Annotated in this window: 94 protein-coding genes and 1 pseudogene (1 of these 95 running past the window's edge); 55 read left to right on the forward strand and 40 right to left on the reverse strand. The window is 61.4% G+C overall.

What is annotated here, in order from left to right:
* Window positions 1-270: 270 nt before the first annotated feature.
* Together AC0Z5Z_RS05685 and AC0Z5Z_RS05690 are read right to left on the reverse strand one after the other, a co-directional pair.
* Window positions 271-1,167, reverse strand: coding sequence for a PA4780 family RIO1-like protein kinase (locus AC0Z5Z_RS05685; protein WP_016771829.1), 897 nt, complete (start codon window positions 1,165-1,167; stop codon window positions 271-273).
* Between the two features lie 430 nt (window positions 1,168-1,597).
* Window positions 1,598-2,875, reverse strand: a complete 1,278-nt coding sequence (locus AC0Z5Z_RS05690) for an acetyl-CoA C-acetyltransferase (RefSeq protein WP_485610841.1) — start codon at window positions 2,873-2,875, stop codon at window positions 1,598-1,600.
* A gap of 237 nt (window positions 2,876-3,112) precedes the next feature.
* On the opposite strand from AC0Z5Z_RS05690, the gene AC0Z5Z_RS05695 reads away from it, so the two are divergent.
* The 5 genes from AC0Z5Z_RS05695 (at window position 3,113) to AC0Z5Z_RS05715 (ending at window position 9,876) form a co-directional block, all read left to right on the forward strand.
* On the forward strand, window positions 3,113-4,465 hold the full coding sequence (locus AC0Z5Z_RS05695; protein ID WP_485610842.1) for a 3-oxoacyl-ACP reductase: 1,353 nt from the start codon (window positions 3,113-3,115) through the stop codon (window positions 4,463-4,465).
* A gap of 2 nt (window positions 4,466-4,467) precedes the next feature.
* Window positions 4,468-5,322, forward strand: a complete 855-nt coding sequence (locus AC0Z5Z_RS05700; protein WP_095180890.1) for a MaoC family dehydratase — start codon at window positions 4,468-4,470, stop codon at window positions 5,320-5,322.
* A gap of 303 nt (window positions 5,323-5,625) precedes the next feature.
* Window positions 5,626-7,188 (forward strand): collagen-like triple helix repeat-containing protein, encoded by a 1,563-nt coding sequence (locus AC0Z5Z_RS05705; RefSeq protein WP_095180891.1) that lies wholly within the window; start codon window positions 5,626-5,628, stop codon window positions 7,186-7,188.
* A 134-nt stretch (window positions 7,189-7,322) separates the two neighbouring features.
* Window positions 7,323-8,993 (forward strand): ShlB/FhaC/HecB family hemolysin secretion/activation protein, encoded by a 1,671-nt coding sequence (locus tag AC0Z5Z_RS05710; protein ID WP_110647075.1) that lies wholly within the window; start codon window positions 7,323-7,325, stop codon window positions 8,991-8,993.
* Between the two features lie 520 nt (window positions 8,994-9,513).
* Entirely contained in the window at window positions 9,514-9,876 is a 363-nt protein-coding gene (locus AC0Z5Z_RS05715; protein WP_016771835.1) for a DUF6124 family protein, read from the forward strand.
* 563 nt (window positions 9,877-10,439) lie between these two features.
* Here AC0Z5Z_RS05715 and AC0Z5Z_RS05720 read toward each other — a convergent pair.
* Both AC0Z5Z_RS05720 and AC0Z5Z_RS05725 read right to left on the reverse strand, forming a co-directional pair.
* Entirely contained in the window at window positions 10,440-10,847 is a 408-nt protein-coding gene (locus AC0Z5Z_RS05720) for a response regulator (RefSeq protein WP_041480644.1), read from the reverse strand.
* Between the two features lie 70 nt (window positions 10,848-10,917).
* A complete protein-coding gene (locus tag AC0Z5Z_RS05725; protein WP_370593582.1) occupies window positions 10,918-11,133 on the reverse strand; it encodes a Flp family type IVb pilin in 216 nt (71 codons plus the stop codon).
* A gap of 329 nt (window positions 11,134-11,462) precedes the next feature.
* Between AC0Z5Z_RS05725 and cpaB the strand changes: the two genes are divergently transcribed.
* From cpaB to AC0Z5Z_RS05765, 8 genes are read left to right on the forward strand one after another with little or no spacing between them, the layout of a single operon-like run.
* Complete coding sequence (gene cpaB / locus AC0Z5Z_RS05730; RefSeq protein WP_485610843.1) at window positions 11,463-12,404, forward strand: Flp pilus assembly protein CpaB; 942 nt, start codon at window positions 11,463-11,465, stop codon at window positions 12,402-12,404.
* Between the two features lie 20 nt (window positions 12,405-12,424).
* Entirely contained in the window at window positions 12,425-13,642 is a 1,218-nt protein-coding gene (locus AC0Z5Z_RS05735) for a type II and III secretion system protein family protein (protein ID WP_039763726.1), read from the forward strand.
* Window positions 13,639-14,829: a CpaE/TadZ family protein gene (locus tag AC0Z5Z_RS05740; RefSeq protein WP_041480647.1), complete on the forward strand. Its 1,191-nt coding sequence runs from the start codon at window positions 13,639-13,641 to the stop codon at window positions 14,827-14,829. The genes AC0Z5Z_RS05735 and AC0Z5Z_RS05740 overlap by 4 nt, the downstream gene beginning before the upstream one ends.
* Window positions 14,826-16,094: a TadA family conjugal transfer-associated ATPase gene (locus tag AC0Z5Z_RS05745; RefSeq protein ID WP_485610844.1), complete on the forward strand. Its 1,269-nt coding sequence runs from the start codon at window positions 14,826-14,828 to the stop codon at window positions 16,092-16,094. Before AC0Z5Z_RS05740 ends, AC0Z5Z_RS05745 begins: the two co-directional genes overlap by 4 nt.
* Before the next feature lie 17 nt (window positions 16,095-16,111).
* Window positions 16,112-16,996: a type II secretion system F family protein gene (locus AC0Z5Z_RS05750; protein ID WP_485610845.1), complete on the forward strand. Its 885-nt coding sequence runs from the start codon at window positions 16,112-16,114 to the stop codon at window positions 16,994-16,996.
* Between the two features lies 1 nt (window position 16,997).
* Window positions 16,998-17,882, forward strand: coding sequence for a type II secretion system F family protein (locus AC0Z5Z_RS05755; protein ID WP_485610846.1), 885 nt, complete (start codon window positions 16,998-17,000; stop codon window positions 17,880-17,882).
* Window positions 17,883-17,905: 23 nt separating this feature from the next.
* Window positions 17,906-18,628, forward strand: a complete 723-nt coding sequence (locus AC0Z5Z_RS05760; protein WP_460059878.1) for a tetratricopeptide repeat protein — start codon at window positions 17,906-17,908, stop codon at window positions 18,626-18,628.
* A gap of 9 nt (window positions 18,629-18,637) precedes the next feature.
* Window positions 18,638-18,910, forward strand: coding sequence for a DUF3613 domain-containing protein (locus AC0Z5Z_RS05765; RefSeq protein WP_150741614.1), 273 nt, complete (start codon window positions 18,638-18,640; stop codon window positions 18,908-18,910).
* Window positions 18,911-19,015: 105 nt separating this feature from the next.
* On the opposite strand, the gene AC0Z5Z_RS05770 is transcribed toward AC0Z5Z_RS05765, so the two are convergent.
* The 3 genes from AC0Z5Z_RS05770 to AC0Z5Z_RS05780 all read right to left on the reverse strand — a co-directional run bounded on the left by AC0Z5Z_RS05770 (window position 19,016) and on the right by AC0Z5Z_RS05780 (window position 21,853).
* Window positions 19,016-19,378, reverse strand: a complete 363-nt coding sequence (locus tag AC0Z5Z_RS05770) for a DUF6124 family protein (RefSeq protein ID WP_041480653.1) — start codon at window positions 19,376-19,378, stop codon at window positions 19,016-19,018.
* 1,118 nt (window positions 19,379-20,496) lie between these two features.
* Window positions 20,497-21,276 (reverse strand): response regulator, encoded by a 780-nt coding sequence (locus AC0Z5Z_RS05775; protein ID WP_374046347.1) that lies wholly within the window; start codon window positions 21,274-21,276, stop codon window positions 20,497-20,499.
* 106 nt (window positions 21,277-21,382) lie between these two features.
* Window positions 21,383-21,853 (reverse strand): A24 family peptidase, encoded by a 471-nt coding sequence (locus AC0Z5Z_RS05780; protein ID WP_056787729.1) that lies wholly within the window; start codon window positions 21,851-21,853, stop codon window positions 21,383-21,385.
* A 75-nt stretch (window positions 21,854-21,928) separates the two neighbouring features.
* Here AC0Z5Z_RS05780 and AC0Z5Z_RS05785 point away from each other — a divergent pair, with 75 nt between their 5' ends.
* Both AC0Z5Z_RS05785 and AC0Z5Z_RS05790 read left to right on the forward strand, forming a co-directional pair.
* Window positions 21,929-22,375, forward strand: coding sequence for a TadE/TadG family type IV pilus assembly protein (locus AC0Z5Z_RS05785; RefSeq protein WP_024011435.1), 447 nt, complete (start codon window positions 21,929-21,931; stop codon window positions 22,373-22,375).
* On the forward strand, window positions 22,372-25,134 hold the full coding sequence (locus tag AC0Z5Z_RS05790) for a PAS domain-containing sensor histidine kinase (protein WP_485610847.1): 2,763 nt from the start codon (window positions 22,372-22,374) through the stop codon (window positions 25,132-25,134). Before AC0Z5Z_RS05785 ends, AC0Z5Z_RS05790 begins: the two co-directional genes overlap by 4 nt.
* Here AC0Z5Z_RS05790 and AC0Z5Z_RS05795 read toward each other — a convergent pair.
* From AC0Z5Z_RS05795 to AC0Z5Z_RS05815, 5 genes are all read right to left on the reverse strand, one after another.
* Window positions 25,119-27,116, reverse strand: a complete 1,998-nt coding sequence (locus tag AC0Z5Z_RS05795; protein ID WP_485610848.1) for a pilus assembly protein TadG-related protein — start codon at window positions 27,114-27,116, stop codon at window positions 25,119-25,121. The genes AC0Z5Z_RS05790 and AC0Z5Z_RS05795 overlap by 16 nt on opposite strands.
* Before the next feature lie 219 nt (window positions 27,117-27,335).
* On the reverse strand, window positions 27,336-27,893 hold the full coding sequence (locus AC0Z5Z_RS05800) for a DUF4136 domain-containing protein (protein WP_016771849.1): 558 nt from the start codon (window positions 27,891-27,893) through the stop codon (window positions 27,336-27,338).
* A 41-nt stretch (window positions 27,894-27,934) separates the two neighbouring features.
* Window positions 27,935-28,546, reverse strand: coding sequence for a DUF4136 domain-containing protein (locus AC0Z5Z_RS05805; protein WP_252877370.1), 612 nt, complete (start codon window positions 28,544-28,546; stop codon window positions 27,935-27,937).
* 12 nt (window positions 28,547-28,558) lie between these two features.
* Window positions 28,559-29,308 (reverse strand): methyltransferase domain-containing protein, encoded by a 750-nt coding sequence (locus AC0Z5Z_RS05810; protein ID WP_024011431.1) that lies wholly within the window; start codon window positions 29,306-29,308, stop codon window positions 28,559-28,561.
* Window positions 29,308-29,610, reverse strand: coding sequence for a MazG-like family protein (locus tag AC0Z5Z_RS05815; protein WP_016771852.1), 303 nt, complete (start codon window positions 29,608-29,610; stop codon window positions 29,308-29,310). Before AC0Z5Z_RS05815 ends, AC0Z5Z_RS05810 begins: the two co-directional genes overlap by 1 nt.
* Window positions 29,611-29,855: 245 nt before the next feature.
* Here AC0Z5Z_RS05815 and AC0Z5Z_RS05820 point away from each other — a divergent pair, with 245 nt between their 5' ends.
* Window positions 29,856-30,149: a hypothetical protein gene (locus tag AC0Z5Z_RS05820; RefSeq protein WP_039757018.1), complete on the forward strand. Its 294-nt coding sequence runs from the start codon at window positions 29,856-29,858 to the stop codon at window positions 30,147-30,149.
* 200 nt (window positions 30,150-30,349) lie between these two features.
* Window positions 30,350-31,699, forward strand: a complete 1,350-nt coding sequence (locus AC0Z5Z_RS05825) for an MATE family efflux transporter (RefSeq protein ID WP_485610849.1) — start codon at window positions 30,350-30,352, stop codon at window positions 31,697-31,699.
* A gap of 9 nt (window positions 31,700-31,708) precedes the next feature.
* Here the strand turns inward: AC0Z5Z_RS05825 and AC0Z5Z_RS05830 are convergent, their stop codons facing one another.
* The 10 genes from AC0Z5Z_RS05830 to AC0Z5Z_RS05875 all read right to left on the reverse strand — a co-directional run bounded on the left by AC0Z5Z_RS05830 (window position 31,709) and on the right by AC0Z5Z_RS05875 (window position 41,363).
* Entirely contained in the window at window positions 31,709-32,500 is a 792-nt protein-coding gene (locus tag AC0Z5Z_RS05830) for a DUF4123 domain-containing protein (RefSeq protein ID WP_485610850.1), read from the reverse strand.
* Complete coding sequence (locus AC0Z5Z_RS05835) at window positions 32,497-33,843, reverse strand: type VI secretion system Vgr family protein (protein WP_252887259.1); 1,347 nt, start codon at window positions 33,841-33,843, stop codon at window positions 32,497-32,499. The genes AC0Z5Z_RS05830 and AC0Z5Z_RS05835 overlap by 4 nt, the downstream gene beginning before the upstream one ends.
* 233 nt (window positions 33,844-34,076) lie before the next feature.
* Window positions 34,077-35,990 carry an arginine decarboxylase gene (gene speA / locus AC0Z5Z_RS05840; RefSeq protein WP_016771856.1) on the reverse strand — a complete coding sequence of 638 codons (1,914 nt, stop codon included), beginning with the start codon at window positions 35,988-35,990 and terminating at the stop codon, window positions 34,077-34,079.
* Between the two features lie 220 nt (window positions 35,991-36,210).
* Window positions 36,211-36,582, reverse strand: coding sequence for a translation initiation factor Sui1 (locus AC0Z5Z_RS05845; protein ID WP_007914613.1), 372 nt, complete (start codon window positions 36,580-36,582; stop codon window positions 36,211-36,213).
* Window positions 36,583-36,767: 185 nt separating this feature from the next.
* Entirely contained in the window at window positions 36,768-37,325 is a 558-nt protein-coding gene (locus AC0Z5Z_RS05850; RefSeq protein WP_485610851.1) for an NUDIX hydrolase, read from the reverse strand.
* 3 nt (window positions 37,326-37,328) lie between these two features.
* The gene (locus AC0Z5Z_RS05855) at window positions 37,329-38,396 is read right to left on the reverse strand and encodes a DUF2333 family protein (protein WP_236169645.1); all 1,068 of its coding nucleotides are present in this window, start codon (window positions 38,394-38,396) and stop codon (window positions 37,329-37,331) included.
* A 138-nt stretch (window positions 38,397-38,534) separates the two neighbouring features.
* On the reverse strand, window positions 38,535-39,011 hold the full coding sequence (locus AC0Z5Z_RS05860) for a hypothetical protein (RefSeq protein WP_071174288.1): 477 nt from the start codon (window positions 39,009-39,011) through the stop codon (window positions 38,535-38,537).
* On the reverse strand, window positions 39,008-39,514 hold the full coding sequence (locus AC0Z5Z_RS05865; RefSeq protein WP_150638191.1) for an Hcp family type VI secretion system effector: 507 nt from the start codon (window positions 39,512-39,514) through the stop codon (window positions 39,008-39,010). Before AC0Z5Z_RS05865 ends, AC0Z5Z_RS05860 begins: the two co-directional genes overlap by 4 nt.
* On the reverse strand, window positions 39,493-40,215 hold the full coding sequence (locus AC0Z5Z_RS05870) for a hypothetical protein (protein WP_224789886.1): 723 nt from the start codon (window positions 40,213-40,215) through the stop codon (window positions 39,493-39,495). The genes AC0Z5Z_RS05865 and AC0Z5Z_RS05870 overlap by 22 nt, the downstream gene beginning before the upstream one ends.
* On the reverse strand, window positions 40,215-41,363 hold the full coding sequence (locus tag AC0Z5Z_RS05875; RefSeq protein WP_150741798.1) for a DUF2515 family protein: 1,149 nt from the start codon (window positions 41,361-41,363) through the stop codon (window positions 40,215-40,217). The genes AC0Z5Z_RS05870 and AC0Z5Z_RS05875 overlap by 1 nt, the downstream gene beginning before the upstream one ends.
* 324 nt (window positions 41,364-41,687) lie before the next feature.
* Between AC0Z5Z_RS05875 and gcbA the strand changes: the two genes are divergently transcribed.
* The 5 genes and pseudogenes from gcbA (at window position 41,688) to accC (ending at window position 47,907) form a co-directional block, all read left to right on the forward strand.
* On the forward strand, window positions 41,688-43,358 hold the full coding sequence (gcbA, locus tag AC0Z5Z_RS05880; RefSeq protein ID WP_016771860.1) for a diguanylate cyclase GcbA: 1,671 nt from the start codon (window positions 41,688-41,690) through the stop codon (window positions 43,356-43,358).
* 1,461 nt (window positions 43,359-44,819) lie between these two features.
* Window positions 44,820-45,356 (forward strand): annotated as a pseudogene (locus AC0Z5Z_RS05885) (methyl-accepting chemotaxis protein); the annotation flags it as partial.
* Between the two features lie 239 nt (window positions 45,357-45,595).
* Window positions 45,596-46,051 (forward strand): type II 3-dehydroquinate dehydratase, encoded by a 456-nt coding sequence (gene aroQ / locus AC0Z5Z_RS05890; protein ID WP_016771861.1) that lies wholly within the window; start codon window positions 45,596-45,598, stop codon window positions 46,049-46,051.
* A 24-nt stretch (window positions 46,052-46,075) separates the two neighbouring features.
* On the forward strand, window positions 46,076-46,534 hold the full coding sequence (gene accB, locus AC0Z5Z_RS05895) for an acetyl-CoA carboxylase biotin carboxyl carrier protein (RefSeq protein ID WP_016771862.1): 459 nt from the start codon (window positions 46,076-46,078) through the stop codon (window positions 46,532-46,534).
* A gap of 17 nt (window positions 46,535-46,551) precedes the next feature.
* Window positions 46,552-47,907, forward strand: coding sequence for an acetyl-CoA carboxylase biotin carboxylase subunit (gene accC, locus AC0Z5Z_RS05900; RefSeq protein WP_024011424.1), 1,356 nt, complete (start codon window positions 46,552-46,554; stop codon window positions 47,905-47,907).
* 65 nt (window positions 47,908-47,972) lie between these two features.
* Here the strand turns inward: accC and AC0Z5Z_RS05905 are convergent, their stop codons facing one another.
* The gene (locus AC0Z5Z_RS05905; protein ID WP_485610852.1) at window positions 47,973-51,926 is read right to left on the reverse strand and encodes a type III effector 1; all 3,954 of its coding nucleotides are present in this window, start codon (window positions 51,924-51,926) and stop codon (window positions 47,973-47,975) included.
* Between the two features lie 194 nt (window positions 51,927-52,120).
* Here AC0Z5Z_RS05905 and prmA point away from each other — a divergent pair, with 194 nt between their 5' ends.
* From prmA to AC0Z5Z_RS05945, 8 genes are all read left to right on the forward strand, one after another.
* A complete protein-coding gene (gene prmA, locus AC0Z5Z_RS05910) occupies window positions 52,121-52,999 on the forward strand; it encodes a 50S ribosomal protein L11 methyltransferase (RefSeq protein ID WP_252879367.1) in 879 nt (292 codons plus the stop codon).
* A gap of 30 nt (window positions 53,000-53,029) precedes the next feature.
* Window positions 53,030-54,289 (forward strand): DUF3426 domain-containing protein, encoded by a 1,260-nt coding sequence (locus tag AC0Z5Z_RS05915; RefSeq protein ID WP_095180915.1) that lies wholly within the window; start codon window positions 53,030-53,032, stop codon window positions 54,287-54,289.
* 185 nt (window positions 54,290-54,474) lie between these two features.
* Window positions 54,475-55,485, forward strand: a complete 1,011-nt coding sequence (dusB, locus tag AC0Z5Z_RS05920; RefSeq protein WP_016771866.1) for a tRNA dihydrouridine synthase DusB — start codon at window positions 54,475-54,477, stop codon at window positions 55,483-55,485.
* Complete coding sequence (gene fis, locus AC0Z5Z_RS05925) at window positions 55,482-55,802, forward strand: DNA-binding transcriptional regulator Fis (RefSeq protein ID WP_002555375.1); 321 nt, start codon at window positions 55,482-55,484, stop codon at window positions 55,800-55,802. The genes dusB and fis overlap by 4 nt, the downstream gene beginning before the upstream one ends.
* A gap of 83 nt (window positions 55,803-55,885) precedes the next feature.
* Window positions 55,886-57,493 (forward strand): bifunctional phosphoribosylaminoimidazolecarboxamide formyltransferase/IMP cyclohydrolase, encoded by a 1,608-nt coding sequence (purH, locus tag AC0Z5Z_RS05930; protein ID WP_253498693.1) that lies wholly within the window; start codon window positions 55,886-55,888, stop codon window positions 57,491-57,493.
* A gap of 151 nt (window positions 57,494-57,644) precedes the next feature.
* Complete coding sequence (gene purD, locus AC0Z5Z_RS05935; RefSeq protein WP_095180918.1) at window positions 57,645-58,940, forward strand: phosphoribosylamine--glycine ligase; 1,296 nt, start codon at window positions 57,645-57,647, stop codon at window positions 58,938-58,940.
* Between the two features lie 99 nt (window positions 58,941-59,039).
* A complete protein-coding gene (locus AC0Z5Z_RS05940) occupies window positions 59,040-61,817 on the forward strand; it encodes a hybrid sensor histidine kinase/response regulator (protein WP_485610853.1) in 2,778 nt (925 codons plus the stop codon).
* A 63-nt stretch (window positions 61,818-61,880) separates the two neighbouring features.
* Window positions 61,881-62,477, forward strand: a complete 597-nt coding sequence (locus AC0Z5Z_RS05945) for a MarC family protein (protein WP_016771870.1) — start codon at window positions 61,881-61,883, stop codon at window positions 62,475-62,477.
* A 78-nt stretch (window positions 62,478-62,555) separates the two neighbouring features.
* Here AC0Z5Z_RS05945 and AC0Z5Z_RS05950 read toward each other — a convergent pair whose 3' ends face one another.
* The 8 genes from AC0Z5Z_RS05950 to AC0Z5Z_RS05985 form a co-directional block, all read right to left on the reverse strand.
* Window positions 62,556-69,662: a TcdA/TcdB pore-forming domain-containing protein gene (locus tag AC0Z5Z_RS05950; RefSeq protein WP_485610854.1), complete on the reverse strand. Its 7,107-nt coding sequence runs from the start codon at window positions 69,660-69,662 to the stop codon at window positions 62,556-62,558.
* A gap of 366 nt (window positions 69,663-70,028) precedes the next feature.
* A complete protein-coding gene (gene cobJ, locus AC0Z5Z_RS05955) occupies window positions 70,029-71,729 on the reverse strand; it encodes a precorrin-3B C(17)-methyltransferase (RefSeq protein ID WP_460142672.1) in 1,701 nt (566 codons plus the stop codon).
* On the reverse strand, window positions 71,729-72,463 hold the full coding sequence (locus AC0Z5Z_RS05960; RefSeq protein ID WP_370593505.1) for a precorrin-2 C(20)-methyltransferase: 735 nt from the start codon (window positions 72,461-72,463) through the stop codon (window positions 71,729-71,731). The genes cobJ and AC0Z5Z_RS05960 overlap by 1 nt, the downstream gene beginning before the upstream one ends.
* Window positions 72,460-73,086, reverse strand: coding sequence for a precorrin-8X methylmutase (locus AC0Z5Z_RS05965; RefSeq protein ID WP_056787678.1), 627 nt, complete (start codon window positions 73,084-73,086; stop codon window positions 72,460-72,462). The genes AC0Z5Z_RS05960 and AC0Z5Z_RS05965 overlap by 4 nt, the downstream gene beginning before the upstream one ends.
* Window positions 73,079-74,377, reverse strand: coding sequence for a precorrin-3B synthase (gene cobG / locus AC0Z5Z_RS05970; protein WP_150638208.1), 1,299 nt, complete (start codon window positions 74,375-74,377; stop codon window positions 73,079-73,081). Before cobG ends, AC0Z5Z_RS05965 begins: the two co-directional genes overlap by 8 nt.
* Before the next feature lie 156 nt (window positions 74,378-74,533).
* Window positions 74,534-75,184, reverse strand: a complete 651-nt coding sequence (locus tag AC0Z5Z_RS05975) for a hypothetical protein (protein WP_460142671.1) — start codon at window positions 75,182-75,184, stop codon at window positions 74,534-74,536.
* A 52-nt stretch (window positions 75,185-75,236) separates the two neighbouring features.
* Complete coding sequence (locus AC0Z5Z_RS05980) at window positions 75,237-76,274, reverse strand: hypothetical protein (RefSeq protein ID WP_485610855.1); 1,038 nt, start codon at window positions 76,272-76,274, stop codon at window positions 75,237-75,239.
* Window positions 76,198-76,869: a hypothetical protein gene (locus AC0Z5Z_RS05985; protein WP_485610856.1), complete on the reverse strand. Its 672-nt coding sequence runs from the start codon at window positions 76,867-76,869 to the stop codon at window positions 76,198-76,200. Before AC0Z5Z_RS05985 ends, AC0Z5Z_RS05980 begins: the two co-directional genes overlap by 77 nt.
* 225 nt (window positions 76,870-77,094) lie before the next feature.
* On the opposite strand from AC0Z5Z_RS05985, the gene cbiE reads away from it, so the two are divergent.
* From cbiE to AC0Z5Z_RS06025, 8 genes are all read left to right on the forward strand, one after another.
* Complete coding sequence (gene cbiE / locus AC0Z5Z_RS05990) at window positions 77,095-78,306, forward strand: precorrin-6y C5,15-methyltransferase (decarboxylating) subunit CbiE (protein ID WP_485610857.1); 1,212 nt, start codon at window positions 77,095-77,097, stop codon at window positions 78,304-78,306.
* Window positions 78,299-79,396 carry a cobalt-precorrin-5B (C(1))-methyltransferase gene (locus AC0Z5Z_RS05995; protein WP_252887247.1) on the forward strand — a complete coding sequence of 366 codons (1,098 nt, stop codon included), beginning with the start codon at window positions 78,299-78,301 and terminating at the stop codon, window positions 79,394-79,396. The genes cbiE and AC0Z5Z_RS05995 overlap by 8 nt, the downstream gene beginning before the upstream one ends.
* A complete protein-coding gene (locus AC0Z5Z_RS06000) occupies window positions 79,393-80,109 on the forward strand; it encodes a cobalt-precorrin-6A reductase (RefSeq protein WP_485610858.1) in 717 nt (238 codons plus the stop codon). The genes AC0Z5Z_RS05995 and AC0Z5Z_RS06000 overlap by 4 nt, the downstream gene beginning before the upstream one ends.
* A gap of 317 nt (window positions 80,110-80,426) precedes the next feature.
* Window positions 80,427-80,825 carry a DUF2946 family protein gene (locus AC0Z5Z_RS06005; RefSeq protein ID WP_315435372.1) on the forward strand — a complete coding sequence of 133 codons (399 nt, stop codon included), beginning with the start codon at window positions 80,427-80,429 and terminating at the stop codon, window positions 80,823-80,825.
* Window positions 80,826-80,873: 48 nt separating this feature from the next.
* On the forward strand, window positions 80,874-81,353 hold the full coding sequence (locus tag AC0Z5Z_RS06010; RefSeq protein WP_485610859.1) for a copper chaperone PCu(A)C: 480 nt from the start codon (window positions 80,874-80,876) through the stop codon (window positions 81,351-81,353).
* A 21-nt stretch (window positions 81,354-81,374) separates the two neighbouring features.
* Window positions 81,375-81,821, forward strand: coding sequence for a DUF2946 domain-containing protein (locus AC0Z5Z_RS06015; protein ID WP_485610860.1), 447 nt, complete (start codon window positions 81,375-81,377; stop codon window positions 81,819-81,821).
* An 84-nt stretch (window positions 81,822-81,905) separates the two neighbouring features.
* Window positions 81,906-84,026: a TonB-dependent copper receptor gene (locus AC0Z5Z_RS06020; protein WP_485610861.1), complete on the forward strand. Its 2,121-nt coding sequence runs from the start codon at window positions 81,906-81,908 to the stop codon at window positions 84,024-84,026.
* Window positions 84,027-84,170: 144 nt separating this feature from the next.
* Window positions 84,171-85,544 carry a PepSY-associated TM helix domain-containing protein gene (locus tag AC0Z5Z_RS06025; protein WP_485610862.1) on the forward strand — a complete coding sequence of 458 codons (1,374 nt, stop codon included), beginning with the start codon at window positions 84,171-84,173 and terminating at the stop codon, window positions 85,542-85,544.
* 51 nt (window positions 85,545-85,595) lie between these two features.
* On the opposite strand, the gene AC0Z5Z_RS06030 is transcribed toward AC0Z5Z_RS06025, so the two are convergent.
* The gene (locus AC0Z5Z_RS06030; protein WP_485610863.1) at window positions 85,596-90,599 is read right to left on the reverse strand and encodes a DUF4329 domain-containing protein; all 5,004 of its coding nucleotides are present in this window, start codon (window positions 90,597-90,599) and stop codon (window positions 85,596-85,598) included.
* 165 nt (window positions 90,600-90,764) lie between these two features.
* On the opposite strand from AC0Z5Z_RS06030, the gene urtA reads away from it, so the two are divergent.
* The 11 genes from urtA (at window position 90,765) to ureC (ending at window position 101,167) form a co-directional block, all read left to right on the forward strand.
* Entirely contained in the window at window positions 90,765-92,030 is a 1,266-nt protein-coding gene (gene urtA, locus AC0Z5Z_RS06035) for an urea ABC transporter substrate-binding protein (RefSeq protein ID WP_016771886.1), read from the forward strand.
* 215 nt (window positions 92,031-92,245) lie between these two features.
* A complete protein-coding gene (gene urtB / locus AC0Z5Z_RS06040) occupies window positions 92,246-93,748 on the forward strand; it encodes an urea ABC transporter permease subunit UrtB (protein WP_485610864.1) in 1,503 nt (500 codons plus the stop codon).
* Window positions 93,748-94,827, forward strand: coding sequence for an urea ABC transporter permease subunit UrtC (gene urtC / locus AC0Z5Z_RS06045; RefSeq protein WP_485610865.1), 1,080 nt, complete (start codon window positions 93,748-93,750; stop codon window positions 94,825-94,827). Before urtB ends, urtC begins: the two co-directional genes overlap by 1 nt.
* A complete protein-coding gene (gene urtD / locus AC0Z5Z_RS06050; protein WP_016771888.1) occupies window positions 94,824-95,693 on the forward strand; it encodes an urea ABC transporter ATP-binding protein UrtD in 870 nt (289 codons plus the stop codon). Before urtC ends, urtD begins: the two co-directional genes overlap by 4 nt.
* A 135-nt stretch (window positions 95,694-95,828) precedes the next feature.
* Window positions 95,829-96,527 (forward strand): urea ABC transporter ATP-binding subunit UrtE, encoded by a 699-nt coding sequence (gene urtE / locus AC0Z5Z_RS06055; protein WP_016771889.1) that lies wholly within the window; start codon window positions 95,829-95,831, stop codon window positions 96,525-96,527.
* Window positions 96,528-96,570: 43 nt separating this feature from the next.
* On the forward strand, window positions 96,571-97,410 hold the full coding sequence (locus AC0Z5Z_RS06060) for an urease accessory protein UreD (protein ID WP_485610866.1): 840 nt from the start codon (window positions 96,571-96,573) through the stop codon (window positions 97,408-97,410).
* Window positions 97,411-97,637: 227 nt separating this feature from the next.
* The gene (gene ureA, locus AC0Z5Z_RS06065; protein ID WP_003221215.1) at window positions 97,638-97,940 is read left to right on the forward strand and encodes an urease subunit gamma; all 303 of its coding nucleotides are present in this window, start codon (window positions 97,638-97,640) and stop codon (window positions 97,938-97,940) included.
* 9 nt (window positions 97,941-97,949) lie between these two features.
* The gene (locus AC0Z5Z_RS06070) at window positions 97,950-98,483 is read left to right on the forward strand and encodes a GNAT family N-acetyltransferase (protein ID WP_252885238.1); all 534 of its coding nucleotides are present in this window, start codon (window positions 97,950-97,952) and stop codon (window positions 98,481-98,483) included.
* A 5-nt stretch (window positions 98,484-98,488) separates the two neighbouring features.
* The gene (locus AC0Z5Z_RS06075) at window positions 98,489-99,025 is read left to right on the forward strand and encodes a GNAT family N-acetyltransferase (protein WP_485610867.1); all 537 of its coding nucleotides are present in this window, start codon (window positions 98,489-98,491) and stop codon (window positions 99,023-99,025) included.
* Window positions 99,022-99,327 carry an urease subunit beta gene (locus AC0Z5Z_RS06080; RefSeq protein WP_095180936.1) on the forward strand — a complete coding sequence of 102 codons (306 nt, stop codon included), beginning with the start codon at window positions 99,022-99,024 and terminating at the stop codon, window positions 99,325-99,327. Before AC0Z5Z_RS06075 ends, AC0Z5Z_RS06080 begins: the two co-directional genes overlap by 4 nt.
* A 139-nt stretch (window positions 99,328-99,466) precedes the next feature.
* Complete coding sequence (gene ureC / locus AC0Z5Z_RS06085; protein WP_041480696.1) at window positions 99,467-101,167, forward strand: urease subunit alpha; 1,701 nt, start codon at window positions 99,467-99,469, stop codon at window positions 101,165-101,167.
* Between the two features lie 60 nt (window positions 101,168-101,227).
* Here the strand turns inward: ureC and AC0Z5Z_RS06090 are convergent, their stop codons facing one another.
* From AC0Z5Z_RS06090 to AC0Z5Z_RS06100, 3 genes are all read right to left on the reverse strand, one after another.
* Complete coding sequence (locus AC0Z5Z_RS06090) at window positions 101,228-102,628, reverse strand: hypothetical protein (RefSeq protein WP_485610868.1); 1,401 nt, start codon at window positions 102,626-102,628, stop codon at window positions 101,228-101,230.
* A gap of 203 nt (window positions 102,629-102,831) precedes the next feature.
* Window positions 102,832-103,137 carry a chaperone modulator CbpM gene (locus tag AC0Z5Z_RS06095; protein WP_016771896.1) on the reverse strand — a complete coding sequence of 102 codons (306 nt, stop codon included), beginning with the start codon at window positions 103,135-103,137 and terminating at the stop codon, window positions 102,832-102,834.
* A gap of 23 nt (window positions 103,138-103,160) precedes the next feature.
* Window positions 103,161-104,105 (reverse strand): DnaJ C-terminal domain-containing protein, encoded by a 945-nt coding sequence (locus AC0Z5Z_RS06100; protein WP_024011397.1) that lies wholly within the window; start codon window positions 104,103-104,105, stop codon window positions 103,161-103,163.
* Between the two features lie 290 nt (window positions 104,106-104,395).
* On the opposite strand from AC0Z5Z_RS06100, the gene AC0Z5Z_RS06105 reads away from it, so the two are divergent.
* On the forward strand, window positions 104,396-105,670 hold the full coding sequence (locus AC0Z5Z_RS06105) for an Hsp70 family protein (protein WP_130929365.1): 1,275 nt from the start codon (window positions 104,396-104,398) through the stop codon (window positions 105,668-105,670).
* Between the two features lie 152 nt (window positions 105,671-105,822).
* On the opposite strand, the gene AC0Z5Z_RS06110 is transcribed toward AC0Z5Z_RS06105, so the two are convergent.
* From AC0Z5Z_RS06110 to AC0Z5Z_RS06120, 3 genes are all read right to left on the reverse strand, one after another.
* Window positions 105,823-106,836, reverse strand: coding sequence for an AI-2E family transporter (locus AC0Z5Z_RS06110; protein WP_485610869.1), 1,014 nt, complete (start codon window positions 106,834-106,836; stop codon window positions 105,823-105,825).
* A gap of 331 nt (window positions 106,837-107,167) precedes the next feature.
* Window positions 107,168-107,473, reverse strand: coding sequence for a PsiF family protein (locus AC0Z5Z_RS06115; RefSeq protein ID WP_016771900.1), 306 nt, complete (start codon window positions 107,471-107,473; stop codon window positions 107,168-107,170).
* Window positions 107,474-107,536: 63 nt separating this feature from the next.
* The gene (locus AC0Z5Z_RS06120) at window positions 107,537-108,331 is read right to left on the reverse strand and encodes an AraC family transcriptional regulator (RefSeq protein ID WP_150741648.1); all 795 of its coding nucleotides are present in this window, start codon (window positions 108,329-108,331) and stop codon (window positions 107,537-107,539) included.
* Between the two features lie 96 nt (window positions 108,332-108,427).
* Here AC0Z5Z_RS06120 and AC0Z5Z_RS06125 point away from each other — a divergent pair, with 96 nt between their 5' ends.
* A complete protein-coding gene (locus AC0Z5Z_RS06125) occupies window positions 108,428-109,315 on the forward strand; it encodes a DMT family transporter (protein ID WP_460059844.1) in 888 nt (295 codons plus the stop codon).
* A 96-nt stretch (window positions 109,316-109,411) separates the two neighbouring features.
* Here the strand turns inward: AC0Z5Z_RS06125 and AC0Z5Z_RS06130 are convergent, their stop codons facing one another.
* On the reverse strand, window positions 109,412-110,290 hold the full coding sequence (locus AC0Z5Z_RS06130) for an esterase/lipase family protein (protein WP_252883092.1): 879 nt from the start codon (window positions 110,288-110,290) through the stop codon (window positions 109,412-109,414).
* 282 nt (window positions 110,291-110,572) lie between these two features.
* On the opposite strand from AC0Z5Z_RS06130, the gene AC0Z5Z_RS06135 reads away from it, so the two are divergent.
* Window positions 110,573-111,103, forward strand: a complete 531-nt coding sequence (locus AC0Z5Z_RS06135; protein WP_041480703.1) for a ferritin-like domain-containing protein — start codon at window positions 110,573-110,575, stop codon at window positions 111,101-111,103.
* 118 nt (window positions 111,104-111,221) lie between these two features.
* Here the strand turns inward: AC0Z5Z_RS06135 and AC0Z5Z_RS06140 are convergent, their stop codons facing one another.
* Complete coding sequence (locus AC0Z5Z_RS06140; RefSeq protein ID WP_485610870.1) at window positions 111,222-113,297, reverse strand: AsmA family protein; 2,076 nt, start codon at window positions 113,295-113,297, stop codon at window positions 111,222-111,224.
* Window positions 113,298-113,680: 383 nt separating this feature from the next.
* On the opposite strand from AC0Z5Z_RS06140, the gene AC0Z5Z_RS06145 reads away from it, so the two are divergent.
* The 3 genes from AC0Z5Z_RS06145 to ureE form a co-directional block, all read left to right on the forward strand.
* On the forward strand, window positions 113,681-114,064 hold the full coding sequence (locus AC0Z5Z_RS06145) for a DUF2790 domain-containing protein (protein WP_041480705.1): 384 nt from the start codon (window positions 113,681-113,683) through the stop codon (window positions 114,062-114,064).
* Between the two features lie 154 nt (window positions 114,065-114,218).
* The gene (locus AC0Z5Z_RS06150) at window positions 114,219-114,851 is read left to right on the forward strand and encodes a TetR family transcriptional regulator (protein WP_056787610.1); all 633 of its coding nucleotides are present in this window, start codon (window positions 114,219-114,221) and stop codon (window positions 114,849-114,851) included.
* Window positions 114,852-115,150: 299 nt separating this feature from the next.
* Window positions 115,151-115,343 carry the 5' end (the start) of an urease accessory protein UreE gene (gene ureE, locus AC0Z5Z_RS06155; protein WP_039756959.1) on the forward strand. The gene runs 308 nt beyond the window's last position, so 193 of the gene's 501 nt are visible here — the first part of the coding sequence; its start codon is at window positions 115,151-115,153; its stop codon lies beyond the right edge, outside the window.

A 115,343-nucleotide genomic window follows, 5' to 3' on the forward strand; every position in this document is an offset into this window, starting at 1 on the left:
ATCGACTCGGTTTTTTCAGGTCGATGTATGGCTAAAGACACCTCGGTCGGCCCCCTCTCCCTCCGGGAGAGGGACCGATTGGGGGATATTTGGGAGATACACCGACCTGAACGTTTTTCTTTGAATCCATAATCGACTCGGTTTTTTCAGGTCGATGTATGGCTCAAGACACCTCGGTCGGCCCCCTCTCCCTCCGGGAGAGGGCTGGGGTGAGGGTGCTTTTTGACTCAAACAAAAAACCCGGCCGAAGCCGGGTTTTTCATCACGCGATCACTGCATCCACGGCGGTGGAGGCGGTTCTTCGGGTTTGCCTTTCGGCGCGTCGTCCGCCGCGCGAATGGCCTGCTTGCGTTCCTCGTCGAGGCGCGCCGCTTCGATTTCGCGCAGCACCCCGCCGACATCCGCCAGGTCCTCCGGATCGTCGAACTCGCCGGTCAGCACACTGTTCGGGTGCAAGGTGCCGGCTTCGTACAACGCCCACATTTCCTTGGCATATTTGGTCTTCTTCAATTCCGGCGCGAAGCGACCGAAGTACGAAGCCATGTTGCCAACGTCACGCTCGAGCATGCTGAACGCGTGGTTGTTGCCCGCAGCGTCGACTGCCTGGGGCAAGTCGATGATGACCGGGCCGGTAGGTGTCAGCAGCACGTTGAACTCGGAGAGGTCACCGTGCACCAGACCGGTACACAACATCAGCACGATCTGCGAAATCAGGAAGGCGTGATACTCGCGCGCCTGATCCGGCTCCAGTACCACGTCGTTCAGACGCGGCGCAGCGTCGCCGAATTCGTCAGCCACCAGCTCCATCAACAGCACGCCGTCGAGGAAGTCATAGGGTTTGGGCACTCGCACACCGGCGCCGGCCAGACGGAACAGCGCCGCCACTTCGGCGTTCTGCCAGGCGTCTTCGGTCTCTTTGCGACCGAACTTGGACCCCTTCGCCATGGCCCGCGCCTGACGACTGTTACGAACCTTGCGGCCTTCCTGATACTCGGCCGCCTGGCGGAAACTGCGTTTATTCGCCTCCTTGTAGACCTTGGCGCAACGTAACTGATTGCCGCAGCGCACTACATAAACAGCTGCCTCTTTGCCACTCATCAGTGGACGCAGCACTTCGTCGACCAGACCGTCCTCGATCAGGGGTTCAATGCGTTTTGGAGTCTTCATCAGCTTTTATTGTGGGTCCTTTATTACCAAACACGCGAATGTCACTCGTTATACGGCAATCCTCGCCCGACGGGGAGGGGTTGCCGACCTGTGAACCTTGAGGATGCACACACTGTGCCGGATCAATCGCAGCGACCCGGGCGAATCATAGCCGAGACCGTGGCATTGATTGGTATCGGTCGGCAAGGGCATTTGCGACAGAATCTGACATGGTCGGTGAACTTCAGTTGCCCTCACCCCAGCCCTCTCCCAGAGGGAGAGGGGGCCGACCGAGGTGTCTCCCGTAATACATCGACCTGACAGACCGCAGCGCTTCTGGTTTGAATCGCATCTCTGGATTCGGTGAAGGGCGCTCAGGTCGGCGTCGATTTCAAGCATCCCCCGATCAGTCCCCTCTCCCTTTGGGAGAGGGTTAGGGTGAGGGGCTTTTTCAGCGTTCAATGATCGCGGTGACACCCTGCCCGCCCGCCGCACAGATCGAAATCAACCCTCGCCCCTTGCCCGCCGCATCCAGCAGCTTGGCCAAATTCGCGACAATCCGCCCGCCCGTTGCGGCGAACGGATGCCCCGCCGCCAGCGAACTGCCTTTTACATTGAGCCGACTGCGATCAATCGAACCCAGCGGTGCCTCGAGCCCCAGGCGGGTTTTGCAATATTCGGGATCTTCCCAGGCCTTGAGCGTGCACAGCACTTGCGCGGCGAAGGCTTCGTGAATTTCGTAGTAATCAAAATCCTGCAACGTCAGCCCATTGCGCGCCAGCAAGCGTGGCACGGCGTACACCGGCGCCATCAGCAGGCCCTCGGCACCGTTGACGAAATCCACTGCCGCCGCTTCGCCGTCGCGCAGATAAGCAAGGATAGGCAAGCCGCGCTCTCTGGCCCATTCTTCACTGCCGAGCAACACCACCGAAGCGCCATCGGTGAGCGGCGTGGAATTGCCCGCCGTCAGCGTGCCCTTGGCGCTTTTCTCGAAGGCCGGTTTCAGCGCGGCGAGTTTTTCCAAGGTCAGGTCCGGGCGCAGATTGTTATCGCGGGTCAGGCCGAGGAATGGCGTCATCAGATCGTTGTGCCAGCCTTCGCCGTAGGAAGCGGCGAGCTTGTGGTGGCTTTCGAGGGCCAGTTGATCCTGTTCTTCGCGGGGGATATTCCAGGTCTGCGCCATCAGTTCGCAGTGCTCGCCCATCGACAGGCCAGTGCGTGGCTCGCCGTTGCGCGGGAATTCGGGGATCAGGTGCTGGGGGCGCAACTGCAAAAGGGTTTTCAGTTTGTCGCCGGTACTCTTGGCGCGGTTGGCCTGCAGAAGAATCCTGCGCAGGCCTTCGCTGACGCTGATCGGCGCGTCGGAGGTGGTGTCGACGCCGCCGGCAATGCCGCAGTCGATCTGGCCGAGGGCGATCTTGTTCGCCACCAGCAACGCCGCCTCCAGACCGGTGCCGCAGGCTTGCTGGATGTCATAGGCCGGTGTCGTCGGAGACAAGCGCGAGCCGAGCACGCATTCGCGGGTCAGGTTCATATCCCGTGACAATTTAAGCACCGCGCCTGCCACCACCTCGCCGATGCGCTGGCCGTGCAGGTTGTAGCGTTCGATCAGGCCTTCCAGCGCGGCGGTGAGCATGGCCTGATTGCTGGCCGTGGCGTACGGCCCGTTGGAGCGGGCGAAAGGGATGCGGTTACCGCCGATGATCGCGACGCGGCGCAGCTGGGTCATGGATAACTCCTGTGGAATTTGCGGATTCACATGGAAACCTGTGGGAGCTGGCTTGCCAGCGATGGGGGCGGCACTCCCAACCCTTCAGCGGCTGACACTCCGCTATCGCGGGCAAGCCCGCTCCCACAGGGTCAGTGGTCTACTCTGCTAAACCAGCGTAGGCCTTATTGCGCCGATCGAACGATTGATTGCCGTAGACAGTCCACACTTTGAACCCCAACTTCTGGAGAGCGTTCCATGTCTGACCGCTATATCGACTTCGCCAACTCATCCTTCGGCCATCGTCTGGTCGGGGCCTTGGGCCTGCCGTCGCCGGTGCGGCTGGAACGCTGGCAGGCGGGGCGTCTGCGGCCGATCGAGGGCGCCCTGTTGATCGGTGGCGGGCCGCTGGCCGAACGGATCAGCGTGTTTGCCAACCGCTTGACCGATGCAATCTACAGCTACGGCACCGAGCCCTCGCTGGCCACCGCGTGGATCCCCGGCCACGGGCCGAAACTCAAAGCGGTGGTGTTCGACGCCAGCGGTCTGCAACACACCGACCAGCTCAAGCAGTTGCGCGAGTTCTTCCAGCCATTGATGAAGAACCTCGACCATAGCGCGCACCTGGTGATTCTCGGCCGTGCTCCGGAAAGCCTGGGTGATCCGTTCGCCTCCAGTGCGCAGCGAGCACTCGAAGGCTTCTCGCGCTCGCTGGCCAAAGAGCTGCGCGGCGGTGGCACCTTGCAGTTGATCTACGTCGGCGAAGGTGCCGAGGATCAATTGGAAGGCCCGCTGCGATTTTTCCTCTCGCCGAAAAGCGCATTCGTTTCCGGCCAGGTGATTCGCCTGACCGCGTGCGCCACGCCAGTGACCGACTGGACCCGTCCGCTGGCCGGGCGCAAGGCGCTGGTCACCGGTGCTGCGCGCGGCATCGGCGCGTCGATTGCCGAAACCCTCGCGCGCGATGGCGCCGAGGTTATCCTCCTCGATGTGCCGCCGGCCAAGACCGACCTCGAAGCCCTCGCCGCCCGCCTCGGCGGCCGTGCGATCACACTCGATATCTGCGCCGATGACGCCGCCGCGCACTTGATCGAACAGCTGCCCGACGGTCTCGACATCCTCGTGCACAACGCCGGCATCACCCGCGACAAAACCCTGGCCAACATGACCCCGGAATTCTGGGACGCGGTGCTGGCCGTCAACCTCAATGCCCCGCAAGTGCTGACCAAGGCGCTGCTCGACAGCGGCACCCTGCGCGACAACGCACGGGTGGTCCTGCTTGCCTCGATCAGCGGCATCGCCGGCAATCGCGGGCAAACCAACTACGCGGCGAGCAAGGCTGGCCTGATCGGTCTGGCCCAGGCCTGGGCGCCGACGCTGCTGGAACGCGGCATCAGCATCAACGCCGTCGCCCCCGGGTTCATCGAAACGCAAATGACTGCGCACATCCCATTCGGCCTGCGCGAAGCCGGGCGGCGCATGAGTTCGCTGGGCCAGGGTGGCTTGCCGCAGGACGTCGCCGAAGCCGTGGCGTGGCTGGCGCAACCGGGCACGGGCGCGTTCACCGGGCAAGCGTTGCGGGTCTGTGGGCAAAGTGTTCTGGGGGCTTGAGCATGAGCATCGAATGGCACACGCTGGATCGCGAACCGAGTCTGCCGGGGCTTTATTCGCGCGCAGCGACGCGACGCAAAATCACCGGTACGCAACTGCCCGACAGCGGCCTGCGCTGCTGGGTCGATATCGACAGCAAACGGCTGACGGCTTATCGCAAGGTCTGCGGTTTCGTCGATGACGGCCTGCTGCCGCCGACCTATCCACACATCCTCGCCTTCGCCTTGCAGATGCAATTGCTCACGGCCAGGGATTTTCCGTTCCCGCTGCTGGGGCTGATTCACCTGAGCAACCGCATCCGCGTGTTGCGGCCAATGGGCGCGATCAGTCGCGCGCAAGTCAGCGTGCGCGTGCACAACCTGCAACCACATGCCAAGGGCGCGACGTTCGATCTGTTGACCACCCTCGACGATCAGCTCGGGCCGCTGTGGGAAGCCGAAAGCCGGATGCTCTGTCGCGGGGTGAAACTCGAGGGCGAGGCGCTGGCACAGGACTGGCAGCCGTCGCAGGATTTGCTTGAGGTGACGCGTTGGACTGCGCCGGCCGATATCGGTCGCCAGTATGCGAAAGTCTCCGGCGACTACAACCCGATTCACCTGAGTGCAGCGAGCGCCAAACTGTTCGGGTTCCCCACCGCGATCGCCCATGGACTGTGGAACAAGGCACGCACACTGGCGGCACTCTCCGATCACCTGCCCAAAGCCAACCTGGAAATCGCCGTGCACTTTCGCAAACCGGTGCGCCTGCCCAGTGAAGTGACATTGCTGGCCAGTGCCGCGGGATCCAGCGGTGAGTTGCGTCTGATCGGCGCCGGCGCCCTGGAACATATGGTCGGTCAGTGGCAACCGATCGCCTGATCTGGCGGGGCGGAAAAACCCGTTAATTGTGTATATATCACTTAAGTTTTTCCGCGCCCTGCCCGCTGCTTTGCAAAAAACCGAGCCTTGAATTTCAAGGCTTTTTTTTGCCCGTTTATTACCTGGGTATTAGTCCTTCGGCATAGCGCCGAGCCCTCTATATAAAGGGGTTAATACCAACTTGAGAATGGTGAAAAACCTGCCCTCGACTGAGATTACAGCCACGGACGAGGCATCGCCGACGACAGATCGGCGAGCCATCGAAGGCAACGTAACGTTGTGACAGGTGCAGGAATCTCAATCATGAAAACTCAAGTGATGTGGTCCAAATCGGCAATCGCGCTGGCACTGATTCTTTCGGTCGGCCTCGTCGGCTGCAGCAGCGGCGGTGGCGGTCATCGCAGCAGTTCGGGCAGCTCGACGGCGGACGGCACGGCGGGTACCGATGGCAGCGGTGGCGCGGGCGGCGGAACCGGCGGCGATACTGCCGGCACTGGTGGCACAGGTGGCGGAACCGGTGGTACTGGCGGCACTGGCGGCGGCACCGATCCGACCAATCCAACCAATCCGACAGACCCGACCGATCCCACCAACCCGACCAATCCCGCTGCACCTTCGCTGGTGACCACAACACTTGTTCAGGATGTCGGCAAAACCGTCAGCGGTGTCGGCGATGGCGTCGGCCAGATCGGCGATTCGCTGAGCACTGTTCCGGTCGCTGGCGGCATCGTGCAAAGCCTGGCCAACACCACCGGCAACGTGGTCAGCACCTTGGGCGATGGCGTCACTGATGGCATCGGCAAACTGGCCACTGACCCCAATGGCCTGACCACCACCGTCGCCTCGGTTGGCGGCGTGGTTTCCGATGTTGGCGACGGCGTGTCGGACCTCAGCGTCAAACTCAACACAGCGACCCGCAGCGTTCCTGTCGTTGGCGGTGTAGTCACCCGCGTGGCGCCGCTGGTCGATGGCATCGGCGAAAAAGTCACCATGCTTGGCGACACCCTCAACACCTCACTGACCAGCGGCCCGACCCGCCAGTTGACCGACAAGGTCGGCAGCGGCCTGGTACCGGTGATCGCCATGGTCGAAAGCACCACCGACAAACTCGGCGATGCCACCGGTCTGGGTGATCCGCTCAAAGGGGTGATCTCCAAGGTGGGCGGCACGGTGAACAGCCTTGGCGGCAAAGTCACCGACGCAGGCAGCGGCAATGCCCTGACCAACACCCTCGGCGGCGCCCTGAGCAACACCGGCACGGCGGTCGGCAAAGCGGGTGGTCTGGTGTCCAATGGCACTGGCTCGGGCAGTGGCGGCATCGGTGGCGGGCTGGGCGGCACCGGTCTGCTGCAAACTGTCGGTGGTGCGGTGGTCAACGTCGGCAGCGGTCTGAATGCCGGCAGCACCAGCGGCGTGGTCAGTGCCGGCGGCGTCACCGCCGGCGGGCTGGGCAACACGATTGCTTCGATCAACACCGTACTCGGTGGTTCGGGCACACCGATTACTGCATCCACCTCGCCGCTGGCCAGCGTCGGCGCCGCAGTCGGAGCCGGCCTCAATCCGGTCACCAGCGCGGTGACCACTGTCACTCAACAGGTCGGCGCCGCTACCGGTCTCGGCACTCCGGTGGCGGGTATCACAAGTCAGGTCGGCGCTGCGGTGGGCAATCTCGGCGGGGCGATCGCCGCAACCAACAACCCGGTCACCACAGCGGTCGGCGGTCTGGTTACCAACGTCGGCGGCACCGTGGCAGCGGTCGGTGGTCTGGTCAACAGCGGCACTGCCACTGGCGGCGGCACGGCAACCGGTGGCCTGGGCGGGGTACTCGGCGGCCTGACCGGCGCGCTGGGCGGCAACAGACGCTAAATTGCACCTGGCCGATTCGACGGCCTTACCTACAGCGCCTACGCTTGGTTGAGGGCGGAAGATTCCCACGAGTCTTCCGCCTTTTTTCTAAGGAAAAATCTGCCCTGTGCTGTGTTCTGACCATGGAGTGTCCTATGCGCGTACTGGCATCCCTGCTGTGCCTGAGCCTCAGTTCCGCTGCCCTCGCCGACACCTTGCCCAGCTTTCTCAACAGCAACGAAACCATCCGCAACCTGCCCGTTCCCAACCTGCCCGCCGACGCCTATCGCCCGAGCGCGGCGCCGCTGCAAGTGCCGGACCCGGGTGCAACCGCCGCACAGCCACTGCTGATGGAAACCAAGGTCAACCTCAAGACCGTGCAGATCGAAGGCGGCACGATTTACCCGCTCAACGAACTCGCGGAAATCTACAAGCCCCTGATCGGCCGTCAGGCCAGCCTTGCCGAACTGATCGAAGCCACGCGCAACATCACCCGTCGCTATCAGCAGGACGGCTATCTGTTGTCCTACGCGTTCCTGCCGCAACAGAACTTCGATGACGGCGTGGCCCGCGTGGTGCTGGTCGAGGGCTATGTGCGCGATATCCAGATGCAGGGCGACATCGGTCGGGTCAAAGGCCTGCTCGATAAACTCGCCGCGAAAATCCAGGCCGAACGCCCGCTGACGCGCAAGACCTTCGAGCGCTACACCACGCTGATGAGCCGCATTCCCGGCGTGACGATTCAAGCGCAAGTGCCACCGCCGGGCACCACCGATGGCGCGACCACCCTGGTTGCCCAGGCCAGTCGCAAACCGTTCACCAGCACCCTGAGCACCACCGAAGACAACCGTAACGGCCCGCAAGCGTTGCTCGGTGTCAGCAGCAATTCGCAGACGTCGATGGGCGAACAGTTGAGCCTCAGCGGCCTGTTCCCACCGGGCGACGACAAAGAGCATTACTACCGTCTCGACTACAGCCAGTTCCTCGATACCGAAGGCACGCAACTCAACGTCTCGGCCTCGCGTTACCGCGCCGACCCGGACACCGAAGTGCTGGTCGGCGGTGGCGGACGCCTGAGTACCCACCGCGAGAACGATCGCTACTCGATCGGCTTCAGCACGCCCTTGATCGCCTCCGCCAACGAACTGCTGACCGCCGGCTCACGCCTGTATGCGGTCGACGACAAGACGCGCTACGACGGCATCAACTTTCCCTTCAGCACCGAACTGCGCACCGACGTCCGCGCCCTGGCTTTCGAAGGCGACTGGCGCAAGGCCGACGCCCGCCAACTGCGCATCCTCAGTGCCGGCGTCTACCAGGGCTTCGACAGCCTCGGCGCACACACCAACTACGACGACATCGACCTGGATTTTTTCCGCGTGCGCTTGTCCGGCGTGCAGAGCGACAAGTTCCTCGACAACTGGCAAGGCGTGCTCTCGGCGGCGCTGTACTGGAGCGACGACACCTTGCCCGACAGCGAACGCGCCGTATTCGGCGGACAGAACTTCGGCCGTGGCTACCCCGACGACCAGGCCTCGGGCGACAAGGGTTGGGGCGTGGCCTACGAGGTCAACTACAGCTTCAACCGCGACGGCAACTGGGTGCGCATCCTGCAACCCTACGTCGTTGTCGACCGCTCGCGCAGCTGGTTCAACCAACTGCCGGTGCAGGCCAACAACCTGTCATCGACCGCCGTCGGGCTGAGGTTCGGCGATGCCAAGTACTACAACGTCGCCCTGGAAGTGGCGAAGGCCATGTCCGATGAAGCGCTGGATACGTTGAATCGCAAGCCGCGTTACAGCATCAGTTTCAGTTATCAGTTGTGATGGTCGAGCGGTGTGTCAGTCAGGATTTTTTTGACTGACGCACCGCCTTCGCGAGCAGGCTCGCTCCCACAGATTCGGCGGTGTTCATGGTTGCTGAGTACAACCGCCGTCCCTGTGTGAACGAGCCTGCTCGCGAAAGCGTTCGGCTATTCAACCGATTTATCGCAGCGCTTAAACCAGCCGTTTAAACACACGCCCCGTTACCTCGCAACAGCCCACAAATCCTTGCGCCATTGCCTACGGCTACGTCAGAATCCGCCGGCTTGTGCGCCTGGGGCGCGGGTTCTATCGTTTGCCTGCCACTGCTCATCAGTGGTCGGGTTTAGCAGCTCGCCGATACCACGTTGCACCAGTTCTATCAGTCTGGAATACATTCCTGTGCTTGATGGCGGCTGTGCGCAGGGCGCCCTCGGGCGCGCCGATTTCGTGGCTCATCGGTCTGCTAACCTGCGTCCAGCTGCCACCCTTATCGTTTAGCAGCGAGAGGTTGCGGCCCTTACTCCACAAGGAGACTGAGCCCGTGAAAAAGATAACGCCCGATCCACCCCTTGCCGATCCGACTTTCGCCGACCCGCTCGTCGAAGCGCAAAAGCTCAAGGAAGCCGCCGACCGCGCCATCGATTACTACCTCAACCCCCGCCTCATCAAAGACCCCGCCGCACCGCGCAAACCCAGCACCCTGTTCATCGTCGACCCGGCCGCGGACAACGAAACCCTGCTGGTGCATGCCTGCGAATCACTGGCCTCGGCGAGCATCATGGCCAGCGACCTCGCCGGATTTATCGATGGACCGCAGCGCAACTCCCTGTTGGGGATACAACAGGTGATCATGCTGGGCGAACTGGCGGTCAACCGCGTACTGGACAGGCTTGTGCCGGAGTGACAAGAGCAAGAGGCTGGTTGCGAAGGTGGTGAGACAGGCAGAGCGTTGTTGGCTGACTGGCCGCCATCGCTGGCAAGCCAGCTCCCACAGAATTCATGTACATCAGGCAGGAATGGGTCGGCTGCCAGGCCGCTTTCGCGAGCAGGCTCGCTCCCACAAAAGCAAAAGCAAAAGCAAAGCAGCGCAGCTGCCCGCGGCGAAGCCGCCCCACTCAACAATGAGCGCAAGCTCGAGTGCTCTTGATCTTGATCCACCGGCGACGTCGGAAGGCTGAGTGGAGGGATTGATCTGGGCGTGGGAGCACAGCGACCGTCTGGCGCAGCCAGACACAGCGGAAGGAGGTGCAGCGAAGCAAACCGGAGCCGCTGCGCCCGGATCAGTCCCGGAGCGAAGGAACCCGAGCCTGCGAGGGCCGAACGCAGGAGCTAGCGTTTTTTGCTTACTTTTTTAGGCGCTTGTAAAAAAGTAAGTCGCCGTCAGGCGAAACCGCCAGCCGCAGCACCCGAAGCAACGGATACTCACCCAAACCCCCACCAACACGGTCGGCCCAAAGGCCGCCGAGTTCACCCACCCTGAACCTTAGGCTTGGGAAAAAGATTATCGAGAGTCTCCAACAACCTCACGTGATAAATCGGCTTGCGAAACAGATCCAGCACCTGCAACCGCAACATATCGCTGACATCCTCCATATCCGCATGCCCCGACATCACAATCACCGGCAAATGCGCCCGCGACGTATGCTCACGCAACCGCCTGATCAGCGACATGCCCGACTCCTCCGGCATACGCAGATCAGTAATCACCAAAGCAATATCCGGATGCCGGGTCAGATGATGCAGCGCGAGCTTCACCGACGTCGCGGTATGACAGACAAACCCCTCCCCCTCCAGCAACTCCGCCAACTCCAGCAACGCGTCTTCTTCATCATCAACCAGAAGCAGTTGTTGGCGGGGCGACGAAGACGCGTTCATAGGCAATACCTGAATACTGAAAGGTAAATCCAGTGTAGTGCGATATCAGCCAGGTGCAGTGTTCACAAGATCAAGGCGTTGGCCGAGTCACAGCCGTACCATCGAGCGAGGTCAGAATATTGTTGAAGATCGCCAATACCCTGTCTCCAAGCGGAGTGACGAACGCCACAACCACCACAGCCACCATCGCCACCACAATCGCATACTCGATCGCCGAAGCGCCCTCTTCACTGCGGGCAAACGCGCGAGCCTTGGCGATCACATAATCAAAAGTCATACGAAACATAGGTCCACTCCTTCGCGCCTCTGGCGCCGACATCATCACCGCGGCAAGGTTCCACCGTGCCACCTGAGCATTGTCAACAAACCCCCGCCCAACAACTGTAAGAACGCATTAATCACAAAGCATTAATCCCATCGTTTTTCCGCCGTTGCCGGCTGTTAACTGGCCAAAGTCATACTTTGGTACGGTTATTTCGCCTGTCACTAATGGCGCTTTTGCTTGGATCAGCTAGCTTGGAAATAGCGAAATAGTTGCATGTTCATAGCTGCCGATTCAGTCCGCCTTTCGCAAGCAAATGCAGTCGGTTGTGCAGCAGGAAAGGGAGAGCCGTCATGAACAGTCGCGTCACCATGGGCCTAGCCGCGTTGCTGTTGCTCGGCGCGGTTGTTGTCGGTTACTGGGGGCTGGTGCTCAGTCGTCAGCCGGCCCCGGTCGCCGAGGCGCCCGTCGCCCCAGCGGTCAGCATTGAACAGACTGTCGCGATTGCCGAAGACCAGACCCGCCAACCGGTGGTGGTGCTGCTCCACGATGTGCCGCCGTTCACGCCGTTGACCGCCGCCGATGTAACCGTGGAAAAACTGCGCAGCGCACCGGCGGGCAGCCTGACCAGCATCGAACAAGCAGTCGGCCGCACGCCTTGGCGCCACCTCAGCGCTGGCACCTGGCTCAATGACGAAAGCTTCCAGGCCGGCGGCGCGCTGGCGCGGATGATTCGCCGCGACGAGCGCGCGCTCACCGTGGCCGTCGATGAAGTGATCGGTGGCGCCGGGCAATTGCTGCCGGGCGATTACGTTGATGTGCTGCTGTATCTGCGCGAGGACGCGAACAATCTGCAGCAGTCGGCGCAGATCGCCGTTCCGGCCTTGCGCGTGCTCGGGGTCGGCGATCAGTACGGCCTGACCAACGACGGCCAACCGGCATCGCCGAGCCTCAGCGCCGAAGAAAAACTCAAACAGGACCAGCGCCGCATCGCCGCGCGGACTGCGGTGCTGGCGGTGCCGGAACAACTGCTCAGCCGCCTGATGCTCGCCACTCAAGTCGGCACGTTGCGTCTCGCGGTGCGCAGCAGCGAAGAACAACGGCTGGCCAAATACTGGGCCGGCGAAGCGCAATCGCCCGCGCACGTGGATCGCGCCAACAGCCAGCTCTTCCAGTTCACTCAACTCGCCCTGGGCAGCGCGCAAAAAGCACCTGCCACCGCCAGTGCCGGCGCGGCGCCCAGGCCTGCGGTGGAAATCATTCGCGGCAACCAGATCAGCCAACAAACCCCATGACTGCGCAAGGATTCACGTGCATGCAGAGTCGACTCAGACCGACATTGAAACCGGCGCTCCGGGCCTTGCTGTTGTTGGGATTGACGATGGACAGCGCCCTCGCGGCGGTGGGCAATTGCTCGGCACTGCCGCGCCTGCCCTCGGTGATCGAGATCGGTGAAGGCTTCCAGCAGGATATGCAGTCACCGGTGGCAATCACTCGGCTGGCAGTGGGCGATCCGAAAATTGCCGACGTGCATGCCAATGGCGGTTCGTCCTTTCTGCTCACGGGTGTCGGCCCCGGCGCGACCAGCCTGATGGTCTGGACGGCCTGCTCGGCGCAGCCGCAGCAAGCCATGGTCTTCGTCCAGGGCGCGGCGACCACGGCGCTGACCAGCAGCGTGCCGTCGGACGATCCGACCCTGCCGTCGCAAGTGCAGACCGACATCCGCTTCGTCGAAGTCAGCCGCACCAAACTCAAGGAAGCCACGGCGTCGCTGATCGGCACGCGCGGCAATTTCCTGTTCGGTTCGCCCGGCACGCTGCCACCGATCGACGGCGTGCCGCAGCCGCGCCTGCCGGTGGATAACTCGCTGTTCAATTTCTCCTGGGTCGGCGGCAAAACCATGGCGATCATCAACGCCCTGGAAACCAGCGGCTTCGCCTACACCCTGGCGCGGCCGAGTCTGGTGGCGTTGAACGGGCAGAGTGCGAGCTTCCTGGCCGGCGGAGAAATCCCGATTCCGGTGCCCAGTTCCGGCAGCGACAGCGTGTCGATCGAGTACAAGGAATTCGGCATCCGCCTGACCCTGACGCCAACCATCATCGGCCGCGACCGCATCGCGCTGAAGGTCGCCCCGGAGGTCAGCGAACTGGATTTTGCCAACGCGGTGAACATCGCCGGCACCACCGTTCCGGCGCTGACCATCCGCCGTACCGACACCAGCGTGTCGCTGGGTGATGGCGAAAGTTTCGTCATCAGCGGTTTGATCAGCACCACCAACAGCTCGCAGGTGAACAAGTTTCCAGGCCTTGGTGACATTCCCATCCTCGGGGCGTTTTTCAAGGGTTCGCAAATCAAACGCGAAGAGCGCGAACTGCTGATGATCGTCACCCCGCACCTGGTCCAGCCATTGGCGGCGGACGCGCGTTTGCCGTCGTTGCCGGGAGAGAAGCTGCGCAATTACGACCCGAATTTCTATCGCATGTTCTTCCTCGAGAACGGTAACTTCGACAAGCGCAGCGGGTTATCGCAATGAGCCAGAATCTCAGTCAGACCTTCCTCGCCATCACCCGCAACAGCACCGATCTGGAATGGCTGCAAAGCGCACTCGCGCCCCTGGGCCAGGTGGTCAGCGCCGGTGGCGGCAGCCTCGACGAACTGCTCGCACTGGTCGATGTGACGTTCGCCAATCTGGTCTTCGTCGGTCTCGATCGCGAGCATGTCGTGGCGCAAAGTGCGCTGATCGAAGGTGCGCTGGAAGCCAAGCCGATGCTGGCAATCGTCGCCCTCGGCGACGGCATGGACAATCAGCTCGTACTCAATGCGATGCGCGCCGGTGCACGGGATTTCGTCGCCTATGGCTCACGTTCAAGCGAAGTCGCCGGGCTGGTGCGGCGCTTGGGCAAACGCCTGCCCGCCGTCACTCCCAACACGCAGCTGGGCGGGCTTACCGTGATGTACGGCGTGCAGAGCAGTTCCGACGGTGCCTTGCTCGCCAATCACATGGCCATGGTGGTGCAGAAGAGCGGCCAGCAAACCTTGCTGCTCGACCTTGGCCTGCCCCGTGGCGACAGCCTCGCGCTGTTGGGGCTGGAGAGTTCGTTTCACTTCGGCGATGCCCTGCGTCATTTGCGCCGGCTCGACGCGACGCTGATCGACAGCGCATTCACCAGCGCCGACCACGGCCTGCGCATTCTTGCCTACGCCAACACTGACGAGCCGCTGGAAACCACCAGCGCCGCCGAGCTGTACATGCTGCTCAGCGCCTTGCGCCAGCACTTTCAGCACATTGTCGTGAACCTCACCGGGCAGGCCGACAGTGAGGCATTGCGCACCTTCGTCAGCCATTGCGACAAACTGCTGTGGTACACCGACCAGAACGTACTCAACTGCCGACGCAACCTCGCCGTGCTTAACCAGTGGCGCGAAAAAGGCATGAAACTCGAGCACGGGCGCTTGCTGATCGATCGCTACCTGAGCAACGTCGCGCCGGATGCCGAGACCTTGGGCAAGACCTTCAATCTGGAAGTCATCGCCGTGCTGGCGTTCAGTCCCGACGTGCGCCTGAACGCGAAAAACCAGGGCGTCAGCCTGTTCGAACTGGCGCCCAGGGAGAAACTCACCCAGAGCCTGCGCACCCTCGGCGAGCGCTTGGCGAAACGCTCAGAAGGCCTGAGCAAACCGAAAGTCACCTGGTTCGACCGTCTGCGAGGCCACTCATGAGCGCAGAAAAACTCTTTGGCGCAACGTCGCACGGAGCGATCGGCAACAGCGACCACGAAGGCCTGAAACTGGTCCTGCACCGCTACATCATCGACGCCATCGAGGAGTCGGGGAAAAACCTGCTGGAAGGTTCGCGCCAGCAACTGGCGCAGTTCGTCACCGACAAGGTCGCCGAATACATCGCGCGTTTGCACTTGGCGATCTCGCGCTACGAAATGGAGCGCCTCGGCGAAGAAATCGTCGACGAACTCACCGGATTCGGCCCACTGGAAGTCCTGCTGCGTGACCCGTCGGTGACGGAAATTCTGGTCAACGGCCCGCACCGGGTGTTCATCGAGCGCGACGGCGTATTGCATCAAAGCGATCTGCGTTTTATCGATGCGCATCACGTCGAGCGGGTCATGCAACGCATCCTTGCGCCGCTCGGGCGCCGCCTCGATGAGTCCTCGCCGATGGTCGATGCGCGCCTGCCGGACGGCAGCCGGGTCAACGCGATCATCCCGCCGATTGCCCTCGACGGCCCGTGCCTGTCGATCCGCAAGTTCCGCAAGGACATGCTCAAGAGCACCGACCTGATGGCGATGCAGACCATCGATCTGGCGATTTTCGAATTTCTGCAGAACGCCGTGGACAAGCGCTGCAACATCCTGATCAGCGGCGGCACCGGCACCGGCAAGACCACGCTGCTGAACATCCTCAGCCAGTTGATCAACCCGCACGAACGGCTGGTGACCATCGAAGACGTCGCCGAACTGCAACTCGGCCATCCGCATGTGGTGCGTCTGGAAACCCGTCCGCCCAACGCTGAGGGGCATGGCGAGGTCAAGGCCAGCGACCTGATTCGCAACGCCCTGCGCATGCGTCCCGACCGGATCATTCTCGGCGAGATCCGTGGCGTCGAAGTGGTCGACGTGCTCACCGCGATGAACACCGGCCACGACGGTTCGATGAGCACCGTGCACGCCAACAACGCCCAGGACGCGCTGCTGCGTCTGGAGACACTGGTCGGCCTGACCGGGCGCTCGATTGCCGAACGCACCCTGCGTCAGATGATCTGCGCCGCCCTCGACGTGATCATTCAACTGACACGCATGCCCGATGGCCGGCGCTGCGTCAGTGAAGTGGTGGAAGTGGTCGGCATTCGCGAGGACGTCTACGTCACCAACACCCTGTTCCGCCTCGACCGCCGCACGGGGTTCGGTTTTGTGCGCGAAGCGGTCAACCCGGCCGGCGACAAGCTGCGCCACGACGCTCACCTGGGCTGACGGCGAGGAGCACGCAGATGCTGGGACCGATCATTCTCATCGCCATTTGCCTGATGCTGCTGGGGCTGTCGATCTATCTGTTCCTGCAAGGGCTGCGCAAGACCGCGAAGGAAAAAGTCCTCAATCGACTCGCCGCCGGACAACCGCAGCTGGCCGTCGAGCAGGCCAGGTGGGTGGGAGTGGAACGGATGTTTTTACGTGCTGGACTGGGTCGGCCGAGCGAGCGTTTCGGTCTGTGGCTGAGCCTGTGGGCAGCGGCAATGGGCCTGGGATTTCTGCTCGCCAGCTGGGTCGGTCTGCTGATCATGTTGCTCGTCCCGCCCGTGGCGTTGCGGTTGTACATCGCCATTCGCTACCGGCAACGGATCCGTCGCATGATCGAACAACTGCCGCAACTGCTCGACCACACCGTGCGCAGCCTCAAATCCGGCCGCACCCTCAGCGATGCAGTCCTGGGCGCCATCGAAGCCAGTGAAGACCCTTTGAAAGCGGCCATGGGCCGGGTACAGCGCAACGTGCAACTGGGGGTGAACTTGCCTGACGCCGTCAGCGATTTTGCCGAACTCTACGAGCAGGACGAACTGCGTATGTTCGCCCTCGGCCTGAAGGTCAACCACCGCTACGGCGGCAACGCCAGTGAGCTGCTGGAGAATCTGATCAAACTGATCCGCGAGCGCGACCAGGGCGCGCGGCAGTTGCGCGCGCTGACCGGGGAAACCCGCATGACTGCTTGGGTGCTCGGTTTGCTGCCTTTGATTCTGGTCAGTTACTTCATGCTGACCAACCCCGGCTACATGCTCGGCATGTGGCACGACGAAAGCGGCCAGACCATGCTGCTCAGCGCCGCCGCGTTGCAGGTGCTGGGCAGTCTGGCGCTGTGGCGCATGTTGCGGAGCGTTTGAGATGGTCTGGCTCGCGGCGTTGCTGTTGCTCCTCGGTTCGCTGTTATTGGTGGGCAATCACCTGCTCACCGAGCGCCGCCGCGTGCGTCAGGTGCATCAGCGCTTGCACGGTCAATTGGTCCGGGAGAACCGTTTCGGCCACTGGCTGCGCGCGCTGGGCAACAGCCGTTTCGGCCGGGGCTCGGTGAGCATCGACAGCGAAACCCAGACCCTGCTCGGCCGCCTCGGCTGGCGCCGCGCCAACGAACGCGCGCTCTTCGCCGCCTGCCAGATCGGCACGCCGCTGCTCGCTCTGGGGCTGGCGATCTTTTTGCAGGAAGTGTTTTTCCCGCAGACCAGTCACCGCTGGATGGCGCCGATGTTCGCTGCGGGCGGCGGCTATCTACTGCCCAAACGCCTGCTCGCCTACGCCGCCGCCCGCCGACAGAAAGCCATCGCCGTGGAAATTTCCACGTTCATACCGCTGCTGCGCATCCTCTTCGAATCCGGCATGGCGGTGGAACAAGCGTTGCGCGTGCTCAGCGTCGAAGCACAGAAACTGCTGCCGGAACTGACCAGCGAACTGCGCCTGATCCTCAGCCGCGTCGACTCGGGTCTGGAGCTGGGGCAGGAGCTGAACAAGACTGCGGTGATGCTCGCGGTGGACGAATTCACCGACACCTGCGTGATCCTCCAGCAACTGATCCACCAGGGCGGCGGTGCGATGAAATCGCTGCTGGCGCTCAAGCAATTACTCGATGACCGACGCCTGACCCGGCTGCAGGAGTACATCTCGAAAATGTCCGCGAAGATGTCGGTGGTGATGATGCTGTTTCTGTTTCCTGCCCTGCTGATCGTACTGGCCGGCCCGGGCTTCACCGCCATTGCCCGCGCGTTCGCAAACTGACCTTGGCTCATGGAGAGCGTTTGATGAAAGTACTGATAGTCATGGCAAGTCTGTTGCTGATCAGCGGCTGCGCCACGGACGGCCAGGCGCCGTGGACCTCGCTGCTGTCGCCGTCCAGCTGCAGCAAACTGACCTCGGAGCAGGAACTGTCGCTGAACCTCGCCGATGACCTGGCCAGCGACGGCAAGCTCCACGCCAGCCTCGCCAACCTGCAAAGCCTGCCGGACAACCTCAGCGAAGTGCGCCTGCGCAAAGCCAAGGTTTATCGCCTGCTCGGCCGCAGCGAAGCCGAGCCGCTTTACCGCAGCCTGCTCGGCGGCTGCCTCACCGCCCAGGCCGAACATGGCCTGGGCCAGGTCTACGCCGCCCGTGGCGACAACGGCCAGGCCCAGGCCCACCTGCAACGCGCCGCACGCCTGGCGCCCACCGACGAAAAAATCCGCAATGATCTCGGCGTGGTCTACCTCAACCAACTGCGCCTCAACGAAGCGAAATTCGAATTCCTCACCGCCATCGAACTGAGCCAGAACAATCAACTGGCGACGCTGAACATGGTCACCCTGCTGCTCTACCAGAACGACTGGCCGCAAGCCGCGGAAATCGTCAGCCGCTCGAAACTGACCCCGGAACAATTCACCGAAGCGCAGCAACGCGCAGAAAAACTCAAAGCCCCGGCCAACGCCAAAGCCACACCCGGCGACCGCGTCGCCGCCTTCATCGACCCGCTACCGCCGACGCTCGAATAGGAGACAGCCATGACCATCCGCAAAGGCCTGTGCTACCTGACCCTGCTCACCCTGCCCCTCGGCGCCCACGCCATCGACACCGGCCCTGCTTCTGCGCAGCAGCAGGAAACCGAAGGCTGGCTGGTTCTGCAAAGCCGCAACAAAGCCGCCTCCCCCAAACCTCAGAGTGCAACAGCCACCGAACGCGAACTGGCGATGCGGCGCTGGCTGAAGAAATACCAGTACGAGATCCCGGATTTTTATGATCCGGATGCGGGCGGGAAGATCGAGAGCAAGAATTAGTTTGGTGGTGCCCTTGAAGGCCCCTTCGCGAGCAGGCTCGCTCCCACAGTCGACCGCGTGCTTTCGGTGGGAGCGAGCCTGCTCGCGAAGAACGATAACGCGGTTTCAACGCTGCGGATCAACCCGATCCAGCGCCCGATTCACGGCTAGCTCGGCCAGCATGACAATCTGCTGAATCGCCAACGCCGTGCTGCGCTGAAACCCGCTCAACTCGCCAGCGAAATTACTCGCCATCGCACTCGCTGACGCCAGCGACTCACAGGCATGCGCCAACAAGCTTTCGGTATCGACATTGGGCACCACCATGAACAGCGTGCTGGGCGGGTGCGGTTTTGCGGGTTCGGGGCAGAGATAGAAATCGAGCGCGCGTTTTATCGCTTCGCGGTTTTTCACAAGATCGTCGGCGCGCATGGCGTCTTCGAGCGGGGTGGTGGGGGATGGGGGTGGGTCTGGGATCAGTTTGTCCATTGAAACGGCTCTCCAAAATCTGCGGTGCGACCCAATGCCATTCTCACGGGGCAAAAGGTGGCAACTGTATGCGGGGTGAGAATACCGGTTATGGACACCCGGCCAGACCGAAGTCTGCCCGCACACAGCCGCCATGACACATTGCAGACAGCGGACAAGCTGGCGGCGATTATGCGTGCACAGATACTGGATGACCATAAGTAGCAGGGTTCTCACACCCGATCGCCGAAGATTCGACGACAGCCAGAGACTAGTGACCCGACGTCCGACGGACAACCTGAAAACCTTGTGGGAAGGTTCTGGCAAATCAGACACAGATTTAAACAATCAAAACCAAAAGCACCCTCACCCTAGCCCTCTCCCAGAGGGAGAGGGGACCGACCGAGTTGTTTGGGCGAAGTACACCGACCTGAAATACCGAGTCGAATGCAGATTTTGAAGCAGATCAAAAGCACCCTCACCCTAGCCCTCTCCCAGAGGGAGAGGGGACAGACCGAGTTGTTTGGGCGAAGTACACCGACCTGAAATACCGGGTCGAACACAGATTCTGAAGCAGATCAAAAGCACCCTCACCCTAGCCCTCTCCCAGAGGGAGAGGGGACCGACCGAGTTGTTTGGGCGAAGTACACCGACCTGAAAAACCGAGTCGAACACAAATTTTGAACAACCCACAAATCGGCTCCCTCTCCCTCGGGAGAGGGCTGGGGTGAGGGGCGAATCCAGCGCAAAACAAAAGCCAGACACCGCATGCTTTTCACCACTCAAAACAATGAGCGCAAGCTCGAGTAGCTTTTGATCTTGATCTGGGAGCCCGTCGGCAGGCTGAGTGGAGGGATTGATCCGGGCGTGGGAGCGCAGCGACCGTACGACGCAGTCGTACACAGCGAGTGTAGGTGCAGCGGAGCAAACCGGAGCCGCTGCGCCAGGATCGATCCCGGAGCGAAGGAACCCCGAGCCCCAGCGAGCGGGCCGAACGTCAGGGCGAAGACCTTTTGGTTACTTTTGGGGCGTTTGCCAAAAGTGACCCGCCGTAAGGGCGGAACCGTAATCAGCGACACCAAAAAAAACGGATATTCACCCCAACCACCCAAAGCATGGTCGGCCCAAAGGCCGCCAAGTCAATGCGCAGTAACCCGCTGCCGCCCAGCAGATCCAACAGGCGAAAGGGCCAAAGCCAACTGCGTCCGATTATGCATATGCGTCAACCGCAACACCTGCGACACATAAAGCTTCACCGTGTTCTCGGTAATCCCCAACTCACAGGCAATCTGATAATTGGTCTGCCCCTTGCCCACCAACCGCGCCACATCCAACTGCCGGGGCGACAACTGACTGAACACCGCCGGCATCTCGGCAGGCTCAGGCTCACCATCGGCCAGCACCGGCGCGGGCGAGCGCCGCACCTTGTCCAGATCCTGATAAAGGTCATCGATCGACTCGGACAAGAACTGCAACTTCTGATTCAGATGACCCAGATGCAGATTCTTCTGCCGTTCCTGCAAAGCCAGCTCCTGACGCTGCACCCCCTCGAGCAACTCAGCCAGATCAATCGGCTTCTGATAGTAATCGGCAATCCCCGCACGCAAGGCCTTGATCACATCCTGCTTGTCAGCGCGCCCGGTGAGCATGATCGCCTCGAACACCCGCTGCTTGCCGGCCAGCCGCTGCAAAGCCTGGATCAACTCGATGCCGTCCATGTCCGGCATGTGCAAATCACTCAGCACCAGACCGATGTCCGGGTCCGCCCTGAACAGCTCGATGGCTTCAAGGCTTGAGTCGCACGGCACGCAACGGTAGCCACTGCTCTCGAGAAACTCACAGAGTTCTTCGACGATCAGCGGCTGATCATCGACCACGAGGATTTTTACCGAATTAGGCTTGTTCACGAACCACTCCATTTGCTCGGCCAACGCTGACGATTCCTGCACTTTGGTGGCGTATTCGCCTGAATTGAAAGTAGACCCACTTTCCGACTATGTACATAGGACTAGTGGCACTCCGCGATCAGGTGATCCAGTACAGCGAAAGCACTACCCCTACCCACACGAACGGCGCAAATGGCAGCTTTTTTGACTTGTCCGGGGCCAGATGACGCAGATGCGCTCTAAGCCCTTGAGCCATATGAGGCCAGACTTTTGGCGCGAGCAGCAGCCACAGCACGCTGGCCAGGCCAGCGCCGATAAACGCGCCAAGAACGAATATGCCGTTCGTCGCAAGACCCAGGGCTGTCATTAATTTCACATCACCAGCGCCCATGCGGCCCATGAAATAACCGGGCAGCGTCAGCAGCAAAGCGATCAGGCAGGCCCAGCCGCCCTGCCCCGCGTCGGCACCCAGCCAGGTGCTGCCGGTCGCCAGCAACCAGACCAGCGCCAGCGCGCCCACGCCTAACGTCAATGCGTTGGAAATTCGCCGCTGCCGGGCATCTTGCGCGGCGCAGATCGCCAGCCAGATCAGAACAAGGGAAATCTGCATGCGCTGAAAGCCGTCCGTTTTGCCTGATTGATTCTATGCTGATACTACGCAGTGACTGTCAGGGTAGACGCACGCATGAAAAACGGCTTTCGCAGGTCGCAAAAAGGTGCGGTGGCGATCGAATTCGCCTTGGTGTTCATCATCTTTTTCGCAGTGTTTTACGGGCTGGTCAGCTACGGCCTGCCCTTCGTGATGATGCAATCGTTCAACCAGGCCACCGCTGAGGCGGTGCGCCGCAGCGTTGCGGTGGACCCGACCACGCCGAACTATTCGACGGTAGTGGTCAACACCGCCAATGCTGCGCTGACCCAACAACTGCAATGGCTGCCCTCGGCCTTGAATCTGGTGGTCGGGACCGACACCAGTGCGGCTTACGACGCGGGGACCGGCACCCTGACCGTCAGCGTCAATTACCCGGTGAGCAAGCTCAATCAGATCATGCCGTTTCTGGTGCTGCCCGGGATCGGCACGGTGCCCAATCTGCCGACGCACCTGACCGCCCGCTCGAGCCTGCAATTTTGACCGCCGGCGATAAGTTTTTCGGGCGCTTGCTCATGCGCGCCCCCACCGCAGCTCACGACTTGCCGGACCATCTCGGCGCGCCGCCCATCGGCCTGCATTTTTATCTGGATGGCAACGGCGATGTGTTGCAGATCGCCGGCCCGCTGCGGCATTTGCTCGCCCAGCACAAACCTCAGGGTCAGCCGCTGCCGCTCAGCGCCTACCTGCTGCCGCACAGTCTGCTGACCATCGAAGGTCAGCCCAGAGACTGGCAGGGGCAACTCCTCGATCTCGACTTTTCCGGGCTCAATGGTCAGCCCCTGCACCTTCGCGGCTGGGTGCAGCCACTAAACGATGGCTGGCAACTGCAGATGCTCGACATCGCCGACCTGTTGCTCGAACGTCAGCAAGCGCGCGATCGCGACGCCTGCCAGACCCTCGCCGCGCAGGTCAGCGATCGTCTGCGCACGTGCAGCCTGACGCGTCTGCCGACGGTGCTTGGCGAACAATTGCAGGCCATCGCCCAGCGCTGGCATATCCCCTGCCTCGCCGTGGCGTTACTGGATGAACAGGCCCAGGGCTGGCAGATTCATCAACAGTTTCGTGGCCACGATGCCCCGCAATTGTGGGAGGACGGTCAGCCGCTGGGCACGCCGCTGGACAGCCTCAACGGCAGCGCGCCGCAACGTCTCGCCGGCCCGCAGGGCCGCTATGAGCACTCGCGATTGCAGGCCACGTTCGGCAACGCCAACGGTTTCGCCGTGCCCTACTGCAATGACCAGGGCGTGGTCGCCTGGCTGCTCTGCGGGTTTTATACGGTCGACAACGTGGCGCCATGGCTGACCGATCGCGACTGGCTGACCTTGGCCGGTGCGCTGGCCGGACCGCTGCTCAGCCGCTTGCGCGAGCAGCGCCATGTGCAATCGATGGAACGTCTTGATTCCCTGCAAAACCTGCTCGGCACTGGCTGGTGGGAAATCAGTGCCGAAGAGCAGATTGCGCTGGCGCCGACGCTGGCCTCGGCACTGAATCTCAGCGATCGCCTGCTGCCGGTAGAGGACTGGCTGTCGCTGTTTCATCCCGCCGACCGCGACGAATTGCGCAGCCGTTTGCGCGCCCTGCAATGGCAGGGCGAGGCGCTGACCCTGAGCGTGCGTCTGCACCACGCGGAGGTCGGCGCAGCAGCGACGTGGTATCGGATTCAGGGTCAGGTCAGCGGCACCGGTGAGCATCGGCGTCTGGTCGGGTTCATGCTCGATATCAGCGACATCCAGAATCAACAACAGCGCGCCGCTGCCGCCCATGCGCGGCTGGACAATCTGATCGCCAGTTCGCCGGCGGTGATCTACGTGCAGCGCTACGCAGAAGGCGCGCTGATCCCGGCGTTTTTCAGCGCCAGCCTGCAACCCTTGCTGGGCTGGACGCTGGAAGATTGCGACACGACAGCCCTGGTCGAGCGCGTGCACCCCGACGACCGCGAACTGTATTTCCAGCGCAACCGCCAGTTGCTGCGTGAAGGCTCGGTGCGTGCGCGTTATCGCCTGCGCGACAACCGTGGCGAGTATCACTGGCTGCTCGATGAGGCAAAACTGCTGCGCAATGATCTCGGGCTGCCGGTCGAGGCGGTGGGCCTGTGGCTGGATGTCACCGAAGCGACGCTTGCCGCCGAGCAGGTGCGGCAGAGCGAGGAGCGCTACCGGATTCTGGTCGAGGATTCACCGGCGATGATCTGCCGTTATCGCCCGGACCTGACGCTGATCTTTGGCAACCGACCGTTGGCGACTTATCTGGAATGCACCCCGCAACAACTGCCCGGCGTTGATCTGGGTGGCTGGATGTCCGAAGAACAGCGCGGCGCGTTTGTGCAGCGCCTGAGCCAACTGACCCCGGAACAGCCAGTGAGCACCGCCGAAATCAGCCTGCAATTGCCCGGACGCGAACACGCCTGGTGGGTCTGGTCGGATCGCGGCGTGTTCGATGAGCATGGGCAGTTGATCGAAGTGCAAGCGGTGGGCCGCGACAACACCGAGGTGCGCCGCTCACAACAGCAACTCACGCAAAGCGCGAAAATGGCTACCCTCGGCGAAATGGCCACCGGCCTCGCCCACGAAATCAACCAGCCGCTCAACGTGATGCGCATGGCCATCGTCAACGTGCTCAAGCGCCTCGGCAACGGTGATGTGCAGGTCGATTATCTGACCGACAAACTCAACCGTATCGACGCTCAGGTTCAACGCGCAGCGAAGGTGGTCGACCACATGCGTGTGTTCGGTCGCCGCTCGGAAATCGAACAACAATTGTTCAACCCGGCCCAAGCCATCGAAGGCACCCTGTCACTGCTGGCCGAGGGCATGCGAGGCAAAGGTGTCGATCTGCGCATCAGCGAAACTGCCTTCGAGGCGCAGGTGCGCGGCTACGTCGATCAGCTGGAGCAGGTGCTGATCAACCTGATGGTCAACGCCCGCGACGCGCTGCTCGGCAAGCGCGAGCACGACCCTGCATTCAAACCGTGGATTTCAATCTACGCCGAGCGTGACGAGGAAAGCGTGCGGCTGTGGGTCGAGGACAATGGCGGCGGCATCGATCCGCGTTTGCTGGAGCGGATCTTCGAGCCGTTCTTCACCACCAAGCCGATTGGCGTCGGCACCGGCCTGGGCCTGTCGGTGAGCTACGGCATCATCGCCAACATGGGCGGCCAGTTGAGCGTGCGCAACTCCACGGAGGGCGCACGGTTCTGCATCGAATTGCCGATCGCCAGCGACGATCAGATCACCAGATAGGCCTTGCCGGTCTGCCCGCAGGTCATGTTGGCGCCCACCTCGGTGTTCATCAGATTGATGCCCAGACCCTTGAGCAGATTGTTCAACAGCGGATCAAGCAATGGGCTGATCAAACCGGTGACCACCGGCAACAAGCGGTTGCTGACATCGCTGATCAGTGAAGCCACACCGGTGACGATGGCGCCCAGCGGATTGCTGCCCACGGGTTTGTAGACGATCAGGTTGATGCCGGACAGCGTGTTTGCCAGGCTGCCGACGATGTTGCTGGTCGGCGCGGCCGGCAGCAGGCTCGGCGGCAGTTTCAGATTGGCCGGGGTGGCGAAGGGAGTGGTGCTGGAAAACAGCAGATTCTGCGTGGTCTGCGCGACGCTGGTGTCGAGTTTGAGGGCGATGCCGCCCGCGCCGTATTGCACGTGGGAGGCGGCATCGCAACTGCCGATGCCGAGAATCTTGTGGCAGGTGATGATGCCGAGATCGACCAGCGGCAACGGCGTCACCGTTGGTTCGGCGACTGAAGAGAACGCCGCGACAGGATCGATCTTGCCGAGTTTGAGATCTGCCAGAGAGGTTGTGGCGGCGGCAGTCAGGCTTTTGCTGTCGGTATCGCCGGTCGGGCAGCGGTAATCGGTGACATAGCTTTTCGCCCCGCCGGCATCCAGCGCGATGTCGATTTGCGGTGAGGGCAGCAGCTTCGGATCGAGCTGTTGGCAGCCGGCACCCAACAGGCAGAACACTGAATTGAGCGTGTCCACCAGATTCAGGCTCAACAGTGCATTGAGCGTCGGCGTCAGCGTACCGACCAGGCCCAGCACCGCATTGGTCAGCCCCGTCACCCCCGAGAGCACCGGCAGATTCACCGACAGCAGCGTGCGCACCTGCGCGGTGCGCACATAAATCCGGTCCGGTCCCAACGGATCGGCCTTGGCCCGCGCCGGGTCGCCAATCGCCGAGAACTGCGGCGGCTCGATCACCTTGACCCGCACCGTGACACCGGCCAGCCCCAGCACGTTGACCGGCAAGGTCGCCGCCACCGCGCTCTTGCTGTTGGCCAGTTGCACCACGCCTTGCACCAGTTGCAGCAATTGCAGATTGGCATCCAGCCCCGCCGCCGTAGTGCCGGTCTGCAGTTGCAGGATCTCGCCGAGTCTGACCGGCGCCGCGTTGATCGCGGCGACCTGCAACTGGCCCAGCGCGGTGACCACTTGCGCGGTTGCGCCGTTGAGTTGCACCACCGTCGCTGCGGCCTGAATCAATTGCGTCACGGTCGCTTGGGTATTGAGCAACTGCGTGTAATTGCCGGCGCCGACGTTGAGGTCGATGGCCAGTTGATCGAGGTATTTGAGCAGGTTGATATCGGTGTGCAGCAAACCGTCCCAGCCCACCGCCGTGAGGTTGACGTTGCCGCCGAGCAACCCGGAAAACAGCGGATTGAGGATGTTCGACTGCGCCGTGTCGATGCTGGCGAGGGTGCTGCGAATATTCAGTTGAGCGACGGTCGGCTGCGGTTTGGCCGCGACTGCCGAAGCATTGAGTGTGGTGTTGAGGCTGACCGGCGTGGCGCTGAACAGCGCCTGCACACCGCCGGCAAAACTGCTGGTGACCGTACGACTGGCAGCGACTTTGACTGCGCTTGATTGCGTGGCATCGACAGTGAAACTGCGCATACCGCTGGCAGCGGTGGCCAGTGTGCCGCAGGTGGTCGCGAGTGTATTGGCGGCATCCGCCACGTAACCATTGCGCAGCGCACTTTGCCCGGCATAACTGGCGGCGCTCAGCCCGGGCAGGCAATTGCCGCCGCGACTGACCGCTTCGAGGGCGGCGGTATCCACCACCCGCTGTAATTTGCGCTGTTCCATGTACAAGCGACCGCTGTCGACCACCAGCAACATCATCACCAGCGCCAGACTCAGGGTGGCGGCCGCCATCAAGCCGATCGCCCCGCGTTGCCGGGCCGGGCCGTTGCCTTGCGATCCTCGCGACATGGCGCACTCCTTTGCCGGCGCAGTGCCGAGCGCTACCTCCGTTAATGAAAAAGAGTGTAGACGCGGTCGGTCGAGAGTGCTGGCGTCGCGCCACTCCTGTCACCACCGCCACTGTGGGAGCGAGCCTGCTCGCGAAAGCGTCGTGCCAGAGGATTCAATGCTGAATGACACACCGCCTTCGCGAGCAGGCTCGCTCCCACAGGGACGGTTCAGAGCGGTTCAACGCGGTGGATAGTTGGCCAGAATCCGTGCGACGGTCTCGCGAATGGCATTGCTGCGGTCAGCCGGATTCGGGCGGTTGCTGAGCATTTGTTCATCGCTGCCGCGCCAGACCAGTTTGCCGTCCTTGCCGTCGAGCAGGTCGATCTGAATGGTCGCGACCTTGTAGGTGATGTTGCGCGTTTCGTTGTACATCGGCGCGCCCCAGTAGCCGTTCCACGGGCCGCCCCAACCGCCGCCGTAATTGGTCGTCACTTGCTGTTGCCGGTCCTCGACGATCAGGTAGGTCTGCACGCTCAGGTCACCTTTGCCGCCGCCGGCAGCCGGACGCAAACCGCGCTGATCGAGTTGATCGGCCACCGCCTGGCGGATGCGCTGTTCGGTGAGGTCGCTTTTGATGCGCGGATCATCGGGGCGATATTGCAGGGCCGGGTCTTTCCAGCTCCAGCTGCGATAAGCGGCAAAGTCGCGGCTGGCGTCGAAATCGTGATTGACCTGGTTGGCAGCGCAGGCACTGAGCAGCGCGGCAACAGCCAGTAGAGCGAGACGGCGGAACATGATTTTTCTCCGAGTGAAGACATGAACCTGCTGACACCAGGTCAGCTGGGAGGATACGCCGCCATGGCTTTTTCCACAGCCTCGCGGATCGCATCGGCGCGTTCGATCTGATTGCCCTGGGTGCCGGTTTCGGCGCTGGCGCTCCACACCGGCTGACCATTGCCGGCATCGAACAGATCGACCCGCACCACTACGACCTGCTCTTGATAGGTGCGCACGATCGGCACGCTGTTGTACATGCCGTAACCGCGACCATAACGATCATAGCCGCCGTATCCGCCATAGTAGCCGTAATCATCGCGCACCTGACGCAAACGGGTTTCCAGACGCAGATCGGCGCTGACCAGCAGGTCCGCCGGGCGGTTGTCGCGCATCGGCCGCAAGCCGCGCTGGTCGAGGGCGTTGCTGACCGCCTCGGCCACCTGCGCCGAGTCCGCCCACGCCGTGCCCGGCGGCAACTGCCCGTTGCGCCAGGCCCAGTTGCGGTAGCGCCCGTAATCACGCGGCGGCGCCGGGTAGGCGCTGCGGTCGAAGGTGGTGGCGGCTTGCGGCGGTGCCGGCGGCAAGGGCCGCGACTGCGCCACGTACGGGTTGCTGCCCTGGCAAGCGGCCAACCCCAGACAAATCAGCAATAACCCGCATTGAGCTTTCATGTCGCGCTCCGCTCAGATCGGCCGGCAGATCCAGTGCAAGTAACGCCCAAGCCCGGCGAAGCCTGGGTGACGACGGTGCGCGAGTTCCATTTCCAGCAAATCCGCCAGTTCGGCGCGGGCCTGGAATTCCACCGGCATGTAATCGTGAAATACCCGTACGCCGCTCTGACTTTCGACCTGCCACATACCGGCGAGTTGCGTTGCCAATTCCCGAGGGTCGAGAGGCTGCTGCGGGGTCAGGCTCTGCTTCTCGCCGGCCATGACGTTCTTGCGCATTTTCTTGAAATGGCCCTTGAGCAGATTGCGATAAATCAGCGCATCACGGTTGTAGAACGCCAGCGACAGCCAGCCGCCAGGCTTGGTCAACTGATGCAGCACCGGCAGGATCGCGTGGGGTTCGGCGAGCCATTCCAGCACGGCGTGGCAGATCACCAGATCGTAGGGTTCGGTGAGCTGACCGGGCAGTTCCTGCCACGGCGCCTGTATGAATGTCGCGGTGTGTCCGGCTTCGGCAAAACGCTGGCGCGCACCCTCGAGCATCGGCTCAGCCGGCTCGGTGAAGGTGACGTCATGGCCGCGCTCGGCCAGCCACAGCGACATGTGCCCAAGGCCCCCGCCGATATCCAGCACGCGCAGCGGACGATCCGGCAAAGCCTCGGTCAGATCGGCCTGCAATACCGCGAGGCGAATCGCGCCTTTGGCGCCGCCGTAGATTTTTTCGGCGAAGCGCGTGGCCAACTGATCGAAATGACGGTCGCTCATCAGCTGAACCGCCGTTCGCTGTCGGCGAGCTTGGCGCGCACCACTTCATTCATGTCCAGACCCAGTTCGCTGCACAGCAGCAACAGATACAGGACGATATCGCCGACTTCCTGCCCGGCGTGGGCGAGCTTGTCCGCCGGCAACTGGCGCGACTGGTCTTCTGTCAGCCACTGGAAGATTTCCACCAGCTCGGCCATTTCCACGCTGGCGGCCATGGCGAGGTTTTTCGGGCTGTGAAATTGCCGCCAGTCATTGCGGTCGCGAATGGCATGCAGGCGTTCGGTCAGTTCAACAAGGTTCATCGGGCTCTCCTGAAGACGCATAGCTTCGGGGGGATGCGGGCTGAAGGCAAGCAGCGCAGATGATCTATTGTGGGAGCGAGCCTGCTCGCGAAAGCGATGGATCATCCAGACCGGATTTGCCTGACACGCCCCCTTCGCGAGCAGGCTCGCTCCCACACATGATCCGGGCAAACCTTCTATCATGCAGGGAACTCGGCCGCCCTCGGCGTGGCCCAAGGCTCAGCTCTTTCATCAGGGATGCACACATGCGTGTAGAAAGCTTTTTCGAATGGCTAGGCCAGGCACTCGGTTCGGTCATCCGCTTTATCGTCGATGGCCTCAGCGGCCTGTTCAATATGCTCAGCAATGCCGGCGGCAACTTTGTCGACGGCCTGGCGCAAACGCTGGGGATGGACACCTCGATCATCAGCATCATCGCCCTGATCGTTGGCCTGATGCTGCTGTGGTCGGCGATCCGGGCGTTCATGAACGCGTCGATCATTGCCGGGATCATCTGGTTGCTGCTGGGGTTGTGGTTGTTGAGCTGGATTATTCACTAGCGCTTCAAAAGCCCCTCACCCCAGCCCTCTCCCAGAGGGAGAGGGAGCTGACCGCGTTGCTTTGAAATTCTCCACCGACCTGGAATATCGAGTCGAACTCACGCTTGAGAACGACGAAGATCGGCCCCCTCTCCCTCTGGGAGAGGGCTGGGGTGAGGGTGTTTCTGCCGCTACAATCCCCGCTCCCCCAAGGAGCCTGCATGTCCTCACTGATTACCGACTGGCGCGACCGCCCGACTCACCGCAAGGTCTGGGCGCTCGCCGCGCCGATGATTCTTTCCAATATTTCCGTGCCGCTGGTGGCGCTGGTCGACAGCACTGTCATCGGTCACTTGCCCCATGCCCATCAATTGGGCGCGGTGGCGGTCGGCGCCAGTCTGTACACGTTTCTTGCCTGGGCGATGGGTTTTCTGCGCATGGGCACCACCGGATTTGCCGCCCAGGCTGCCGGGCGCAGCGATGGCGCGGCGTTGCGGCAGATTCTCTTGCAGGGTCTGTTGCTGGCACTGGGCTTGGCCGTCGTGCTCGGCGGCCTCGGCGTGCCGCTCAGCGGCGTCGCTCTGCACTTCATGCAGCCGTCGGCGGAGCTGGAGCAACTGACCCGGGAGTTTTTCCACACGCGCCTGTTTGGCCTGCCCGCCGCGCTGGCGACGTATGCGCTGGTCGGCTGGTTCCTCGGCACGCAGAACGCCCGAGCGCCGCTGGCGATTCTGCTGAGCACCAACCTGATCAACATCGTGCTCAATCTTTGGTTTGTGATTGGCCTGGACTGGGGCGTGGTCGGCTCGGCGCGGGCTTCGGTAATCGCCGAATGGAGCGGCGCCCTGCTCGGCCTGTGGCTGACGCGCACGGCATTGCGCGCCTATCCGGGGCAGATCATCTGGTCGGCGCTGAGAGTCTGGCAGAGCTGGCGGCCGCTGCTGGCTGTCAACCGTGACATTTTCATCCGCAGCCTCGCCCTGCAATCGGTGTTTTTCCTGATCACCGTGCAGGGCGCACGGCTCGGCGATGCGACCGTAGCGGCCAACGCGCTGCTGCTCAACGGCCTGCTGCTGACGGCCCACGCACTGGATGGCCTGGCCCACGCAGTCGAAGCCTTGTGCGGCCATGCCATTGGCGCGCGGGATCGCCTGGCATTGCGTCGATCGCTGGTGGTGGCCGGCGGCTGGTCGCTGATCGCCAGCCTCGGGTTTGCCGTGCTGTTTCTGCTGGCGGGGCACCTGTTCATCGAGATGCAGACCGATATTCAGAGCGTGCGCGAGACGGCGTTCGTCTACCTGCCCTACCTCGCCGTGCTGCCGCTGATTGCGGTGTGGAGTTACCTGCTCGACGGCCTGTTCATCGGCGCCACCCGTGCGCGGGAAATGCGCAACGGCATGCTGCTGACGGTGCTGCTGTTGCTGCCGTTCGCCTGGTATTTGCAGGCCTTGGGCAATCACGGCCTGTGGATATCTTTTCTGCTGTTCATGGTCTTGCGCAGCGTGACCCTTGGCGCGCAAGCCCTGTGGCTGAAGCGCCACGATGGCTGGTTCAGCGGCAAGGCTCACTGATCAGAAAAGTCAGTCCGCCGCGCCCCACTGCCGACGCAGAAAGTCGAGCCGTTCCGGCTGGGTCAGTCCGGACGGCGGCACGACCAGCACGGCGCGCGGATTGAGCAGGCGCAGCCACAGCCAGCCATCCAGCACGGCACGATCGCTGAAACCCAGCGCCAGACCTTGTTGCACATGCACAGCGATCGTCTGGTAATCAACCCTCAGAGACTGGCACCAGCGCCAGATGTGCTGCTCCAGCAGACAGGTTTGCAAGCGTTCGCGCTGGCGCCGGGTCAGGCTTTCTTCAATGCCCAGCGGCTCGACGAGCAGGCCGGGATTGCGCAGCTGTTGCCAGCCCTGACTGCCGATGGCGCGGTCGGCCCAGGTACCACCAAACCAGCGCAACTGGCGGATCGGCCCGAGCCAGCGACTCAGTTGCGCGGCGTCGCAGGCGTCGAAGAAATAGCTGGCGGTCTGACGGTTGTAATAGCTGAGCAAGGCCCGGTGATTCAAACCGAACGAGACGGTAAGCATGCGCTGCAAGTGGCTGAGCAGCTGCTGCGCCGGTATCTCGCAGCTCAGCAACAGGCCACGCCAGGTGTCCGGATCGCGCAGGCACAAGGCGGTCAATGCCGGACTCTCGCGCAAGTCGACGAGGACCGGGCCGTGCTCGCTGACCGGTTGAAATTCGGTGCCGTCAAACAATCGGTGCCGCTGCACATCGGCAAAGCCCTGGCGCAAGGTCAGCAGGGCGCGTGCCGCGTCCGGGGTGTCGAGCAACAGCCATTGCGCCATGGGCTCAAGCGCCGCGCCGCTCATCGTGCGCTGCTCTGATCGAGCGCGGTGAGCAGCCGGCAACTGCACACGGACTCGGCGCAGTGGTTGAAGCTGCCACCGCCCGGCATCAGGCACAGCAGCAGCAACGGCTCGCCAGACTGCAACAGTTGCTGCAACCCATCGCTCACCAGCAGTTCTGGGAGCGATACCGGATCATCGTCCTCGACCGCAGCCTCTGGCAACACTGAGGGCTGGAGCACGCCACTGACCACCGGCTGATCGGGGTCGCCCTCAAGAAAACTCACCACCACTTCCACACCATCAGCGAGTGCCGCCGAGGGCAGCTCGTTCAAGTCAGGCGCGAGGGGCAGCCAGCAATGACTCGGCGAAGCCCCTTCGCCCTGATAAAGCCAGTCGAATTGCACCGCCACCGGCCGCGAGCAATCCGGCTGCGGCTCATCGACGGTGACCACCCAGGCTCGCTGCAGGCTGTGCATGCGCTGCTTGGACTGCGCAGCGGCAGGCGCACAGACGGGTACCCGCGCGGCCGCGAACAGGCGATTGCAATAGGGCGGTTCGAGAGACTGATCGGCACGGTGCTCGATGCGGGTCAGCAACCATGGGCGGTTGCATTCGATGAAAGGATGGTCGTCCAGGGGCAACCACTGACCGCTGCGCAAGGCGGGCAGATCGCTGTGGCCTTCGGCACTGGGGCCTCGCTGGCTGGCCTGCGAGTCTTCGTGCAGTTGCCATTGGCGGACGGCTGGAGCGACGCCACGCTGGTCATGCTCGGCCTGATAGGGCGCGACGTCTGCATGGGGCATTCGCGTCGGATCGTCGCCGAACACCAGGCAGTGCCTGTCGCGGTGATGCTCGAAGTAATAGTGAATGCGCGCCTCTGCGCACAGGCGCTGGAGCAGTTGCAGATCGGATTCGCGGTATTGCGTGCAGAAGGTGCGGGTCGGGTAGTCGCTATGCAGGTCGAAACGTCGTTGCAAGCCGACGATGCCATGCTCGCGCAGAACCTGTTCGATGATCTGCGGCACGCAGCGGCCACTGAAGATGCGCTGGCTCAAACGCAGGTCGAGGCAGTCGAGCCTCGGCCCGAGACGCACTCGACACAAACGCAAGCCATGGCCATGCTCGTGCTGGACAAGGCTGTGCAACTGCCCGTGCACACCCTGGCCGGGCGAGCCGAAGCACAGGAACGCAGAACGATGCAGCAGGCTGGCAAGATCCAGATGCGGATCGTCGATCACCACATCGATCTCGAAGGCAAAGGGTTCGCTGAGCGCTTCCCTTCCGGTAAAGGCGAGAACTTCGAAGGGGTCGGACAGGCCCGCTACATCGAGACGAAACGACGGCTCGTTGACTGGATCGAACATGGGCGGATCTCTACAGGAGGGGCGGCCGGGGATTCTCGCCGAGAGGCATGGCCGAGTAGAGAGGCGAAGTACAACTTAGGAAATGACCTACGCGAAAAGCAGACCAGATGAGTTTGCTGACCGTGATCGCACAGGTTTTCGTGAAAAAATCAGGAGATGTCCCACCGGGTTGTCCGAATTTTCCACAGCTTGCGGAAAAAAATCGGACAACCCGGGCGGAACGCTATCGGGTCTCAGGAAGACAGATAGGAGGAGCGGGTCAGGCCCAGACGCAAGGCATCGAGGAACTGCGTGCGCTCGCTGGCACTGATGCGGGCACTGGCGCACTTGTCGCGGTAGTGCGTCATCAGTTCTTCCGGCGACAAGTGCACGTAACGCAGCATGTCTTCGATGGTGTCGTGGGTCTCGATACCAGCGTGGTACACGCTGCCATCGGCGTTCTGGTAGATGTTCACCGAATCGGTGTCACCGAACAGGTTGTGCATGTCACCGAGGATTTCCTGATAGGCGCCGACCAGGAACACGCCCAGCAGGTAATCTTCGCCTTCATTCAACGCGTGCACCGGCAGGCTGGTTTCGATGCTCTGCTCGTCGACGTACTGGTTGATCTTGCCATCGGAGTCGCAGGTCAGATCCTGCAGCACCGCGCGGCGCAGCGGCTCTTCGTCGAGGCGATGCAGCGGGATGATCGGCAACACCTGATCGATCGCCCAGGTGTCCGGCAGGCTCTGGAACACCGAGAAGTTGCAGATGTACTTGTCGGCCAGCTTGTCGTTGAGTTCGTCGAGCACCTGGCGGTGCGAACGCTGACGCGCTTTCAGCGAGTTGTGCAGGCGACGGCACACGGCGAAGTAGCACTGCTCGGCGAGGGCTTTTTCCGCCAGGGTCAGCTTGCCGTCGGCATACTGCGCGGCCACGTCGCTCATGTAGTGGGTGGCGCGCCAGTAGGTTTCGGTGACCATTTCGATGTCGGTCGGGCCGAGCAGATCGACCAGCCATTGCACGGTTTCCGGCAGGCTTTCCTTGTTTTCGATCAGCGGGATTTCGTCGTTGTGTTTCTCGACGTCGGTGACCTGCACCACCAGCATCGCGTGGTGCGCGGTCAGCGAGCGGCCGCTTTCGGAGAAGATGTGCGGATGCGGCAGGCTCTGCGCGTCGCAGAATTCCTTGAGCATGCCGACCACGACACCGGCGTAATCGTCCATGTCGTAGTTGATCGAACTGGCGTTGCGCGAATGCGTGCCGTCGTAGTCGACACCGAGGCCGCCGCCGACGTCGATGTGATCGACCGGCAGACCGAGGTTGCGCAATTCGCCGTAATAACGGATCGCTTCCTTGAAGCCGTGCTGGTAGTCAGCGAGGTTGGCAATCTGCGAACCCATGTGGAAGTGCAGCAGGCGGATGCCCTGATCCAGACCGGCGCCACGGAAGCGCTCGACCACCGACAGCAGTTGCGCTGCCGACAGGCCGAATTTGGATTTCTCGCCACCGGTGTCGGCCCACTTCGACGAGGCCAGCGACGACAGGCGCACGCGCAGACCCACCTGCGGCTTGACCTTCAGCGAGGCGGCTTCTTCGATCACCAGGCCGACTTCGGATTCTTTCTCGATGACGATGAACACGTTGTGGCCGAGCTTCTGGCCCATCAGCGCCAGACGGATGAACTCGCGGTCCTTGTAACCGTTGCAGACGATGGTGCCGCCCTTCGGCGCCAGCGCCAGCACGGCCAGCAGTTCAGGCTTGGAGCCGGCTTCCAGACCGATGGAAACGTTCTGGGTGGCGATGATGTTCTCGATCACCGCTTCCTGCTGGTTGACCTTGATCGGGTACAGCGCAGTGTATTTGCTCTGGTATTCCAGGCGCTCGATGTTCGAATCGAAAGCACCGGTCAACTGACGGACACGGTCTTGCAGGATGTCGGGGAACCGCACCAGCAGCGGCAAGGACAAACCGCTCTTGCGCAGTTGGTCGACTTGCTCGAACAGATCGATAGGCGAGCTGCTCGGGCCGTTCGGACGTACTTCGACGCGACCGGCTTCATTGATCGCGAAATACCCGGCCCCCCAATGGCGAATCCCGTAAACGCTGCGGCTGTCCGCAACTGTCCATTGGCTGCCATCGTCTTTACGTGTGCGTCGTACGGACATCGAAGTCCCCTATAAAGAAGTCAGAGTGCGTCGCCTGAAGTGCAGGCCGGCGCAGTCTAAAGAATGAAAATGACGGTTCGTCAGTGCGGCGGTAGACCGCACTGACTGCGTGGAGTTTAGAAACCGGTCATGAACAGGCTCTGTGAAAACCATGGCGACGACGCCGGATCCGAGAACACTCGAAGCCGGATCAAGCCGCCGGAGGGTTTCACAGAGGCTGCTAGCCGCCGGACTTCTTCGCTTTGAAACCGTGCTTGATCAGCTCTGCCAAGAGTAGCTCGACGTGATCGCCCTGGATTTCGATGATGCCGTCCTTCAACGCCCCGCCGGTGCCACAACGTTTTTTCAACGTCGTCGCCAGCTCCTTGAGCGCGTCTTCGGCCAAGGGCACGCCGGTGATGGTGGTCACCGTCTTGCCGCCACGGCCCTTGCTTTCGCGACGCACGCGGGCAATGCCGTCACCGGCCGGGATCACGGTTTGTTTGCAGATACAGGCGTCCACCGGCTTGCTGCATTCCGGGCAATGACGACCTGCGTCGGTGGAAAATACCAGGCCGCCCAGGGCGGCGAAGGATGCGGCTTTCTTGGCCACCGGCAATCCTCTCGGGAGGACAAAGACTGATCGCAACCTTGGGCAAGGTCAGCGACCGCGAAGCCCCACTCAGGCAGGGGCAGCGCTACTGCATCGGCGCTTTTGGGAAGCGTTCGGTGCAGTTTGAAAAGGTCGCGCAGTGTAACGGCAAAAATCGCGATTGCTAAGTGCCAATCGGCGCCAATTCATGTGTTCTTTGCGACGTTGCTTTGCTGCGCCTTGAGATAGCGCCTTAACGCGGCCAGAGAGTCCGGGCAATAAGGCTTTTCGCTGATTTCGCGCATGACCTGTTCGACAGGGATGAATCGCGCTTCGAGGACTTCTTCCGGCTGCAGTTTCAGCGGCCCGTCCCATACAGCGGAAAATGCCGAACACCACAGACGGTTGCCGGTGTCTTCGAAATAGAAGTGATCGTGAGCGGTGAGTTCGACGCCGCTGACGCCCAGCTCTTCTTCCAGCTCGCGCGCCGCCGACTCGGCATAACTTTCGTCGGCCTGGACCATGCCGCCTGCGGCAACATCCCAGTAACCAGGATAAATCGCCTTGCTCAACGCACGGCGGTGCACGCACAGCTCACCGGCGGAGTTGAACAGCATGATGTAAGTGCCACGGCCAATCAGCCCGCGCTCACGCAAATCGGAGCGCACCAGAGCGCCGAGCAGGTTGTCCTGTTCGTCGACCCAGGCGATCTGTTCAGCGTCCGAGGCGGCGCGATGGGCCGCCTCTCTTGTAGTCTGGCTCACGTATCAGCCCTGATTGAGCAGTTGACGCAAATCGATCACCGCAGCGTTGGCCCGGGAAATGTAGTTGGCCATGACCAGCGAGTGGTTGGCCAACACGCCGAAACCGCTGCCGTTGAGAATCATCGGGCTCCACACCGGCTCTTGCGAAGCCTCCAGCTCACGGATGATCTGGCGCACGCTGACGGTGGCGTTCTTCTTCGCCAGCACATCGGCGAAGTCGACCTCGATGGCACGCAGCAGATGCGACAGCGCCCAGGCCTGACCGCGCGCTTCGTAGAACACGTTGTCGATCTGCATCCACGGGGTCTCCACGACTTCTTCGTCAACCTGCGGCACTTCGCCGACTGCCGGAACTTCGGTCTTCAGCGCAGTGTTGAGCTTGACCCGGCCGACACTGGCCGACAGGCGTTGCGACAGCGAACCGAGACGGGTTCCGACATCGCCCAGCCAGTTGTTGAGGTTGTCGGCGCGGGCGTAGAACAGCGCGTTTTTCTGATTCGGATCCGACAAGCGCGACTGATAACGGCTCAGGGAGTTGATGCCTTCCTGGTATTCCGACTCGCTGGACGGCAGCACCCAGCTCTTGTTATCGAAGTTGAAGCGTGGTTCGGCCTTGGCCAGATCGGCGTCTTCGGCGGACTGTGATTGCGAACGGGCGAAGTCTTTGCGCAGGGCGCGGGTCAGGTCACGCACCTGCACCAGCACGCCGTATTCCCAGCTCGGCGTGTTGTCCATCCACAGGCCCGGCGGGAAACGGTCATTGGAAATGTAACCGCCCGGCTTGTTGAGCAAGGTGCCGGCAACGGTCTTCAGGGTTTCGACCGTGGTGTAGCCGACCACCATTTGCTTGCCCTCTTTCTCGGCAGCGACCTGGGCGTTCTGCGCCACCGGAAACAGCTCCGGTTCCTGGCTCCAGTACCAGCCCAGCGCGATGGTGACCAGCAAATACAGACCGATCACTGTGGCCAGCGCCCGGCTGAACAGCAGCCCGCCGATATAGCTGCGGGTGGCCGACTTGGGCTCGGCGGCACGTTCAGGCGCGCTGCCCGCGCGGTTTTTCCAGTCCAGCATGGCGATATCCTTTCAATCACTTGGGTTCAACGGTTCGACCACAACCATACAACAACGTGCCAAGGCCTAGCACCCGCTATCGCGGCACTGGCGCAAAACAAGCGAAGGACGTCGCGAACGAAAGGATAGACGCAGATTTCAGACGTTGAAGATGCGCAGCGAAAGCTGCGGCACTTGGTCGTCGGTAAACAGATGTGCAATGCCTTGGGCGTCAGTTCGTCGCTGACTGGGTATTCCATCGATCGTGGCGATGTAGGCCTGCGCGGGCAACGGCTGACCGGTCACGCTGTCGACCAGACGAAAGATTCGTGCGGTGCGGGTGGGCTGCTCGGGCGGGTTGTTCATCAGATCGAGCACGGCCTGGTGGAACACCGCTTCGGCGCCCTGCCAGTAGCCATAGTCGGCCTCGGCTTTGATCAGGCTCCATTCACCCTGTTCGATCTGCGCCAAAACTTCGCTGTCCAGATTGATCATCAAGCCTGCGCGTAGCTGGTCCAGCCCTTCGAGCGGTTGGCGCATGCTCAACAGACTGCTGACGTGCTCCAGCGCCTCTTCCACGCAACACACATGCTGGCGCTCGTGGTCGGTCAGGCTCAGCTCACGGACCAGCCTCATCGAAGTCCCTCGCCTTGCCACTCGTCCGAACCCATCGTCCGGCTGATTTCGTGGCGCCAGTAGATGCGCCGGTAGCTGAAGTGGACTTTCTCCAGTTGCGTAAGGTGCGACGTGCCGCTGTCGAGACAGTGCGGCATCAATAGTTCGCTGCCGACGACCAACGCATCCTCCAGTTCCACCGTGTAGAAGTGCTCCTGCACGCCGCTGGCCGAAGTGCGATAAAACTCCACGCGGCATTCGCTCAGCAACTCGCCGCTGGACAGCGCCATATTCAGCAAGGGCGAAGCCTTGTCGAGGGTTTTGGTGATGATCAATGGCCTGTGCATCCGCCGCCCGGCGCCCTGATCCTTGGGTATGTACATGCCATGGCTGAGGGCCTGCACCATGATCTTGTCTTCGCGCCCGCTCTGGTAGGTATTGCCCACCGAGGCTTCAGTGAAAGCGCCGGCGGTGATCAGGCCCTGGCGGCTGCCGTGGATGGTCATGAAGGCTGGGATGGGCATGGGATAGCTCCTTTTTCGGGCAGGGGTGGGAGGAAGTGATGGGATTCGAGGCGGCGATCTTCGATTTCGTCGAAAGGAATCCACGGTTCGGCAACGTCGAGAGTGATGAGGTAGCGCTCCTGATCAAGATGTCTGGAATCTCTGAAGCGCCCTAAACTCAGCATTGCCTGATATTTGTCGCCGGCCTGCCAATAGGACACCCCCGAAAGCACTCCTTGTCTGACGTATGCGCGCCATTCGGGGGTGTCCGCGATTGTCGGGTCACCCTGCGTACCCATCGGTCTCCAGCCTTTTGCACACCACTGCCTCTGCAGATCGGTGACAACCTTCATGGCGTCGTCGATCAGCAAAGGCTCGATTTGCGGGGACATACTGATGTCAACGACCAGATTGTTGACGAACGTCACGGTGAAAAACCGAGCCAGCGGCGTCTCGAACCCGTACTGCGGATCAACGAAGCGCAGGCGCGCATCCGTCTTCGGAATTCCACCGGAAACAGTCTTGCTACCGCGCCCCCACATACTGAACGGAGCAGTCGAATGTGCCTCCATGTACTCGGAGGTTTCGCCGATCCTCAAGGCAATGACTGGATCGTTCCATAGCGGCTGCATCAATTGCCGCAAGGTGGCCAGCGCAACGACGGTACAAATCGCAAACCACACACACCGACGTCGGCCGATTTGAGCAAGGCGCAAGCTCATCAGCCCTCCTCCCTGAGCGCAATCTCGCGAATGGACTGCGCCAACAACGCTTTGTTGCTGTCGTTGAGCAACAGATCAAAACGACTTGCCGCCCGCAGCACAAACTTCATTCGCTGGTCGATATCGGACAAATCCGCCAGCGGGCTGCTATCAAAATCAATGGTGCGGCCATCATCGACACGCTGGCATTGGCTGGTCAGTGTCAGTTCGATGGCCTGAGCGACGCCGGAAGGAAAGTTGGTGACGTAAGAAAAATGATTGCCGCGCAAAAGCGCAACCAGGTGGCTGTTTTCGTAAATGGTCGGCTGGAGGATGTTTCGCTGCTCGTGCCACGCCAAATGCTCCACGCTTTCAGCAACGCTCCCCGCGTCTATAGCTTCAAAGGCCATCTCTATTTCAGGACGTACATATCCAAACTTGAGTGTTGCCTGGCCCACCGGCCAAAGCACCGGCCACTTCGCATGCCCTTGAATCTTCTCCCGGTCGCGAAGACATTTCTTCAACTCCGCCAATCCCCGCACCGCATAGAACTGATGCAACGGATAAACATCCAGAAACAGCGTGGTATTACCCATCGCCATCATTTCGTAGACATGCCGGAACTGTTGCTCGGCCACCGACAGCTCTTCACCTGGCACCCGGGCATCCATGACAGACAGCGGATTACGCGCCTGAGCCTGTTGATATTCACGCAGGTCTTCGGCCTGTCCCGGCATTTTTTCCGGCGTGAGCAATCCGGATTCGCGTCGGCTGTCTCGCAGCCGCTGCCGCGCTTCGTATTCCTCGCGGATGCGTTCGATATTCTGTGCCGCATGCAGCAAGCCACAGCCGACCTGCTTGGAGGCAAACGCCGCCAGGCCCGCCCATTGAAAACGTGAGTCGTGCAACCACAACCGGGCATAAGCCGCGTTGATCGCTCGGTTGCGCGCGACCGGATCGGCAATCAGCACGCCGTTCGGGGCGACAATTGCCTCGGCGGCGCGCTGATAGCGCCGCCAGAGGCATTGGCAGGTCAGCACTGGCACCTCTGTCACTTGCACCCGCTCGCCATACAACAACTCTTCGCCGCAGGCGCAGTCGTCGATGGGCGTGATGTTGTGATTGAGGCGCTGGGCATCACTGGCGAGTTCGGTGAAACATTGGCTCATGGCGGATGGACGGCAGCTAGGGGAATCCCTGAACCGTAACAGCCAACCGGGCCGGTGAAAGCGCGTAGAAGAAAAATCAGAAAGCGCTGTCAGACGCCGCCTATCAAGGCCGCTGAAATGTCGACAGCGCTGGCAGGATTGCTCGCTAAGCCCCAGCATGCGGGCACTTGGTCAAAATCAGAGGTAAAAACAAAACCACTCGGTCAGAAACTGAATCGTGTCGTCCAGCAGATTATTGACGTACGACACTCGTCTAAGGGAAAAGAGGTGCTAGCATAGAGCCACCAGTCGATCTCAGCATGCACCCTAACTAGTAGTCAGGATATGACCGAGCCAGAAGACCCCAGCCGTGAGCGTCTCAAGCACCACTTTGCCCAGCGGGTAATTCATCAGGCACGTCAGATTCTTGAGATATGGCAGCGCCTGCAACGCAGTGAGTGGTCCACCGTCGATCTTGCCGAACTGAGCGAGGCGAATCTGCGTCTGCTGCGTTTTGCCGAGCGCTTTGAACAGCCGGAACACACTCAGTTGGCGCACCACATCAGCCAGTCGCTGCAAGCGGTGGATGCCAACCGTGGGCGCCTCAGCAGCGGCCTGATCACTGATCTGAATCGGTTGATGCAGCGCCTGTCGCGTACCGGCCTGCGCCATGGTGATCAGCTCGACCAGACGTTCCTGCCGCCGCTGCGCAAGCCGATCTACGTAATGTTGCAGGATCACGACCGCGCCGAACGCCTGGCCAAGCAGCTCGAATTCTTTGGCCTCAGCGCACAGGCACTGGACAGTGTCGCGGCGTTTCGCTCGTCGATGGTCGAGCGCTTGCCCGCAGCGATTGTCATGGACGTGGATTTCAGTGGCCCCGGCATCGGCCTGAAACTCGCCGCCGAAGCTCAGGTCGGCCTCGAAGAACCGCTGCCGCTGCTGTTCTTCAGCCTGCACGAAACCGACACCCCGACCCGCCTAGCCGCCGTGCGCGCCGGTGGCCAGGAATTCCTCACCGGCACCCTTGAAGCCTCGAGCCTGCTGGAAAAAATCGAAGTGCTGACCTGCGTCGCCCAGTACGAGCCTTATAAAGTGCTGATCATCGACGACTCGCGCGCCCAGGCCCTGCACACCGAGCGTCTGCTCAACAGTGCCGGGATTGTCACCCGCACCCTGATCGAACCGATTCAGGCAATGGCCGAGCTGGCGGATTTCCAGCCGGACCTGATCATCCTCGACATGTACATGCCGGCCTGCACCGGCACCGAGCTGGCCAAAGTGATCCGTCACAATGACCGCTACGTCAGCGTGCCAATCATTTACCTGTCGGCCGAGGACGATCTGGACAAGCAGCTCGACGCCATGAGCGAGGGCGGCGATGACTTCCTGACCAAGCCGATCAAACCGCGGCACCTGATCACCACTGTGCGCAACCGCGCCGCTCGGGCGCGCAACCTCAAAGCACGGATGGTCCGCGACAGCCTCACCGGTCTGTACAACCACACGCATATTCTGCAATTGCTCGAAGACTGCTCGTTCCGCGCGCGCCGCGAAAACAAACCGCTGAGCTTTGCCATGCTCGACATCGATCACTTCAAGCGGGTCAACGACAGCCACGGCCACCCGATGGGCGACCGGGTGATCAAGAGCCTGGCGCTGTTTCTCAAGCAGCGGTTGCGCAAGACCGATTTCATTGGCCGATACGGCGGCGAAGAGTTCGCCATCGTCATGCCCGACACCGATATCGACGCGGCGCACAAAGTCCTCGACGAGATTCGCCAGCGCTTCGCCGAGATTCATTACCCGGCGCAGCCGCAGGACCTCTGGTGCACGTTCAGCGCCGGCGTAGTAGAAATGTGCGATGACTCCGACAGCCTGATGATGGCCAGCCAGGCCGATGAGGCGCTGTATCGCGCCAAGGGTGCAGGACGCAATCGGGTGCAGACCGCGCGCCAGTCAAAGCAAAGTGCCACTTTTTCATCGGAATCCACTGATTCGGTCATAACCTTGTAATAGAACCGCAATAAATTCAGGCGCTTACCATTCCTGCCGTTGGTAGCCGTCATGCGCCTGAAGTTGCTCACCAATCTCAACACTCTGCTGCTGGTCGCCGTCTGCGTGGCCCTTGGCGCCACGCTGTGGTGGTCGCAAAAAGCCCTCGAACGCCCCTATCTGTTGATGGAGCGTTACCTGGGGCTGTCGCAACAATTTCAGAATGAAGTGGCGCGCAACGTCGAGGATTATCTGGCCAGCGGTGACGCGCTGCGCCTGAGCAGCGCCGCCCAGGCTATCGACAGCGTGCAAAAGCAACTGGGTAACTTGCCCCCGGCGCTGGCCGACACCGTACGGCCAAGCCTGTCGAGCCTCGATGAATTCAGCAAAACCGACCTGCTCGCCGCCGGCAAACTGGCTGGCGATCCGCAGGCGCTGCTGTTGCAGGCCGAACGCGAACTCAGCGCCAGCCTCGACCAGCTCAATACCTACGCCAATGGCAACGCCGCCTACCTCGCGCCACTGCTTGCCGCATCGCAGCATCTGGGCAGACTGTCGCTGGCGCGGGACAAACTGGTGAGCAGCGGGCGCAGTGAGCTGGCCGCCGATGTCGAGCGTGAAGTGAGCAACATGCGCGCCCAGGCCGAGGCCATCGATGCCCTGCCCTTGCTCGGTGTGGTCGCCAGCAACGAATCGAGCAGTGACGATTTCGCCGCGCTGATGGGCATCGAAAACACCGACAAAGCCGCCGCCGAAGATGCCGGTGTCGGCCTCAAACGCGAACTCAACAGCTTGCTCGGCCGCTATCCGGCGGAACTGGCGCGCACCCGCGAGCAGATCCAGAAACGCGCCGAGCTCAGCGCCGCGACCCACGAAAAAATCGCCAGCGTGCAACACGCCATCGCCGGCCTCGAACCGGTGGTACGCGCGCAACATGGGCAGATCCAGGGCGAAGTGCGCCTGATGCAAGGCGTGATGATCGGCCTGATTCTGCTGATCGCCCTGCTCATCGATACCTTGCAGCGGCGCCTGGCCCGCACCCTGACCAACCTCGCCCCGGCATTGTCGACGTGGGCCGAGGGCGATTTCAGTCGCGACATCCAACTGGGCAAGACCAATCGAGAACTGCACGACATCGAAGCCTCGCTCAACCGCTTGCGCGCCTATCTGGTGGATCTGGTCGGCACCATTCGCGGCAACGCCGAGCAGGTCGCGGGCAGCAGCCGCACCCTCGCCGAACTGAGCAATGACCTGCACAGCGGCGCCGAACATCAGGCCGGCGATACTGCGCTGATTCGCGATTCGCTGGGAGAACTCGAGGCGACCATTCAGCAAGTGGCCGGCGATGCTCGTCAGGCTGCCGACGCCAGTCGTCATGCCGGTCTCGCCGTCGAGCATGGGCAGGCTGTAATCGGCCAGAGCCTGACCGGACTGCATGCGCTGGTCGGTGAGGTTCAAGGCAATGCGCAGATGATCGAACATCTGGCAGAAGAATCAGCAACGATCGGCGGCGTGCTGACAGTGATTCGTTCGATTGCTGACCAGACCAATCTGCTCGCCCTGAACGCCGCGATCGAGGCGGCCCGCGCTGGAGAGATGGGCCGTGGTTTTGCCGTGGTCGCCGAGGAAGTGCGCTCGCTGGCACAACGCACCGCCGGGGCCACGGCGGAAATCCAGACACTGATCGCCGGCCTGCAGACCGCCGCGCGGCAATCGGTCGAAGGCATGCGCGCGCAGGTCGAACACGCCGAAGCCACGGCCAGTCAGGCGCAAGCGGCCGACGGTGCACTGGACAAAATCGTCGGCGCGATCCAGACCATCGCCGACACCGCCGTGCGCATCGCCGATGTCACCGCGCAGCAAAGTGGCGCGGTCAGCGAAATCCGCGATCACAGCGAGCGCATTCATCAATTGGGTGGGGATAACCTGCTGCGCATCGGCCAGGGCCGCGAACAGGGCGAGAACCTGTTGGTCCTCGGCGGCCAATTGCATACGGCCGTTCAAGCCTTTCGCGTCTGACACACCGCCTTCGCGAGCAGGCTCTCCCACATTGGAATGCATACCCCTGTGGGAGCGAGCCTGCTCGCGAAGAGGCTCTTGCCGACACCACGAATGACCGGATCAGCTCACTCGGTCACAAATTTCGCGCAAACATCGCCCATCGTGCCGCCTATTGCATGGAACTGGACAGTCACAAAGGCTTTGCGGCATAGTCGCCGGGTTCTGACGACTGCACATTGATAACAAGGACAACGCAGATGGCGACGCTACTGGTGCTGCACGGCCCCAACCTGAACCTGCTCGGCACCCGGGAACCGGGGACCTACGGGTCGACGACCCTGGCGCAGATCAATCAGGATCTGGAGCGGCGCGCCCGTGAAGCCGGCCATCATCTGCTGCACCTGCAAAGCAACGCCGAGTACGAATTGATCGATCGCATCCACGCTGCACGCGGTGAAGGCGTGGACTTCATTCTGATCAATCCGGCGGCTTTTACGCACACAAGTGTCGCATTACGTGACGCGCTGCTGGGAGTGAGCATCCCATTCATCGAAGTGCATTTGTCCAACGTGCACAAGCGCGAACCTTTCCGCCATCACTCCTACTTCTCCGATGTAGCGGTAGGAGTGATCTGCGGCCTTGGCGCCAGCGGTTACCGACTGGCCCTGGAGGCCGCACTAGAGCAGCTTGAACACCAAGCTATACGCCCCTGACCGACCCTTGGGAGTTGATGATTCATGGATATCCGTAAAGTTAAGAAACTGATCGAATTGCTGGAAGAGTCCGGCATCGACGAGCTCGAGATCAAGGAAGGCGAAGAGTCCGTACGCATCAGCCGCCACAGCAAGACCCCGGCGCAGCAGTACTACGCGCCAGCCCCGATGCAGGCTCCGGCCGCTGCCCCTGCTGCCGCGCCAGTCGCTGCCGCTGCTCCGGCTGCCGCTGCTGCACCCGCGCTGAACGGCACCGTCGCCCGTTCGCCGATGGTCGGCACCTTCTACCGTAAATCTTCGCCAACCTCGCCTGCCTTCGTTGAAGTCGGCCAGACCGTGAAGAAAGGCGACACCCTGTGCATCGTCGAAGCCATGAAGATGATGAACCACATCGAAGCTGAAACCAGCGGTGTGATCGAATCCATCCTCGTCGAAGACGGCCAGCCGGTTGAGTACGACCAACCGCTGTTCACCATCGTTTGAACCGCGGAGAGCCTTTGATGACTGCGAAGTTGGAAAAAGTTCTGATCGCTAACCGCGGTGAGATCGCCCTGCGGATTCTGCGTGCCTGCAAAGAGATGGGCATCAAGACCGTCGCCGTTTACTCCAAGGCCGACAAAGAGCTGATGCACCTGGGTCTGGCAGACGAATCCGTCTGCATCGGCCCGGCGTCCGCCGCTCAGTCTTACCTGCACATTCCGGCCATCATCGCTGCCGCTGAAGTGACCGGCGCTACCGCCATTCACCCAGGCTACGGTTTCCTCGCGGAAAACGCCGATTTTGCCGAGCAGGTCGAGAACTCCGGCTTCGCCTTCATCGGCCCGAAAGCCGACACCATCCGCCTGATGGGCGACAAGGTATCGGCCAAGCACGCGATGATCGAAGCCGGCGTACCGACCGTTCCTGGCTCTGACGGCCCGCTGCCGGAAGACGAAGAAACGGCGCTGCGCATCGGTCGTGAAGTCGGCTACCCGGTGATCATCAAGGCCGCCGGTGGCGGTGGTGGTCGCGGCATGCGTGTGGTGCACAAGGAAGAAGACCTGATCGCCTCGGCAAAACTGACCCGCTCCGAAGCAGGCGCGGCGTTCGGCAACCCGATGGTCTATCTGGAAAAATTCCTCACCAACCCGCGCCACGTCGAAGTGCAGGTACTGTCCGACGGCCAGGGCCACGCCATCCACCTGGGCGACCGCGACTGCTCGCTGCAGCGTCGTCACCAGAAGGTTCTCGAAGAAGCACCGGCACCGGGCATCGACGAGAAAGCGCGCCAGGAAGTATTGGCTCGCTGCGTCAAGGCGTGCATCGACATCGGCTACCGTGGCGCCGGTACTTTCGAGTTCCTCTACGAGAACGGTCGTTTCTACTTCATCGAAATGAACACCCGTGTTCAGGTGGAGCACCCGGTTTCGGAGATGGTCACCGGTATCGACATCGTCAAGGAGATGCTCAGCATCGCCGCTGGCAACAAGCTGTCGTTCACTCAGGATGACGTGGTCATCCGCGGTCACTCGCTGGAGTGCCGGATCAACGCTGAAGATCCGAAGACCTTCATGCCGAGCCCGGGCACGGTCAAGCATTTCCACGCCCCAGGCGGCAACGGCGTTCGCGTCGATTCGCACCTGTACAGCGGTTATGCCGTGCCACCGAACTACGACTCGCTGATCGGCAAGCTGATCACTTACGGCGCAACCCGCGACGAAGCCATGGCACGCATGCGCAATGCCCTGGACGAAATCGTGGTCGACGGGATCAAGACCAACATCCCGCTGCACCGTGATCTGGTTCGTGACGAAGGCTTCTGCAAGGGCGGTGTGAACATTCACTACCTCGAGCACAAGCTGGCCAAACAGTCGTAAGGCTGAAGCGGCATGAAAAACCCGATCCCTGCGGATCGGGTTTTTTTATGCCTGCAACAAACCCATCAGACCATCACTGTGGAGAAGGCCTGCTGCTCGACCATTGCGGCAGATGCCCCCAGGCCAGCCTCATCGACCACCGCTCCTGCTGCGTTTTCATGTAACGGTCTGCGGGTGAACCGCCTCGTAAAGTTTCGGGCACGTATCGAGAGCCCGTCCGTGGCATAGCTCGATCTGGCGATAAGCGGGTTGTACAGCCTGCCAATCTGACCAGAGGAATGCTTGAACACTCTCGAGACTCCATTGTTCAGATTCAGCACCACGCCATAGCTGTTGCCCAGGCACGACGAGTATGACCAGTAATCCCATGTCGGCTGCAGGCCCTGTTCGCGCAACACGCGCCTGACCGGACCGCCGATGTCGGCGCCCGCCGACAGCCAGTCGCCACCCACCAGCGTGGCGCGAATGTTCTGCGGTGTTCCCCCCAGACGCTCCAGCACCTGCGTGACACTTCGCTCGATCAACGGGCGAATATTGTGATCAAAATGAATGACCGCCCCCACTCTTGTCGTCGGGTTATACAGCGAGGCGATGACGCAACTCTGCGCATTCAACGAAAACAGGTAGTTATCCTGCGATCCGGGACGGAAAGCCGCCACCACGGCTTCGCCCTGCAGCGCGCCGCGGTTCAGCACGGGCTCGACACCTCCAGGAAAAGCATCATTCAAATTGTTCACGCGCCCAAGGTTGCGCACGTCGCCTCCTGTGAGTCCGACCCTGGCATGTGTCCACTTGCCCCCCGGAGCAAGCTGAATCGGTTGCTGATAGATGGCGGTCGGGCGACGGGCATCGACCAGGCTCAGGCCACCGAAATGCGGATTTTCCCTGACCAGAAAATACTTGCCTCTGTTGCGAATGTAATAGGCCGGTTGCGGCTGTGCAGCGCTGGGCGGGCTGCGCCAGGTGCCGAAAAAGACGCCTTCTTCGCTCACCCTTTGCAAATGTTCGGGCGTCTTGCTGACGGCCTGCCTGGCATGAAAGCGTACCTCCCGGATCGCCGGCAGCGCGTCCCTGCGTAGCGGAGCCACGGTATTCAGACGCTCTGACAACAACGAGACCGGCCTCATCGTGTGCTTCAGACTTCTGGCCGCACCGCCCAGCCACTTGATCGCACTGCCTGCGCCGACCATGGCAAACAGCGCCCCCCACGACGCCTCCAGCCAGTGACCGAGAGCGCCATCGATGTCGCCCTCCAGATGCGCAGCGACCGCCTGACCAGCGCTGACGGCAATGAACACGACATCGAGCAGCAAGGCAAACGGAGGGAACACCATGCAAAACGGTGCGGCTGCAAACATCAGCCCCTTGACCACTTGGCGTTCGATCATTTGCGCGCGGCTGGTGGTGATGTCCTGCACATCCGTGACCGCGCGCTCGATGTACGCGTTGAACTCGCTGCGCGCGTCAATCAGGCGCTGCGCTTCGTGCAGCGTATCGACGCGTTGTTTTTTGGCCGCAATCGCATACAGGGTGCGCGACACGATGCTGCGCGCAGCAACCGGCGTACGCGCCATCAAGTAGTCATGCAAAGCGCCGGCGATGTCGCCGAACAGTGACTGATACGCACGCACCACAATTCCGTCGGGGGCATCAGGCGTGTACAGCCACCAGGACGGCTCGGGGTCGAACGAGGTCAGCACATACACCCCGAGCACGACGTGATGGCGCACGGTGAACCTGAACACGCCGTCACTTTCAACCATGCTGGCGCCCGGAAAATGCGTACCCGGTGCTGGCACCTCGCTCAACAGAGAGACCTGACGGACCAGTGCCGAATACACCGCGTCGCTCAATCGCGCCTGACTTCTGGCAACGCGTAAATCCCGGTCCATCTTTGACAGCAGCACGTTGCGGTAGGCAAAGCGACGCGGTTCGTAGGCAGCATCACGCGGGTCGAGATATTTGCCACGGATCTCGCTGGCGTATTTTTCACCCAGCCACGCCCGGCGCAGATACAGCGCCAGATCGGCGCTGCGCACCTGGCTCAGATCCTGGCCAACCGACGATCGCACGCCTTTTTTCGGATGTTCGATGCCGGAGTTGTCATCGTAGCCGTGAATGGCCAGGTCGAGCAGCGTGGCAACCTGCTGCTTCCTGCGGTCGGCGACACCGGGGTTGTAATCGATCAACACGGTGGCCGGATCGACCGGTTCCAGCACGTTCTTGCTGCGCATATAGGGCGTGATCGCTGCGGCAACCGAGCGCCTGGCGAAATCGACAAAAACCTCGAAACCGCCCAGCAGCTCGTTGAACACCTGCTGATGAACGATCAGTTCCTGATTCAGACTGCTGATGCGCCGGCGAGCCTCGAGCGCGAGCGTCGTGTACCAGCGCAGCGAGTTGTCCTGCTCGACCCGCTGCAGGTTGTTTGCCAGGGCCATTTTTGCAGCGGCTTCGACGCACTCGTCGAACGGCAAGGGCGTTCGTCGAAGGTCACTCTGCATGCCCCAGAGAGCAGGACTGGCCGCCGCAGCCACAAGATAATCACGTGCCGGGTGATGTGCCGTCGGCGAAAGCTGCTGCAACAGATACTCGCGACCGGATTCGCTCTGCGTCCAGCTCCATACTTCGCCGGTCAACGCCGCAATCGAAGGCAACCGGACCCACTCCTGACCGTCGGGTTTGTTGGGCGCGTACAGCACCAGGTTATTCACCGCTTGCTCAGTCTCTGCCTGGTAGAACACCAGAAGATCGGCGCATTGCATGCCGTTGGGCAGCTTCAATGCGGCCACTTGCAACGGTTTCATTGCCGCTTGCCCAGACCACATCTGCTCCAGACGCTCATGGTCGGAATCCGCCAGATGAGCTGCGCAGCGCGCGACGAATGCGCTCTGCCTGAGCCGTACGGTGAACCAGTCGATGAGTGCCTTTTGCACGTCGGTGCGCTGGTACTGCTCGGCGAGGGCGCGCAGGTAGTCCGCCGGATAATCCTGTTCCGCCAGCATGTCGGCAATGAATGCCGGCTTGAGTGACTGGTTGCGCAATGGCGCAGGACTGGTGATCTCCAATACCGCTGCGAAGTCCTGACCGATCGGCCCGCATGCCAGCAGGTCACTGAGGCTGCGATTGTGGGTCGGCTCACCGACCGCCGAGCGCCATCTGAGCCGCACGTCGATCCGGTCTGGTTCAACCGCCATGTCGAGCTTGAGCTGAATGTATTCGATGGCCTGCTGGCGGGCAAAGTCGCGCAACGAGCCGTGGCCCTGCAGCAGGTCATCGAGAGCTGCCTGCGCCAGTGACGTCTGCTCCTGATAATCGCGCAACAAGGCGCGATCCGGCTCCTTCAGCGCCTTCATCCATGACGGCAGTTGCGCGAAGGAATGCGCCTCGAGAATCTTTTTCTCTGCGCCGGTTGCCAGGGCGGTCAATCGGTACCGACGCGTGCTGCGAGCCTGAACCCGGTCAATTTTGCTGCGCAATTGATCCAGTGTCAGGCCCGCCAGTTGGTCACGGCGCAACAGCAACTCGATGTCCTTGATATAGCGCCGCAGCTTGCGCTTGATCAGGCGATCAAACAGCGCTTCCTGCCCTTTTGTCGCCCAATGTTCTCGCAGGTATTTTTTGTACTGGTCGAGGAAGTGCAGCGAAACGCTATCCACCGTCCGGATCACATGCTCATGACGGCTGGACGGTAAACCGGTGTCAGCGCCCCCAGGCCAGCGAAATGGCGCGTCCTGGAGCGCCAGGAACATGACTGGCCGGCCGTCGATAAGCTTTTGCAGAATGGCGTCAAGCAGCGCAACTACAAAGCCCGGGGCGAAATGGCCGTCCGGGTAATGCCTGCGCAGTTCAGTCAAAGCGAAATGCTCCAGCGCCTCGAGCAACGTCATCTGGCCGTTCAAGCGCTTGTCGATCATCACCTGCCAGCGCTTGATGCGCAGCAGGATCTCCTGCACCGACCCCGTAGACGCAGCGGCTATCGGTGGTTTTTCTTCTGCAGTCCCTTGTTGATCCGCCATGTCGTCCAGCCTTTTGTTGCGTAGAGATGAGCGCTCACTCTATTTGCCGACAAAAGTGCTCAGGCCATACATATGTATATCGCGGCCGCGAATGTGTAACAGCCAAGCGGTGTGTCCACTTTGCCGGCGACCTGGCGTAAACTGCGCGCTTTTGCAGCTTCGGGCTGCCCCACAGATTTTCAAAGGTGCCCGCCATGCCTTGGCTGCAAGTCCGTCTCGCCATCACCCCGGAACAAGCCGAAACCTACGAGGACGCATTCCTCGAAGTCGGCGCCGTGTCGGTGACTTTCATGGACGCCGAAGACCAGCCGATCTTCGAACCGGAACTCAACACCACGCCGCTGTGGTCGCACACCCACTTGCTGGCGCTGTTCGAAGGCGGTACCGAACCGGAACCGGTCCTCGCCCATCTGGAATTGCTGACCGGCAGCCCGTTGCCCGAACATCACAGCGAAGTGATCGAAGATCAGGACTGGGAACGCAGCTGGATGGACGGTTTCGAGCCGATGCGTTTCGGCCAGCGCCTGTGGATCGTGCCGAGCTGGCACGCCGCGCCCGAGCCTGACGCGGTCAACCTGCTGCTGGACCCGGGCCTGGCGTTCGGCACCGGCACCCACCCGACCACCGCACTGTGCCTGGAATGGCTCGACGGTCAGGATCTGAAAGGCTGTCACGTACTCGACTTCGGCTGTGGCTCGGGGATTCTGGCGATTGCCGCCCTGTTGCTCGGCGCCAAGGAAGCTGTGGGCACCGACATCGACGTACAGGCACTGGAAGCCTCGCGCGACAACGCTGGGCGCAACAACATTGCCGATGAGCTGTTCCCGCTGTACCTGCCCGAAGATCTGCCGCAGGTTCAGGCCGACGTGCTGGTCGCCAACATTCTCGCCGGCCCGCTGGTGTCGCTGGCGCCGCAGCTGTCCAGCCTGGTCAAGAGCGGTGGGCGCCTGGCGCTGTCGGGCATCCTCGCCGAGCAGGGCGAAGAAGTAGCGGCAGCTTATGCGCAGGACTTCGAACTCGACCCGATCGCCAATCGCGATGGCTGGGTGCGCATCACCGGGCGTCGGCGCTAAAATGACCGCTTGCCTGAACCGGATCGCCGCATGACCGACAGTTTCGTCACCCAATGCCCGCATTGCCAGACCAGTTTCCGCGTCAACCATGCTCAATTGAGCGTGGCGCGCGGGGTGGTTCGTTGCGGCTCCTGCCTGCAAGTGTTCAATGCCGCCAAGCAGCTGCTCGAGCAACATTCCGGCAAGGACACGGTGACGCCGCTCGCACCAGCGCTGCCTGAAGCGCCCGCGCCTGTCAGCGATTCTGCGGTCGTCGAACAGATCCCCGCACCGCGCGCCATCAGCCAGAAGCAATGGAGCGCGTCGGAACTGGATCTGGACAGCCTCGATCTGGACGAAGAACTCGCCCGCCTCGAACAGCGCGAAATCCAGCCGGCCGCCGAATTCGGCCGTACCCGCGAAGAATCCTTGAGCGCCCGACGCGACAGCCCGGAGCCGGACGAAGGCACATGGCCCGACAGCCTGTTCAGCGAGCCTGCGGATGAGCGCAGCGTAGCGCCGGATATCGAGCCGGATATCGACGGCATCGAAACCCTCGAACCCGAGCGCACCGAACCTTCGCTGTCGCTGGAGCCGGTGGATCTGGATGACGAGCCGCCGATTCCGCAATTGCGCCTGCATGACCCGATCGACCCCAACGCCCGCCGCGAACGACTGTCGGCTAGCGACGACAACGATGACGACGATCTGCCATTGATCACTTCGCCGCGCAAAAAACGCGAACGGGCCGAGCCCGGGGTGCGCGCCGAGGTCCTGCAGGATCTGACCGACGACCCGCTGCAACTGGACTGGCAGCAGCGCCGCTCGCCCTGGGGCCGGCGCCTGCTCTGGCTGGTGCTGGTGGTGTTGGCGGCCGGCGGCCTTGCCGCCCAGTACATCGCCTATCACTTCGAGGAACTGGCGCGGCAGGATCAATATCGACCGTGGTTCCAGCAGATCTGCCCGCAGATCGGCTGCACCGTGCCGTCGAAAGTCGATATCGGCAAAATCAAGAGCAGCAACCTGGTGGTGCGCAGCCATCCCGATTTCAGCGGGGCGCTGGTGGTCGACGCGATCATTTACAACCGGGCGACCTTTTCCCAGCCGTTTCCCTTGCTCGAACTGCGTTTTGCCGACCTCAACGGTCACCTGATCGCCAGTCGTCGCTTCAAACCCGGCGAGTATCTGAGCGGCGATCTCGAAGGCCTCGCGGAAATGCCGCCGCAGACGCCGATCCACATCGCCCTGGATATTCTCGATCCGGGGCCGAAAGCGGTGAATTACAGCCTGAACTTCCACTCACCGGAGTGAACCGCTTCAGCGTTTCTCGATTGACGGCATTTTTCTGACTGGATCGCGGCCAACCAAACCGTTGGCGATAACAGAATAACTGTTCAGATTTTGTTCAATTCAGCCTTTAACCAGTCATCGAGAGCGGGTATCATGCCCACCCTTTTTCGAACTCTCATGATCCGGCCCCACTTCAGGGAAGTCCTATGTCGGCGGTACGCATCGGCCCATATACATTGCAGAACGGTTTGATTCTCGCCCCGATGGCGGGCGTCACCGACCAGCCCTTTCGTCAGCTGTGCAAGCGTCTGGGCGCAGGGCTTGTAGTCTCGGAAATGGTCACCAGTGACATGAGCCTGTGGAATACCCGCAAGTCGCGCATGCGCATGATCCACGAAGGCGATCCCGAGCCGCGCTCGGTGCAGATTGCCGGTGGCGACGCGCAGATGCTGGCCGATGCGGCACGGGCCAACGTCGAACTGGGCGCACAGATTATCGATATCAACATGGGTTGCCCGGCAAAGAAGGTCTGCAACAAGGCCGCCGGCTCCGCGTTGCTGAAAGACGAAGCACTGGTGACCGAGATCCTGCAGGCCGTAGTGGCCGCGGTTGATGTGCCGGTCACCCTGAAGATCCGCACCGGCTGGGATCGCGAAAACAAGAACGGTCTGAACGTGGCGAAGATCGCCGAACAGGCCGGGATCACAGCGCTGGCCGTGCATGGCCGCACCCGCGCCGATCTGTACACAGGGGAAGCCGAGTACGACACGATTGCCGCGATCAAGCAGGCCGTGTCGATCCCGGTGTTTGCCAACGGCGATATCGATTCGCCGGAAAAGGCCCGATACGTGCTTGATGCGACCGGTGCCGATGGCCTGCTGATAGGCCGGGCCGCTCAAGGGCGGCCATGGATTTTTCGCGAGATCGATCATTTCCTGCGTACCGGCGAGAAATTGCCGGCGCCGGAACTGAGCGAAGTGGAACGCATCCTGCTGGAGCATCTGGCTGCCCTTCACGCCTTTTATGGTGACGTGATGGGCGTGCGCATTGCCCGCAAGCATGTGGGCTGGTATCTCGCAACCTTGCCGGGCGCCAGGGAGTTTCGCGCCCGTTTCAATCGTTTGGATGGTACGGAAACACAATGCGCCGACGTTCGGGAGTTCTTCGCCGAGCGTTACAAGAGCCTGACAGGGGACGAAGAAGGGGTGGCCGCATGACGATGATGACCGAGACTTTAGTGAGTGGAACAACACCCGTGAGCGACAACGTGAATTTGAAACAGCACCTCAACACGCCGAGCGAAGAAGGCCAGACCCTTCGCGGGAGTGTCGAGAAGGCGCTGCACAATTATTTCGCCCACCTTGAGGGCGCGTCCGTCACGGATGTGTACAACCTGGTGCTGTCCGAAGTCGAGGCGCCCCTGCTCGAAAGCGTGATGAACTACGTCAAGGGCAACCAGACCAAGGCCAGTGAGCTGCTGGGACTGAACCGCGGCACGCTGCGCAAGAAACTCAAGCAGTACGATCTGCTGTAAGCATTCAATCAAACCAGAAAGGCGCCCGCGTAAAAAACGGTCGCCTTTTTTGCTGACTTCCTTTGCTTTTGATGGAAATTGAGATGACCGACCAGACTACCCGCCTGCCGATCCGCCGCGCCTTGATCAGCGTTTCCGACAAGACCGGGATCCTCGAATTCGCCAAGGAGCTCGAAGCTCTGGGCGTCGAGATCCTCTCCACCGGCGGAACGTTCAAGCTGCTGCGTGACAACGGCGTTGCCGCAGTGGAAGTCGCGGACTACACCGGTTTCGCCGAGATGATGGACGGTCGGGTGAAAACCCTGCACCCGAAAATCCACGGCGGCATCCTCGGTCGTCGCGGTACTGACGACGCGATCATGAACGAGCACGGCATCAAGCCGATCGATCTGGTAGCGGTCAACCTGTACCCGTTCGAAGCGACCATCAACAAGCCAGGCTGCGACCTGCCGACCGCCATCGAGAACATCGACATCGGCGGGCCGACCATGGTCCGTTCGGCAGCGAAAAACCACAAAGACGTGGCCATCGTGGTGAATGCCAGCGATTACGCCAACGTTCTGGAAAATCTCAAGGCCGGCGGCCTGACCTACGCTCAGCGTTTCGACCTGATGCTCAAGGCCTTCGAACATACCGCCGCCTACGACGGCATGATCGCCAACTACATGGGCACCGTGAACCAGGCCGCTGAAACCCTGAGCACTGAAGGTCGCAGCGAATTCCCGCGCACGTTCAACAGCCAGTTCATCAAGGCTCAGGAAATGCGCTACGGCGAGAACCCGCACCAGAGCGCGGCGTTCTACGTGGAAGCCAGGCCGGCCGAAGTCGGCATCGCCACCGCCACCCAGTTGCAAGGCAAGGAACTGTCGTACAACAACGTCGCTGACACCGATGCCGCGCTGGAATGCGTGAAGAGCTTCGTCAAGCCAGCCTGCGTGATCGTCAAGCACGCCAACCCGTGCGGCGTGGCGGTCAGCCCGGATGCCGAAGGCGGCATCCGCCAAGCTTACGAACTGGCCTACGCCACCGACACCGAGTCGGCGTTCGGCGGCATCATCGCCTTCAACCGTGAACTGGATGCCGAGACCGCCAAAGCGATCGTCGAGCGCCAGTTCGTTGAAGTGATCATCGCCCCATCGGTCAGCGAAGAAGCCCGCGCCATCGTCGCGGCCAAAGCCAACGTACGCCTGCTGGCCTGCGGCGAGTGGTCGGCTGAGCGCGCCGCTGCCTGGGATTACAAGCGCGTCAACGGTGGCCTGCTGGTGCAGAGCCGTGATATCGGCATGATCAGCGCCGATGACCTGAAAGTGGTGACCAAACGCGCGCCGACCGAACAGGAAATCCACGATCTGATCTTCGCTTGGAAAGTCGCCAAATACGTCAAATCCAACGCCATCGTCTACGCCAAGAACCGCCAGACCATCGGTGTCGGCGCCGGCCAGATGAGCCGCGTCAACTCGGCACGCATCGCCGCGATCAAGGCTGAGCACGCCGGTTTGCAGGTGGCCGGTTCGGTCATGGCGTCCGACGCGTTTTTCCCGTTCCGCGACGGTCTGGACAATGCGGCCAAGGTCGGCATCACTGCGGTGATCCAGCCGGGCGGTTCGATGCGTGATGCTGAAGTGATTGCCGCTGCCGACGAAGCCGGCATCGCGATGGTATTCACCGGCATGCGCCACTTCCGTCACTGATTATTTTGCTTGATCGTACCCACGCTCTGCGTGGGTACGCAGCCCGGGACGCTCCGCGTCCCTCGGACGCGGAGCGTCCGTAGAGGCATTCCCACGCGGAGCGTGGGAACGATCAGCCCCCACAGAATTAGCGTCATCCGAGGTTTTTGAAATGAATGTTTTGATCATTGGCAGCGGTGGCCGTGAACACGCTCTGGCCTGGAAAGTGGCTCAGGATCCGCGTGTGCAGAAGGTTTTCGTTGCACCGGGCAACGCTGGCACCGCCATTGAAGCCAAATGTGAAAACGTTGCCATCGACGTGTTGGCGCTGGAGCAACTGGCCGATTTCGCGGAAAAGAACGTTTCCCTGACCATCGTCGGCCCGGAAGTGCCGCTGGTGGCCGGCGTGGTCGATCTGTTCCGCTCCCGTGGCCTGGACTGCTTCGGTCCGACTGCCGGTGCTGCGCAACTGGAAGGCTCGAAAGCCTTCACCAAGGATTTCCTCGCCCGCCACAAGATCCCGACCGCCGATTACCAGAATTTCACCGAGATCGAGCCGGCCCTGGCTTATCTGCGTGAGAAAGGCGCGCCGATCGTGATCAAGGCCGATGGCCTGGCTGCCGGCAAAGGCGTGATCGTCGCCATGACCCTGGCCGAAGCCGAAGACGCCGTGCGTGACATGCTCGCTGGCAACTCGTTTGGCGACGCCGGTTCACGCGTGGTGATCGAAGAATTCCTCGACGGCGAAGAAGCTTCGTTCATCGTCATGGTCGACGGCAAGAACGTGCTGCCGATGGCCACCAGCCAGGATCACAAACGCGTCGGCGACGGCGACAGCGGCCCGAACACTGGCGGCATGGGTGCTTATTCCCCTGCCCCGGTGGTCACCGCCGACGTGCACCAGCGCGTGATGGATCAGGTGATCTGGCCGACCGTGCGCGGCATGGCCGAGGAAGGCAACGTCTACACTGGCTTCCTTTATGCCGGTCTGATGATCGACAAGGCCGGCAATCCGAAGGTTATCGAGTTCAACTGCCGCTTCGGCGATCCGGAAACCCAACCGGTGATGCTGCGTCTGCAATCGAGCCTGGTGCTGCTGGTTGAAGCCGCGTTGGCGCAGGCACTGGACAAAATTGAAGCACAGTGGGATCCGCGTCCGAGCGTTGGCATCGTTCTGGCTGCTGGCGGCTACCCGGGCGACTACGCCAAAGGCGCAGCGATCAACGGTCTGGACGCGGCGGCAGCTCTGGAAGGTAAAGTCTTCCACGCCGGCACCGCGTTGAAGGACGGTCAGGTCGTCACTGCCGGTGGTCGTGTACTGTGTGCCACTGCCATGGGCGCCACCGTGGGTGAAGCTCAGCAGCAGGCCTACAAACTTGCCTCGGCAATCGACTGGGAAGGCTGCTTCTACCGCAAGGACATCGGCTACCGCGCCATTGCCCGTGAACGCGGCGAAACCCAGGAGTAAGCGATCCATCAGGCCCGGCGCGGGATACCATTCCTCGCCGGGCTGTTCGGTCGTCGCGCATCGTTATATTCTGGCATCAACCTACGAAGGGATTTCGCCGTGCGCTGGCTCAGGATTGCCATAAGCTTCACCGTCACGCTGATGACCTTGCTCTGCATGCTTCCGGCCCAGGCCGCGCAAGGCAGTGGCTGGTCGGTATTGCTTGACGATCAGGGCATCCTGCAACTGAGCGACATCCGCTCCGCTCGCTACACCAATCAATTCAGCCCCATCGAGCTTGACCGTCTGACCGCGGCCGAACCCGAGGGCGCCCTGTGGGTGCGCTTCAAACTGGCGCCGGGCAAGCACGAACAAGTGCTGCGCATCTTTGCCCCCGACCTGTCCCAACTCAATCTCTACGTGCTCGACGGCGACCGGCTGATCGAGCAACGCAATACCGGCAACGAACGGCCGCAGGCCGAACATCCTTTGCCAAGCAGCGATTTCATGCTGCCCCTGCCCCAGGCCGACAAGCCGCTGGACGTCTACGTACGCATGGTCTCCGGCCATCAGCTGCGCCCGCACATCACCCTGCAAGCGGCAATCGAGGGCGCAGCCGATCAGAAGCAGACGCTGATTTTCGGCCTGCTGTTCGGCTGCCTCGCCATGCTCCTGCTGCACAACCTGGTGCGCTACGCCTACTCGCGCTCGCGCAGCAGTCTGTGGCTGGCGATCTGTGAGGGCCTGCTCGGGCTGAGTCTGTTCCTGTTGCTCAATCTCGCCGGTCCGTGGTTGCCGAACTGGCAAGCCATTCAGACGCCGGGCGCTTATCTGGCATTGCTGCTGACGGCTCCAGCCGGATTGATGTACGCCCTGCGCTTCTTTGCACCACTGGGCCAGCATCCGCTGAACAAACTGCTGTGGGGCGACATTCTGTTGATCGTCACGTGCAGCCTGTTGCTGCTGTTCGTCAACACCTTGCCGCTGAACATCATCACCTACGCATTGGTCGCATTGGCCGGTCTGAGCATGTTGCTGGTGGGTTTCTATCACCGGCAGAAGGGCTATCGCCCGGCGCGTCTGTTCGTCGCCGCCATGATCGTGTTCAACATCGGCACCCTGGTTATCCTGCCGGCGCTGCTGGGGCTGACCCTGGTCACGCCGCAAGGCCTGATCATGACGCTGATGGTGTTCATCTGCATCAGCGGTCTGCTGATGAGCGTCGCCTTGGGCGAGCGACAGCGCAGCATCACTGAAAGTCGTTTCAGCATCAGCCGCGACCTGGCGGCAAGCAACGCCGAAATCAACGCCAAAGCCGAATTCCTCGCCAAGATCAGCCACGAAATCCGCACACCGATGAACGGCGTACTGGGCATGACCGAGCTGCTGCTGGGCACGCCGCTGTCGGTCAAGCAACGCGATTACGTGCAAACCATCCACAGCGCCGGCAACGAACTGCTGACGCTGATCAACGAGATCCTCGACATCTCCAAGCTCGAATCCGGGCAGATCGAACTCGATGACGTGCAGTTCGACCTCAACGCCCTGATCGATGATTGCCTGAGCATCTACCGGGCCAAGGCCGAGCAACAGAACGTCGAGCTGATCAGCTTCATCCAGCCGCAAGTGCCACGGGTAATCAGCGGCGATCCGACGCGCCTGCGCCAGACCTTGCTGAGCCTGCTGGAAAATGCCCTGAAGAAAACCGAAGAAGGCGAAGTGCTGATCGTCGTTGCACTGGATGAGCGCAGCAGCAAGCCGCGCCTGCGCATTGCCGTGCAGGACAGCGGCGTGCCGATGGAGCCGGAAGAGCGCGAAGCACTGTTGCACGCCGAATTGCACAGCAAGCACTTCCTCTCGGCCAATCGCCTGGGCGGCAATCTCGGCCTGGTGATTGCGCGCCAACTGATCCGTCTGATGCAAGGCGAGTTCGGCATCAAGAGCGGCGCCACCCAGGGCAGCACTTTGTGGCTGACCTTGCCACTGGACCCGGATCGCCTCGAACATCCGACCTCCGACCTCGACAGCCCGCTGCAAGGCGCGCGGGTATTGGTGGTCGACGACAACGACACTTGCCGCAAAGTGCTGGTGCAGCAGTGCAGCGCCTGGGGCCTGAATGTCAGCGCCGTGCCGTCGGGCAAGGAGGCGCTGGCGCTGCTGCGCACCAAGGCGCATCTGCGCGATTACTTCGACGTGGTCCTGCTCGACCAGAACATGCCCGGCATGACCGGCATGCAACTGGCAGCGAAGATCAAGGAAGACCCGAGCCTGAACCACGACATTCTGCTGATCATGCTCACCGGCATCAGCAACGCGCCGAGCAAGATCATTGCGCGCAATTCGGGGATCAAACGAATACTGGCCAAACCGGTGGCCGGCTATACGCTCAAGACCACGCTGGCTGACGAGCTCAATCAACGCAACAAGGGCCAGGTCGCGTTCCAGCCGCAGGTCGTTACGGCGGCCACAGCGGCCAAAGTGCCGAGCGACTTCCGCATCCTCGTCGCCGAAGACAACACCATCTCGACCAAAGTGATCCGTGGCATGCTCGGCAAGCTCAACCTGCAACCGGACACCGCGAGCAATGGCGAAGAAGCGCTACAAGCGATGAAGGCCCAGCGTTACGACCTGGTGCTGATGGATTGTGAAATGCCGATCCTTGATGGCTTCTCCGCCACTCAGCAACTGCGCGCCTGGGAAGTCAGCAATCAGCGCATCCGCACACCGGTTGTAGCCCTCACCGCGCACATCCTCGCCGAACACAAGGAGCGCGCCCGGCAGGCCGGCATGGACGGGCACATGTCCAAACCGGTCGAGCTCTCCCAGTTGCGCGAGTTGATCGAACACTGGGTTGCCCAGCGCGATCAGCAGAACCGGGCCACGACCCAGCCGTCGTAAACCGACAGAATCTGCGGTGCCTGATAGACTCCCCCCCGACTCCATCGCCAGTGAGCTTGCATCATGCTCCATGTGTTGTTCAGCGTTTATCTGAAGATGCTGGTGCTCTACAGCCCGTTCTTCGTGTTGTCGTGCTTTATCAGCCTGACCCGTGGCTATTCGCGCAAGGAACAGCGGCGTCTGGCGTGGAAGGTCGCCCTCGCCACACTGATTTCCAGTGTGCTGCTCTATTTGTTCGGGCGGGTGATTTTCGATGTCTTCGGCATCACCGTGGACGCCTTCCGCATTGGCGCCGGCAGCGTGCTGTTCATTTCCGCGCTGGGCATGGCTCAGGGCAAACCGGCGGTGCAGGCCGACAATGTGCAGCAGGACGTGACCATCGTGCCGCTGACCATCCCGCTGACGGTCGGCCCCGGCACCATCGGCGCCTTGCTGGTAATGGGTGTCAGCCAGCCGCACTGGGACGACAAGCTCACTGCAATCATGAGCATCGCCCTGGCCAGTTTTACTGTCGGAGTGGTGCTGTATCTGTCCAATCGCATCGAGCGGATTCTCGGCGATCAGGGCTTGCAGATTGTCAGCCGCTTGATGGGATTGTTTGTTTGCGCACTGGCCGCGCAGATCATTTTTACCGGCGTGAAAGGTTATCTGGTGCCTTGAGTGTTGTTGCCGCGCAACCGCCACAACGAAACGCCGCGTACGGTCACCGTTCGCGGCGTTTTGCTATGCGGAGCGACCTCAGCGCAGCGCTGCGATCACCGCTGTCAGGCTGACCGTTGCTTCTGCGCCGCGCACAGTGGCAAACGCTTCCAGCCCTTGAGCCAGCGTGAACGTGTGTGGCCGCCCGGCAATGGGCAGCATCAGTAGCAGTGGGCGCTGTCCGTCGAAATTACGCAAGATCAGACTGTGCCCGGAGTCCGGATCGGTCAGTACCACACCGTCATCGACCCGTGACATCCACCAATGCCCGCATTCGTCCAGATCCAGATCCAGCAGGCAAGGTTCCGCCGTTTCAGCATCCGAAGCCTGTCGTCCATCGACCACGATGCAGTCCAGGCGCTGGAAGGAAACTTGCGACAGCCGATAACCCGAGGTCTGCGCACCGAAAGTCAGCAGCAGCCTGGCAACGCCATCGGGCAACAATGTTTCAATCTCTGTGATGTCATCACCTACCTCAAGCACCATGACCTCGGCGTCGCGATGGGCAAAACTGTCGGGCAGCCAGACGCCGTCGTTCGGGCCGGCGCTGAAAATCAGTTGGTCGAGCGGGTCGAACAGCATCGGCTGCTTCGACCCGCGCGTACCGAGGAATGCCGACCACTGCCCATCACTGCGCCCGGACAGATCAAACAGCCGATCAAGTTGCGGCAGGTAATACAGATAGCGTCCGGTTGCACTTGCCACTTGCATGACAGGCGCGTGGGCATGCCCGTGCAACAATGCTCGCAGGCGTGCACGTAACTGTTGATCGCTCTGCCCCGGCACATGAGACCAGCGATTTTCCACGCCGACGATCATTGCCGGCTGGTTATCCAGCAATTGCAGATGCACCCCGTCGAGGGTCTGCGCCTCCAGCCCTTCACCCTGGCGCCGCACCTCGCTAAAGGCCCATGACGTCCAGACTTTTTCCGCCTTGGCCAGCAACTGCGGTTTCACCAGACGATGCTCGGCTGAAAAAGCTCCCCGCAATGCTTCGATCGCCACCAGCGGCTGGCGATAAAGTTGTCCGGCGCTGACCTCAAGCAACCAGACAGCGCTTTGATCCGGGGTCAGACCGAGCAGCGCCAGCTCCTTGCCCTGACCGATATCGGCCACAGCGACTTTGCCATCGACACACCACACAGTCAGGAACGCCTGACCTGCCCCATCTCGTAAACCGAAAACCGGGAACGGCAGCAACGCTGCGACCGTGGCCAGCGAATGCAATGCGCTCAACCAATCGGGATGTCGCTGCAGCCAACGCTGCCCGACACCAGCGAACCGGAGAATCGAAGGCTTATCGGCCTGATCAAGCCACGCCTCATCGCTTCTGTGCGCAAGGGAAGGTACCCCGTACTGAAACACAATCACCTCGTCGATCGCTGCCGCTGCCGGCACGTCGACGATATCGACCTCGAACAGACGGCCGTCGTCCTTGGTGGCGATGAAGCGCTGATTTGTCTGAGTGACCTCCACCACATCGCGCTCGATCACCACATTCTGCCAATGACCGACACGGGGTTCGATGCCGCGGCTGATCGTCCGCTCCTGCTGGCTATAGAACAGCACCGCGTTGTTTTCAGGGCTGGACGGCATCAGCATCAACAAGTCTTCGGGCCAGGACAGGTCGTGCCTGGCCTCAATGCACTTGCCCGTCGTCTTGTTCAGCCAAGCCCTGTCGCGCAACTGCGACCCGGCATAGCCCTCGACAACAATGAACGGAGCACAAGACCAATCACTGCTGCTGGCGGCCATGTCTGACGAGACGCCCATGTCCGGGGCATCGGTTTGTCGAAGCGCTTCACGCGGCTCGAACCGATAGTCCTCGGCGGCAAAAGCGATCTGGCAAGCGGTCAGTACTACATGCTGCCCGCTGATCCGGTACTCGACCGTGGTGGTGCCATGCAACGCTTCTGCCGTCAGCTTCTGCGCAATCCGCAGCGCTCCATCGGCTTGTTGTCGGCAGCCGATGATGGTCGAACCTGTACGCGGATTTTTCAGACGGTAGCGATGCTGGACAGTGCCGGTCAGCACATCGACCCGCCATACCGATGGATGATCGGGATGGTAGAACCACGCATGGCCGGCGTTGACGCCTGCCAGAACCACACCCTCGTTCACCTCCAGCGGCAGGTTACGCGCGAACAGCACCCGATCCCGCGCAGTGTCGTAATAGCCGGTAGTCACCACTGGCCGGTTCGGCGAATCGAACGGCACTCTGAAGTTACGCAACGGCAAATAGGCTGCGGTCAGTTGCCCGCTTGCGACCTGAGCGCGCAAATAGCGCTGCACCGGCGCCGGGATGCCGCTGGCGGTCATGTTGGCGCTACGCAGTTGAGTCGCAGCGTTGTTTTCGTAGTCGAGGACAACGCCGATCAGATGCAGGCTGCGGCCCGTCCAGTCGATCCGGAACAGCCCCTCGGCCAGCTCGATGACGCCGTCAAAACGATTCAACACGAGGCCATCGACCAGCATGTCAGGTGCGCTGTCGATGCTGTCCCGTGGTTTTGCACGAAAGCTGACATGCTCGACCCGTGCCCAGGACGCCTGCACCGTCCAGGTCACCTGTTCCCAGCCCCGCGCTTGCTCGAAATTCACCGCCAGCAGGCCCGGCACCAACCGGATGCGGTACTGCCCCTGCGGCGCGGTGATCCAGTAGGCAATCTTCTTGCGCCACTCTGGCGGCAGGTCCGGAACCAACAGCTGACTGACCTCTGCGCTCAACTGCACCTTGATCGTCGTGGCCATGAATACCGGATGCAGCTTGTAGAGTATGTGCGGCGCAAATGGCGTACTGAACAGGTAAAACACCCGGTTACCGAGCGCGTCATATTCCAGCTGATGTGCCAGGCGGTCGTGCAACCGCGGGTAGCGGGTTGTTGAAAAGGGCACGGTCCCGGCGCTGCCGAGTTGATATTCATAGCCGTAGTAACAGATTGGCGAACAAGGCAGCACCACCATCGTGGGCAAAGTCCCCCAGACGCTGCCGACCGCAGGGCGTTGAAAGGCTCTGGGGATGTTGATCGCAGCATGCCGCCTGGCCGGATCATCGTCGTATTGCGGCAATTCCAGTGCACTGCCCTTCCAGGGGTAAAACTTCTGCCCTTCGAACGCCACCCTTCTGCTGTGCAGATCCACCTCGGTAATCACTGCCAGTGCGGGGAACTGCAAGACCGCACCAACGCTTTCGTAAGACTGCTGATAAGCGTCGTGAATCTGCGAGAGGTACTCGCCGATGGCCGCAGCCTTGTCCATGATCTGCCCGAGATTGCTGGCAATCGCGGTCACCCCGATACCCACGCCCAGTAGCGGCACGGACAGCGCTGCGGCGAACGCGCCCACCGTTCCACCCGCCGCCAGGGCGACAATATCCAGACCCAGGGCCGCCGTATTGAACGCCAGAGACGTAGAGAATCGCGCTCGCTGCTCATGATTCTCTGCCTGCGTCAGGTTGTAGATGTCGAAACCGATATTGGCCACGGAAAATGCCACCCCGATACCCGTGGCGGCCTGCCCGGCCAGACGTGCGGAGAACGAGGTCTGCTGCAACGCCCGCTCGGCCACTGCTAAATGGCGCACCAACTGGATGACCTGCACCGCATCGCTGGCCACACCAAAGCCCAGCTGTGCAAAACTGACGTACACCTGAAGTTGCAGGGCGACGGTCAGTGTCGGCGCTGTGTCGCCAGCGCGGTACTCGCGCTGGCGCATTTCACTGATCAGCGTCTGGATCGCAAAGGCGAAACTGAGTCGGCTGCCACCGTCGTGATCAGCCGTCTGACCGGGCCTGGCCGCACCGCCCTGCACGAGTCGTTCGACGTATTGCCTGATTCTCTGAAAGCGCGAATCCCGGGTGCTGACCGTCCGGGCATTTTGCGCATTGCGCAGATCCATCAGGGTAATGCTGTGGCCGCCGTCGGCGTTTTTGCTGTGGGTATCGAGCAACGGCACGTAATCACGCGCCAGGTTGTGCTCACGGCGCAAACGCTCGGTCGCCTGCTCGAACTCGCTGGTCCAGTAGCGTGCGTCCAGTTGCGCAAGGCTGGTGCCCAGCCGAGCGTTTTCCCCCAGAGATCGGGTACGGGCCAGCGCTTGCTTGTGCCAGATCGAGGCTCCCTGCGGATCGGCCAGTGCAACGTTGTGCAGAAAACTGTCCACACGCAGATCCGATGACAGCCTGCGTTCGGCGATCGCCGCAGTGTCCAGCTCAGTGACGGTGAACTGCGCCGTGGCCATCTCACCCAGACCATAAAGCTTCGCCAGCGCGTTATCGTCTGCGCTCAGATAACGCTCTACGCCACGTTGCAACTGCGCGCCATCGGCAAATCCGTAGAGGGCGAAGTTGGGATCGTAGAAGCGATAGGCCGCGTGCTCACCGGTTCGCACTTTCGCTAGCAGCAGGGCGTGGTCGCCAGTGTCGAGCAGCAGCACCGCAGGCGCCGCACTGACGTTCAGCGCGGCGATGATGCTGTCCAGGCGTTGCACGCCGCGACCGCTGCCGACCTCGCCAGTGGGCAAGGCGCGCAGTTCGTCCAGCGCACTGCGCAACGCCCGCGATACAAGTTCGTCGGGACTCGCGCTGGCGCTGGCGACATGCCCGACCAACGCCCGTTCCGCCGGCTCGCCGGCTGCCACTGCGGCGCCCATCAGCAGCGCCAGCGGATAACAGCGGCGCCCCGGGTCGCCCGCGTTGTGCTGCAACAGATCCTGCGGCAACTGCTTGACCGACACCGCGCCGGCCTTGAAAAAGATGTCACGCACTTGTCCGCTGCGCTGCAGGATCTGCGTGCGAAACTCCCGCTGCGCACTGTGCTTGATCTGGCCGATACGTTCGCCCCACTGGCGCAGCGTCAGCGGCTCGGACATGGCTTGCACCTTGAGTTCGCGGGTCGTCGATGTGGCCGTCGGCAGGTCGCGTCCCAGTCCGTTCTCGAACGCCGCCGAGCGGCGCTGGCGCACGGCTTTTTCAATCGCATCGTAGCGCGCGAAAGTGCCGTCACGGTCGGTGGCGATGGCCAGGTCGCGAACCTGTTGCCAGGTATCGGCGAACCCGACATCGTCCACGCTCGTCGCGCCGAAAATCCCCCCGAGCACGACTCGCATCGCGGGGCTCAGTTGTTCCAGCGGCAGCGTACCGTGGGCGATCCGGCTGAACAGTTCGTTGAGATGGCTGACCGATTCCGCACCATGGGAGGTCGGCACAACCACAGGTCCTTGCGCCAGCACTTGCTGACGGGCGTCGAAGTCGATGACCACGGCTTGAGCGAAATTGACCTCCCCGCTCAACTTGTCTCGCATCGCTCGAATGAACGGCTCGCCCAGATCATCCATCAAGCGTTGCAGCACTGAGGTCAACAGCACCAGTTTGCCCTCGACAACGGGCCAGCCGCGCTCGAAGGTCAGGCTTCGATCGCTGAGCAGGTTGGACAAGCGTCCGGCATAACGAGACGTGAGCTTTCCCTCGGCCCACCGGGCGTGTTCCTTCTCCAGCCAGTCTTTTTCCGTACCCCTGACGATCCAGCCGGAAATGGTTTCCTCTTCGGTATTGACGTTGTAGCCCTCGCGCAGACGCTGTTGCGCCAGCACCTGACGAGTGAAAAACGGATCGCAATTGGCTTCGATATATTCATGTAATCCGGCGAGTGCCGCGCCCGGGCCGGTGAGCGTTACCGTACCCGCCGCGTCATTGCGGATACCGTCCCGATAATAGGTGACAACCGCTTTAAGCAATTGGTAGGCATAAGCTTCATTCCAGCTGGTGAAGTTCGACCTGACCAACATCTCTTCAATGACTGTCGCCGCGACCGTGGTCAGGGTTTCACCGTCGGCCCAACCGGATGCCGAGTTGGCCATGCGCTTTTCAACTTCAGCGAGCACGTCGTAATTGAGCCGAATGACTTGCATGATCGACATCGTCATGCCGCTGCCCGGCTGGGCGATGAAATGAGCATTCATTTCTTCGTCGATTTGCAGCCCCATGCGAAAGCCGTTCTCGCCGGCCTCCACGGTTTGTGGCGGCACGAACAGTTCAAGCACGTCCGGTTTGCTGCGAGCAAAATCCTCGAGAAGTTGTTTGTGTTGCTCTGGAAGACTGTCGGTCCTGTCGGGGTAATGCTGCGGATCGCGCCCCGGCATCAACTGCGGATTGTTGTTCAACAGAAGTTGCAGAACCGCGATTTTCTGCGTCTGACTGTAATCAGTGATATCGACACCGCCCAACTTGTCGAGCAGCGGCGGCAGATAATCCATGTCGGTATAACGCCCGCCTTCACGAAATTCCGCCTGCAAGCGCACCACATCGCTCGCTGCGGCGAAGTTGCCGCGCATCGACACTTCGCGCTGGTAAACGTCCGCCAACAAGTCATCGGCAAAGGCGTGAGTGACATCGCGCAATTGCAGATCCGGCCCCACCATCGCCAGATGGCTGTCGAGGCAGCGCTGACGAAAATCCTGCAGCCTCGCGCGGTCCTTGCCATAAGCACGCACCATCAGATCGATGCGTGCTTCATCGGTCCGCCCCTTCCACCTCGGCTGGCTGAGGTAGTCGAACATCTGCTGTTTCAACACCCGTGCACGCTCTTCAATCATCGTCGCCAGTTGCCCGGCATGCTTGAGGGCTGCACCACCGGATGCCATCGCATCAGCCCTGGCGCTGTCGAGAATGATCCGGTTCATCTCGAAAGCCAGTAACGCATCGCTGTCGTACCAGAGATTGAAGCGGTAACCCTGCGCCGCCATCACCTGGCGCCAGATATTCATGTAATCGCGCTGATTGACACCGACTTCGCTGCCGCCAACCCAGACGAAATGGATGACTTTCGGCACCGGCCGGGTCGGCCCCGACAACATTTCCACGGTCGTCAAAAGCCGTGACAGATAACGTTGCAGCCCTCGCGCAATGTCATCGACAGCCACCGGAACAGGGGTTTTATTGCGTTTCAACAACGCTGCAAGTTGCTCTTGAAACAGGCTCGCCAGGGTCAAGAACGACACCGGGTCGGTCGTTTGACCGGCTTGCTGGTAATAGTCGTTCAGCGCTTGATATTGGGGGGTGGCAGAAAGCTCCCGCAATGCTTTTGAAAGTACGGAATACTCTTGCGCAGAAATGAATGCTCGCCCGAACGAGTAATCGTTTTTTAAAGCCATCACACACTCCTTGTTTATTTAATGGCCCATTGACGCGCGCACTCTTGCGCCGCTGCAGAGCGGTAAATTGATTGAACGACACTCGACAAGTGCTATGAACACAGCACCCTAGTGGGCGAATACGCGCCACACAAACAACAAGGAATACAAAGCTTGTCCCCGGCAATATCTGATAACACCGAAGCACTATGCTGTAACGGCTGCGAAATAATTAGCGGACCGGCGCGACCGTCGGACAAAAAAAATGGCCCTGCCCTGTGGGGCATGACCATTGTTTATTGCTGGTGGAAAACAATTGAAACTTCGATCGGACTTACAACCGCTCAAACTTTCCCAAAGCTGAATATTGAATGAGCGGAGGGTTTTTCAGGACAGCGGTTTTTCACCATACCAACGCGGCGTGTAAACCCACTCACCGCCTCCGGCACGGGCGAAGGTGCAGGTGGTCGAAGAACCGATCAGCACCATGGTGCGCATGTCCACCTGTTCCGGTGTCAATGCGCCCAGGGTCGTGGTGCGCAGCGTCTGCCCCGGCCGGCCGATGTCCCGACCGAGCACCACCGGTGTTTCAGGCGAGCGGTGCTGCGCAACAATCTCCAGCGCCCGGCCCAGTTGCCACGGGCGCGCCCGGGAAATCGGATTGTAGAACGCCAGGGCCAGATCCGCTTGGGCGGCCAGATCCAGACGTTTCTCGATGATCGCCCAGGGCTTGAGGTTATCCGACAGGGACATCACGCAGAAGTCGTGGCCCAGCGGCGCACCGGCCTGAGCCGCAGTGGCCAGCGAGGCGGAGACGCCGGGGAGGATTTCCAGATCAACGCTGTGCCACGCCGGATCGTCCGATTCGTGCAGGGCTTCGAGCACCGCAGCGGCCATGGCGAATACGCCCGGGTCGCCCGAGGAAACCACGATCACCGAGCGGCCTGCGGCGGCGAGCCTGAAGGCATGGCGGGCACGCTGCATTTCTTCACGATTGTCGGTGCAGTGCTGCACCTGATCGTCGCGGAACGGGCCAGCCATGCGCACGTAGGTTTCGTAGCCCAGCACATCGGTGGCGCGGGCCAGTTCGGTTTTCACCGCTGGCACCATCAGTTCGGCGGCGCCGGGGCCAAGACCAATGACCGCCAGGCGACCGCGCGGGCGGCCGATCTGCGCGACGTCCAGGGGTTGCTCGGCAATCGCGATCGCCAGATGTTCTGCGCTGATCACCTTCGCCGCTGGCACTGCCACGCGGGCCAAAGTCTGAAGATCGCTTTGTGCTGCCACAAAGCGCAGTGGCACGCCCAACTCGAGCGCAGCTTCGCGCAAACTCGATGAGGCCATTTCAGCGTCTGCTGCCACCAGACACGCCAGTGCCGGCACGGCGACGCTGGCCTGTTGCAACGCAGCGCGAACGGCGTTCGGCAGATCTGCCACGTCAGCGCTCACTGCCACCGCCACGCTGCGCGGGTAAATCAGTAATTCATCGGCGCTGGCCACCCGCTGCACACTGCTCACATGAATCGACCGCTGCGCCTGCGGATCCTGCGGCAACTGCGCCTGATCGAGCCATGGCGCCGCGCCTTCGATGCGCACGCTGTGCCCGGCGAGCAGGTCGGAAACGAAGCGTTTGCCCGATTCCAGATCCGCCAGTGCATAGCCGCTTGGCGGATTGAGCAGGCAGGTACCAAAGCGCAATTCGCCGCTGGTGGTGATCGCCGGCGCCACTTGCAACGCCGCCGCGATCTCCCGGGCCATGACGTTGACCCCGCCGAGGCCACCGAGCAACGGCACCACCGCGCTGCCGTCTTCGGCCACCGCCAGCACCGCTGGTTCGGCGCCTTTCTCCAGCAACAGCGGCGCCAAGGTGCGAATGACAATCCCCGCCGCGCACAGGGCAATGATCGGCGTGTCCTGTTGATACAACGCGCGCAGGGTCGCGCCGAATTCCTGATAGCTGCTGTCGGCGCCTTCAACCCGTCCGGCAAGGCCATGGATTTGCGCCGCCGGGTAGACCTGCTGAATGCGCCGCGCCGTCGCGAGGCTGCCCTGGCCGAGAATGACGATGGCGGGAGTCGCTTGGCTCATCAACCTTGCCACCGTTCGCCCGGGACGATGATCAGCGAGAAGTACGGCGAGGACATCGGCTCGACCTGATCCATCGGCACGATCTTCTGGTTGGCCATGGTCGCGCGCTCGACATACAACGCACGCTCGGCGAGGCCGAGTTCTTCCAGCACCTGACGGACCTTGGGAAAGTTGCGCCCCAGTTTCATGATCACCGCCGCATCGGCATCGGCCAGACGCCGTTTTAGTTCTTCGTGGGGCAGCACGCCGGAAAGCACCGACAGGCTCTGATTGCGATACACCAGCGGCGCGCCGAGCACCGAAGCGCCGCCGAGCATCGAGCACACGCCGGGCACGACTTCGGCCTCGTAACGGCTGGCGAGACGATCATGCAAATACATGTAGGAGCCGTAGAAGAACGGGTCGCCTTCGCAGATCACCGCTACGTCGCGGCCGGCGTCCAGATGCTCGGCGACCGCCACAGCGGCTTCGTCGTAGAAATCACTGATCACCTGCTCATACGACAGCGGCGCCGGCAACGCCTCGGTGGTCACCGGATAGACCAGCGGCAGCAGGTTCTGCGCCTCGACCAGATGCGCCTCGATGATGCCGAACGCATTGCCCTTCTTGCCCTTGGCCACGAAATACGCGACCACCGGCGATTCGCGCAGCAGGCGCAAGGCTTTGACAGTGATCAGTTCCGGATCACCGGGGCCGACACCGAGGCCGATCAGATGTCCTTTGGCCTGCATCATTCGATCTCCGTGGCGAGGGCATTGACGGCGGCGGCGGCCATGGCGCTGCCGCCCAGCCGGCCTTGCATGATCACGAACGGCACGCCGCGACTGTCGGCGGCCAGCGCCGCTTTCGATTCGGCAGCGCCGACGAAGCCGACCGGGAAGCCGAGGATCAGTGCCGGTTTTGGCGCGCCGGCGTCGAGCATTTCCAGCAAGTAAAACAGCGCGGTCGGTGCGTTGCCGATCACCACCACACTGCCTTCGAGGTGCGGGCGCCACAGCTCCAGCGCGGCGGCCGAGCGGGTGTTGCCCAACTCGCGGGCGAGCTCCGGCACGCTGTCGTCGCGCAAAGTGCAGATCACTTGGTTATTGGCCGGCAGGCGCGTGCGGGTCACGCCTTCGGAGACCATCCGCGCGTCGCAGAGAATCGGCGCACCGGCCGCCAGCGCATCGCGCCCGGCCTTGCCCGCGCCCTCGGAGAATTGCAGACCGTCGATGGCCTCGACCATGCCGCAGGCGTGGATCACTCGCACCGCAAGTTTTTCCAGATCGGCGGGAATGCGCGCCAGATTGGCCTCGCGGCGAATGATCGCGAAGGAGTTGCGATAGATCTCCTGACCGTCGCGGATGTAATCAAGCATCAAGGGGGCTCCGGGAGCGGGCGTCGAGCAGGGTCGCGGCCGCTTCAATAGTAAGATTGCAGGCGTGCAGCGTGCCGAATCCGGGCTGTGCTGCATCGCGAAAATAGAGGTCGTAATGACCGGGGGCAACGGCCAGCAGCGTCGCTGGCGCGCAGTGGGCGGCGGCGCAGGAGCGCGAGCAACCCGACAGGTGCACGCTGAGGCCTGCGGGCAGCAGAGGTGCAAGTTGCCGGGCATCCTGCTTGGTGTCGGCCAGGCCTTTGCCGCAGCCATCGGCGCCGGTGCAGGCGATCAGGCGAGCCAGTGGTTCGGCCTCGGTCGTCAACAGGCCCAACGCCCGCAACTGCTCAAGCACGTTGTCGGTATCAGTGGCTTTCACGTTCGGCAGCAGCAGGCTCTGCCACGGCGTGAAGCGCAGACTGCCATCGCCAAATTGACGGGCCAGTTGTGCCGCGCCACGCAGCATCGCCGGATCAAGTCGGCCCAGTGGCGGCACCGCGCCGACGTAGCAGAGACCTTGCGTGTTTTGCTGATGAGCGCCGATGTGCAGCGCGTCTGCCGACGTCGGGCGCTGCCAATTGCTGATCGCCTTGAGCGATACGCGCTCGCGCAACGACTCAAGGAACGCGAGCCTGGGCAACTCGTCGAGCAGATGGCGCATCCGTGTTTGCTCTGGCCGGGCCAGGTCGAGGAACAACTCCAGCGCGGCGACCACCAGTGCGTGAGCATTGTCCAGGCTCACAGCGCCGAGAGGGCGATCGGTCGGGCAACCGGCCAGACCGAATGCCCAGAGGATTTCGCCGTCACGCTCGAATGCCGACAGCCACAGGTCATGCGGATGTTCGAGCATCACCAGGGCTTCGCCGCCATCGAGCTGCACGGCGAACTTGGCGCTCAACTCATGGAAGCGCGGATGACTTTGCAAGGTGTCGAGGATTTGCCCTGCGAGCGGGCGCGTGTCGAACAGCATCTGCCGATCGATGCCGGCAGCCGGGCTGAGCATCAGATTGCGCACATCGTCGCCGGCGGCGTGCTTCGGCCCAAGGCCGGCGGCCAGCAAACACTCGATCAGCGCTGCGGATTGCGCACCGATGCCGCGAATCTGCAGGTTGCCGCGATTGGTCGCTTCGATCGCTCCGCTCGCAAACGCTTCGGCGGCAGCGGCCACCGCATCGGCCTGATCGGCACTGATCGAACCGCCATCAAGCTTGATCCGGCAGATACCGCCGTCCAGTGCCTGGACGATACGCAGCAACCCCGGGCAGGCCGAGGGGCGTAAGGCAGTGGACATCGGGCGTTCGTTCAAGGGGCTGACCGGTTGTGTGGCAGAAGCGCTTCGCGGGCGAAGGCGCGGTATTATGCCTGCTTTGCCCACCGGTATGAAAAGTCTGCCCTCTGTCTCGACCGGTGGGGCAGGCAGGCTTCAGTTGTTGCCTCTGCCGCGCGCTCAGGTCAGGGCGATAATCTGCTTTTCGCGCCGCTCACCCAATAACGCAATAATCCTGGCTCTCGAGAAACAGTAATCATCGGCATCTATAAGAGCCTTGTAGCAATCAACAGCAAGGTTGCCCACTATCTGCTCGGCATTGAAGCGTTGCTCAAGCACATTGCCCGGAACAGGCTCTTTGACGGCAAACGAAATGACGACCATCGTAATCGTTGATTCCGCAGATACGCTGCCAAGCATGAAGCGAATCGACTTGCCCTCTTGCAGAATATTTCGCTGAAGCAACTCAAGGGCCGCACCGTTGCTCTCCAGTTGCGAGTTCAGATTGGCAATTACCTGTTGGTTAAAAACTGCCGGCGCCCAACCTTGCAAGAGTTCTTGTGCCAACTCCAGCAGAGTAAAAGTATCGGGCGTAGTGACCGGCGCGCTGATAACCGGATCGTCGAAAAACAAAGCACCGGTGACTTTCAAAGCCGTTTTATTGGCGTCATTCCATGCGTCGCATTCAACAGCATCGGGAACTTTATGCGAGGCGACCGTTTGTGAATAAAGCAGCGCATCGAGACTGTCGTCAATGTCAGATGCCGACAGCTCTTTACGCACCAGCACTAATGCCCCTGCGCATACGAAAACCTTCGAAATCGCGAACATTTGCATCTCCCACAAAAAAACCAGAGGCTTGCGCCTCTGGCATTAATCACTTTCAGACCGATTGGCCAAATTCGTAGCTGAGCGCTTTCTCACGCTGCTCAGTCAGAGCCTTGACAATCAACGGTTCAACCATTGCATAGTCTTCCTCATCCATATACATAGTGGCGCCGGCGTTATAAATCTCCACAGCAGATGTTGCCCATTCTACAAACAGTACTTTGGTAGGTTGAGCCGAAGCCAGATATTGCACAGCAGCGATTGCCAGGGTGATACCACCCTCATCATCCTGCGAAGCCGCACTCATGCAAAAGTTGCCACCTTCGGCTTTCTTCGAGTTGTTCTCGAACAGCGTCAGGGCCTGTGGTTCATTTTTCAGTGCATCCATGGTCGCATCTGCCACAGAGGACAATACTTTAAGGGCTGCCTGGCCCTGCCCTACCGCAGCACCAACAGCAGTATGCAGAACAGACAGGACAACATTGTCCATGGTCAGCTTTTGCGAAGTAGCGGTATATCGATTATAAGGCTGGCTGAAAGCAAACCAGCCAGCCAGTTTCATCAATCGCATAAACTCGTTATAGCGCTGTTCCTTTTGGCTGGACGCCGGATATTTGAGCAAGGCAACCAGATCGGCATACATGTAGGTGTTTTTAACGATTCGCTTGCTGCGCTTGGACATGCTTGCATCAAAGCCTGCAATACCCGAACCCATGATTGCAGCATTCAGTTCATCTTTATCAACCGGCAAGCTACTGCCAACACTTGCCGAACGCGAGCGCAGCACTGGCTGCGCAGCGATAAACTCATTGGTTTGTGCAATCAAACTAAACCGCTCAACAGCGGAGATTACATCTTTATTCAGCTCAGTCATAAATGAATTCCTTTCATGATTAAAACACCGACTTGGTGTGGAAAACAAACTAACCACAGCACCGGAGTTAATCAAATCGAAAATCCATGCATTTAATTTCAGACCGTCATACAAACCATCAAACAAAGCTGTACAACTAACATCAAGCGCCCCGAGCCAACTCAATTTCACGCGTGCGCATATCAAGCACTGCAGCAGCCAACTGAAGCCGATTTTCATTTATCGCGGCAGACCTGATCAAAAAGCGCCTGGAGCGGATATCAAGCTCCGAACCCGTATGCTGAATAGTCCAGAACAAATAGGTAGAGGACCACTTCGCATCAAGCAAGCGAACGTTACTAACGACAATCTCCAACTCCCTATTGAAATTGTACTGAGCAGGAGAAAAACGAAAATCGCTCCATTCCCGAGCGCTGCCTCTAAATACGTCTATGGCATCCGAATGTGTCTCAAGCATATGGAACGCTTCCTTCATTAGCCCGACTTTCTCCCGACTTAGTTGTTGCGACAAGGATCGCGCCCAGACGTCCAGAGCATTGCCGGTAAAGTTCTTGTCAACATGGATTACCGGAGCTTGCTCCAGGCTCCAGCCGACAGACCAGAGCACCCCGGAATAATATTCGAACCAAGCAGCTGGCTCACTGTTTCTGTCATGACGCAAATCGGCTCTGTATTCTGCCCAGCGCATACTGTCTTTGACGAATCGTTTGTCTTCCGCAGTCAACCCGGAAAAGTAGGACAGCAGATTATTCCCCATCACCGTCGCACTGCCTTGGTTGGGCAGTGCTGAGATACTGTTCAAAACATCGCTCATTTCAATTATCCATTCGATTATTCAATTTACTAAAAAAGTACCTTCCGGATAGCCACAAGCACTTCCAGCGGAACGCCAATTCAATACTTGCGAAGAACTCGAAAAATCACAAAAGACAATGTAAACATTCAATGTCGGCGCTCCTGAAAAAAGGACAGCAGCCAGTTATCGATTGTCGCGTTATCATGTCGCCCGCTTCGCTGGACGCAGGATCTGGAGTATGAAATGGGCGATTGGCTGACCGTTGTGGGTATTGGTGAAGACGGCTTCAAGGGCCTGGGCAAGAACGCCCGGCGTGCTCTGATGGGCGCCTCGCGGATCGTCGGCGGCCAGCGTCAGCTGGATCTGCTGCCGCCGTGCATCGGCGGCGAGCGGCAATTGTGGCCGAGTCCGTTTTCCCTAGCGCCGGTGCTCGAGTCGCGTGGCGAGCCGGTCTGCGTGCTGGCCAGCGGTGATCCGATGTTTTACGGCGTCGGTGCCAGTCTGGCGCGTCAGGTGCCGAGCGCCGAGATGGCGATCATCCCCGCCCCTTCGTCCTGCGCACTGGCGGCGGCGCGCCTGGGCTGGCCGTTGCAGGAGGTGACGATTGTGTCGCTGGTGGCGCGTCCGTTGGCGGCGCTCAATGCGCATCTGTTCAGCGGCGTGCGTCTGTTGTTGCTGAGCAATGACGGCAGCAGCCCGGCCGCCGTTGCGCAATTGCTCTGCGAACGTGGTTTCGGCCCAAGTCGCATGACTGTTCTGGAGCATTTGGGCGGCGACGCCGAGCGGCGGATCGATCGCAGCGCCAGTGACTGGGAAAATGCGCCGATTGCCGATCTCAACGTTATCGCTGTCGAATGTCTGGCCGAACCCGGTGTTACCGGCCTGTCACGCCTCGCCGGTCTGCCCGATTCGGCGTTCCGTCACGACGGCCAGCTGACCAAGCGCGACGTGCGCGCCATCACCCTCGCTCGCTTGGCGCCGAAGCACGGCGAACTGCTCTGGGATGTCGGCGCCGGCAGCGGCTCGATCGGCATCGAGTGGATGCGTGCGCACCCGAGCTGTCGCGCCATCGCGGTCGAGGCCGACGAGGGCCGTCAGCAATTGATCGAACACAACCGCGATGCGCTGGGCGTACCCGGCCTGCAACTGATTCGCGACAAGGCGCCGCAAGCGCTCAATGGCCTTGAACGTCCGGAAGCGATTTTCATCGGCGGCGGCGTCACCCGTGAGGGTGTATTCGAGACCTGCTGGGACCAGCTCAAGCCCGGCGGCCGATTGGTGGCCAACGCCGTGACCCTGCAAAGCGAAGTCACCCTGATGCACTGGCGCGAACAATACGGCGGTGAGCTGACGCGCATTCATGTCGCCCAGGCACAACCGCTCGGCGAGTTCGATACCTGGCGTCAGGCGTTGCCGATCACCCTGCTGGAACTGGTCAAACCCCTCGATGCGTGACGAAACCGCCGAACAGCCCGCGCCCCTGCGCAGCGGCCTCACCACCGGCAGCTGCGCCACCGCCACCAGCCTCGCCGCCGCGCGCCTGTTGCTCACCGGCATCAGCGCCGACGCGGTGCAGATCACGCTGCCCAAAGGCAAACAGGTGCAGATGCGCCTGGAGTTCTGCCGCTTGAGCGAGGACGGCGCCGAAGCCGGGACGATCAAGGATGCTGGCGATGACCCTGACGTCACTCACGGCGCCCTGCTCTATTCACAGGTGCGACTGTCCGCCGAACCGGGAATCCACTTCAACGCCGGTGTCGGCGTCGGCACGGTGACCCGACCCGGCCTGGTATTGGCCGTCGGCGAGCCGGCGATCAATCCGGTGCCGCGCAAAATGATCAGCGATCACCTCGCCTTGCTCGCCGCCGAAACCGGTTATGGCGGCGGCTTCGAAGTCACAGTCAATGTCGAGGGCGGCGCAGAACTGGCGCTGAAAACCATGAATCCACGGCTGGGCATTCTTGGCGGCCTGTCGATCCTCGGCACCAGCGGCATCGTCCGGCCATTTTCCTGCGCCGCTTACATCGCCTCGATTCATCAGGGCATCGACGTAGCGAAAACCAATGGTTATCTGCACATCGCCGCGTGCACCGGCAACGCCAGCGAAGACACCATGCGCCGGGTCTATGACCTGCCGGAAATCGCCCTGATCGAGATGGGTGATTTCGTCGGTGCGGTGCTCAAGCATCTGCGCAAAGTACCTGTGGATAAACTCAGCCTGTGCGGCGGCTTCGGCAAGATCAGCAAACTCGCCGCCGGGCATATGGATCTGCACTCACGGCATTCGAGCATCGATTTGCCGCAACTGGCCGAGTGGGCGGCGGCGATTGGCGCGGATGCGGCATTGCAACAAGGCATTCGCGAAGCCAATACCAGCCAACAAGCCTTGGCCATGGCCAGCGCGGCGGGCATCGCTTTGGGGGATGAGGTTTGCCGCCATGCGTTGAATTTCGCCAGTAGCGTCGTGCCGGCACAGGTCCAGGTCGAGGTGTTTGCCATTGATCGTCAGGGCGGGATTGTCGGGCACGCCGGAGGTTTTGCATGAAACGGATCTTGCTGCTCGGCGGCGTGACTGAAGCGCTGGCGATTGCCCGCACGCTCGGCCCACAACATATCTACAGCCTCGCTGGTGTTGGCCGAGTGCCGAGCGATTTGCGCTGCCAGGTTCGGGTCGGCGGCTATGGCGGCGCTGAGGGTCTGGCGCAGTTCATCGCCGATGAAGGCGTCGATCTGCTGCTCGACGCTACACACCCGTACGCCGCACAAATCAGCGCCAACGCCGCCCGGGCGGCACAGCTTGCCGGCATTCCCTGCTGGGCCTTGCGCCGCCCCGCCTGGCAACCGCAAGCAGGCGATGACTGGCGCGAGGTCAGTGACTGGGCCGAACTCATCGCCGCCCTGAAACCGTTCCACCGCCCGCTGTTCACCCTCGGCCGTGAACCGCTGCAACACCTCGACGAAATCCCCGCCCACCAGTTCTGGACTCTGCGCGCTCTCGACGTTTATCCCGGCAACACGCGCTGCGAAGTGATCGGCGCCCGTGGGCCGTTTCTGCTGGAAGACGAGCGAGCGCTGTTCGAGCGCCGGCAGATCGATGTATTGATCAGCAAGAACAGCGGCAGCAGCGCCACCGAGCCGAAGCTTGAAGTGGCGCGCGAGCGTGGCGTTCCGGTGCTGGTGTTGAAGCGGCCGGGGTTGCCGGGGGTTGATCGGGAATTTGGATCTGTCGGCGACATCCTCTCAGCCCTCTCCCGCTGAATCGGCACAGCCCTTTGTGGGAGCGAGCCTGCTCGCGAATACGTCCGCACCGGCAGCCCATCAGTGCCTGACAAATCGCTTTCGCGAGCAGGCTCGCTCCCACAGGAACCGTGGATGTTGCTGATATCTGTGCACACTCACAAAATTTGTGGGAGCGGGCTTGCCCGCGAAGGCGTCAGGTCTGGCACTGCAAATTCAAGTAGCTACACTCCTTTAACAGCTCACTGCGACACCAAACCGCACGACGCTTTTTTACTTATCGGCCCTGATCAGGCTAAATGGGCCGCGCCTGATCGCCCACCCAACGGACCTGTCCCATGAACCGACGCCGGTTAGCATTTGCCTGGATCGCCTGCTTTGCAGTGCTGTTCAACATGCTCGCCATGCCGCTGAGCGGGGCGATGGCGCAGGCGGCCAGTTCACCGGCCGAGCAGATACTGTGGAGCAGTTTCTGCACCGGCAGCGGCATGAAGATGGTGGCGATCGACATCGGTGCCACGGATCAGAAGGCCCCGCAAAACGACAACCATTCGAACATGCAGCACTGCTGGTGTTGCTCAGGTGGGACGCCATTGCTGGCGCTGCCGGGGCATTCGCCGCAGCTGTATTTCGCGCAATTTGAAAGCAACCGCAGCGTTGCGCCCATCTCCCTGCAAACCCCGACGCCGCGCCAGCAATGGCCGAGTCTCAATCCCCGTGCTTCCCCTCTGGTCTGATTGGTTCGCGCCCTGAATCCGCGTTTCAAATCGTTCTGGAGAACTGCCATGTTGAAGAAACTCTTCGTCCTCGCTGCGCTGTTGTTGCCGGCGTTCTTTGCCCATGCCCACGAATACAAGGTGGGTGCGCTGGAAATCGCCCATCCGTGGTCGCAGGAACTGCCGCCGAATGCGCCGACCGTCGCCGCCTACTTCATCATCCACAACACCGGCAAAAGCGCCGATCGCCTGCTCAGCGTCGACTCGCCCATCGCTGCACAAGCGCAGTTGCACGAGCACGTGATGCAGGGCGATCTGATGAAGATGCAGCAAGTGCCAAGCGTGGAAATCCCCGCCGGCGGCACCGTGACCTTCGCGCCGATGGCTTACCACGTGATGCTGCTCAACCCGAGCGATCGCAGCCTGCTCAGCGACGGCAAGCGTTTCCCGATGACCCTGCATTTCGAAAAGGCAGGTGACGTCAGCGTTGAAGTAGCCGTGCAGAAGAAACCGCCGGAATCGGCCCAGGGCCACGTGCACGCTCAGTAACTGTTTCGGCTGACTTCGCCCATGCGTCCGTTGCGCGCCAGGCCCGTCCCGCATCACCGTCAGACTCAAGCGCTGACGCGTGGCAGCTGGATCGCCCTGTTCGCCATGTTGATGATCTTCATCGGTCCACTGATTTCTCAGTCGATGCCGATGGATCAGCACGCCTCGACGTCGATGCCAATGAGCATGGACATGTCGATGGACATGCCCGGCATGGATCACAGCGGCCATGGCGCCCAGCCTGCTGCCGAGCATTGCCCGCCGCAATTTTCGCATCACGTGCTGTGGGAAAAGTGCGGCTATTGCAGCTTGCTGTTCAATTGCCCGGCGCTGACCGGCGGCGGCGATTTCGTCGCTTTCAACATCCCGCCACCCAATACCTTCACCCCACCCTCCCCGCGTCTGGGCCATGCCCGCCAACCCTTCTTCCCCGGCGCCCGCACCCGCGCCCCGCCCATCGCCGCGTAAACACACACCTCTGATTGCACACGGTTGAGAAGACAGCTCCAGGCTGCCGACCGTGGTGTTTACGACTGTTCGATGGAAATTGTCATGTCCAGGTTTACTGCTGTCCCCTGCGCGGAATCTGCCCGCGCGCACTTTGCCCTGAATGAATCGCCGATTCGTTGCAGGCACGCTATTGCCGTCCTTTGCGGCGTACTGCTGACACCGCTGGCGCTGGCCGACGCTCACGCCGGCCATGAACATGAACTGAGCCCGACGGTGATCACTGCCATCGCTCCAAGCTCACCATTGACGATCGTCACCAACCCCAAGGATCCGCGCCAACCGGTGCCGGCCAGTGACGGCGGCGATTACCTGAAGACCATTCCCGGCTTCGCTCTGGTGCGCAATGGCGGCACCAACGGCGATCCGGTGCTGCGCGGCATGTTCGGTTCGCGCCTGAACATCCTCACCAACGGCAGCATGATGCTCGGCGCTTGCCCTGGACGGATGGACGCGCCGACCTCGTACATCTCGCCGGAAACCTACGACAGCCTCACGGTGATCAAAGGCCCGCAAACCGTCCTGTGGGGTCCGGGCGCATCGGCCGGTACGGTGCTGTTCGACCGTGAGCCGGAGAACTTCGGCGAACTCGGCACGCGCGTCAACGCCAGCCTCCTGGCCGGCTCGCATGGGCGTTTCGACAAGGTTGTCGACGCCGCTGCCGGCGGTCCTCTGGGTTACGTGCGGGTGATCGGCAACACTGCGCATTCCGATGACTATCGCGACGGCAACAACGACATCGTCGCCTCGCGTTACGACAAGTGGAACGGCGATATCGCACTGGGCTGGACGCCGGATGCCGACACCCTGATCGAACTCACCGCCGGCAAGGGTGATGGCGAGGCGCGGTATGCCGGGCGCGGCATGGACGGTTCGCAATTCCTGCGTGAAAGCCTCGGCCTGCGTTTCGAGAAATCCAACATCAGCGAGGTGCTGGAAAAACTCGAGGCACAGGTCTACTACAACTACGCCGACCATGTGATGGACAACTACACCCTGCGCACCCCGTCCGGCACCGGCATGATGGCGGGACCGATGGCGTCCAACGTCGACCGTCGTACCCTCGGTGCACGGATCAAAGCAACCTGGCGCTGGGCTGATGTTCAGCTGATCACCGGCCTCGACGCACAGACCAACGAGCACCGTCAGCGCAGCTCAATGGGCATCGATACCTACAAGGACCTGCCGTACAGCAAGGACGCCGATTTCCACAATTACGGCGTGTTCAGCGAAATGACCTGGTACGCCGCCGAGCGTGATCGCTTGATCACTGGCGCCCGTGTCGACCGTGCTTCGGCGAAGGATTACCGGCAAACCACAGGGTCGGGGATGATGTCCCGCCCCAACCCGACCGCCGACGACACCCGCGCCGACACCCTGCCCAGCGGCTTCATCCGTTACGAGCATGACCTCGCCGATAGCCCGACCACGCTTTATGCAGGCCTCGGCCACGCGCAACGCTTCCCGGATTACTGGGAGTTGTTTTCGCCCAAGTCCGGCCCGGCAGGATCGGTCAACGCGTTCGACTCGATCAAACCGGAAAAGACCACGCAGTTCGACTTCGGCGTGAACTACAAGAGCGCCGACCTCGAAGCCTGGGCCTCGGGTTACATCGGTGTGGTACGCGATTACATCCTGTTCGACTACACGCCGGGAATGATGGGCATGAGCACCTCGCGCGCCGAGAACATCGACGCGCGGATCATGGGTGGCGAACTCGGAGCTGCCTACAACCTGACCGACAACTGGAAAGCCGATGCGACCCTGGCCTATGCCTGGGGCAAGAACAGCAGCGACGGCTCGGCATTACCGCAGATGCCGCCGCTGGATGCGCGCTTCGGCCTGACCTACAGCGAGGCCAAGTGGAGCGCCGGCGCATTGTGGCGAGTGGTCGCCGCGCAGCACCGCATCGACGCGAACAAGGGCAACGTGGTCGGCAAGGATTACGCCCAGAGCTCGGGCTTCGGCGTGTTCTCGCTCAACGGCGCGTACCGCATTAACCAGCACTGGAAAGTCAGCAGCGGCGTCGACAACCTGTTCGGCAAAGCCTACGCCGAACACCTGAATCTGGCCGGCAATGCCGGCTTCGGCTATCCGGCCAACGACCCGCAAGCGCTCAATGAACCGGGGCGCACGCTCTGGACCAAAGTGGATATGAGTTTCTGACACCCACCCATGTGGGAGCGAGCCTGCTCGCGAAGACGGCACCACGGTCGGCATCGATATCGACTGAACAACCGCTTCGCGAGCAGGCTCACTCCCGCAGGTAAACAGACAACGAAAAGAACCAAGCCAAGCGGAGCACACGTGATGCAAAAGCCTCAATCCAATTTCTACAACCTGGCCTGGCGCTGGCATTTCTATGCCGGGCTGTTCGTCGCGCCGTTCATGGTGATGCTGGCCCTGACCGGGATCATTTATCTGTTCAAACCGCAGCTCGATTCGCTGATGTACAGCAGCCTGCTCGAAGTACCGGCCGGGCACCACACGGTGCCGGCCGATGACTTGCTGCAACGGGTGAAAAGCGCTTATCCACAAGGCCAGGTCACTCAGTATCTGCCGCCGTTGAATGCTGAGCGCAGCGCGCAATTCGTGGTGAAGAACGCCGGTCATGAACTCAACGTGTTCGTCGATCCGTACCACGGTGACATCCTCGGCGAGCAGGATGCCAAGCAGAACCTGCAAGCCATCGCCCGTGCGATCCACGGCGAATTGATGATCGGCACAGTCGGCGATCGCCTGATCGAAATGGCCGCTGGCTGGGGCGTGGTGCTGGTGGTCTCGGGGCTGTTCCTGTGGTGGCCGCGTGGTCAGGCGGCGGGCATTCTATGGCCGCGTTTGAACAGCCGCGGTCGAGTGTTGTGGCGCGATCTGCATGCCGTCACCGGTTTCTGGGGCGCGACATTGCTGTTGGTGATGTTGCTCAGTGGCATGACCTGGACCGGTTTCTGGGGCAAGCAATACGCGCAGGTGTGGAACGTGTTTCCGGCAGCGATGTGGGACAACGTGCCGACCTCCGACATCGAGGCACGCAGCCTCAACAGCGCCACCCGCCAGACCGTGCCATGGGCGATGGAAAATACGCCGATGCCGATGTCCGGCGACCACGCCGAACACATGAATCACGGCAATGCCCATGCCGGCCCCGCAGCACCCGCCATCAGCCTGCAGGACGTGCAGAACATCGCCAGTGAACGCAAGGTTGAACCGGGCTACAGCATCACCCTGCCGACCACCGCCACCGGCGTGTTCAGCATTGCCGTGTTCGCTGATGACCCGCGCAACGACGCCACCCTGCACGTCGATCAGTACACCGGCAAGGTCCTCGCCGATGTCCGCTTCGAGCACTACGGCACCGTCGCGCGCGCCACGGAAATCGGCGTGATGCTGCACGAAGGCAAGATGTTCGGCACCTTCAACCAGATTGTCGTGCTGCTGATCTGCCTGATGATTCTGCTCAGCGCCGTCAGCGGCGTGGTGATCTGGTGGAAGCGTCGGCCTGAAGGCAAATTCGGTGTGCCGCCGCTGCGCCATGACCTGCCGAAGTGGAAAACCGGCGTGGCGATCATGCTGGTGCTGGCGGTGGTGTTTCCACTGGTGGGGGCGTCGCTGGTGGTGGTCTGGTTGCTCGACCGGTTTCTCGTGCCCCGACTTGGCGAGCGTTCCGCGCAGGTGCAGCGTTGATGTGACGGGCGCGGGCCGTTGCGGCGGCTCGCGCCTGTTCATTCATTTCATTTACAACTCGTCGCGCAAGCGCACGGTTCCGGGTGTCGGGGTCTGCTGACGACGGCTTCGCCAGGTAGTGTTCATGCGGCCGGTCTGGCGCCAGTAATAACCGCCGATCAGCACCCGAAACTCACCCAGCGCCATAAGCCGCGAAAGAAACTCTCCAGGGCTCAGCCGGCTGATCCAGCGTCCGCCCTCGAAAGTGGCTGAGCGGGTCAGCAACAGATCTCTTTCCGCCCTTGAATACGCAGGTGTGTACTTGAGCAGCACATCGTGCGGCGTTGAATAGTAGTAGTGCAGGATATGCAGGCCTTTTTCCGTGGGTGCATGGGTGTGCGCATGCACCAGCGAAGGCGCAGCGTAATTGGCATAGACCTGATCCACGTCCGCCGCCAGCGTGGTGTTGCCCGAGACATGCAATTGATGGGTGGCCATCACCGAGTAACCCTCGGGATAACGCGGCGCCGGATCGCGCCAACTGACAGCCGGATCCGCGACGGTACGCAGTATGCGCAACAGCGGATTGTCCTCGTTGGCCAGATACACGATCGGCTCAAGCGGAACGAAGCGAAGGCTGGACGGGTTCGCCAGAATCGCACTCTCATAACCGGTGCCTATTACCGCCTGGCCGGCTACCCGTCCATGAACATGGCAGGCGGCATCATCGGGATGATGAAAGACAGGTCCCAGCGCTGGCGCCGGATGCTCGCGCCAGCGTTGCTCACTGGACACCTCGGTCAGCCGTGGCTGCCAGCGTTCATCCACCTGACCATGCCGCGACCAGTATTCACTCGTTTCAATTACCTCAAGTCGGCCGGCATGAGCCATCCGTTGGACATAGTCGACAAATCTGAACGTACCGCTGGCAATGCCCCGCTCATCGACCGCCGCTTCCACCTTCGACACAAAGGCATTGGGGCGCAGTTGCACTTGCCCGAACTCATCGTAGAAAGTGCCGGGCTCGAATGCATGCAGTTGCAATTTCAACAACGCGCCATCGGCGCAGGAGAAGTAGATCGGCCGGTACCCCTGGGGCGTGTTGGCCCATGCGCAGGCTGCCTGGACATCGTTGGGCAGCAGAAAAAAGTGCCGCATATCGTCCGGCCGCGCGCCCAGAGGTGGCAGCGCTGCTCGCAAATAAATGGCGCTCAGACTGAAGCCTGGCGGCAGCTTGCCCTGCTCGAACACTCGATCCAGCGCCAACCCCGAACGCTGCACCGCAACTGGCAGAGTGGACACCAACAGGTCTTCAGGGCCGTTCAAAACGTAGCCGAAGGTCTGCGTATCCCTGCTCAACGACAGTTGATGAGCGTACCGCGCGGCAGCGTCTGCCTGGATGAACAGCGGGCTGCCGACCGGGCTGCTCAACGCCTTGTCATAATCTGCGGCCGGCAACAGATCCCCGGAGTATGGTGCCCACTGGATAATCTGGCGCGGTTGCCCCCAGATCGCGCTTGCGGCGACCACCCACAGACGTCCGGCCCTGGCCAGCTCGTTCACCCATTCGACGGGTTTCAATTGCCGATTGCGCAAGCGCTGTCTTATCGCTTTTGCATCGACGACGGACAGCCGCTCGCCCTGATCAAGCAGCTGCGAAAGCAGTTCGGCTTGCGGCCGATAGCCAATCACCGCGCCATCCGGACAGAACAGGTATTCATCCCGTGGGGCGGGTGTATAGCGAATCAGCGAACCGTCCGCCGCCACCCGGTATTCCTCTTTGATGCCGCGTTTGTTGAACGCCGACTCCAGCACCTCGACCGAAAACACGTTCTGGTACACCTGCTTTTGCACAGGCGCCAAGACCAACGACACCTCCTGGGCGACGCGCGAGCGGTACCGCGCCACGATGCGACAACCCGCAGGAAACAATCCGGCGGCGCGACTTTCCTCAGGGCAGATATCGGTGAAATCGAAATCCTCATGGCTGACTTCAACGGGCACTGTGGCGACGTAGCGCTTATCGACCGTCTCCAGAATCAGCCCGCCATGCACTCGGTCGGTCACCAGAGGCACGAGTGTCCTGGCGTGGACGGCCGCGTCGTCAGCTGTCTGAAAAACCGGACCGAGCCTGCGCCGTTCGAGATTTGCGTACGGTTGCCAGGTGACATTGATCTGCCCCGTCCGGTCCCAGCACAGACCGGTGCGCATGACGGAGAGCTCGCCGCTGCTGGCGACCTCATGGATAAAGTCGGTCGGTAGACGGTTGCCAGCGGCCAGATCGCTTTTGATCTGTTCAAGCGTGCGCTGGGACGAGGCGTCATGAAACAGTTTGCTGGACCTGCTCCACGCATATTTGAGCAAAGCACCATCGCGCACGGCGATATAAAGCGCTGCGGGAGCGTCCGACACCATGACCGGGCGCCGGCCGCCGTAATACATCGAGGCTGTCAGGTGGTCCGGCGAGATGAAGTAATGCGCCAGCCAGTCATCCGGACTTTTCGTCGGATCACCGGCACGTTGCGATGCGTAGAAATTGCCGTGCAGTTCAAAGCCCTCGGGCAACGCATGCCAGGGCTCAGAGGGCAGGTCGGCGAATACCGCATCGAGCCTGAACAGATTTTTGCCTTGATCACTGACGGGCACCAGCTCGGTAGCCACATACTCTGGCCGGTTCTTGTGCCTGAGAATGAAGCCGAAGTACGCGCGCGTTTCGCCCTGTGGACGAAAGTCCCCCATGCATCGGTCCCGTGCAGCCTCATCCGCCGAGGGGAAAATCGCGCCGAATGCCACACCTTCCAGGCGTTTCCAGGGCAACGGCAACGTCAGCGGCGGCAACGGTATTTGCGGCTGCGGGAGTGGCGTGGGTTTGGGCAGGATCGGCTTGTCTCTGTCCGGCTGGGGATACAGAAGCGGCGGCAGTTGCACCACCGGCAACTGCGGCACGGGCAAAGGCGCGGGCGTGGTGCGCAGCGACCAGGTAGCCGGCACCCGCCCGCGATAGCCCCACAGTTCATTATCGATCAGAACCGTTAAACGTCCGGCCGCTGCCTGTTCACGTATGAAGTCCTGCGGGCGTTTACGGCCGCTGTCCAGTTCCAGCGCCAGGGCGCCCGGATGCTGGCGCGTGCCCAGGCGCCGAGCCAATTCCGTGGAGCCCGCAGATCCGATGACCTCATACCTGACGAGACTGTCCGGCGCCGCGCTGACATACAAGGCAATCTCGTCGAGCAGGACTTGCCTGACCTCCGCCACACTCAACATCTGCAAGCTCACAGCCGCTTCCTGATACGCCCAGCCAAAAAGCTCTGCATCCACCGGCAAAAGTTGCGACATGGCAATGTGAGAGACGTAACGGGCGTGCAGCGCATGGTCGTCGGGAAAGACCGGACGCCCATGATTGTCCATCGGATAAAGCCTGCCCTGACTGAGCGTGTCGATATCTCCCGGCAACGGTTCGGTCACCACGAAACGCTTGTCGCTGCGCTGAAAAACATACCCGGCGTACGGTTTGTCACGGCGCAGGCCGGCGAGTTCATGGGCATGGCGCACGGCATCATCAGCGCACAGAAACACGCCGCTCAATCGCGGCCAGGGGAGATTGGCGAAGGGTTGCCATTGCAGATCCACCGGCCCCAGATGCGCCCACAGCGCACTGCCGCGAATGACCTCCAGGGTGCCAGCCAGTACCAGCATCGAGACAAATGCGCGGGTATCCAGTGTGCCGGCCAACAGCCTTGCCTGCAGACCATTGTCACTGACCGTGCCGTCCGACTGCGTAACGCTCAGTGCCGCTTCGATCGAATCGCCGCTGAAGCGGTACTTCAACATCGCATGATCCTGCGCCCGCATGTACAGCGACAACGCATGTCCCGCTTTCGCCAGATGTTTGCTGCGGGCATTCGCTTCGATAGCGACGGCGATCTCCCGGGGCGTGAAGAAGTTCTCGTAGAGCCACGGCTGAGCGGGTGGAAACTGCGCAGGGTCGGGCCGCGAGGCGAAGTAGAAGCCCTCCAGCAAATAACCCCTCGGCAGCTGCAATTGCCCTTGGGCATCAACCGGAAATATTCGCTCAGGATCCCATGCAGCCAGCCCGGCCGGGCGCGCATGGGTGGCGACATACTCCTCGCCAATCAATTTTTTCAATATCAGGCCCGTCGTCTGTGCGCCTCTGGATTTCAAGGCGGCAAGCACGGCGCGTTCGGCATTGACGCATACCCGGGTCATCAGCGGCAGTTCGGTGACCGCACCCTTTGAAAACGACGCCCCGGCCTTCCAGTCCGCAGGTACGCGCCCCACCGAGTAGCCCCAGTCGGCATTCGAAACAATGACTTTGAGTTCACCCACGGTCGCCAGCTTGTTGATCACCGCCATCACGTCATAGGCCCCCGCCGGATGGCCCGACGGCCCGCCGGACTGCTGCCAGAGGAAGTAGTCGCGTTCCTCGGGCGAGCCGCTCGAGACGTATTTGAGCAAGCTGCCATCCGGGCCTGAAAGGTAAGCGCTGCGGAAAAAATCCCGCGCCGACACATCGCCAATGAAATCGCCGCCTGAATAGAAGCTCATGAACAGCCTGAGCAGGGTTTCATCCTGACGCCGATTGCCATTGCGGAACTGGTCATGTAGCGGCGGATGGCTGTGTACGCTGGCGATACAGCGGTAGCCCAGCGGATGGAGCATGCCGCCAAGGGCATCGGTCTGCACAATCGTGCCGAAGTCGAAGCGCGTGGCTTCACCTGCGATGGGAGAGGTGGCGAGGAATTTCCCGTCCGGTCGCAGCAGGATCACGCTGCCGTACTCTTTGTCCGGGTTGAGTGGAATTCGTGTGTGCACCCAATAGGCGGCGTCTTCTTCAGTCAGAAAAGCCGGGCTCAGTGGGGGCAGCTTGAACGTTGCTGAAGAACTTGCGGTACGACCGGATCGGCCTGAGACATGACTCATAAAAACCTGCGCTGAGAATCGGATGAGCAACTGAGTGTGGCCTGTCGGTTTTCTCGAGCTGTGGTACAGGGTTATCGCTTTTGTATCCGCATCTGAGCGCCAGCGGGCGCCCCAATCTGGCGCAACTCGACGCACCATCGCCCGCCTGCCGTCCCCTCCTGGTGCACGGTTTCAGCGCGCAAGCGCTCTGGCACGACATTTTCTTGCCTGAACGCGACCGGGCACAGCCTTTGCAAAACACAGCTTCAGTCGTCCGCATCTGCCAACCAGAAAAAATCGAATGTTCATGGAGATCGCACAATGAAGCGTCGCAGTTTGATCAAGGCTTTCACACTCACGGCATCCATTGCCGCGATGGGCATGACCTGGACTGTCCAGGCCGCCGAGACCATCAAGGTCGGGATTCTGCATTCGTTGTCCGGGACCATGGCGATCTCCGAAACATCGCTCAAGGACATGGCGCTGATGACCATCGACGAGATCAACGCCAAGGGCGGTGTGAACGGCAAGATGCTTGAACCTGTTGTCGTTGACCCTGCATCGAACTGGCCGCTGTTCGCCGAAAAAGGCCGGCAGTTGCTGACCCAGGACAAGGTCGCGGTGGTGTTCGGCTGCTGGACCTCGGTGTCGCGTAAATCGGTACTGCCGGTGTTCGAAGAGCTCAACGGCCTGCTGTTCTACCCGGTGCAGTACGAAGGCGAAGAGATGTCGCCGAACGTCTTCTACACCGGCGCCGCGCCGAATCAGCAAGCGATCCCCGCCGTTGAATACCTGATGAGTGAAGAAGGCGGCAGCGCCAAGCGCTACTTCCTGCTCGGCACCGACTACGTCTACCCGCGCACCACCAACAAGATCCTGCGCGCGTTCCTGCACTCCAAAGGCGTGGCCGACAAGGACATCGAAGAGGTCTACACGCCGTTCGGTCACAGCGATTACCAGACCATCGTTGCCAACATCAAAAAATTCTCCGCCGGCGGCAAGACTGCGGTCATCTCCACCGTCAACGGCGACTCCAACGTGCCGTTCTATAAAGAGCTGGCCAACCAGGGCCTGAAAGCCACCGACGTACCGGTGGTGGCGTTCTCGGTCGGCGAAGAAGAACTGCGCGGCATCGACACCAAACCGCTGGTGGGCAACCTCGCGGCGTGGAACTACTTCGAGTCGGTGGAGAATCCTGCGAACAAGAAATTCGTCGCGGACTGGAAAGCCTATGCGAAGAAACACAACCTGCCGGGCGCCGATAAAGCCGTGACCAACGACCCGATGGAAGCCACCTACGTCGGCATCCACATGTGGGCGCAGGCGGTCGAGAAAGCCAAATCCACTGACGTCGACAAGGTTCGTGAAGCACTGGCCGGGCAGACCTTTGCTGCGCCGTCCGGTTACACGTTGACCATGGACAAGACCAATCACCACCTGCACAAGCCCGTGATGATCGGCGAAATCCAGAGCGACGGGCAGTTCAACGTCGTGTGGCAGACCGAAGGCCCGATCCGCGCGCAACCGTGGAGCCCGTACATTCAGGGCAACGACAAGAAGCCGGATTATGCGGTGAAGAGCAACTGAGGCGAATTCAGTTTTTGAGGCGAGCATGAGACTTTCCCCTCACCCCAGCCCTCTCCCTCAGGGAGAGGGGGAAAGGGAGCCGATCTTCATGCTCTTCAGACCCTGAGTTCGACTCGAGTTCGCAGGTCGCAGCACATCGTCCAGACACCTCGGTCAGTCCCCTCTCCCTCCGGGAGAGGGTCAGGGTGAGGGGGCGGTTGAACAGGACACCACTAATGCCCACTGCCATACACCGCGTACTTCTCGCCATCGCACTGTTGCTGCCACTCCTGGCCCACGCCGGCGACGCCGAAGACTTCGTCGCGGCCAACCCGATGCAACAGGCCAAACTGCTGGAAGCCTGGGCCGCGCAGCCCGATCCGGCGCGTATCGAGTTGCTCAACGCCCTGCAACAAGGCGAACTGACGATCGACGGCCAAGCGAAAACCCTGCGCCTGAACAATCGCCTGCGGGGTCTGATCGACACCGCAATGGCCAGCCATCAATTGCTCGCCGCTGACAGCAAGATCCGTCTGGGCGCCGCGCAGCAATTGCAGAAAAGCGCGAAACCCGCGCAGCTGAAATTTCTCGACCGGCAACTCGCTGGGGAAAAAGATCAAAGCGTGCATGCCGCCTTGAGCCTGGCGCTGGCCAATCTGCAACTGGTCGACAGCGACCCGGCGGTGCGCCTCGCGGCGGTACGTCTGCTCGGTGAAACCGGCGACCCGCTGGCACGCACACGCCTCGAAGGCCTGCTCGAGCCCGGGGTGGAAAGCGATGCCGGCGTGCGTACCGCCGCTGAAACCAGCCTCGCTCAGGTCAAGCGCAAGCTGCTGATCGGCGAAGTGCTCGGCCAGGCCTTCAGCGGCATGTCGCTGGGCTCGATTCTGCTGCTCGCGGCCCTCGGCCTGGCGATCACCTTCGGCCTGCTCGGGGTGATCAACATGGCCCACGGCGAGATGCTGATGCTCGGCGCCTACTCGACCTACGTCGTGCAGTTGATGTTCCAGCGTTACGCGCCGCAAGCCATCGAGTTCTATCCGCTGATCGCGCTGCCGGTAGCGTTTTTCGTCACCGCCGCCGTCGGCATGGCGCTGGAGCGCACGGTCATCCGCCACCTTTACGGTCGGCCACTGGAAACCCTGCTCGCGACCTGGGGCATCAGCCTGATGCTGATCCAGCTCGTACGGTTGGTGTTCGGCGCGCAGAACGTAGAAGTAGCAAATCCGGCATGGCTGTCCGGCGGCATTCAAGTGCTGCCCAATCTGGTGCTGCCGTACAACCGCATCGTCATCATCGCTTTCGCATTGTTCGTGGTGGTGCTGACCTGGCTGTTGCTGAACAAAACCCGCCTCGGCCTCAACGTCCGCGCCGTCACTCAGAACCGCAACATGGCCGCCTGCTGCGGCGTGCCGACCGGGCGCGTGGACATGCTCGCCTTCGGCCTCGGCTCGGGCATCGCCGGCTTGGGCGGCGTGGCGCTGAGCCAGATCGGCAACGTCGGTCCCGACCTTGGCCAGAGCTACATCATCGACTCGTTCCTGGTGGTGGTGCTCGGCGGCGTCGGCCAACTGGCCGGTAGCGTGCTCGCCGCATTTGGCTTAGGGATCGCCAACAAGATTCTCGAACCGCAGATCGGTGCGGTGCTCGGCAAGATCCTGATCCTCGCGCTGATCATTCTGTTCATTCAGAAACGTCCGCAAGGCCTCTTCGCACTGAAAGGACGGGTGATCGACTGATGAACCAGCCTCTGTTAGTCACGGCCACACAAAAGGCCGGGCCGAAAGTCACGCTCGCGGTCGGCGGGGTGATCCTCGCGCTGCTGATCGTTCTGCCGCTGCTGTCACTGCTCGCGCCAGACAATGCCCTGCACGTTTCGGCCTACACGCTGACCCTGGTCGGCAAAATCCTCTGCTACGCCATCGTCGCTCTGGCGCTGGATCTGGTCTGGGGCTATGCCGGCCTGCTTTCGCTGGGCCACGGCCTGTTCTTCGCCCTCGGCGGTTATGCGATGGGCATGTACCTGATGCGTCAGGCTGCCGGTGATGGCTTGCCGGCGTTCATGACCTTCCTGTCGTGGACGGAATTGCCCTGGTACTGGACCGGCACCAGCAGCTTCCTCTGGGCGATGTGTCTGGTGGTGCTGGCGCCGGGGTTGCTGGCGCTGGTGTTCGGCTTCTTCGCCTTCCGTTCGCGGATCAAAGGCGTGTATTTCTCGATCATGACCCAGGCCCTGACCTTCGCCGGCATGCTCCTGTTTTTCCGCAACGAGACCGGTTTCGGAGGCAATAACGGCTTCACCAATTTCCGCACGATCCTCGGTTTCGGCATCACTGAGCCGGGCACGCGCGCGGTGCTGTTTCTGGCCACGGTGTTGCTGCTGGTGGCGAGCCTGTTCATCGGCTGGCGCCTGGCGCAAAGCAAGTTCGGTCGCGTGCTGACGGCGTTGCGCGATGCGGAAAACCGTTTGATGTTCTGCGGCTACGACCCGCGCGGTTTCAAGCTGTTCGTCTGGGTGCTGAGTGCGGTGCTGTGCGGTCTGGCCGGAGCGCTTTATGTGCCGCAGGTCGGCATCATCAACCCCAGCGAAATGTCTCCGACCAACTCGATCGAAGCGGCGGTGTGGGTCGCCCTTGGCGGGCGCGGCACGCTGATCGGGCCGCTGCTCGGTGCCGGCGTGGTCAACGGCATGAAGAGCTGGTTCACCGTGGCCTTCCCGGAATACTGGCTGTTCTTCCTCGGCGCGCTGTTCATCGTCGTGACGTTGTACCTGCCCAAGGGCGTGATCGGTCTGCTGAAGAAACGAGGTGAACAATGAGAGTCACAGCGAGTGCTGAATTCATGCTGGAGCCGGCGTTTTTCCCCGTGGAACCGAACAAGGACGAAGGCACCAGCCGCGACTCGATCGGCCTCGGCCAGCGCGTCGGCCCGGGCCTCGATACGCGTCACGGCACGATCCTCACCCTGGAGGACATCAGCGTCAGCTTCGACGGCTTCCGTGCGTTGAACAATCTCAACCTGTACATCGGCGTCGGCGAACTGCGCTGCATCATCGGCCCCAACGGCGCGGGCAAGACCACGCTGATGGACGTGATCACCGGCAAGACCCGGCCCAGCCACGGCAAGGCCTGGTTCGGCGAAACCCTGGACCTGACGCAGATGAGCGAAGTGCAGATTGCCCAGTCCGGCATCGGCCGCAAGTTTCAGAAGCCAACGGTGTTCGAAGCCTTGAGCGTGTTCGAAAACCTTGAGCTGGCGCAGAAGACCGACAAGTCGGTGTGGGCGAGTTTGCGTGCACGCCTGAGCGGCGAACAGAAGGACCGCATCAGCGAAGTGCTTGAGACGATTCGTCTGACCACCTCGGTCAATCGCCAGGCCGGGCTGTTGTCCCACGGCCAGAAGCAGTTTCTCGAGATCGGCATGTTGCTGATGCAGGACCCGCAATTGCTCCTGCTCGACGAACCGGTGGCGGGCATGACCGACGCCGAAACCGAGTTCACCGCCGAGTTGTTCAAATCGCTGGCGGGCAAGCATTCGTTGATGGTGGTCGAGCACGACATGGGCTTCGTCGGCTCGATTGCCGACCACGTCACGGTGCTGCATCAGGGCAGCGTTCTGGCGGAAGGCTCGCTTGAGCAAGTGCAGGAAAACGAGCGGGTGATCGAGGTCTACCTCGGCCGCTGAAGACCTAGATCGTTCCCACGCTCTGCGTGGGAATGCCGCCATGGACGCTCTGCGTCCGCCGTTATGTGACGCGGAGCGTCACGGGATGCGTTCCCACGCAGAGCGTGGGAACGATCACCGGGGGAGAATTCGAACATGCTGCAAGTCGACAAGCTGCATCAGTACTACGGCGGTAGCCACATCCTGCGCGGCCTCAGCTTCGACGTGAAAGTCGGCGAAGTCACGTGCCTGCTCGGGCGTAACGGCGTGGGCAAGACCACCCTGCTCAAATGCCTGATGGGCCTGCTGCCGGCCAAGGAAGGCGCGGTGAACTGGGAAGGCAAACCGATCACCACGTTCAAACCGCATCAGCGCGTGCATGCCGGTATCGCCTACGTGCCGCAGGGCCGTGAGATCTTCGGGCGCCTGACGGTAGAAGAAAATCTGCTGATGGGCCTGTCGCGTTTTCCAGGCTCAGAAGCCAAAGAAGTCCCGGGTTTCATCTACGAATTGTTCCCGGTGCTGCTACAAATGAAGCAGCGCCGTGGCGGTGATCTGTCCGGCGGTCAGCAACAGCAACTGGCAATCGGCCGGGCGCTGGCCAGCCGCCCGCGCCTGCTGATTCTTGATGAGCCCACCGAAGGCATTCAACCGTCGGTGATCAAGGAAATCGGCGCGGTGATCAAGCAGCTCGCGGCGCGCGGTGACATGGCGATTCTGCTGGTCGAGCAGTTCTACGACTTTGCTGCAGAACTGGCCGATCAATACCTGGTGATGTCGCGGGGCGAGATCGTTCAACAGGGTCGCGGTGAAAATATGGAGGCCGAAGGTGTACGCGGGCTGGTCACGATCTAACGCGCCGGTCTAATCTGTAGCTTCCTAACGATAATCACAAACCATGAATTCGATTGTTGCACCTGCCCTGTTTACCCCGAGCTGGCACGCCGAGCTGGAACTGGCCTACGCGCGTTTCGGCGATTGCACGCGCCCGGTCATGCGCCGCCACCTCGGCCCGCTGCGCGTGCAAAAGCATCTGTACGCCGAAGGCCCGCAAGTCTGCCAGCACATCATCGTCCATCCGCCGGGCGGAATTGCCGGTGGTGATCGACTGAACATCAAGGCCCGCATCGAACACAACGCCTGGGCACAGATCACCAGCCCCGGCGCCGCCAAGTGGTATCGCGCGGGTGGACCGGCGTATCAGCAGCTCGACTTGCAAGTCGCTGCCGGTGCGACACTGGAATGGCTGCCGCAGGAAACTATCGTCTACAGCGCCGCGCAGGCTGATTTGACCACGACCATCGACCTTGAAGGTGACGCACGGCTGTTCTACTGGGACGTGGTGGCGCTGGGCCGTCCGGCCAGCGGCGAGCGTTTTGACCTCGGGCATTTTCAGGCGCACCTGGACATCCGCCGCGACGGTCAGTTGCTCTGGCACGAACGGCAGCGCATTGTCGGCAACGATGGTTTGCTCGACTCGCCAATCGGGCTGGATGGGCAACCGGTGTTCGCGACGATGCTGGTGACCGGTGAGATAGACGCCGAGCTGCTGGAGCGTTGCCGCTCGCTGGGGCATGAGGTGCGCGGGGATCTGACGCAATTGCCGGGACTGCTGGTGGCTCGTTGCCTGGCCAGTGAGGCGTTGCTCGCCCGCGCCTGGCTCATCGATTTGTGGCGATTGCTCAGACCTGCGCTGCTGGGGCGCGAAGCTATCGCGCCAAGAATATGGAGCACCTGAAACCCCGACCCTCACCCCCCGCCCTCTCCCGGAGGGAGAGGGAGCCTGACCGAGTCGTCTGAAATAAATTTATCTGCCTGAACGAATATTGCTGACTGAATTGGCCATTGAAAACAACCAAGATCAGTCCCCTCTCCCTCGGGAGAGGGCTAGGGTGAGGGGCTGCTCCAACTGGCACCCCACACTTCTCGAGAGCCACCCGAATCTGCCCTGATGGAACCCGAACCATGGACCTGACCCCACGCGAAAAAGACAAGCTGCTTATCTTCACCGCCGGCCTCGTCGCCGAGCGGCGGCTGGCCCGTGGCGTAAAACTCAACTACCCGGAAGCCATGGCCTACATCTCCGCCGCGCTGCTGGAGGGTGCCCGCGACGGCCAGACCGTGGCCGAGCTGATGCACTACGGCACCACCCTGCTCAGCCGCGAACAAGTGATGGAAGGCATCCCGGAAATGATCCCGGAAATCCAGGTCGAGGCGACGTTCCCCGACGGCACCAAACTGGTCACCGTTCACCAGCCGATCGTCTGAGGCCGCGCCATGACTTACGCCATTCGCGATGCAACCCGGGCAGACCTGCCGGCGATCCGCGACATCTACAACGACGCCGTGCTCAACACCACGGCGATCTGGAACGAACAAGCGGTCGACCTCGGCAATCGCCAGGCATGGTTCGACGCGCGTCAGTTGCAGGCGTACCCGATTCTGGTGATCGTCGACAGCCACAACGCGGTGCTGGGTTACGCCTCGTTCGGCGACTGGCGGCCGTTCGACGGTTTCCGCCACACCGTCGAGCACTCGGTGTACGTGCGCAGCGATCAACGCGGCAACGGCCTCGGCCCGCAACTGATGACCGCGTTGATCGAGCGTGCCCGCACCTGCGGTAAACACGTCATGGTCGCTGCCATCGAAAGTGGCAACGCCGCGTCGATTCGCCTGCACGAGCGCGCCGGTTTCAGCATCACCGGGCAGATGCCGCAAGTGGGCACCAAGTTCGGCCGCTGGCTCGATCTGACCTTCATGCAGTTGACCCTCAATCCCGGCGCACAGCCGCCGGATACTCACAAGGAGTGATGTCGATGAACGCCGCCCAGTTGCGCCGCGTCAACGCTGAAAGCTTTGCCCACTATCGCCAGGGCCTGATCGATCTGCTGCTCGACGCCGTCGGTTACGGCGCCAGCGTCGGTTTTATGGCCGACCTCGATGAGGTGCAGGCGCGCGCATATTTCGATGAGGTGCAGGACAACATCAACAAGGGCAGCACGCTGCTGTGGGTGGTGGTCAAGGACGAGCAGGTGCAGGCCAGTGTGCAATTGGGTCTGTGCCAAAAGGCCAACGGTCTGAACCGCGCCGAAGTGCAGAAGCTGCTGGTACGCGAAGACGCCCGGCGGCGAGGCCTCGGTCAGCAACTGATGCAGGCGCTGGAACTCGAAGCGCCCAAGCACAAGCGCGGCATGCTCTATCTCGACACCGAGGCCGGCTCGCCGGCGGAAGATTTCTACAAGGCGCTGGGCTACGTGCGCGCCGGCGAAATCCCTGATTACGCCTGCGACCCCAACGGCACCTATCGCCCGACCGCGCTCTATTACAAAGTCCTGCAAGGAGCCCAGCGATGATTCCTGGCCAATACCAGATCCAGCCCGGCGACATCGAACTCAACGTCGGCCGTCGCACCCTCAGCCTGAAAGTCGCCAACAGCGGCGACCGGCCGATTCAGGTCGGCTCGCATTTCCACTTTTTTGAAACCAACGACGCGCTGACCTTCGATCGCGCCGCCAGTCGCGGCATGCGCCTGAATATTCCGGCGGGCACGGCGGTGCGCTTCGAGCCGGGGCAAAGCCGTGAAGTCGAACTGGTGGATTACGCCGGGCATCGCCGGGTGTTCGGCTTTGCCGGCCGCATCATGGGTGATCTCTAAACAACACGGTGCCCGCTCTGGCCCCTTCGCGAGCAGGCTCGCTCCCACATGAGAACGCGATCAAATGTGGGAGCGAGCCTGCTCGCGAAAGCGAGTAATGCGAGCGATTTCAGACCCAATTGAATCTCAAGGCGAACGAATGAAGATTTCCCGTCAAGCCTACGCCGACATGTTCGGCCCCACCGTCGGCGACAAGGTGCGCCTGGCCGACACCGAGCTGTGGATCGAAGTCGAAAAGGACTTCACCACCTACGGCGAGGAAGTGAAATTCGGTGGCGGCAAAGTCATCCGCGACGGCCAGGGCCAGAGCCAATTGCTCGCCGCCGAAGTGGTCGACACGCTGATCACCAACGCACTGATCATCGACCACTGGGGCATCGTCAAGGCCGACGTCGGCCTCAAAGACGGGCGCATCGCCGCGATCGGCAAGGCCGGCAACCCTGACGTGCAGCCCAATGTGACCATCGCCATCGGCGCCGGCACCGAAGTGATTGCCGGCGAAGGCATGATCCTCACCGCTGGCGGCATCGACACGCATATCCACTTCATCTGCCCGCAGCAGATCGAAGAAGCGCTGATGAGCGGCGTCACCACCATGATCGGCGGCGGCACCGGGCCTGCCACCGGCACCAACGCCACCACCTGCACCTCCGGCCCGTGGCATCTGGCGCGCATGCTACAGGCCGCCGATGCTTTCCCGATGAACATCGGCCTGACCGGCAAGGGCAACGCCAGCCTGCCGGAGCCGTTGATCGAACAGGTCAAGGCCGGCGCCATCGGCCTCAAGCTGCACGAAGACTGGGGCACCACTCCGGCGAGTATCGACAACTGCCTCAACGTCGCCGACCAGTACGATGTGCAGGTGGCGATCCACACCGATACCCTCAACGAATCCGGCTTCGTCGAAACCACCCTTGGCGCGTTCAAGGGCCGCACCATCCACACCTATCACACCGAAGGTGCCGGTGGCGGCCACGCGCCAGACATCATCAAGGCCTGCGGCTTTGCCAACGTGCTGCCAAGCTCGACCAACCCGACCCGGCCGTTCACCCGCAACACCATCGACGAACACCTCGACATGCTGATGGTCTGCCATCACCTCGACCCGAGCATTGCCGAAGACGTCGCCTTCGCCGAAAGCCGGATCCGCCGCGAAACCATTGCCGCCGAAGACATCCTCCACGACCTCGGCGCGTTCTCGATGATCAGCTCCGACAGTCAGGCCATGGGCCGTGTCGGCGAAGTCATCACGCGCACCTGGCAGACCGCCGACAAGATGAAAAAACAGCGCGGCCCACTGCCACAGGACGGCGCAGGCAACGACAACTTCCGCGCCAAGCGTTACATCGCCAAGTACACGATCAACCCGGCAATCACCCATGGCATCAGCCATGAAGTCGGCTCGATCGAAGTCGGCAAGTGGGCCGATCTGGTGCTCTGGCGCCCGGCGTTCTTTGGTGTGAAGCCGACGCTGATTCTCAAGGGCGGTGCGATTGCCGCCAGCCTGATGGGCGACGCCAACGCTTCGATTCCAACACCGCAACCGGTGCATTACCGCCCGATGTTCGCCAGCTACGGCGGCTCGCTGCACGCCACCAGCCTGACCTTTATCAGCCAGGCGGCGCAGGAGGCCGGATTGCCGGAAGCCTTGGGATTGAAGAAGCAGATCGCTGTGGTGAAGGGCTGCCGAGACGTGCAGAAAACCGACCTGATCCACAACGACTATCTGCCGAACATCGATGTCGATCCACAGACCTATCAGGTCAAGGCCGATGGCGTGTTGCTGTGGTGCGAACCGGCGGAAACGCTGCCGATGGCGCAGCGCTACTTTCTGTTCTGATGAAGGCGTGCGCTGAATACGGACGCGCAGGTCCGTATTCAGTCGCGATCGCTCAGGCAATCACGGGAACAGTTTCGCGATGTCCGCATCGCTGTAGTTGTAATCGATGCGTAACTCGGTTCCCGCCGGAATGTCTTCGGTAGCGAAGATGGCGTTGAGAATGAAGTCCCGGGTGACCAATTCCTTGCCTATCCACTGTTGCGCTTCGACATCGAACGGTACGAACTCGACGTTGTAACCCTCCGTAGCCTGACGAACCGGCTTGCCCGTTGCGTCATACCAAAAGCGCGTGTTGATCCGGGAAATAATCGTGTCACCGACCAGCGCGAATTCGTAGGGGATCAAATATCCAGGCCCTGGTTGATAACGGACGCCGACCTTCATGGTGTATGACTGCTGGGGCAGCGGCACAAGACGTCCCGGCATGATCGCGCCAGCATAGACACCGACCACCTCGCCTCGGGTGATGCGCCGGTTGGCGACCACCATTGACTGGCCGACCAAGGCCCGCTCTCCGGGCACCGTCATGTCGGCCTCGGTGAACAATCGCCATTGCAGCTTTTCTTCATACAACCGCGCGACATGCTCGTAGGCGCCAAACTTGATGTAAGGCTTGATCTGCTCGGAGGTATAACGGCTGCCGTCTTCGAAACGCGCCAGGGTCTGGAGCTTCTTTATCCTGACAGGCCGGCCGGCCATGTCCCGGAAAGGGTATTTGCCGTTATTGGCACGGTCATAGACCCCGGGCCGATTGGCAAGGAACGAAAACCGTGTTTCGCTGCGCATTGCACGCAATTCCTCAGCGGTGAAGGGTTTGACGGGCATCGACTCGGACGCCAGATAAAAATGTTCCTGCGTTGCACCGCCATCGTCGGGCAGCTCCTCAACGGCAGACTCATAGTCTTCATCGCTCTGGCGCGCCACCCTGCGGCTTTTACCCGGGACAGCGGCAGCGTCCGGCGACGCGCCGGACTCTTCAAGCGCGTACCAGTGCTTGTTCAACGGATCGTAGGCAAGCACAGGGCCGGACGGCTGCAGCTCGCTGGACAATCTGGCCCGATGCAGACCGGTCTCGGCATCGACGCCGATCAGCACCGTACCACCGCCCTGCAGGTCCGCGTATTGGCGTCCTTTGAATACGCGAAACCCGTCAACGTCTGCTTGCGGTAGAGGGGCTGTCGAGGCAATCAGGTAACGCTCCAGAGCCGAGGTTTTAAGCTTCGGGACGGGACCAGATGTAGACGGCGTCGGGTCGACGTGCACGCTGTGCGGGGCAACTGCAGTTTCCATTTGCTGCGTGTTGCTGCCGGGCTCACTGGCATCGGGCGGGGTCTTGCGAATGAACGGACCGGGGGTCAGGTGCGACGACTCGATCCCGTGCGCGGCGGGATCCCGGGATGTGCGCCCAGGGGTGGTGATATCGACTGCGCCCGGCTTGGGCGGCTTGGGTCTGACTGGCATTGACAGGCTTCCTTGCAAAGATTGCGCAGCGCTGGCCAGTCTGGCTGGCGCTACGACCGTCGGCATCCATTGCCAACATGTGCCCGGAAAACTATCAGACCATCCTGCCGGTTCATACCGGACGAAACACCCGCAAACATTAATCAGGCGGGAGCGGGCCGGCACGCGATGAGGCCTGCTAGGACCTCACGGCCTCAAACAATTCATTCGACCACCAACCGCCCCAAACGCTGGCGCAACATGCGGTTCTCGGCACGCAACTGCTTCACCTCGTCCAGCAGATCCAGCGCCAGCGCCACGCCTTCCCACTCCAGTTCCAGATCACGGCGCAGCTTGGCGGCGCGCTTGGCCAAGGCCAATTCGTAATCGGTGAAGCGCCATTCCCGGGGCTGCGCGCCCTGAGGTTCGAGGATGCCGTGCTCGACGATTTCGATCACGTAGACGTCCGACAAATCGGCCGCCTCACAGAATTCTGCCAGGTCCAGTTGAACGATCAGGGGGCTGCTCATGATGGGCTACTCCGTCGTCGGGTTCAGAAGTTCTCTCGCGGATTGAAGGCGGCTTTCTTCGCCAGTTCCTGCCACAGCGCCTTGACCTCATCGTCGGAGGCTTTGGGCATCACGGCCTTGAGCTGCACGAACAGATAACCGCGTTCGCCGGCCTTGTTCAGCAGGCCATGGCCCTTGGCGCGCATGCGCTGGCCATTCTGGCTGCCGGCCGGCACCTTGAGGTTGATCTTGCCGGTCAGGGTCGGCACGGCGACTTCGGTGCCCAATGCCAATTCCCACGGAGCCAGGGGCAAGGTGATGATCAGGTTTTCGCCTTCGACATCGAATTTCGGGTGCGGCGCAAACCGAATGGTCAGGTACAGATCGCCATTCGCTCCGCCACCGATGCCCGGTGCGCCCTGGCCCTTCAGGCGAATTCGCTCGCCATCGGTCACGCCGGCCGGAATCTTCACGTTCAGGCTCTTGCTGGTGTTGCTGACGTGTTGGCCGTGCGCATTGTATTGCGGCACCTGAAAGGTGACTTTTTTCGATTCGTTCGACAGGGTTTCTTCGAGGAAGACCGGCAGTTCCATTTCCACGTCTTGCCCTCGGCGTCCGCGTGATTGGCGGCTCTCGGCGCCACCGAAACCGGGGCCGCGATTACCGAAGATCGAACTGAAGAAGTCCGAGAAGTCGCCCGTGTCGCCTCCGCCGCCACCGAAGCCGCCACGGCTCTGCCAGCCCGGTGGACCCTGGAACGGCTGACCGTGCTGGCCATAACGGCGCAGTTCGTCGTATTCGGCGCGCTTGTCGGCGCTTTTCAGCGCTTCATAGGCTTCCGAGGCATCCTTGAACTTGGCCTCGGCATCTTTTTCCTTGCTGACGTCGGGGTGGTATTTGCGCGCCAGCTTGCGATAGGCCGCCTTGATGGCCTTGTCGTCGGCTGTCGGCTCCACGCCGAGTATCTTGTAATAGTCTTTGAAGTCCATGGAAGGATCACCATCCGTTATCGATTTCGCGCCGAGACCAGCATGCGCCGATTGGCACGTGCCGGGTTGACCGATCTCAAGTTTGTGACCGGGTGGCGCCGCAGAAGTTTATCGGCAGTGGACGACGGTTCTTGCGACCGCCGGTGTGTCTGCCGGCCCATGCCAGCAAGTTTGGGGCGATGCGGTGGTTTTCAACTGTCTGGGGGCGAAATAGCGGATGACCGGCCTTCGAATCTGCCGCGCACTGACATACACTGCGCGGCCGTTTTTTTGACCGGAAACCGAAAGACATGAAAGACGCCTCTCCAGCCCGTGCCTGCGGCATCGACTTCGGCACGTCCAACTCCACCGTCGGCTGGCTGCGCCCCGGCATGGACACCATGATCGCGCTGGAAGACGACAAGATCACCCTGCCGTCGGTGGTCTTCTTCAACATCGAGGAACGTCGCCCGGTCTACGGTCGCCTAGCCCTGCACGAGTATCTGGAAGGCTACGAAGGCCGGCTGATGCGCTCGTTGAAAAGCCTGCTCGGCTCCAAGCTGATCAAGCACGACACCAGCGTCCTCGGCACGGCGATGCCGTTCAAGGATCTGCTCGGGCTGTTCATCGGCCAGCTCAAGAGCCGCGCCGAAACCGCCGCCGGTCGGGAATTCGAGCAAGTGGTGCTGGGTCGCCCGGTGTTCTTCGTCGACGACGATCCGCTGGCTGACCAGGAGGCCGAAGACACCCTGGTCGAGGTAGCGCGCAAAATCGGCTTCAAGGACGTGTCGTTCCAGTACGAGCCGATCGCGGCAGCGTTCGACTACGAGTCGACCATCGAGAAAGAAGAGCTGGTACTGATCGTCGACATCGGCGGTGGTACCTCCGACTTCTCGCTGGTGCGCCTGTCGCCCGAGCGTCGCGGTGTCGACAACCGTCACGATGACATCCTCGCCACCGGTGGTGTGCACATCGGTGGTACCGACTTCGACAAACAGCTCAGCCTGCAAGGCCTGATGCCGCTTTTCGGCTACGGCAGCCGCATGAAGAGCGGCGCGTACATGCCAACCAGCCACCACATGAACCTGGCGACCTGGCACACGATCAACTCGGTGTACTCGCAGAAATCCACGCTGGCACTGGGCAGCATGCGTTACGACATCGAAGACACCGGCGGCATCGATCGCCTGTTCAAGCTGATCGAACAGCGCGCCGGGCACTGGCTGGCGATGGAAGTGGAAGAAACCAAGATCCAGCTGACCCACGCCGACAGCCGCCACGTGCCGCTGGACCGCATCGAAGCCGGGCTGAGCGTCGAGCTGAGCCGCGCGTTGTTCGAATCGGCGATCGAGGCTTTGCTGGAGCGTGTGCGTGGCAGCGTTACGCAATTGCTCAATGATGCCGGCGTGGCGGTCGATCAGGTCGACACGGTGTTCTTCACTGGTGGTTCGAGCGGCATCCCGGCCCTGCGTAACAGCGTCTCGGCGATGTTGCCGAACGCCCGGCATGTCGAAGGCAACATCTTTGGCAGCATTGGTAGCGGTTTGGCGATTGAAGCGATGAAGCGTTACGGTTCGATGGCCTGATCACAATCTGTGGCGAAGAGCCTTTGTGGCGAGGGGATTTATCCCCGTTGGGTCGCGAAGCGGCCCCCGATTTATGAAAGCAGGGGCCTGCTGCGCAGGCCAACGGGGATAAATCCCCTCGCCACAGATGCATTCAATTCAGTTGCCTGGCCTTAGACCATCCCGCCCAGCTTCAGCTCACTCTTCAGATACGCGTAATAAATCGGCCCTGCCACCACCCCCGGCAAACCGAACGCGGCTTCGAACACCAGCATCGCCAGGAGCAACTCCCACGACTTGGCACTGATCTGCCCGCCGACGATGCGCGCGTTGAGGAAGTATTCGAGCTTGTGGATAACGATCAGATAGCCCAGCGCGGCGATCGCCACCCAGATCGACAGCGACAGGCCGACGATGGTGATCAGCGTGTTCGACATCAGGTTGCCGATCACCGGCAGCAGGCCGAGCAGGAAGGTCAGCACGATCAGGGTTTTGGTCAGCGGCAGCTTGATGCCGAACATCGGCAGGATTACCGCGAGGAAGATCCCGGTGAACACGGTGTTGAGCAGGGAAATCTTGATCTGCGCGAAGACGATATTGCGAAACGCCTGCACCAGCAGATGCAAACGGTCGAACAAAGCGGCGGCCAGCGGCTTGCGCTTGGTCACGTCGGAGATGCGCTGCAGGGCGATGATCGCGCCGAGCACCATGCCGATCAGCAGGGTGACGAACATGTGCGCGGCGTCCTTGCCGACCAGTTGCAGGTCGGCCAGATGCTTGCTCGCCCACTCGCCGATCGCCACGCGAAATTCCGCCGCACTCGCCGGCAGGTAGGCATCGATGAACGGCGGCAACTGCCCGCGCGCGCGATCGACTACGCCCATGAATTTGTCGAGTGAAGCGCCGGGGTTTTCCGCTTCATGCAGGAGGAAACTGATAGCCCCGGCGAAAATCAGCGCCAGCGCACTTACTACCAGCGTGCCGAGCAGCGCCACCGCTAACCAGCGGGCACGCCGCCCTTCGATCAGCCGTTGCAGTTGCGGGGTGAGCATGTTGACCAGCTCGAACACCAGCAACCCGGCCAGCAGGCTGGGCAACAGGCGCAGCGGCAGCACCAGCAGCAGACCGCCAAAAATGATGATGCAACTGACCCAGAACACAACATGACGCTGAGAAAACGTTGGCATACAGCCTCAAAACGAACGGCGTGAAAGGATGGGCAGTCTGCCAGCGATCCGGGGTTAGCACTAGGGATATGCGGGGTTTCGGATTTTCGTGCAAGGCTTGCGAATTTCCCCCTCACCCTAGCCCTCTCCCAGAGGGAGAGGGGACCGATTGGGGGTTGCTCGAAAAATTTTCCGACCTGAACGTGCAGTGCCGAATCCGCAATCGACCCGGTATTTCAGACCCCAGTTCCTGTCGGCATCAATGCGGTCGGTCCCCTCTCCCTCCGGGAGAGGGTTAGGGTGAGGGAAAATCTCAAGCCGACCGAGTCAATCGGACACCCATGGCGCCCCCTTATTTTTTCTTCAGACACTCACTCATGAACGCCTTGCGCGCATCGCCGGTCAGTGCCTTGGTTTTCGCATCGGCATTACAGGTGGTCATCTTCTGCTGCTGCGGGGTCAGCTCCTTGCCATCGTTGGCCGCTGGTGCCGCTTTCAGGCAGGTGCTCATGAACGCCTTGCGCTCATCGCCCTTCAAACTCTTGGCGGTCGCATCGGCATTGCAGGTGGTCATCTTGTTCTGTTGCGCCGTGGCGGCGAAACCCTGGGAACACACAAGCAGCCCGATCATCAACAACGGCACACGCAACATCTTCATGGAGTTTTCTCCTTGTTGCCGCACCGATGGATGCGGCCTCTGTCGCAGTGTAGTCAAAGCTTGTTACACCTTCCTGCCCTCGAGGTGGCTGCGCCGATACTGCTCCGGCGTGCACCCGGCCTGGCGGGCGAACATGGCAATGAATGCCGAGCCGCTGCTGTAGCCGAGGTCGAAAGCGATTTCCTGCACCGAACGCGAGGTTTCCAGCGCCTCGATCGCCGCCAGATAACGCAAGCGCTGACGCCACTCGCCAAAGCTCATGCCCAGCTCGCGGACAAACTGCCGCGCCAGCGTGCGCTCGCTGACATGCACTTGCGCGGCCCAATGCGCCAACGGTTGGTTGTCGCCCGGCGCGGCCTGCAAGGCGTCGAGAATCGTCAGCAAGCCCGGGCTGCTCGCGTACGGCAGATAACATTCCTGCACCGGTGCCTGTTGCAGTTGGTCAACCAATACCTGAGCCAGACGCTGATCGGCCTCCTGCTCGGGGATCTTCACATCGCGGGCGGCGAAGTCCTTGAGAATCGCCTTGAGAATGTCACTGATCGCCAAGGTGCAGGCCCGCGCCGGCAATCGTGCGCAAACGCTTGGATCAAGACACACCGCGCGATAGTTGACCGGTTGATGGCTGTAGAAACTGTGCTCGACCTCGGGCGGCACCCACACCGCGTACTGCGGCGGCGACATGAAGCGACTGCCGTCGACATCCATGTGCAGCACGCCATGGGCCGCGTATTCCAGCGTGCCCCAAGGATGCCGGTGTGGCGCGGCATATTCGTGGGCATTGAAATCGGCGTAGCGGAAATACACCGCTGACGGCAGTTCGCTGAAATCGAGCAGATCGATGTGTTTGCTGTTCATGCTGTCCGGATGCAGAGGCAGGTTGTCTGGATCGCAGTATAGGCCTGCATCCAGACAGGCGATAATCGCCCTTCATCAACGTTCTGGTTTTGTCCCATGCAATACGCGTTTCCCCTGCTGGCGATTTTCATCTGGGCCGGCAACACCGTGATCAACAAACTGGCGGTCGGCGCGATCTTCCCCGCCGAGATCGGTTTCTATCGCTGGCTGCTGGCTGGCGTGCTGTTCACGCCATTCATGCTCTCGAAAGTGATCGCACACTGGCCGCAGATTCGGCCGAATCTGGGGCGGATTTTCGTCCTCGGCGTGCTCGGCATGGCGGTGTATCAGAGCCTCGCCTATTTCGCTGCAACACTGACCACCGCGACCAACATGGGCATCATCCTGTCGCTGATGCCATTGATGTCGCTGGCCATGGCGATCATCAGCCTCGGCCAGCGCCTGACCGCTGGTGCGCTGGTCGGTGCGGTGCTGTCGTTCGCTGGCGTGCTGGTGGTGGTGTCATCCGGCAGCCTCGGAGCGCTGCTGCAACACGGGGTCAATCTGGGCGATGCGATGATGCTGATCGCCACGCTGGCCTACGCGGTTTACAGCACGCTGCTGAAAAAGTGGCAACTGCGCCTGCCGCCGCTGGTCCTGCTGTACTTGCAGGTGCTGGTGGCGATTGTGGTGTTGTTTCCGTTGTTCGCGATGTCGCCGAAGACCGGTTTGAATCTGCAGAACGTGCCGCTGGTGCTCTATGCATGCCTGCTGGCTTCGATGGTCGCGCCGCTGGCGTGGATGCAGGCGGTGCAGCGACTGGGGCCGAGCCGGACGACGTTGTTCTTCAATCTGCTGCCGCTGATTACCGCGTTGATCGCAGCGCTGGTGCTGAAGGAACAGTTGGCGATGTATCACCTGGTGGGCGGTTTGCTGACCTTGGGTGGGGTGGTTTTGTCGGAGCGCTGGACCACCGTGTTGGGCCGCCGGGTCAGCGTTGCCTGATAAGACCCCTTCGCGAGCAGGCTCGCTCCCACATTGAAATGCAGACACCTGTGGGAGCGAGCCTGCTCGCGAAGAACGATGACGCGGTCTGTTTGGCTATAACCCTGCAGCCTCCAGCCGCGCCGCATGCTCGACAAACAGCCTTACCGGATCCGCGCCCTTGCCCACCAGTCCCAGTGACTGATTGACGATGTCGAAATGATCCAGCGGATAGTCATCACCGATCACCGTGCCCAGATGCGAGCTGTAACGGCCGACCATGCCATCGCACTGCCCCGGCTCACGGACGAAGGTCTTGGCAAACAAGCGACAACTTCGGTTGGTGCCGTCAAAAAGATTGCCGCCACGATCGGTTTTGCCCGGTTGCAGCGTCCCTGACCAAGAGTAATAGCGCACACCGTTGACCTCTTCCGGCCCCTGGCCGCCCCAGACTTCCGGCAGCCCTTGTGGATAACGCTGATTGAATAATGCAACGCCCGCCGTCGTTAGCGATTGGTGGGAAGCGTGGATATCCACCGGCAGTTTCGGACCGTGATAACCCGTGTCGAGCAATGCCATGACCCAGCCGATCAAGCGCAGCAACGCTTCGAGCAAGCGGCCCTTGGCACTGCTACCGGGATAGTGCTTTTCCAGATAATCAGCCAGCTCGGAACCATGATTCGGCCCGGCCACCGAAGTCACCGAGGCCACCAGATCCGGACGCTTCGCTGCCGCATATCGTGCGGTCAACGCGCCTTGGCTGTGGCCGAACAGATTGACCTTTTGCGCCCCGCTATCGCGCAGTATTTCCTCGATCCGCGCCAGCAACTGCTCGCCGCGCACTTCAGTAGAGTTGAGCGGCGAGACCTGCACCGCGACCACCGTCGCACCACCACGGCGCAAGGCCTTGATGATGCCGAACCAATACGGGTAAAGCACCAGCCGGATAAAGCCGAGCATGCCCGGCACCAGCACCAGTGGATAACGTGTCGACATGGATTACATCCTTGTGCGCGGTGAGTGGATGCCAGACCTGCAAGACGCCCGCCAAGCATCCACCTCGGCGATGACAACTCAACGATAAGCCTATTCCAGTCCGCCAGCACCCGCTCCACCGAAACCGGTCTGACTCTCCCGACATAGCAGTCTTCAGCAGTTCCTGCAGCGCGTCCGGCGTAAATCGCATAAAACTTTTCGCTTCGCTCAAGACTCACAACCTGGGTAGCGACCGCGTCTTCAGAACGTGGCGCCTATCGGATTAGCCTCCAGGAGAATGAAATGAGTGACGTGCATTTGTCTGATGTTCAAACCCTGCGCGAGCGCGCGCGGCAACACGTGGAAAACGGCGCGGTCACCGAGGGTTACAACGCCAACCGTGAAGAAATACTGCGTTTGCTCAACGAGTCGCTGGCCACCGAACTGGTGTGCACCTTGCGCTACAAGCGCCACTACTTCATGGCCAGCGGCCTGAAAGCCAACGTCGCCGCCGACGAATTCCTCGAACACGCCAACCAGGAAGCCGAGCACGCCGATCGCCTCGCCGAGCGGATCGTGCAACTGGGCGGTGAGCCTGAGTTCAACCCTGACCTGCTGAGCAAGATGTCCCACGCGCAATATGTGGCTGGCAACACGCTCAAGGAAATGGTTTACGAAGATCTGGTGGCCGAGCGCATTGCTATCGACAGCTATCGCGAAATCATCCAGTACATCGGTGACAAAGACCCGACCACCCGCCGCATCTTCGAAGACATCCTCGCCCAGGAAGAAGAACACGCCGACGACATGGCGGATATCCTCAACGACCTGTAATCACAGTCAGGCCGCATTCGCGAGCAGGCTCGCTCCCACCGGATCGCATTTCAATTGAAGGAATGCGTTCGAATGTGGGAGCGAGCCTGCTCGCGAAGGCGCCTTCAGAGACGCCGCATTACTTACTGGGTTTAACGGTCACCGGCGCCTTGCCCTGCTTCATCTGCTCCAGCAACGGTGCACATTGATTCGGCTCGCCACCGCTCGGCGCCACCAGTGCCAGCAACCCCGCCGCCGGTGCGGCGATCACGCCCAGCGCAACCATCCCCGCCCCGCGCAGCATCAACGGTACGGCTTTGACGCCGGCATCCGGTTTGATGAACTTGCCGCGCACATACAGCGGCGAGCGCAGCGAGATCAGGCGCCAGCCTTTGGATTCCGGGGTCACGGTCAGATCGAGTTGTTCGGTGGCCATGTTCGCCGTGCCATCGATGTAGATGATTGCGTTCTCGGTATCGAAGACAAACAGCCGTGTGGTCGCCAGGCCGGTCTTGATGTCGAAGTCCGCCGCCGCGCAATTGATCTTCACTTCCTTGTCGCCAAAGATCTTGCCGACCACGTAGTTACCGACGTTGAGCCCGGCCAGCTCCATCAACTCACGGCTGATTGCACCGTCGTTGATCAGCATCTTCAGATTGCCGTTGGCGCCGCCGAGCAGCTTGGCCACGGAGTTGCCCCGGCCACTGATGTCGGCATCGCCATTGAGCTCACCGAAACTGGTCTTCATCGGCTCGAAGGTCGGGAACAACTCTTTGAGTTTGAATTTGCGTGCGGTCAAACGCGCACGGCCTTCCAGCGGCTCGGTGCGGCCATTGAGGCGAATCAGCGCATCCAGCGTGCCGCCGGCGACACCAAAGCGCAGCGGTTCCAGGCTGAGCTCGCCGTCGTTGAGTTTCAGATGGGTATAGAGGTCGTTGAACGGCAGCTTCTCGCTGTGGACGATGCGTTTGCCGGTGAACTCGACATCGGCGTCCATGGCCCGCCAGCGATCGGTTTTGAATTCTTCGACCGGCAGGACTTTGTCCGCCGGTTGCTTGCTCGCGCCGCCACGGGCCTTTTGCTCGGTGTTGGAGTCGGCGCCGATCAGTGGCGCGAGGTCGGCAAACAGCAGTTGATTGGAGAGCAGCGCACCGCTGAGTTTCGGCCGTGGCTGGCTGGCCACGTAGGTCAGGTCGCCGTGGATGTCGCTGTCGCCGATCTTGCCGTTGAATTTTTCATAAGTGAATTTCGCCCCGGCTTCGTCATGCAGCCTGGCGATCAGGTGGCCGTCGGTGGAGTACGGTGGGGTGTCCGGCAGGGTCACGCCGGTCAGCGGGTAGAGATTGCCGAGGCTGTCTCCAGCGAGCTTGAGGCGCAGATCAAGAGCGCCAAGATTCAGCGGGTCAGTCAGGGTGCCGGCCAGTTCGATACGGGTATCGCCGATCTTCGCCTGGGCCTGCAACGGGAACGGCTTGCTCGCGTCCTGCAACGCCAGCAACCCGCCGATCTTGCCCTGCCCGGTGAGGTTCTGCCCGTGGTACTGGCCTTTGACCTTGAGCGCAAAGGCGTAATCCTGCGGTGCGCCGCCCTTGTCCTGAGCAGTTTTCGCCGCTTTGTCGCCGACGATCTCGCTGAATGGAATCGGCTTGCCGAGCGGGTCGATCAACACATCGAGATTGGTCTTCAAGGTCTGATCGTCGAGGGTCACGTGGCCCTTGTCGAAACCGATCGCGCCGATATCGACCACCCAGCTCGAAGGCTCGGCGTTCGGGTCCTTGGGATCGAATTTGAACGTCCAGTTGGCGCGGCCATCGGCCAGACGTTGCAGCTCGGCATTCGGCTCGGTCAGGTCGATGCGCGGAATCACCACGCGCTGGGCCAGCAGGGCCAGCGGCGAAATGCGCAGTTCAACGCGTTTGAGCGTGACCATCTGCGCCTGCTTCGACCAGTCCGGGTTGCCCAAGCTCAAGTCCTCGGCCACCACATGCGGCCACGGCACCCAAGAGCGCCAGCCGCCCTCTTCCGGCTCGCGCTGCCAGATCACCGCGAGGTTGCCATTGATGGCAAACGCCCGGTGCAGTTCTTCCGAGACTTTGGCATTGATGGTCGGTTTGATCCGGTTCCAGTCGAAGAACACGATGATCAGAATCAAGGCTGCCAGCAGCAGCACGAGGATGGCGAAGATCCAGCTGAAGATTTTTCCAGTGCGCGTCATGCACAAAGCTCCTGATCACGACCGCACGCCGATTACCCGACGCACAGCTGAAACGGCAGACCGAAGCGGCCCCTATGCAGTCTGTGACTGGCGAAAGGCCCGCAGGTTTAATCGAAAGGCAGTTTAAGCCATAAAAAGCGCAGCAAAACTGACCGATCGGTCGAGCAGCGTTACCGCGACCCGCACTTTTGCGAGGCACGAGTGAGTCGAAAATACCCACGACGGTGCAAAACCGTCGCCCGCAAAGGCCCGATCTAGAGCCTTCGCGCCGAACAATCAATTCTGTTGATTATTACCATTGCGTTTATGAACTTTTATATCGACATATCGAGAGTAGCATTGCCCTCGTACCCACTTTATCGCCCTCCCAAGGAGCCACTATCATGAAACGCCAATTACTGCTCAGCCTTACCCTGTCGATGCTAGCCAGCACTGCTTTCGCCCTGCCAGCTGCCGATCAGGCCACTCCGCAAGTCAAAGACAGCCACTCGGTGTTCAGCCAGACGCTCGCTGAAGACGGCTACGACAAAACCCCACAAGGCCAGACTCTGGCTGAAGACGGCTATGACAAGACCCCTCAAGGTCAGACTCTGGCTGAAGATGGCTATGACAAAACCCCACAGGGCCAGACCCTGGCTGAAAACGGCCGCAATCGTCTCGAAGAAAAAGGCCTTGTGGAAGATGGCTACGACAAGACTCCACAAGGTCAAGCCCTCGCCGAAGGTGGTGGTGATCGTGTAATCGAACGCAACAGCGCCGTGAGCTGAGCCTATGACGGCCCAGCGAAAAAGCCCAATCAGCGGATTGGGCTTTTGACTTTTCAGCTTCTGTGAATCCCTCGCTGCATGACTCCCCGTTCGACGCCGACAAAGCCGATTTGCTAGAGTGCGGCGCTTGTCCTGCCGAAGAACACACCCTGCGATGCTGCCCCGCGCCGAACAGAAACAACAGACCCGCAACGCCCTGATGGACGCTGCCCGCCACCTGATGGAAAGCGGCCGAGGATTCGGCAGCCTGAGCCTGCGCGAAGTGAGCAAGACCGCCGGCATCGTGCCCACCGGTTTCTACCGGCACTTTGCCGATATGGACGAGTTGGGTCTGGTACTGGTCAGCGAAGTCGGCCAGACCTTCCGCGAGACCATCCGCCTGGTGCGGCACAACGAATTCGTCATGGGCGGCATCATCGACGCTTCGGTGCGCATCTTCCTTGATGTGGTCAACGCCAACCGCTCGCAATTCCTGTTTCTCGCCCGCGAACAATACGGCGGCTCGCTGCCGGTACGCCAGGCGATCGGACGCCTGCGGGAGAACATCAGCGCCGACCTCGCGGCGGACCTGGCCCTGATGCCCAAGCTGCAACATCTGGACATCGCCGGTCTGAGCGTGATCGCCGACCTGATCGTCAAATCGGTGTTCGCCACCCTCCCCGACATCATCGACCCGCCCGCCGAGGCCTTGCCGGAGCATCTGACGCCGCAGGCGAAGATCACCCAGCAACTGCGCTTCATTTTTATCGGCCTCAAGCACTGGCAAGGGCTGGGCAGTACCGAGTAATCCCTTCTCCATCTGACACAGCGCAAAGCCAATGTGGGAGCGAGCCTGCTCGCGAAAGCGCTGGATCAGCTGAATACATCTGTCTGACACGGCGCATTCGCGAGCAGGCTCGCTCCCACATTGAACATCCGCCACAGCCTCGCTTTGGTGCATGACAAATCCTTCATGCACCAAAACCTTCCAGAATCGCCGCGCCTGTTGAAAGATCAGGCACGTGCCGACAGCTATTTCCTACAGATCGCCCGATTGGCGCGGCGCTTGCTCTAGCCCAATCAACGTTCATTGCTGGAAGCTTTCCGATGCTGGTGATTCATCGCAGAATCGACCCTCAACCCGTCTGGGCCGCCGAGCTGCACCTGACCTTCGAAGCGCGCAGCAAAAGCCGTTTGCGCTGTTTCAGTGCCGAAGGCGAAGACGTCGGGTTGTTTTTGGAGCGCGGCCAGCCACCGCTGTATGACGGCGAATGCCTGCAGGCTGAAGACGGCCGTGTCG

It is taken from the genome of Pseudomonas sp. 1L-E-NC-VB-C3 (assembly GCF_057291535.1).

Excerpts from the sequence above, each read along its gene's own strand:
- AC0Z5Z_RS06125 (WP_460059844.1), top strand. The coding sequence starts at position 108,428 with ATGCAATACGCGTTTCCCCTGCTGGCGATTTTCATCTGGGCCGGCAAC.
- urtD (WP_016771888.1), top strand. The coding sequence starts at position 94,824 with ATGAGAGTCACAGCGAGTGCTGAATTCATGCTGGAGCCGGCGTTTTTC.
- AC0Z5Z_RS05960 (WP_370593505.1), bottom strand. The coding sequence starts at position 72,463 with ATGATGCAGGCCAAAGGACATCTGATCGGCCTCGGTGTCGGCCCCGGT.
- cobG (WP_150638208.1), bottom strand. The coding sequence starts at position 74,377 with ATGTCCACTGCCTTACGCCCCTCGGCCTGCCCGGGGTTGCTGCGTATC.
- AC0Z5Z_RS05975 (WP_460142671.1), bottom strand. The coding sequence starts at position 75,184 with ATGTTCGCGATTTCGAAGGTTTTCGTATGCGCAGGGGCATTAGTGCTG.
- AC0Z5Z_RS05915 (WP_095180915.1), top strand. The coding sequence starts at position 53,030 with ATGACCGACAGTTTCGTCACCCAATGCCCGCATTGCCAGACCAGTTTC.
- urtA (WP_016771886.1), top strand. The coding sequence starts at position 90,765 with ATGAAGCGTCGCAGTTTGATCAAGGCTTTCACACTCACGGCATCCATT.
- AC0Z5Z_RS06145 (WP_041480705.1), top strand. The coding sequence starts at position 113,681 with ATGAAACGCCAATTACTGCTCAGCCTTACCCTGTCGATGCTAGCCAGC.
- AC0Z5Z_RS05825 (WP_485610849.1), top strand. The coding sequence starts at position 30,350 with ATGTCCTCACTGATTACCGACTGGCGCGACCGCCCGACTCACCGCAAG.
- urtB (WP_485610864.1), top strand. The coding sequence starts at position 92,246 with ATGCCCACTGCCATACACCGCGTACTTCTCGCCATCGCACTGTTGCTG.
- AC0Z5Z_RS06080 (WP_095180936.1), top strand. The coding sequence starts at position 99,022 with ATGATTCCTGGCCAATACCAGATCCAGCCCGGCGACATCGAACTCAAC.
- AC0Z5Z_RS06025 (WP_485610862.1), top strand. The coding sequence starts at position 84,171 with ATGCAAAAGCCTCAATCCAATTTCTACAACCTGGCCTGGCGCTGGCAT.
- AC0Z5Z_RS05800 (WP_016771849.1), bottom strand. The coding sequence starts at position 27,893 with ATGTTCCGCCGTCTCGCTCTACTGGCTGTTGCCGCGCTGCTCAGTGCC.
- ureA (WP_003221215.1), top strand. The coding sequence starts at position 97,638 with ATGGACCTGACCCCACGCGAAAAAGACAAGCTGCTTATCTTCACCGCC.
- AC0Z5Z_RS05995 (WP_252887247.1), top strand. The coding sequence starts at position 78,299 with ATGCGTGACGAAACCGCCGAACAGCCCGCGCCCCTGCGCAGCGGCCTC.
- AC0Z5Z_RS05855 (WP_236169645.1), bottom strand. The coding sequence starts at position 38,396 with ATGCTGGACTGGAAAAACCGCGCGGGCAGCGCGCCTGAACGTGCCGCC.
- AC0Z5Z_RS05860 (WP_071174288.1), bottom strand. The coding sequence starts at position 39,011 with ATGAGGCTGGTCCGTGAGCTGAGCCTGACCGACCACGAGCGCCAGCAT.
- urtE (WP_016771889.1), top strand. The coding sequence starts at position 95,829 with ATGCTGCAAGTCGACAAGCTGCATCAGTACTACGGCGGTAGCCACATC.
- accB (WP_016771862.1), top strand. The coding sequence starts at position 46,076 with ATGGATATCCGTAAAGTTAAGAAACTGATCGAATTGCTGGAAGAGTCC.
- AC0Z5Z_RS05725 (WP_370593582.1), bottom strand. The coding sequence starts at position 11,133 with ATGTTTCGTATGACTTTTGATTATGTGATCGCCAAGGCTCGCGCGTTT.
- AC0Z5Z_RS06105 (WP_130929365.1), top strand. The coding sequence starts at position 104,396 with ATGAAAGACGCCTCTCCAGCCCGTGCCTGCGGCATCGACTTCGGCACG.
- AC0Z5Z_RS05760 (WP_460059878.1), top strand. The coding sequence starts at position 17,906 with ATGAAAGTACTGATAGTCATGGCAAGTCTGTTGCTGATCAGCGGCTGC.
- AC0Z5Z_RS06000 (WP_485610858.1), top strand. The coding sequence starts at position 79,393 with ATGAAACGGATCTTGCTGCTCGGCGGCGTGACTGAAGCGCTGGCGATT.
- AC0Z5Z_RS05755 (WP_485610846.1), top strand. The coding sequence starts at position 16,998 with ATGGTCTGGCTCGCGGCGTTGCTGTTGCTCCTCGGTTCGCTGTTATTG.
- AC0Z5Z_RS05875 (WP_150741798.1), bottom strand. The coding sequence starts at position 41,363 with ATGAGCCAATGTTTCACCGAACTCGCCAGTGATGCCCAGCGCCTCAAT.
- AC0Z5Z_RS05775 (WP_374046347.1), bottom strand. The coding sequence starts at position 21,276 with ATGGAGTGGTTCGTGAACAAGCCTAATTCGGTAAAAATCCTCGTGGTC.
- AC0Z5Z_RS05945 (WP_016771870.1), top strand. The coding sequence starts at position 61,881 with ATGCTCCATGTGTTGTTCAGCGTTTATCTGAAGATGCTGGTGCTCTAC.
- AC0Z5Z_RS05770 (WP_041480653.1), bottom strand. The coding sequence starts at position 19,378 with ATGGACAAACTGATCCCAGACCCACCCCCATCCCCCACCACCCCGCTC.
- purH (WP_253498693.1), top strand. The coding sequence starts at position 55,886 with ATGACCGACCAGACTACCCGCCTGCCGATCCGCCGCGCCTTGATCAGC.
- AC0Z5Z_RS06120 (WP_150741648.1), bottom strand. The coding sequence starts at position 108,331 with ATGAACAGCAAACACATCGATCTGCTCGATTTCAGCGAACTGCCGTCA.
- AC0Z5Z_RS06070 (WP_252885238.1), top strand. The coding sequence starts at position 97,950 with ATGACTTACGCCATTCGCGATGCAACCCGGGCAGACCTGCCGGCGATC.
- AC0Z5Z_RS05820 (WP_039757018.1), top strand. The coding sequence starts at position 29,856 with ATGCGTGTAGAAAGCTTTTTCGAATGGCTAGGCCAGGCACTCGGTTCG.
- aroQ (WP_016771861.1), top strand. The coding sequence starts at position 45,596 with ATGGCGACGCTACTGGTGCTGCACGGCCCCAACCTGAACCTGCTCGGC.
- cbiE (WP_485610857.1), top strand. The coding sequence starts at position 77,095 with ATGGGCGATTGGCTGACCGTTGTGGGTATTGGTGAAGACGGCTTCAAG.
- AC0Z5Z_RS06005 (WP_315435372.1), top strand. The coding sequence starts at position 80,427 with ATGAACCGACGCCGGTTAGCATTTGCCTGGATCGCCTGCTTTGCAGTG.
- gcbA (WP_016771860.1), top strand. The coding sequence starts at position 41,688 with ATGACCGAGCCAGAAGACCCCAGCCGTGAGCGTCTCAAGCACCACTTT.
- AC0Z5Z_RS05735 (WP_039763726.1), top strand. The coding sequence starts at position 12,425 with ATGCAGAGTCGACTCAGACCGACATTGAAACCGGCGCTCCGGGCCTTG.
- AC0Z5Z_RS05710 (WP_110647075.1), top strand. The coding sequence starts at position 7,323 with ATGCGCGTACTGGCATCCCTGCTGTGCCTGAGCCTCAGTTCCGCTGCC.
- AC0Z5Z_RS05870 (WP_224789886.1), bottom strand. The coding sequence starts at position 40,215 with ATGAGCTTGCGCCTTGCTCAAATCGGCCGACGTCGGTGTGTGTGGTTT.
- AC0Z5Z_RS06020 (WP_485610861.1), top strand. The coding sequence starts at position 81,906 with ATGTCCAGGTTTACTGCTGTCCCCTGCGCGGAATCTGCCCGCGCGCAC.
- AC0Z5Z_RS05805 (WP_252877370.1), bottom strand. The coding sequence starts at position 28,546 with ATGAAAGCTCAATGCGGGTTATTGCTGATTTGTCTGGGGTTGGCCGCT.
- AC0Z5Z_RS05965 (WP_056787678.1), bottom strand. The coding sequence starts at position 73,086 with ATGCTTGATTACATCCGCGACGGTCAGGAGATCTATCGCAACTCCTTC.
- AC0Z5Z_RS06110 (WP_485610869.1), bottom strand. The coding sequence starts at position 106,836 with ATGCCAACGTTTTCTCAGCGTCATGTTGTGTTCTGGGTCAGTTGCATC.
- urtC (WP_485610865.1), top strand. The coding sequence starts at position 93,748 with ATGAACCAGCCTCTGTTAGTCACGGCCACACAAAAGGCCGGGCCGAAA.
- AC0Z5Z_RS06075 (WP_485610867.1), top strand. The coding sequence starts at position 98,489 with ATGAACGCCGCCCAGTTGCGCCGCGTCAACGCTGAAAGCTTTGCCCAC.
- ureC (WP_041480696.1), top strand. The coding sequence starts at position 99,467 with ATGAAGATTTCCCGTCAAGCCTACGCCGACATGTTCGGCCCCACCGTC.
- AC0Z5Z_RS06010 (WP_485610859.1), top strand. The coding sequence starts at position 80,874 with ATGTTGAAGAAACTCTTCGTCCTCGCTGCGCTGTTGTTGCCGGCGTTC.
- AC0Z5Z_RS05700 (WP_095180890.1), top strand. The coding sequence starts at position 4,468 with ATGAGCATCGAATGGCACACGCTGGATCGCGAACCGAGTCTGCCGGGG.
- AC0Z5Z_RS05745 (WP_485610844.1), top strand. The coding sequence starts at position 14,826 with ATGAGCGCAGAAAAACTCTTTGGCGCAACGTCGCACGGAGCGATCGGC.
- AC0Z5Z_RS05705 (WP_095180891.1), top strand. The coding sequence starts at position 5,626 with ATGAAAACTCAAGTGATGTGGTCCAAATCGGCAATCGCGCTGGCACTG.
- AC0Z5Z_RS06140 (WP_485610870.1), bottom strand. The coding sequence starts at position 113,297 with ATGACGCGCACTGGAAAAATCTTCAGCTGGATCTTCGCCATCCTCGTG.
- AC0Z5Z_RS05795 (WP_485610848.1), bottom strand. The coding sequence starts at position 27,116 with ATGTCGCGAGGATCGCAAGGCAACGGCCCGGCCCGGCAACGCGGGGCG.
- AC0Z5Z_RS06060 (WP_485610866.1), top strand. The coding sequence starts at position 96,571 with ATGAATTCGATTGTTGCACCTGCCCTGTTTACCCCGAGCTGGCACGCC.
- AC0Z5Z_RS05830 (WP_485610850.1), bottom strand. The coding sequence starts at position 32,500 with ATGAGCGGCGCGGCGCTTGAGCCCATGGCGCAATGGCTGTTGCTCGAC.
- cobJ (WP_460142672.1), bottom strand. The coding sequence starts at position 71,729 with ATGAGCCAAGCGACTCCCGCCATCGTCATTCTCGGCCAGGGCAGCCTC.
- AC0Z5Z_RS05690 (WP_485610841.1), bottom strand. The coding sequence starts at position 2,875 with ATGACCCAGCTGCGCCGCGTCGCGATCATCGGCGGTAACCGCATCCCT.
- AC0Z5Z_RS05785 (WP_024011435.1), top strand. The coding sequence starts at position 21,929 with ATGAAAAACGGCTTTCGCAGGTCGCAAAAAGGTGCGGTGGCGATCGAA.
- AC0Z5Z_RS05985 (WP_485610856.1), bottom strand. The coding sequence starts at position 76,869 with ATGAGCGATGTTTTGAACAGTATCTCAGCACTGCCCAACCAAGGCAGT.
- AC0Z5Z_RS06135 (WP_041480703.1), top strand. The coding sequence starts at position 110,573 with ATGAGTGACGTGCATTTGTCTGATGTTCAAACCCTGCGCGAGCGCGCG.
- dusB (WP_016771866.1), top strand. The coding sequence starts at position 54,475 with ATGTCGGCGGTACGCATCGGCCCATATACATTGCAGAACGGTTTGATT.
- AC0Z5Z_RS06015 (WP_485610860.1), top strand. The coding sequence starts at position 81,375 with ATGCGTCCGTTGCGCGCCAGGCCCGTCCCGCATCACCGTCAGACTCAA.
- AC0Z5Z_RS05780 (WP_056787729.1), bottom strand. The coding sequence starts at position 21,853 with ATGCAGATTTCCCTTGTTCTGATCTGGCTGGCGATCTGCGCCGCGCAA.
- AC0Z5Z_RS05905 (WP_485610852.1), bottom strand. The coding sequence starts at position 51,926 with ATGGCGGATCAACAAGGGACTGCAGAAGAAAAACCACCGATAGCCGCT.
- AC0Z5Z_RS06095 (WP_016771896.1), bottom strand. The coding sequence starts at position 103,137 with ATGAGCAGCCCCCTGATCGTTCAACTGGACCTGGCAGAATTCTGTGAG.
- AC0Z5Z_RS05740 (WP_041480647.1), top strand. The coding sequence starts at position 13,639 with ATGAGCCAGAATCTCAGTCAGACCTTCCTCGCCATCACCCGCAACAGC.
- fis (WP_002555375.1), top strand. The coding sequence starts at position 55,482 with ATGACGATGATGACCGAGACTTTAGTGAGTGGAACAACACCCGTGAGC.
- AC0Z5Z_RS05720 (WP_041480644.1), bottom strand. The coding sequence starts at position 10,847 with ATGAACGCGTCTTCGTCGCCCCGCCAACAACTGCTTCTGGTTGATGAT.
- accC (WP_024011424.1), top strand. The coding sequence starts at position 46,552 with ATGACTGCGAAGTTGGAAAAAGTTCTGATCGCTAACCGCGGTGAGATC.
- AC0Z5Z_RS05695 (WP_485610842.1), top strand. The coding sequence starts at position 3,113 with ATGTCTGACCGCTATATCGACTTCGCCAACTCATCCTTCGGCCATCGT.
- AC0Z5Z_RS05865 (WP_150638191.1), bottom strand. The coding sequence starts at position 39,514 with ATGCCCATCCCAGCCTTCATGACCATCCACGGCAGCCGCCAGGGCCTG.
- AC0Z5Z_RS06115 (WP_016771900.1), bottom strand. The coding sequence starts at position 107,473 with ATGAAGATGTTGCGTGTGCCGTTGTTGATGATCGGGCTGCTTGTGTGT.
- AC0Z5Z_RS06100 (WP_024011397.1), bottom strand. The coding sequence starts at position 104,105 with ATGGACTTCAAAGACTATTACAAGATACTCGGCGTGGAGCCGACAGCC.
- speA (WP_016771856.1), bottom strand. The coding sequence starts at position 35,990 with ATGTCCGTACGACGCACACGTAAAGACGATGGCAGCCAATGGACAGTT.
- AC0Z5Z_RS05685 (WP_016771829.1), bottom strand. The coding sequence starts at position 1,167 with ATGAAGACTCCAAAACGCATTGAACCCCTGATCGAGGACGGTCTGGTC.
- AC0Z5Z_RS05750 (WP_485610845.1), top strand. The coding sequence starts at position 16,112 with ATGCTGGGACCGATCATTCTCATCGCCATTTGCCTGATGCTGCTGGGG.
- purD (WP_095180918.1), top strand. The coding sequence starts at position 57,645 with ATGAATGTTTTGATCATTGGCAGCGGTGGCCGTGAACACGCTCTGGCC.
- AC0Z5Z_RS06130 (WP_252883092.1), bottom strand. The coding sequence starts at position 110,290 with ATGTCGACACGTTATCCACTGGTGCTGGTGCCGGGCATGCTCGGCTTT.
- AC0Z5Z_RS05815 (WP_016771852.1), bottom strand. The coding sequence starts at position 29,610 with ATGAACCTTGTTGAACTGACCGAACGCCTGCATGCCATTCGCGACCGC.
- AC0Z5Z_RS06150 (WP_056787610.1), top strand. The coding sequence starts at position 114,219 with ATGCTGCCCCGCGCCGAACAGAAACAACAGACCCGCAACGCCCTGATG.
- cpaB (WP_485610843.1), top strand. The coding sequence starts at position 11,463 with ATGAACAGTCGCGTCACCATGGGCCTAGCCGCGTTGCTGTTGCTCGGC.
- AC0Z5Z_RS05765 (WP_150741614.1), top strand. The coding sequence starts at position 18,638 with ATGACCATCCGCAAAGGCCTGTGCTACCTGACCCTGCTCACCCTGCCC.
- AC0Z5Z_RS06090 (WP_485610868.1), bottom strand. The coding sequence starts at position 102,628 with ATGCCAGTCAGACCCAAGCCGCCCAAGCCGGGCGCAGTCGATATCACC.
- AC0Z5Z_RS05810 (WP_024011431.1), bottom strand. The coding sequence starts at position 29,308 with ATGAGCGACCGTCATTTCGATCAGTTGGCCACGCGCTTCGCCGAAAAA.
- prmA (WP_252879367.1), top strand. The coding sequence starts at position 52,121 with ATGCCTTGGCTGCAAGTCCGTCTCGCCATCACCCCGGAACAAGCCGAA.
- AC0Z5Z_RS05950 (WP_485610854.1), bottom strand. The coding sequence starts at position 69,662 with ATGGCTTTAAAAAACGATTACTCGTTCGGGCGAGCATTCATTTCTGCG.
- AC0Z5Z_RS05835 (WP_252887259.1), bottom strand. The coding sequence starts at position 33,843 with ATGTTCGATCCAGTCAACGAGCCGTCGTTTCGTCTCGATGTAGCGGGC.
- AC0Z5Z_RS05980 (WP_485610855.1), bottom strand. The coding sequence starts at position 76,274 with ATGAAAATCGGCTTCAGTTGGCTGCTGCAGTGCTTGATATGCGCACGC.